98 protein-coding genes and 2 pseudogenes (1 of these 100 only partly in view) are annotated in these 109,515 nt (G+C 72.0%); 59 read left to right on the forward strand and 41 right to left on the reverse strand.

Features of this window, described 5'->3' with window-relative positions:
* The 10 genes from AB0I71_RS04830 to AB0I71_RS04875 all read left to right on the forward strand — a co-directional run.
* Positions 1-49, forward strand: partial view of a PHB depolymerase family esterase gene (locus tag AB0I71_RS04830; protein WP_357581907.1) — the final stretch only. Its footprint begins 983 nt before the window's first position; the window shows 49 of its 1,032 coding nt (coding positions 984-1,032); its start codon lies beyond the left edge, outside the window; it ends in the stop codon at positions 47-49.
* A gap of 131 nt (positions 50-180) precedes the next feature.
* A complete protein-coding gene (locus AB0I71_RS04835; protein WP_357581908.1) occupies positions 181-1,092 on the forward strand; it encodes an ion transporter in 912 nt (303 codons plus the stop codon).
* A 113-nt stretch (positions 1,093-1,205) separates the two neighbouring features.
* A complete protein-coding gene (locus tag AB0I71_RS04840; RefSeq protein WP_357581909.1) occupies positions 1,206-4,028 on the forward strand; it encodes a Na+/H+ antiporter subunit A in 2,823 nt (940 codons plus the stop codon).
* Entirely contained in the window at positions 4,025-4,495 is a 471-nt protein-coding gene (locus AB0I71_RS04845) for a Na(+)/H(+) antiporter subunit C (protein WP_357581910.1), read from the forward strand. The genes AB0I71_RS04840 and AB0I71_RS04845 overlap by 4 nt, the downstream gene beginning before the upstream one ends.
* Positions 4,492-6,066, forward strand: a complete 1,575-nt coding sequence (locus AB0I71_RS04850) for a Na+/H+ antiporter subunit D (protein ID WP_357581911.1) — start codon at positions 4,492-4,494, stop codon at positions 6,064-6,066. Before AB0I71_RS04845 ends, AB0I71_RS04850 begins: the two co-directional genes overlap by 4 nt.
* The gene (locus tag AB0I71_RS04855; RefSeq protein ID WP_357581912.1) at positions 6,063-6,689 is read left to right on the forward strand and encodes a Na+/H+ antiporter subunit E; all 627 of its coding nucleotides are present in this window, start codon (positions 6,063-6,065) and stop codon (positions 6,687-6,689) included. The genes AB0I71_RS04850 and AB0I71_RS04855 overlap by 4 nt, the downstream gene beginning before the upstream one ends.
* On the forward strand, positions 6,686-6,982 hold the full coding sequence (locus AB0I71_RS04860) for a monovalent cation/H+ antiporter complex subunit F (RefSeq protein ID WP_357581913.1): 297 nt from the start codon (positions 6,686-6,688) through the stop codon (positions 6,980-6,982). The genes AB0I71_RS04855 and AB0I71_RS04860 overlap by 4 nt, the downstream gene beginning before the upstream one ends.
* Entirely contained in the window at positions 6,979-7,356 is a 378-nt protein-coding gene (gene mnhG, locus AB0I71_RS04865; RefSeq protein WP_357581914.1) for a monovalent cation/H(+) antiporter subunit G, read from the forward strand. The genes AB0I71_RS04860 and mnhG overlap by 4 nt, the downstream gene beginning before the upstream one ends.
* A 445-nt stretch (positions 7,357-7,801) precedes the next feature.
* Positions 7,802-9,001, forward strand: coding sequence for an RtcB family protein (locus AB0I71_RS04870; RefSeq protein WP_357582015.1), 1,200 nt, complete (start codon positions 7,802-7,804; stop codon positions 8,999-9,001).
* A 110-nt stretch (positions 9,002-9,111) separates the two neighbouring features.
* Positions 9,112-10,347, forward strand: a complete 1,236-nt coding sequence (locus AB0I71_RS04875) for an MFS transporter (protein WP_357581915.1) — start codon at positions 9,112-9,114, stop codon at positions 10,345-10,347.
* Here AB0I71_RS04875 and AB0I71_RS04880 read toward each other — a convergent pair.
* The 3 genes from AB0I71_RS04880 to AB0I71_RS04890 all read right to left on the reverse strand — a co-directional run bounded on the left by AB0I71_RS04880 (position 10,344) and on the right by AB0I71_RS04890 (position 12,724).
* Complete coding sequence (locus AB0I71_RS04880) at positions 10,344-10,943, reverse strand: hypothetical protein (protein ID WP_357581916.1); 600 nt, start codon at positions 10,941-10,943, stop codon at positions 10,344-10,346. The two genes, AB0I71_RS04875 and AB0I71_RS04880, sit on opposite strands and share 4 nt — an antisense overlap.
* A 292-nt stretch (positions 10,944-11,235) precedes the next feature.
* Positions 11,236-12,081, reverse strand: coding sequence for an alpha/beta hydrolase-fold protein (locus AB0I71_RS04885; protein WP_357581917.1), 846 nt, complete (start codon positions 12,079-12,081; stop codon positions 11,236-11,238).
* A gap of 10 nt (positions 12,082-12,091) precedes the next feature.
* Complete coding sequence (locus AB0I71_RS04890) at positions 12,092-12,724, reverse strand: TetR family transcriptional regulator (protein WP_357581918.1); 633 nt, start codon at positions 12,722-12,724, stop codon at positions 12,092-12,094.
* 85 nt (positions 12,725-12,809) lie between these two features.
* Here AB0I71_RS04890 and AB0I71_RS04895 point away from each other — a divergent pair, with 85 nt between their 5' ends.
* A complete protein-coding gene (locus tag AB0I71_RS04895) occupies positions 12,810-13,967 on the forward strand; it encodes an FAD-dependent oxidoreductase (protein ID WP_357581919.1) in 1,158 nt (385 codons plus the stop codon).
* Between the two features lie 31 nt (positions 13,968-13,998).
* Here AB0I71_RS04895 and AB0I71_RS04900 read toward each other — a convergent pair whose 3' ends face one another.
* Complete coding sequence (locus AB0I71_RS04900) at positions 13,999-14,841, reverse strand: NPP1 family protein (RefSeq protein WP_357581920.1); 843 nt, start codon at positions 14,839-14,841, stop codon at positions 13,999-14,001.
* A 171-nt stretch (positions 14,842-15,012) separates the two neighbouring features.
* Positions 15,013-15,669, reverse strand: coding sequence for a maleylpyruvate isomerase family mycothiol-dependent enzyme (locus AB0I71_RS04905; protein WP_357581921.1), 657 nt, complete (start codon positions 15,667-15,669; stop codon positions 15,013-15,015).
* Between the two features lie 120 nt (positions 15,670-15,789).
* Between AB0I71_RS04905 and AB0I71_RS04910 the strand changes: the two genes are divergently transcribed.
* Positions 15,790-16,848: a sigma-70 family RNA polymerase sigma factor gene (locus AB0I71_RS04910; protein ID WP_357581922.1), complete on the forward strand. Its 1,059-nt coding sequence runs from the start codon at positions 15,790-15,792 to the stop codon at positions 16,846-16,848.
* Positions 16,849-16,914: 66 nt separating this feature from the next.
* On the opposite strand, the gene AB0I71_RS04915 is transcribed toward AB0I71_RS04910, so the two are convergent.
* The 4 genes from AB0I71_RS04915 to AB0I71_RS04930 form a co-directional block, all read right to left on the reverse strand.
* Positions 16,915-17,796: a Gmad2 immunoglobulin-like domain-containing protein gene (locus AB0I71_RS04915; RefSeq protein WP_357581923.1), complete on the reverse strand. Its 882-nt coding sequence runs from the start codon at positions 17,794-17,796 to the stop codon at positions 16,915-16,917.
* Positions 17,793-19,325: a HAMP domain-containing sensor histidine kinase gene (locus AB0I71_RS04920; RefSeq protein ID WP_357581924.1), complete on the reverse strand. Its 1,533-nt coding sequence runs from the start codon at positions 19,323-19,325 to the stop codon at positions 17,793-17,795. Before AB0I71_RS04920 ends, AB0I71_RS04915 begins: the two co-directional genes overlap by 4 nt.
* Positions 19,326-19,338: 13 nt before the next feature.
* Entirely contained in the window at positions 19,339-20,019 is a 681-nt protein-coding gene (locus tag AB0I71_RS04925) for a response regulator transcription factor (RefSeq protein WP_357581925.1), read from the reverse strand.
* A gap of 98 nt (positions 20,020-20,117) precedes the next feature.
* Positions 20,118-20,705, reverse strand: coding sequence for a hypothetical protein (locus AB0I71_RS04930; protein ID WP_357581926.1), 588 nt, complete (start codon positions 20,703-20,705; stop codon positions 20,118-20,120).
* Positions 20,706-20,936: 231 nt separating this feature from the next.
* Between AB0I71_RS04930 and AB0I71_RS04935 the strand changes: the two genes are divergently transcribed.
* On the forward strand, positions 20,937-22,121 hold the full coding sequence (locus tag AB0I71_RS04935; protein WP_357581927.1) for a snapalysin family zinc-dependent metalloprotease: 1,185 nt from the start codon (positions 20,937-20,939) through the stop codon (positions 22,119-22,121).
* A 130-nt stretch (positions 22,122-22,251) separates the two neighbouring features.
* Entirely contained in the window at positions 22,252-23,295 is a 1,044-nt protein-coding gene (locus tag AB0I71_RS04940; protein WP_357581928.1) for an SAM-dependent methyltransferase, read from the forward strand.
* A gap of 108 nt (positions 23,296-23,403) precedes the next feature.
* Here the strand turns inward: AB0I71_RS04940 and AB0I71_RS04945 are convergent.
* A pseudogene (locus AB0I71_RS04945) lies at positions 23,404-24,981 on the reverse strand (sulfatase-like hydrolase/transferase); the annotation flags it as partial.
* 365 nt (positions 24,982-25,346) lie between these two features.
* Positions 25,347-25,988: pseudogene (locus tag AB0I71_RS04950) on the reverse strand (CDP-alcohol phosphatidyltransferase family protein); the annotation flags it as partial.
* Positions 25,989-26,132: 144 nt separating this feature from the next.
* Here AB0I71_RS04950 and AB0I71_RS04955 point away from each other — a divergent pair.
* The 7 genes from AB0I71_RS04955 (at position 26,133) to AB0I71_RS04985 (ending at position 31,796) form a co-directional block, all read left to right on the forward strand.
* Positions 26,133-27,113 carry a dehydrogenase gene (locus AB0I71_RS04955; protein ID WP_357581929.1) on the forward strand — a complete coding sequence of 327 codons (981 nt, stop codon included), beginning with the start codon at positions 26,133-26,135 and terminating at the stop codon, positions 27,111-27,113.
* Positions 27,114-27,116: 3 nt separating this feature from the next.
* Positions 27,117-27,548, forward strand: coding sequence for a 6-carboxytetrahydropterin synthase (locus AB0I71_RS04960; protein WP_357581930.1), 432 nt, complete (start codon positions 27,117-27,119; stop codon positions 27,546-27,548).
* The gene (locus AB0I71_RS04965) at positions 27,532-28,584 is read left to right on the forward strand and encodes a glycosyltransferase family 4 protein (protein ID WP_357581931.1); all 1,053 of its coding nucleotides are present in this window, start codon (positions 27,532-27,534) and stop codon (positions 28,582-28,584) included. The genes AB0I71_RS04960 and AB0I71_RS04965 overlap by 17 nt, the downstream gene beginning before the upstream one ends.
* Entirely contained in the window at positions 28,581-29,405 is an 825-nt protein-coding gene (locus tag AB0I71_RS04970; protein WP_357581932.1) for a class I SAM-dependent methyltransferase, read from the forward strand. The genes AB0I71_RS04965 and AB0I71_RS04970 overlap by 4 nt, the downstream gene beginning before the upstream one ends.
* An 86-nt stretch (positions 29,406-29,491) precedes the next feature.
* Positions 29,492-30,430, forward strand: a complete 939-nt coding sequence (locus tag AB0I71_RS04975) for a lysylphosphatidylglycerol synthase domain-containing protein (RefSeq protein WP_357582016.1) — start codon at positions 29,492-29,494, stop codon at positions 30,428-30,430.
* An 11-nt stretch (positions 30,431-30,441) separates the two neighbouring features.
* A complete protein-coding gene (ribA, locus tag AB0I71_RS04980) occupies positions 30,442-31,083 on the forward strand; it encodes a GTP cyclohydrolase II (RefSeq protein ID WP_357581933.1) in 642 nt (213 codons plus the stop codon).
* On the forward strand, positions 31,080-31,796 hold the full coding sequence (locus AB0I71_RS04985; protein ID WP_357581934.1) for a dihydrofolate reductase family protein: 717 nt from the start codon (positions 31,080-31,082) through the stop codon (positions 31,794-31,796). Before ribA ends, AB0I71_RS04985 begins: the two co-directional genes overlap by 4 nt.
* A gap of 149 nt (positions 31,797-31,945) precedes the next feature.
* On the opposite strand, the gene AB0I71_RS04990 is transcribed toward AB0I71_RS04985, so the two are convergent.
* The 5 genes from AB0I71_RS04990 to AB0I71_RS05010 all read right to left on the reverse strand — a co-directional run bounded on the left by AB0I71_RS04990 (position 31,946) and on the right by AB0I71_RS05010 (position 37,397).
* Positions 31,946-32,494 carry a GNAT family N-acetyltransferase gene (locus AB0I71_RS04990; RefSeq protein WP_357581935.1) on the reverse strand — a complete coding sequence of 183 codons (549 nt, stop codon included), beginning with the start codon at positions 32,492-32,494 and terminating at the stop codon, positions 31,946-31,948.
* Positions 32,487-34,529 (reverse strand): penicillin acylase family protein, encoded by a 2,043-nt coding sequence (locus AB0I71_RS04995; protein ID WP_357581936.1) that lies wholly within the window; start codon positions 34,527-34,529, stop codon positions 32,487-32,489. Before AB0I71_RS04995 ends, AB0I71_RS04990 begins: the two co-directional genes overlap by 8 nt.
* Positions 34,526-35,335, reverse strand: a complete 810-nt coding sequence (locus AB0I71_RS05000) for an ABC transporter ATP-binding protein (protein ID WP_357581937.1) — start codon at positions 35,333-35,335, stop codon at positions 34,526-34,528. The genes AB0I71_RS04995 and AB0I71_RS05000 overlap by 4 nt, the downstream gene beginning before the upstream one ends.
* A gap of 86 nt (positions 35,336-35,421) precedes the next feature.
* On the reverse strand, positions 35,422-36,444 hold the full coding sequence (locus AB0I71_RS05005; RefSeq protein ID WP_357581938.1) for an iron chelate uptake ABC transporter family permease subunit: 1,023 nt from the start codon (positions 36,442-36,444) through the stop codon (positions 35,422-35,424).
* Positions 36,441-37,397: an iron chelate uptake ABC transporter family permease subunit gene (locus AB0I71_RS05010; protein WP_357581939.1), complete on the reverse strand. Its 957-nt coding sequence runs from the start codon at positions 37,395-37,397 to the stop codon at positions 36,441-36,443. The genes AB0I71_RS05005 and AB0I71_RS05010 overlap by 4 nt, the downstream gene beginning before the upstream one ends.
* A gap of 225 nt (positions 37,398-37,622) precedes the next feature.
* Between AB0I71_RS05010 and AB0I71_RS05015 the strand changes: the two genes are divergently transcribed.
* The 5 genes from AB0I71_RS05015 (at position 37,623) to AB0I71_RS05035 (ending at position 44,040) form a co-directional block, all read left to right on the forward strand.
* Positions 37,623-38,651, forward strand: coding sequence for an ABC transporter substrate-binding protein (locus AB0I71_RS05015; protein WP_357581940.1), 1,029 nt, complete (start codon positions 37,623-37,625; stop codon positions 38,649-38,651).
* A 145-nt stretch (positions 38,652-38,796) separates the two neighbouring features.
* Positions 38,797-40,350, forward strand: coding sequence for an aspartate aminotransferase family protein (locus AB0I71_RS05020; RefSeq protein WP_357581941.1), 1,554 nt, complete (start codon positions 38,797-38,799; stop codon positions 40,348-40,350).
* 35 nt (positions 40,351-40,385) lie between these two features.
* Entirely contained in the window at positions 40,386-41,666 is a 1,281-nt protein-coding gene (locus AB0I71_RS05025; protein ID WP_357581942.1) for a SidA/IucD/PvdA family monooxygenase, read from the forward strand.
* Positions 41,663-42,241 (forward strand): GNAT family N-acetyltransferase, encoded by a 579-nt coding sequence (locus AB0I71_RS05030; RefSeq protein WP_357581943.1) that lies wholly within the window; start codon positions 41,663-41,665, stop codon positions 42,239-42,241. The genes AB0I71_RS05025 and AB0I71_RS05030 overlap by 4 nt, the downstream gene beginning before the upstream one ends.
* A complete protein-coding gene (locus AB0I71_RS05035) occupies positions 42,238-44,040 on the forward strand; it encodes an IucA/IucC family siderophore biosynthesis protein (protein ID WP_357581944.1) in 1,803 nt (600 codons plus the stop codon). The genes AB0I71_RS05030 and AB0I71_RS05035 overlap by 4 nt, the downstream gene beginning before the upstream one ends.
* Before the next feature lie 73 nt (positions 44,041-44,113).
* On the opposite strand, the gene AB0I71_RS05040 is transcribed toward AB0I71_RS05035, so the two are convergent.
* From AB0I71_RS05040 to AB0I71_RS05050, 3 genes are all read right to left on the reverse strand, one after another.
* Positions 44,114-44,965: an oxygenase MpaB family protein gene (locus tag AB0I71_RS05040; RefSeq protein ID WP_357581945.1), complete on the reverse strand. Its 852-nt coding sequence runs from the start codon at positions 44,963-44,965 to the stop codon at positions 44,114-44,116.
* Between the two features lie 68 nt (positions 44,966-45,033).
* The gene (locus AB0I71_RS05045) at positions 45,034-46,071 is read right to left on the reverse strand and encodes an aminoglycoside phosphotransferase family protein (protein WP_357581946.1); all 1,038 of its coding nucleotides are present in this window, start codon (positions 46,069-46,071) and stop codon (positions 45,034-45,036) included.
* A gap of 84 nt (positions 46,072-46,155) precedes the next feature.
* The gene (locus AB0I71_RS05050) at positions 46,156-48,858 is read right to left on the reverse strand and encodes a hypothetical protein (protein WP_357581947.1); all 2,703 of its coding nucleotides are present in this window, start codon (positions 48,856-48,858) and stop codon (positions 46,156-46,158) included.
* 129 nt (positions 48,859-48,987) lie between these two features.
* On the opposite strand from AB0I71_RS05050, the gene AB0I71_RS05055 reads away from it, so the two are divergent.
* Complete coding sequence (locus tag AB0I71_RS05055) at positions 48,988-49,635, forward strand: DUF4241 domain-containing protein (protein WP_357581948.1); 648 nt, start codon at positions 48,988-48,990, stop codon at positions 49,633-49,635.
* Positions 49,636-49,726: 91 nt separating this feature from the next.
* On the opposite strand, the gene AB0I71_RS05060 is transcribed toward AB0I71_RS05055, so the two are convergent.
* The 4 genes from AB0I71_RS05060 to AB0I71_RS05075 all read right to left on the reverse strand — a co-directional run bounded on the left by AB0I71_RS05060 (position 49,727) and on the right by AB0I71_RS05075 (position 54,151).
* A complete protein-coding gene (locus AB0I71_RS05060; RefSeq protein WP_357581949.1) occupies positions 49,727-50,581 on the reverse strand; it encodes a phosphotransferase in 855 nt (284 codons plus the stop codon).
* A 33-nt stretch (positions 50,582-50,614) separates the two neighbouring features.
* Positions 50,615-52,141: an alpha-N-arabinofuranosidase gene (locus AB0I71_RS05065; RefSeq protein WP_357581950.1), complete on the reverse strand. Its 1,527-nt coding sequence runs from the start codon at positions 52,139-52,141 to the stop codon at positions 50,615-50,617.
* Between the two features lie 55 nt (positions 52,142-52,196).
* A complete protein-coding gene (locus tag AB0I71_RS05070; RefSeq protein WP_357581951.1) occupies positions 52,197-53,213 on the reverse strand; it encodes a LacI family DNA-binding transcriptional regulator in 1,017 nt (338 codons plus the stop codon).
* Between the two features lie 95 nt (positions 53,214-53,308).
* Positions 53,309-54,151 (reverse strand): class I SAM-dependent methyltransferase, encoded by an 843-nt coding sequence (locus AB0I71_RS05075; protein ID WP_357581952.1) that lies wholly within the window; start codon positions 54,149-54,151, stop codon positions 53,309-53,311.
* Positions 54,152-54,339: 188 nt separating this feature from the next.
* On the opposite strand from AB0I71_RS05075, the gene AB0I71_RS05080 reads away from it, so the two are divergent.
* The 5 genes from AB0I71_RS05080 to AB0I71_RS05100 all read left to right on the forward strand — a co-directional run bounded on the left by AB0I71_RS05080 (position 54,340) and on the right by AB0I71_RS05100 (position 60,012).
* Positions 54,340-55,491: a Gfo/Idh/MocA family oxidoreductase gene (locus tag AB0I71_RS05080; RefSeq protein WP_357581953.1), complete on the forward strand. Its 1,152-nt coding sequence runs from the start codon at positions 54,340-54,342 to the stop codon at positions 55,489-55,491.
* 50 nt (positions 55,492-55,541) lie between these two features.
* Positions 55,542-56,696 carry a DUF993 family protein gene (locus AB0I71_RS05085; protein WP_357581954.1) on the forward strand — a complete coding sequence of 385 codons (1,155 nt, stop codon included), beginning with the start codon at positions 55,542-55,544 and terminating at the stop codon, positions 56,694-56,696.
* Entirely contained in the window at positions 56,693-57,511 is an 819-nt protein-coding gene (locus tag AB0I71_RS05090) for a sugar phosphate isomerase/epimerase family protein (protein ID WP_357581955.1), read from the forward strand. Before AB0I71_RS05085 ends, AB0I71_RS05090 begins: the two co-directional genes overlap by 4 nt.
* Before the next feature lie 167 nt (positions 57,512-57,678).
* The gene (locus AB0I71_RS05095; RefSeq protein ID WP_357581956.1) at positions 57,679-58,356 is read left to right on the forward strand and encodes a hypothetical protein; all 678 of its coding nucleotides are present in this window, start codon (positions 57,679-57,681) and stop codon (positions 58,354-58,356) included.
* Between the two features lie 159 nt (positions 58,357-58,515).
* Positions 58,516-60,012, forward strand: coding sequence for a cell wall anchor protein (locus tag AB0I71_RS05100; RefSeq protein ID WP_357581957.1), 1,497 nt, complete (start codon positions 58,516-58,518; stop codon positions 60,010-60,012).
* Between the two features lie 18 nt (positions 60,013-60,030).
* Here the strand turns inward: AB0I71_RS05100 and AB0I71_RS05105 are convergent, their stop codons facing one another.
* Complete coding sequence (locus tag AB0I71_RS05105) at positions 60,031-60,939, reverse strand: 5'-3' exonuclease (protein WP_357582017.1); 909 nt, start codon at positions 60,937-60,939, stop codon at positions 60,031-60,033.
* 108 nt (positions 60,940-61,047) lie between these two features.
* Here AB0I71_RS05105 and AB0I71_RS05110 point away from each other — a divergent pair, with 108 nt between their 5' ends.
* Positions 61,048-61,428, forward strand: a complete 381-nt coding sequence (locus tag AB0I71_RS05110; RefSeq protein ID WP_357581958.1) for a VOC family protein — start codon at positions 61,048-61,050, stop codon at positions 61,426-61,428.
* Between the two features lie 13 nt (positions 61,429-61,441).
* Here the strand turns inward: AB0I71_RS05110 and AB0I71_RS05115 are convergent, their stop codons facing one another.
* The 5 genes from AB0I71_RS05115 to AB0I71_RS05135 form a co-directional block, all read right to left on the reverse strand.
* Positions 61,442-61,669 carry a hypothetical protein gene (locus AB0I71_RS05115; RefSeq protein WP_357581959.1) on the reverse strand — a complete coding sequence of 76 codons (228 nt, stop codon included), beginning with the start codon at positions 61,667-61,669 and terminating at the stop codon, positions 61,442-61,444.
* A 181-nt stretch (positions 61,670-61,850) separates the two neighbouring features.
* Complete coding sequence (locus AB0I71_RS05120; protein WP_357581960.1) at positions 61,851-62,648, reverse strand: ABC transporter permease; 798 nt, start codon at positions 62,646-62,648, stop codon at positions 61,851-61,853.
* On the reverse strand, positions 62,645-63,583 hold the full coding sequence (locus AB0I71_RS05125; protein WP_357581961.1) for an ATP-binding cassette domain-containing protein: 939 nt from the start codon (positions 63,581-63,583) through the stop codon (positions 62,645-62,647). The genes AB0I71_RS05120 and AB0I71_RS05125 overlap by 4 nt, the downstream gene beginning before the upstream one ends.
* A complete protein-coding gene (locus AB0I71_RS05130; RefSeq protein WP_357581962.1) occupies positions 63,580-63,951 on the reverse strand; it encodes a hypothetical protein in 372 nt (123 codons plus the stop codon). The genes AB0I71_RS05125 and AB0I71_RS05130 overlap by 4 nt, the downstream gene beginning before the upstream one ends.
* A complete protein-coding gene (locus tag AB0I71_RS05135) occupies positions 63,951-64,553 on the reverse strand; it encodes a helix-turn-helix domain-containing protein (protein ID WP_357581963.1) in 603 nt (200 codons plus the stop codon). Before AB0I71_RS05135 ends, AB0I71_RS05130 begins: the two co-directional genes overlap by 1 nt.
* 92 nt (positions 64,554-64,645) lie before the next feature.
* On the opposite strand from AB0I71_RS05135, the gene AB0I71_RS05140 reads away from it, so the two are divergent.
* From AB0I71_RS05140 to AB0I71_RS05150, 3 genes are all read left to right on the forward strand, one after another.
* Positions 64,646-65,761: a Xaa-Pro peptidase family protein gene (locus tag AB0I71_RS05140; protein ID WP_357581964.1), complete on the forward strand. Its 1,116-nt coding sequence runs from the start codon at positions 64,646-64,648 to the stop codon at positions 65,759-65,761.
* Positions 65,758-66,900, forward strand: coding sequence for an acyl-CoA dehydrogenase family protein (locus AB0I71_RS05145; protein ID WP_357581965.1), 1,143 nt, complete (start codon positions 65,758-65,760; stop codon positions 66,898-66,900). Before AB0I71_RS05140 ends, AB0I71_RS05145 begins: the two co-directional genes overlap by 4 nt.
* 86 nt (positions 66,901-66,986) lie before the next feature.
* A complete protein-coding gene (locus AB0I71_RS05150; RefSeq protein ID WP_357581966.1) occupies positions 66,987-67,460 on the forward strand; it encodes an Lrp/AsnC family transcriptional regulator in 474 nt (157 codons plus the stop codon).
* Between the two features lie 52 nt (positions 67,461-67,512).
* Here the strand turns inward: AB0I71_RS05150 and AB0I71_RS05155 are convergent, their stop codons facing one another.
* On the reverse strand, positions 67,513-68,118 hold the full coding sequence (locus tag AB0I71_RS05155) for a histidine phosphatase family protein (RefSeq protein ID WP_357581967.1): 606 nt from the start codon (positions 68,116-68,118) through the stop codon (positions 67,513-67,515).
* 340 nt (positions 68,119-68,458) lie between these two features.
* Between AB0I71_RS05155 and AB0I71_RS05160 the strand changes: the two genes are divergently transcribed.
* A complete protein-coding gene (locus tag AB0I71_RS05160; RefSeq protein ID WP_357581968.1) occupies positions 68,459-70,135 on the forward strand; it encodes an ATP-binding cassette domain-containing protein in 1,677 nt (558 codons plus the stop codon).
* 160 nt (positions 70,136-70,295) lie between these two features.
* Positions 70,296-70,490 carry a CsbD family protein gene (locus AB0I71_RS05165; protein WP_357581969.1) on the forward strand — a complete coding sequence of 65 codons (195 nt, stop codon included), beginning with the start codon at positions 70,296-70,298 and terminating at the stop codon, positions 70,488-70,490.
* 102 nt (positions 70,491-70,592) lie between these two features.
* Here AB0I71_RS05165 and AB0I71_RS05170 read toward each other — a convergent pair whose 3' ends face one another.
* Positions 70,593-71,999: a lysine 2,3-aminomutase gene (locus tag AB0I71_RS05170; protein ID WP_357581970.1), complete on the reverse strand. Its 1,407-nt coding sequence runs from the start codon at positions 71,997-71,999 to the stop codon at positions 70,593-70,595.
* 93 nt (positions 72,000-72,092) lie between these two features.
* On the opposite strand from AB0I71_RS05170, the gene AB0I71_RS05175 reads away from it, so the two are divergent.
* From AB0I71_RS05175 to AB0I71_RS05200, 6 genes are read left to right on the forward strand one after another with little or no spacing between them, the layout of a single operon-like run.
* Entirely contained in the window at positions 72,093-73,202 is a 1,110-nt protein-coding gene (locus AB0I71_RS05175; protein ID WP_357581971.1) for a zinc-binding alcohol dehydrogenase, read from the forward strand.
* A gap of 4 nt (positions 73,203-73,206) precedes the next feature.
* The gene (locus AB0I71_RS05180) at positions 73,207-74,775 is read left to right on the forward strand and encodes an amidohydrolase family protein (protein ID WP_357581972.1); all 1,569 of its coding nucleotides are present in this window, start codon (positions 73,207-73,209) and stop codon (positions 74,773-74,775) included.
* A complete protein-coding gene (locus tag AB0I71_RS05185) occupies positions 74,772-76,343 on the forward strand; it encodes a lysine 5,6-aminomutase subunit alpha (protein WP_357581973.1) in 1,572 nt (523 codons plus the stop codon). The genes AB0I71_RS05180 and AB0I71_RS05185 overlap by 4 nt, the downstream gene beginning before the upstream one ends.
* A complete protein-coding gene (locus AB0I71_RS05190; protein WP_357581974.1) occupies positions 76,340-77,095 on the forward strand; it encodes an OAM dimerization domain-containing protein in 756 nt (251 codons plus the stop codon). The genes AB0I71_RS05185 and AB0I71_RS05190 overlap by 4 nt, the downstream gene beginning before the upstream one ends.
* On the forward strand, positions 77,092-77,484 hold the full coding sequence (locus AB0I71_RS05195; protein ID WP_357581975.1) for a hotdog domain-containing protein: 393 nt from the start codon (positions 77,092-77,094) through the stop codon (positions 77,482-77,484). The genes AB0I71_RS05190 and AB0I71_RS05195 overlap by 4 nt, the downstream gene beginning before the upstream one ends.
* Positions 77,481-78,812: a glutamate mutase L gene (locus tag AB0I71_RS05200; RefSeq protein ID WP_357581976.1), complete on the forward strand. Its 1,332-nt coding sequence runs from the start codon at positions 77,481-77,483 to the stop codon at positions 78,810-78,812. Before AB0I71_RS05195 ends, AB0I71_RS05200 begins: the two co-directional genes overlap by 4 nt.
* Before the next feature lie 466 nt (positions 78,813-79,278).
* Here the strand turns inward: AB0I71_RS05200 and AB0I71_RS05205 are convergent, their stop codons facing one another.
* A complete protein-coding gene (locus tag AB0I71_RS05205) occupies positions 79,279-79,866 on the reverse strand; it encodes an XRE family transcriptional regulator (protein WP_357581977.1) in 588 nt (195 codons plus the stop codon).
* Positions 79,867-79,938: 72 nt separating this feature from the next.
* Between AB0I71_RS05205 and AB0I71_RS05210 the strand changes: the two genes are divergently transcribed.
* The 4 genes from AB0I71_RS05210 (at position 79,939) to AB0I71_RS05225 (ending at position 84,803) form a co-directional block, all read left to right on the forward strand.
* Complete coding sequence (locus AB0I71_RS05210) at positions 79,939-81,519, forward strand: FAD-dependent oxidoreductase (protein ID WP_357581978.1); 1,581 nt, start codon at positions 79,939-79,941, stop codon at positions 81,517-81,519.
* 153 nt (positions 81,520-81,672) lie between these two features.
* The gene (gene lnt, locus AB0I71_RS05215) at positions 81,673-83,229 is read left to right on the forward strand and encodes an apolipoprotein N-acyltransferase (protein ID WP_357582018.1); all 1,557 of its coding nucleotides are present in this window, start codon (positions 81,673-81,675) and stop codon (positions 83,227-83,229) included.
* A 71-nt stretch (positions 83,230-83,300) separates the two neighbouring features.
* A complete protein-coding gene (locus tag AB0I71_RS05220) occupies positions 83,301-84,080 on the forward strand; it encodes a polyprenol monophosphomannose synthase (protein WP_357582019.1) in 780 nt (259 codons plus the stop codon).
* A gap of 165 nt (positions 84,081-84,245) precedes the next feature.
* Positions 84,246-84,803 (forward strand): FxsA family protein, encoded by a 558-nt coding sequence (locus AB0I71_RS05225; RefSeq protein WP_357581979.1) that lies wholly within the window; start codon positions 84,246-84,248, stop codon positions 84,801-84,803.
* A 56-nt stretch (positions 84,804-84,859) separates the two neighbouring features.
* On the opposite strand, the gene AB0I71_RS05230 is transcribed toward AB0I71_RS05225, so the two are convergent.
* The 7 genes from AB0I71_RS05230 to AB0I71_RS05260 form a co-directional block, all read right to left on the reverse strand.
* Complete coding sequence (locus tag AB0I71_RS05230) at positions 84,860-85,201, reverse strand: RNA polymerase-binding protein RbpA (protein ID WP_007460094.1); 342 nt, start codon at positions 85,199-85,201, stop codon at positions 84,860-84,862.
* Positions 85,202-85,527: 326 nt separating this feature from the next.
* Entirely contained in the window at positions 85,528-86,121 is a 594-nt protein-coding gene (locus AB0I71_RS05235) for a pyridoxamine 5'-phosphate oxidase family protein (RefSeq protein WP_357581980.1), read from the reverse strand.
* A 115-nt stretch (positions 86,122-86,236) separates the two neighbouring features.
* Positions 86,237-87,415 carry a hypothetical protein gene (locus tag AB0I71_RS05240; protein ID WP_357581981.1) on the reverse strand — a complete coding sequence of 393 codons (1,179 nt, stop codon included), beginning with the start codon at positions 87,413-87,415 and terminating at the stop codon, positions 86,237-86,239.
* A gap of 50 nt (positions 87,416-87,465) precedes the next feature.
* Positions 87,466-89,664 (reverse strand): glycoside hydrolase N-terminal domain-containing protein, encoded by a 2,199-nt coding sequence (locus AB0I71_RS05245; protein ID WP_357581982.1) that lies wholly within the window; start codon positions 89,662-89,664, stop codon positions 87,466-87,468.
* Complete coding sequence (locus AB0I71_RS05250; protein ID WP_357581983.1) at positions 89,661-90,734, reverse strand: LacI family DNA-binding transcriptional regulator; 1,074 nt, start codon at positions 90,732-90,734, stop codon at positions 89,661-89,663. Before AB0I71_RS05250 ends, AB0I71_RS05245 begins: the two co-directional genes overlap by 4 nt.
* Entirely contained in the window at positions 90,731-93,178 is a 2,448-nt protein-coding gene (locus AB0I71_RS05255; protein ID WP_357581984.1) for a glycoside hydrolase family 3 C-terminal domain-containing protein, read from the reverse strand. The genes AB0I71_RS05250 and AB0I71_RS05255 overlap by 4 nt, the downstream gene beginning before the upstream one ends.
* 252 nt (positions 93,179-93,430) lie before the next feature.
* The gene (locus AB0I71_RS05260; protein WP_357581985.1) at positions 93,431-94,648 is read right to left on the reverse strand and encodes an ROK family transcriptional regulator; all 1,218 of its coding nucleotides are present in this window, start codon (positions 94,646-94,648) and stop codon (positions 93,431-93,433) included.
* Between the two features lie 196 nt (positions 94,649-94,844).
* On the opposite strand from AB0I71_RS05260, the gene AB0I71_RS05265 reads away from it, so the two are divergent.
* From AB0I71_RS05265 to AB0I71_RS05275, 3 genes are read left to right on the forward strand one after another with little or no spacing between them, the layout of a single operon-like run.
* Entirely contained in the window at positions 94,845-96,512 is a 1,668-nt protein-coding gene (locus AB0I71_RS05265; RefSeq protein ID WP_357581986.1) for an extracellular solute-binding protein, read from the forward strand.
* Positions 96,513-96,555: 43 nt separating this feature from the next.
* The gene (locus tag AB0I71_RS05270; RefSeq protein WP_357581987.1) at positions 96,556-97,563 is read left to right on the forward strand and encodes an ABC transporter permease subunit; all 1,008 of its coding nucleotides are present in this window, start codon (positions 96,556-96,558) and stop codon (positions 97,561-97,563) included.
* A complete protein-coding gene (locus tag AB0I71_RS05275; protein WP_357581988.1) occupies positions 97,560-98,543 on the forward strand; it encodes a carbohydrate ABC transporter permease in 984 nt (327 codons plus the stop codon). The genes AB0I71_RS05270 and AB0I71_RS05275 overlap by 4 nt, the downstream gene beginning before the upstream one ends.
* A 65-nt stretch (positions 98,544-98,608) precedes the next feature.
* Here the strand turns inward: AB0I71_RS05275 and AB0I71_RS05280 are convergent, their stop codons facing one another.
* Positions 98,609-100,957, reverse strand: coding sequence for a TIM-barrel domain-containing protein (locus tag AB0I71_RS05280; RefSeq protein ID WP_357581989.1), 2,349 nt, complete (start codon positions 100,955-100,957; stop codon positions 98,609-98,611).
* 161 nt (positions 100,958-101,118) lie between these two features.
* Here AB0I71_RS05280 and AB0I71_RS05285 point away from each other — a divergent pair, with 161 nt between their 5' ends.
* Together AB0I71_RS05285 and AB0I71_RS05290 are read left to right on the forward strand one after the other, a co-directional pair.
* Positions 101,119-103,167, forward strand: coding sequence for a beta-galactosidase (locus tag AB0I71_RS05285; RefSeq protein WP_357582020.1), 2,049 nt, complete (start codon positions 101,119-101,121; stop codon positions 103,165-103,167).
* Positions 103,168-103,323: 156 nt separating this feature from the next.
* Positions 103,324-104,505, forward strand: a complete 1,182-nt coding sequence (locus AB0I71_RS05290) for a phosphotransferase (RefSeq protein ID WP_357581990.1) — start codon at positions 103,324-103,326, stop codon at positions 104,503-104,505.
* Between the two features lie 73 nt (positions 104,506-104,578).
* On the opposite strand, the gene AB0I71_RS05295 is transcribed toward AB0I71_RS05290, so the two are convergent.
* Complete coding sequence (locus AB0I71_RS05295) at positions 104,579-105,229, reverse strand: LysE family translocator (protein WP_357581991.1); 651 nt, start codon at positions 105,227-105,229, stop codon at positions 104,579-104,581.
* Positions 105,230-105,407: 178 nt separating this feature from the next.
* Here AB0I71_RS05295 and AB0I71_RS05300 point away from each other — a divergent pair, with 178 nt between their 5' ends.
* The 6 genes from AB0I71_RS05300 to AB0I71_RS05325 all read left to right on the forward strand — a co-directional run.
* On the forward strand, positions 105,408-105,866 hold the full coding sequence (locus AB0I71_RS05300; RefSeq protein WP_357581992.1) for an Atu4866 domain-containing protein: 459 nt from the start codon (positions 105,408-105,410) through the stop codon (positions 105,864-105,866).
* Positions 105,863-106,399, forward strand: a complete 537-nt coding sequence (locus tag AB0I71_RS05305; protein WP_357581993.1) for a nuclear transport factor 2 family protein — start codon at positions 105,863-105,865, stop codon at positions 106,397-106,399. The genes AB0I71_RS05300 and AB0I71_RS05305 overlap by 4 nt, the downstream gene beginning before the upstream one ends.
* Before the next feature lie 181 nt (positions 106,400-106,580).
* Positions 106,581-107,105: a DUF1992 domain-containing protein gene (locus tag AB0I71_RS05310; protein ID WP_357581994.1), complete on the forward strand. Its 525-nt coding sequence runs from the start codon at positions 106,581-106,583 to the stop codon at positions 107,103-107,105.
* An 88-nt stretch (positions 107,106-107,193) separates the two neighbouring features.
* On the forward strand, positions 107,194-107,451 hold the full coding sequence (locus AB0I71_RS05315) for a glutaredoxin domain-containing protein (protein WP_357581995.1): 258 nt from the start codon (positions 107,194-107,196) through the stop codon (positions 107,449-107,451).
* A gap of 495 nt (positions 107,452-107,946) precedes the next feature.
* Complete coding sequence (locus tag AB0I71_RS05320; RefSeq protein WP_357581996.1) at positions 107,947-108,684, forward strand: VOC family protein; 738 nt, start codon at positions 107,947-107,949, stop codon at positions 108,682-108,684.
* Positions 108,685-108,989: 305 nt separating this feature from the next.
* Positions 108,990-109,515 (forward strand): DUF1062 domain-containing protein (locus AB0I71_RS05325; RefSeq protein WP_357581997.1); only part of this gene is annotated, 526 nt, incomplete at its 3' end.

A 109,515-nucleotide genomic window follows, 5' to 3' on the forward strand; every position in this document is an offset into this window, starting at 1 on the left:
CGCCCAGGTCGAGACGGTGATGAACATGGTGCGCCGGCTGGGCGGCTGATCCCCGTCTCCGCCGCCCCGTAGGCTGTCGCCCATGATTGCCGTACGTCAGCACGCCGACGACGCACGGTGGGTGGCCTCACCGGCCCCGGTGTCCGCACCGGGGCCGGTCGCACGATGAGGGGTCGGCCCGTGCCGGCTCCGCGAGGCGGGTCGGCCCGCACCACCCGTGGTGCCATGCTTGTCGAATTCTGCGCCCGGCTCGCCGCATCCCGCACCTTCGAGATCACCATCGTCGGGTTCATCCTCGCCAACGGGGTGGTCCTCGGCCTGGAGACCTACCCTGACCTGGGTCCGGCCGGCACCGCGCTGCACGCGCTCGAGTGGGCCTTCCGGGTGGTCTTCGTCATCGAGATCACCGTCCGGATCCTGGCGTACGGTCGCCGCCCGCAGGACTTCTTCCGGCACGGCTGGAACGTCTTCGACTTCCTGGTGATCGCCGCGATCTTCATCCCCGGCCTGCACGGCGACTCGGCGCTGCTGCGGGTGGTCCGGGTGCTGCGGATCGTGCGGCTGGTGCGGTTCTCACCTGGCCTGCGGACCATCGTCTCCGCGCTGTGGCGCAGCCTGCCCGGCATCGGTGGCTTCTTCGCCCTGGCCGTGGTGACGCTCTACGTCTACGGCATGGCCGGCTGGTTGATCTTCGGCGAGGTCTATCCGGAGCAGTACGGCGACATCGGCAAGTCGCTGCTGACGTTGTTCGTGCTGCTGTCGCTGGAGACACTGCCGGATCTCATCGAGCAGGGGATGGAGTTCTCACCCTGGACGGTGCTGTACTACGGCAGCTTCGTGGTGATCACCGTCAACCTGCTGCTCAACATCCTGGTCGCGGTCTTCGTCAACTCGATGGAGGAGGCGCGCCGGCTGGAGATGACCGAGGGACTCGGCCCCGGCTACGACTCAGACGGCGACGGCGTGCCCGACGAGGTGGACCGGATCGCGATCAGCCAACGCCTCGACGACCTGCGTACGCTCATCGTCGAGCTGGAGCGGGAACTACGCATCGACCGCGACGACGGACGGCCGCGGCGCATCGGAAGGTAGTGACCGCCGTCGAGCGGTACGCGTCCGCGTTTGATCAGAATCACGACGGATGCGGATAACGGCTGTCACAGGATAGGGTCGTTACACCGGCTGATGATCTTTGGGGAGGGTGCGTGCTGGCTCTGGTGGCGGTCCATGCACTGACAGCTGTGATCGCCCCGGCGCTGGTGCGACTCTGGGGACGCAACGCCCTCTACCTGGTGGCGCTGGTCCCGGGCGCGACGCTGGTCTGGGCGCTCACGCACACCGCCGGGGTACGCGACGGCGAACCGGTGGTCGAGACGGTGGCGTGGGTGCCGCAGCTCGGTCTGGAACTCTCCCTCCGGATGGGCACGCTGTCCTGGCTGATGGTCGCCCTGGTCGGTGGGGTCGGCGCGCTGGTGCTGGCCTACAGCGCCCGCTACTTCCGAAACGACGATCCGGGTCTCGGCCGCTTCGCCGCCGTCTTCGTCGCCTTCGCCGGTGCGATGCTCGGCCTGGTGGTCTCCGACGACCTGCTGCTGCTGTACGTGTTCTGGGAACTGACCACCGTCTTCTCGTACCTGCTGATCGGTAGCGACCCGGCGAAGCGGGCCAGCCGGCGGGCCGCCATGCAGGCCCTGCTGGTGACGACGCTCGGCGGCCTGGCGATGCTCGCCGGGTTCGTCATGCTCGGCCGGCACGCCGGCAGCTACCGCTGGTCCGAGATCGCCGGGAACCTGCCCGGCGGCGGCTACCTCGCCGTCGCCGTGGTGCTGATCCTGCTCGGCGCGCTCAGCAAGTCGGCGATCTTCCCGTTCAGCTTCTGGCTGCCGGGCGCGATGGCGGCACCGACGCCGGTCAGCGCGTACCTGCACGCCGCCGCCATGGTGAAAGGCGGCGTGTTCCTGGTCGCCCTGATGGGACCGGCGCTCGCCGAGGTCACCCCGTGGCGGCCGGTGCTGCTGACCGCCGGCCTGATCACCATGTTCCTCGGCGGGTGGGCGGCGCTGCGCCAGGTCGACCTCAAGCTGCTGCTGGCCTACGGCACGGTCAGCCAGCTCGGCCTGCTGATGGTGATCCTCGGCGGCGGCACCCGCGACACCGCCTTGGCAGGTGTCGCGATGGTCCTCGCGCACGCCCTGTTCAAGGCCACCCTCTTCCTCACCGTCGGGCTCATCGACCACGCCGCTGGCAGCCGTGACCTGCGTGAACTCAGCGGATTGGGGCGGCGGGCACCGGCGCTCGCCGTGGTGGCCGGGGTGGCGGCGGCCTCAATGGCCGGTCTGCCGCCGATGGCCGGATTCGTCGCGAAGGAGGCCGCCGTCGAGGCGCTGCTGCACGGCGGCGGGGTCGACGTGGTGGTGCTGGCCGGCGTGCTCCTCGGGTCGGTGCTTACCGTCGCGTACACGCTGCGGTTCCTCTGGGGAGCCTTCGCCGCCAAGCCGGACACCCCGGACACCGAGATCGCGCCCGTGTCGTGGCCGTTCCTGGCCCCGGCGGCGGCGCTGGCCCTCGCCGGAGCCGCGGCTGGAGTGCTCGCCCCGGCGGTGGACCGGCTGCTCGCCCCGTACGCCGATCTGTATCCCAGCGCCGAGCCGGGCTACCACCTGGCGCTGTGGCACGGACTGACCCCGGCGCTGGGGCTGTCGGTACTGGCGGTGGCCGGCGGCGCCGCGCTGTTCCACCTGATGCGCCGCGAGCGGGTGCGTGCCACGCTGCGGCTGCCCTTCGACAGCGCCACCGTCTACACCCGGGTCATCGGTGCCGTCGACCGACTGGCGGTGGAACTGACCGGTGCCACCCAGCGGGGCTCGCTGCCGTTCTACCTCGGCGTCATCCTGGTGGTGCTGGTGCTGCTACCCGGCGGGGCGCTGCTGATCGGGGCGCCCTGGCCGCAGCGGTTCCACGTCTGGGACACCCCGCTACAGGCGGTCGCCGCCGCCGTGGTGATCGTGGCAGCGGTGATGGCGGCCCGTGCGTTGCGCCGGCTCACCGCGATGATCCTGGTCGGTGTCGCCGGCTACGGCACCGCGTTGCTGTTCGTCCTGCACGGCGCACCCGACCTGGCGCTCACCCAGTTCCTGGTGGAGACCGTCACCATCGTCATGTTCGTGCTGGTGCTGCGCCGCCTCCCGGTCAAGTTCTCGGAGCGTCCGATCCGGTCCAGCCGGCGCGGCCGCGTCGCGATCGGCGTCGCCGTCGGTGCGGTCACCGCATGCATGGCGTACGTCGCCACCGGCGCCCGCCAGGCCGTCCCGGTCTCCGTCGGCTTTCCCGACGAGGCCGTGTCGTACGGCGGTGGGAAGAACGTGGTGAACGTGACCCTTGTCGACATCCGGGCCTGGGACACGATGGGCGAGATCGCCGTGCTGGTGGTGGCCGCCACCGGCGTGGCCAGCCTGATCTTCCGTCGGGCGGGCGACCTGCACCGGCGTGCCGACATTCCCGGCGACGGGCGGGCGGAGTACAACCGCCCGCGCTGGCTGACCACCGGTGCCACCACCCGCGCCCAGTCGGTCATCCTCCAGGTGGTGACCCGGCTGCTGTTCCACGCCATCGTCATCTTCTCCATCTACCTGCTGTTCAGCGGCCACAACGCCCCGGGCGGCGGCTTCGCCGCCGGCCTGGTGGCCGGTCTCGCGCTGGCCGTGCGCTATCTGGCCGGCGGCCGTACGGAACTCAACGGTGCGGCGCCCGTCGACGCCGGTGTGGTGCTCGGTGCCGGCCTGTTCGTGGCCGTCGGCACCGGCGTCGGCGCGATGCTGCTCGGCGGCCAGTTCCTGCAGAGCGCGCTGCTCGACTTCCACCTGCCGGTGCTGGGGCATGTCCATTTCGTCACGTCGGTCTTCTTCGACGTCGGTGTCTATCTGATCGTCGTCGGCCTGGTGCTGGACATCCTGCGCAGCCTCGGCGCGGAAATGGACCGCCAGAGCGAGACCGAGGATGCCGAGATCCGGGAAAGGGAGCTGGTGTGAGCCCCAACCTCACCTACGTGATCGTGGTCGGCGTGCTCGTCGCCGCCGGGGTGACGCTGCTGCTGGAACGCAGCCTCACCCGGGTGCTGATGGGTGTCATCCTGCTCGGCAACGGCGCCAATCTGCTGCTGCTGACCGGTGGGCGGGCCGGAGGGCCGCCGATCGTCGGCACCACCGATCCGGAACAGATGAGTGACCCGCTGCCCCAGGCGATGATCCTCACCGCCATCGTGATCACCCTCGGTATGACGGCGTTCCTGCTCGCGCTGGCGTACCGCAGCTGGCACCTCAACGGGCACGACGAGGTACAGGACGATGTCGAGGACCGCCGGATCATGGATCTCGCGATCCGCGACGAGGGACCGGGCACCGCCGACATCGAGGGCGGCACCGGCGACGGTGACGACGACGAGTCGGCCGACGCGCGACCGGTCGCCAACGTGGTGGAAGCAGGGCGGGCCGGATGACGTACCTCGTTCCGCTGCCGGTGGTGATGCCGCTGCTCGGCGCGGCACTGACCCTGCTGCTGCTCGGCCGTCCGCACGCCCAGCGGTGGGTCAGCCTCACCGTGCTCACCGCCACCGTGGCGGTGGCGGTGACGCTGCTGGTCCAGTCCAGCCTGCACGGCCCGCTGGTGCTGGAGGTCGGCGGCTGGGTCGCCCCGCTCGGGATCGTGCTGGTCGCCGACCAGTTGGCGGCGCTGATGCTCGTGGTCTCGGCCGCGGTGACGCTCTGCGTGCTCGTCTACTCCATCGGGCAGGGTATGGCCGACGGTCACGAGGAGACCCCGCTGTCGGTCTACCACCCGACCTACCTGGTGCTGACCGCAGGCGTCTGCAACGCGTTCCTCTCCGGCGACCTGTTCAACCTCTACGTCGGCTTCGAGATCCTGCTGGTCGCCAGCTACGTCCTGCTGACCCTGGGCAGCACCGAGAACCGGATCCGCGCCGGCACCACCTACGTGGTGGTGAGCCTGCTCTCCTCGGTGATCTTCCTGATCGCGATCGGCCTGGTCTACGCCTCGACCGGCACGCTCAACCTCGCCCAACTCGTCGACCGGCTGGACACCCTGCCGGACGACCTGCGCCTGGTGTTGCAGGGCATGCTGCTGCTGGCCTTCGGCATCAAGGCGGCGGTCTTCCCGCTGTCGGCCTGGCTACCCGACAGCTACCCGACGGCTCCGGCCCCGGTCACCGCGGTCTTCGCCGGCCTGCTCACAAAGGTCGGCGTGTACGCGATCATCCGTACCGAGACGTTGCTGTTCCCCGGTGGACGCACGGCCACACTGCTGCTGGTGACGGCGGTGCTGACCATGGTGGTCGGGATCCTCGGCGCGGTCGCCCAGTCGGACATCAAGCGGTTGCTGTCGTTCACGCTGATCAGCCATATCGGCTACATGCTCTTCGGGGTGGGGCTCACCTCGTCGCTCGGACTGTCCGCGGCGATCTTCTACGTGGTGCACCACATCACCATCCAGACCACCCTCTTCCTCGCCGCCGGCCTGGTCGAACGCCGGGGTGGCAGCACCGCGCTGGACCGCCTCGGTGGCCTGGCCCGACTGTCTCCGCTGCTCGCCGTGCTGTTCTTCGTTCCCGCGCTGAACCTCGCCGGCATCCCGCCGTTCTCCGGATTCCTGGGCAAACTCGGCCTGATCCAGGCGGGCGTCGACGACGGCGGTGTGCTGGCCTGGATCCTGGTCGCCGGCGGACTGCTCACCAGCCTGCTCACCCTCTACGCTATCGCCCGGGTGTGGAACCTGGCCTTCTGGCGGACGCCGCACGCGGACATGCCGGCCGGCGACGACGCCGAACAGGCGGCCCGCACCGAGGGCGCGGTGGAGCCGGACCGGGGTGGCGGCGGACAGTCAGGAGCTGTGCTGCCCAAGCTGATGATCGCGCCGACGCTCGCGCTCGTGGTCCTCGGCCTGGCGTTGACAGTGGTCGCCGGCCCGTTGTTCGACCTCAGCACGGACGCCGCCGACGACCTGCTACGCCGGACGCCCTACGTCGATGCCGTCTTCCCGGGAGGTGCGCCGTGAGGCCCGACCCGATGACCTCGGCGGAGCCGACCGAGCCGCTACGGCCGCCGCTGACCCGCGCGGCCCGGCGCCGTAACCGGGTCATCGCGGTGACCGCGCTGGTCGCCGTCTGGGTGCTGCTCTGGGGCACCCTCTCCTGGGCCAACGTGATAAGTGGTCTGGTGGTCGCCGCCGTCCTGCTGGCGGTCTTCCCGCTGCCGCCGGTGACCTTCGCCGGCCGGATCCATCCGCTGCCGATGCTGCGCTTCTGGCTGCGGTTCCTGCGTGACCTGGTGGTGGCCTCCGCACAGGTCGCCTGGCTGGCGCTGCGGGTCGGCCACACCCCGCAGAGCGCGATCATCGCGGTGCGGCTGCGGGTCAACACCGATCTCAATCTCACGCTGAACGCCGAGGCGTTGTCCCTCGTGCCGGGCAGCCTGATCCTGGAGGCCGACCGCCGGACCGGCACGCTCTACATCCACGTGCTCAACGTGGCCAGCCGGGACGAGGTCGAACGGTTCCGTCAGGGCGTGCTGGAGCTGGAGACCCGCATCGTCGAGGCCATCGGTTCCCCCGACGAGCTGCGCCGGGTCCGCGACAACGCCCAACCGCCGCCGCCCGACATGGAAGGGGCATCCGCATGACCGCGGTCGCCGTGACCGTCACCGTGCTGCTCGCCGTGGCCGGTGGGCTCACTCTCACCAGGATCATCCGCGGTCCGTCGATCCTCGACCGGGCCGTGGCCACCGACGTGCTGCTGGCCGTCATCGTCGCCGCGATCGCCACCGAGGCCGCGTACAGCCGGGACGCGACCGCGCTGCCGGTGCTCGTCGTCCTCGCCGTGCTCGGATTCGTCGGCTCGGTGAGCGTCGCGCGCTTCGCCGCCCGACGCCACGACGAGTCCACGTCAAGCACGTCGGACGGGAGCCAGACGTGAGCCTTGAAGTGGTCTTCGACGTCGTCGCCTCGGTCTTCCTGATCGCCGGGGCGTTGCTCAGCCTTGCCGCCGGAGTGGCCCTGGTGCGCTTCCCCGACCTGCTCACCCGGATGCACGCCGCGGCCAAGCCGCAGGTGCTCGGGCTGCTGCTGGTGCTGGTCGGGTGCGCGCTGCGGCTGCGTACCGGAGTGGACATCACCACGCTGGTGCTCGTCGGTGCGTTCTCCCTGGCCACGGCCCCGGTGGCGGCGCACATGGTCGGCCGGGCCGGGTACCCGACCGAGGACATCCGCACCGACCTGCTGGTCACCGACGAACTCGCCGCCCACCTGGACCGTATCGCCGATGAGCGGGAGAACTCGGCGCGGGCCTGACCAGGCCCTCGACCGCCGCCCCGGCCCGGCGGCGTCGGCGGCCCGCTCAATATCCATTGCGGGTGCGGCCGGTCCTCCATAACCTTTCCGGCATCAGGTCGATCACGACGGAGCCGGGAAGGAGCATGCCGTGCGAGAACTGAACCGCAGCCAGGTCGGTCGGCACCTCTGGTGTCCCACCGTCGCGCCCGCCGGCAGACCGGCCCTCCTTATGGCCGGCGGGTCGACCCGGCGATCGGCACACCGCCGCTAACCGGCTCGACCCGCCGACGATCCCGAGGCCGCCCCACCCAGGGCCGCCTCCCGCATCTCTCTCCACCCCGCTGCTCACCCGCGGTCACCGATCATGCAGTCGTGCACCCCGTCAAAGGGAGCAGAAGCTGCGTATCACCGACCATGCTGCGTGATCGGCGGGCTTCGCCTCAGCACTCAGGAGAACATCACCATGGGCTTCAGCCTGCTCGCGGGGACGCGGGCGCCGGTACGGGTGTGGACCGACCCGTACGGCATCGAGCCGCAGGCCGCGCGGCAACTGCGCAACATCGGCGCGCTGCCGTGGGTGCAGGGTGTCGCGGTCATGCCGGACGTGCACTTCGGCAAGGGCGCCACCGTCGGTTCGGTGATCGCGATGCGGCAGGCGGTCTCGCCGGCCGCCGTCGGAGTCGACATCGGCTGCGGCATGTCGGCGGTGCGTACCTCGCTGACCGCCGCCGACCTGCCCGACGACCTCGCCGGGCTGCGCCGGGCGGTCGAGGACGCCATCCCGGTCGGCTTCGCCCAGCGTGACGAGCCGGTGGACCCGCGCCGGGTACGAGGGCTGGAACAGCGTGGCTGGGGTGACTTCTGGCGGCGCTTCGCCGACCTCGACCGGCGGGTGGCGCAGCTGGAGACGCGGGCCCGGCGGCAGCTGGGCACCCTCGGTGGCGGTAACCACTTCATCGAGGTCTGCCTTGAGCAGGGTGGCGCCGACACCGGTCGGGTCTGGCTGATGCTGCACTCCGGGTCCCGCAACATCGGCAAGGAACTGGCCGAGCGACACATGGCGGTGGCCCGCAAGCTGCCGCACAACGCCGACCTGCCTGACCGGGACCTGGCGGTCTTCCTCACCGGTACGCCGGAGATGGACGCCTACCGCCGGGACCTGTGGTGGGCGCAGGAGTACGCACGGCGCAACCGCGCCGTCATGCTCGCCGTCCTGATGAACCTGGTGCGGGAACGGTTCCCGCAGGTCAGCTACGACGATCCGATCAGCTGCCACCACAACTACGTGGCGGAGGAGACCTACGAGGGGGTGGACGTGTTGGTGACGCGTAAGGGTGCGATCCGTGCCGGCCTCGGCGACCTGGGCATCATCCCCGGTTCGATGGGCACCGGCTCGTACATCGTCCGTGGCTCGGGCAACGACTGGAGCTACTGCTCGGCCTCGCACGGTGCGGGCCGGCGGATGTCCCGGGCCCAGGCGAAGCGGACGTACAGCACTGCGGACCTGGCGGCGCAGACGTCGGGTGTGGAGTGCCGCAAGGACGCCGGGGTGGTGGACGAGATCCCCGGCGCGTACAAGGACATCAACGAGGTGATGGCGCAGCAGGATGACCTGGTCGAGGTGGTCGCCCACCTCAAGCAGGTGATCTGCGTGAAGGGTTGAGGTGCGGTCGGCGCCCGTCGGGGGGCGGGCGCCGGTCGTACCCCGGCGGAGGTTCGAGGAAAACCGTTTGACAGCGAACATATTCTGATCCTCCGTACTTTCGGCGGACCGTGAGTCGCGAGGGGGCCCTGCCCTCTCGACACTCAGGAGCCGCAATGCGCCGGGCGCCCGCCGTCACCTTCCTCCTCGGCACCGTCTTCCTGGACATGCTCGGGCTCGGCCTGATCGTGCCGATCATGCCGGCCCTGATGACATCGGTCACCGAGGACGCTGCCGCCGCTGTGTTCTGGTCCGGCCTGCTCGGCTCGGTCTACGGCCTGTTGCAGTTCGTCGTCTCGCCACTGCTCGGGCGGCTGTCCGACCGGTACGGCCGGCGTCCGGTCCTGCTCGCGTCGTTGACCTGCCTCGGCGTCGACTGGCTGGCCCACGCGGCGTCGCCCAGCCCATGGACCCTGCTGGTGTTCCACGCCGCCGCCGGTGCGTGCGCGGGAACGTACACGGTCGTCAACGCCTACATCGCCGACGTCACCGAACCCGGTGCGCGGGCGCACGCGTACGGGTTGATCGGTGCCGCGTTCGGGCTCGGCTTCGTCGCCGGTCCGATCCTCGGGGGCCTGCTCGGCGCGGTCGACGTACGCCTGCCGTTCGCCGCCGCCGCCGTGCTCTGCTTCGCCAACGTCGCGTACGGCTGGTTCGTCCTGCCGGAATCCCGACCCGGCGACCCGAACACCCCGTTGACCCTACGGCTGGCGAATCCGGTCGGCGCCATCGCCGCCGTCCTGCGCCGACCGGTGCTCGGTCGCCTCGCCTGCGCCCGATTCTGCGCCGACGTCGCCCGGATGACGCACCAGTCGACCTGGACGTTCTTCCTCACCCACAAGTTCGCCTTCAGCACCACCCAGATCGGCGTCGTGCTGGCCGCCTCCGCGCTCGCCGGCGCGGTCTACCAGGCCCGGGCCGTCGGGCCGGTGGTGCGGCGTCTCGGTGACAAGCGCGCCGCGGTGGCCGGTAGCCTCCTCGGTCTCGCCTCGCTGGCCGCGACGGCGTTCGTGTCCGTGCCGTGGCTGCTCTATGTCCTGATGGCGGTCGGCGTGCTCGGCTCGCTCGCCGGTGCCGCCGCGCAGTCCTGGATCTCCCGCACCGTCCCGGCCGACGAGCAGGGCACCGTCCAGGGTGCGCTGACCGGCATCGGTGCCGTCGCGGAAACCGTCGTACCGGTCACGGCCGGGGTGGCCTTCGGCTGGTCGCTGACGTACGCGTCACCGGGATCGGTCTATCTTGGCGCGGCCGTCTTCGCGGCCGGGGCGGCGCTGCTGCTGGCCGCGACGCCCGACGTCAGGGCCTAGGGGTGCGCGACACCCCGATAGACCGCCATGGCCACACCCAACCCCAGGAAGTGGCTGCTGAGCAGGAGCACCGTCCCAAGGACGAGCCCGGTGACCCGGGCGTACGGCTTGAGTGGCGGGGTCGAGGCGACGGCTGTCATCGCGGCCCTGACCGGGCCCCAGCAGTACGGCCACGCGGTTCCGACGAGCGTGAGGGTCGCGAGCGTGATCGTGTTGCTCAGGTTGCTCTCGAAATCCAGGAAGGTCGTCGCCGGAGCGTCCGGGTCGCCCGCTGGCTGTCCGTCCATCATCGTTGCCATCCGCAGGCCCAGCAGCGTACCGAGAATCGCGCCGATGGCAGCCCGGTTCCCGATTGCCGTGATGAATCGTTTCGTCGGCTCGGACTTCCGCGCCACGATCAGGCAATAGGCGGCCAGATTCAGGGTCGAGAATGACAGGAATGCCACAACCGCCAGGCCCGCGGCGACCACGTAGCGGGCCGGGGCGTCCACGGTCGTGGGGTCAGCGACGTATCGAGGTGCCAACCAGCCGGCCAGGATGAGCCCGGCGAGCAGGAGCATCGCCAGCGCCGGGCCGGGTTGCGCGGCCCGTTCCATCACCGAGTTGTACCGCGACCGGTGCTCGCCGGAGTCGTCGCGAGCGGCCGGGCGCTCAGGCGGCTGCGGCCGACGGGCACCGTCCCGAGTAACCGGAATGCGTGGCTGTTCCGTTCGACTCCGCCGCCGCGCGCGTTGCCTGCCCATCCGGCCTCATTTCGATGCTTGCCGCCGTCGCGACAATTCGAAGTGGGTGTTGAACGCCGTCAGCCTACTACCGCCATTCAACGGACCATTCGATTGACGTCGGTGAGGCACCAATCAATTCGCGCCCTGGACCGGCCGCTCACCCTCACTCCGTACGTCGCCACAGCCAGCGCAGTGCGTCGGGCAGGAGGACGCCACAGTGGTTGGGGCTGTGGCCACCGTCGCCGAGTACGAGCCGGAAGTCGTAGCCCGCCTCGGCGAGGGCGGCCGCGACGCGCAGGTTGTGCGAGAGCCAGTTCCGGTGCGGCTCGTTCCAGTGCAGGTCCCGGTGACCGGCCTGCATGAAGATGCGTATCGGCTTGCGGGTGTCGCGGGCGATGAGCCCCGGGTACGGATTGCCGTCGGGCATCTGCGCGAAGCTGGACAGGCAGCACAGCACCCGACGGAACTTGTCCGGGCGCAGCCAGGCGGCGGTGAACGCCGCGTTGCCGCCGCTGCTGCCGCCACAGATGGCCCACCGGTCCGGGTCCTCGGCGATCGGGTAGCGCGTCGTGACCTGCGGGATGATCTCGGTAAGCAGGAAGGTGGCGAGGCGGTCGTCGAACGCGTCGTACTCGATGTTGCGGTTCTTCGGTTGCTCGGCGTCGACGACGACGCCGGGGTCGACGAACAGGCCGATGGTGACCGGGATGTCGCAGCGGTGGATGAGATTGTCCAGCACGATCGCACCCCGGACCTCCCCGCCCGGGTCCAGGTACCACTGTCCGTCGAGGAACACGACAAGCGACGCCGGCTGCGAGGGGTCGTACCGGGCCGGCAGATGGACCCAGAATTTCCGTGACGTGCCCGGATAGATGGTGCTGTCATCCCAGTCGAACTCGATGGTCTGACCGATCGGCCGGCCCGGCTGTCGGTGGGAGTCGGGGCCGTGGAGGTAGCGGACGTCCGACTGGTCGACGGCGAGGGAACGGAACGGCACCTCCACGGTCACCTCGGCGACGCTACGAGCCACCGTCGGACCGGGCAACCGCATTCGGCGTCGGCCCCGGCACCGTCGCGGACGCGGTCAGGGCGGTGATGGCGCGGCGAATGCGGTCGGCTGCCGCCGGGTCTTCTCCGTCGGTGAGTGCGACGTGGTGCAGGACCCCGACCACCGTCACCGCCAGCGCCTCGGTGTCGGCGCCTGCGGGTAGCCGCCCGATGTGCTGCTCCGCGACCAGGTATTCGACGACCGCGCGTTCGAGTGCCCGCAGGGCGGCACTTCCGCTGCCCAGCACCGCGTCGACCGCTGCCGCCAGCGGTGGCCGGTAGGCGAAGAGCCGGGTGACGGCCAGCATGGTGATCAACGGGGTGGCGAGCAGTGTCTCGCTGAGGTTCACGTCGACGGCGCCGGTGCCGGCGCGGTCGGGGAGCCCGGCCGCGTTGGCGGCGATCTGAAAGCTCCGGTCGACCGCGTAACCGGTCAGGAAATCGTCGAAGTTGGCGAAGTGGGCGAACAGCAGCCCGGTGGCGACGCCGCCCGCGCGGGTCACGGCTCGGCTGGTGAGCTCGCTGGGCCCCGCCGCCGCGATCACGCGTTCCGCGGCGGCGAAGAGGTGCTGCCGAGGCTCGGTGATGGCGACTCCGCGGGGCATGCCGGCAGTCTACGCGGGTTGCGTACGGATGAGCATGCGCTCATCATGGTTGAGCAAACGCTCATACCTGACTCTGGGGGCTTGAATGAGGCAAACCGTGATCGTCGGTGCCGGCATAGCCGGCCTCGCCACCGCCCTGCGACTGGCGCGGGACGGTTGGCAGCCGATCGTCGTGGAACGCGCTCCGGCCCGGCGCAGCGGTGGCTACCTGGTGAACCTGCTCGGTGCGGGGTACGACGCCGCCGAGCGGCTCGGTCTGGTCCCCGCCCTCGCCGAGCGGGCGCTGGGCCTGTTCACCACGGTGCTGGTCCGGGCGGACGGCCGGCCGAAGCTCACCGTGCCGTCGGCGGTCGCCGAGGCCGCGCTGGGGCCTCGCACCCTGACGGTGTTCCGGGGCGACCTGGAGGACGTGCTGTACGAAGCGGTACGGGACCGGGCCGAGATCCGCTTCGGCACCACGGTCGAGTCCGTCGACCAGAACGCCGACCGGGTACTGGTCACATTCAGTGACGGCACCACCGAGAAGGCGGACCTGCTCGTCGGCGCCGACGGCGTGCACTCCGCGACCCGCACGACGGTGATCGGTCCCGGTCGCCGGGTCGACCTGCCGTACGTGGTGGCAGCGTTTCCGCTGGTGCGGCCGCCCCAGGCCGTACCCGTCCCGTCCGCCACCACCTTCATCGGTCCCGGGCGCACGGCGGCGATCGTCAACCTGGGCCCGCGACGGTCTTCGGCCTTCTTCACCTACCGCTGTCCGGACCCGGATCGGGACCTGGAACACGGGCCGGCCCGTGCGCTGCGCGCGGCCTTCGGAGATCTGGCCGGCGGCGTCCCCGAGGCGCTCCGTGACCTGGAGGCCGACCCGGACAACGCCTACTTCGACCGGGTCAGCCAGGTGGACGTGGCGCAGTGGAGCGTCGGTCGGACGGTGCTGCTCGGTGACGCGGCCTGGTGCGTCAGCCTCTTCGCCGGGCACGGCGCGGCCCTGGCGCTCGCCGGTGCCGACCAGCTCGGCACCGCCCTCGGACGGCACGGCGACGACATCCGGTCAGCGCTGACGCAATGGGAGGCCGGCCTCCGCTCCGAGGTCGTGAAGCGGCAGGCGCTCGCCCGCCGGGGCATGTACCAGTACGCGCCACCGAGTCGCCTGCACGTCTGGCTGAACGAGGCCACGGTCCGGGCGATCACCCTGCCCGGAATCCGTGGCCTCGTCCGTCGCGGCATCGAACGCCAGAACCGCTGACCGGTGCGGCCCGGTCCCGGCCCACGGCCGCTCAGCCGTACGGGTTGAAGGGGATCCCGGCGGGCTTGGCGGCGTTGAGCAGGTACTCGAACGAGCCATCCTTGATCTTGATGGTGGCCGCGCCGAAGTTGGCGTCCATCAACCGGGTGCGCAGCTCGGTGCTGGGCCAGCCGTTCCAGTCCACCACCGGCGGGTAGTGCCAGACGTGGTAGTGGTTCTCCGGCGGCTCGTCGTTGTTGTTGGCGAGCCGGAAGAAGTGCGTCGACGCGCCGTCCTTGTGGTAGACGACCTTCGGATGGGTGCCGTCGAACCGTACCTGGGCGCGTGGATAGGTGCGCTGGCTGCTGTGTTGCGTGGTGCTCACGTACTCGACCCGGTTGGCCGCCTGGTCGACCCACGAGACGACGTGCTCCCAGTCGTGCCGATGGCCGCCGAGGCCGCTGCCGTGCACGGCCTGGTCCTTCTCGAAGTAGCTGGCGTAGACGATCGCGCACCACCCGTTGTTGCACTTGGAGCGGGCGTACGTCTGCGACATGTCCAGATCGGAGCGGTCGCGGCAGCTGCCGTTGATCGCCCCGGTGGTCTTCAGTCCGCCGTTGATCGTGCCGTCCGGGCTGATCGCCGACACGGCGTAACAGCCGTCGGTGTCGTAGTCGTAGGCGGGGGAGAACGACGACTCGTAGCCACCGGCGTTGTGCGGCAGGTTGGGCAGTGAGTTCGCGTGGGCCGGTGCCGCCGGGACCAGGACGCCCAGCGCGGCCAGCCCGGCGACGAGTCGGGCCAGCCAGCGCCGGTCGCGCCTGGGCGGCCGGCCGGGAGAGTGGACGGCGGCGAGCGCCGGTGGGGGAGATGACGGCGATGACACGGGATCCATTCGTCGCCTTCCTGGGTCGGAGCGCCTCGTCCTGCGCGCCCTGTCGATGCGTGACCATCTATATCCCACGGCGGGACGGGGGCGGTCAACGACAAACGCGAAGACGATTCATTAACGGTTCGGTGTGCCGGTCGTCCTCGGTGTCACCGAGCCCGCGGCCGGCGACCGGGCTCACCTCGTCGCGCACCTGTCGAGCAGCACCGGCACTCCGTCACCGGTCAGGTCCGCGCAGTAGCTTCGACGCCCGGTCATCGCCATCGTCAGGGCGAGCGTGGTACCGGACACCAGGGGTCCGGAGCCGGTGGTGAAGGGCCCGTCGGTCGCCGCCAGACGCAACCCGCCGATCCGGCCCTTGGCGAGCACTGTGAGGTCGGAGCCGGCGAAATACTCGGCGACCCGGGTGACGGTCTCGATCGGGTACTGGTGGTCCAGTCCCAGCGGGCGGCGGATGTCCTCACCATGCACGACCTGCTCGCCGAGCATCGCCAGCACCGGCAGAGGCGGCTTTGTGGTGCTGGTGATGACCCGGCGGAACCTGTCGAGGGTGTCGTCCGGGGTGTCGCCCAGTTGCTCGGCCAGCCGCATGAGCACCTGTCGGTCGAAGTCGAATCGGCACCGGAGCACGCCCAGCATCCAGCGCGCGGGAGTGAGGCTCGCCGCCGCGGTGAGATGGGCGAGGACCTCACGCACCGTGAGCCCCGTGCACAGCGACGGCGTGGTCCACCCGTCGGCGGCCAGGCCGGTGAGATCGTCGGCCAGTGCCGCCCGTTCCGCATGGACCAGCGGCCAGACGTCGGTGCGGTCGTGTCTCGGTGTGTGCTCGCTCATGCGGTGGACCTCCTGTGGTGGCCGCCGTCGCGCCGGCCCCGTGCGGTAGGGCCGGTGCGCACGGGTCAGACCTGCCGTGTCGAGAGAGAGGACTCCCGGCGTCGGGCAGAATCGTCGCTCGTGACGGACCTTTCTGCCGACCGGGCCGCCGGCACCTCGCCCGTTGCCGACGATCCGGACCTCGTCCGGGCGCGCGCCGGGGACGACGCCGCGTTCGATCGGCTGGTGGCACCGCTGCGCCGGGAGCTGCACGTGCACTGCTACCGGATGCTCGGCTCCGCGCACGACGCCGACGACGCCCTCCAGGAGGCCCTGCTGCGGGCCTGGCGGGGAGTCGAGCGGTACGCGGGACGTGGATCCCTGCGATCGTGGCTCTACGCCATCGCCACCCGCACCTGCCTGGACGCCGTCGAGACCCGACGCCGCCGCGCACTGCCCGTCGATCTGGGGCCGTCCAGCGACCGGGCCGTCCTCGACGGCGTCGGCCGGACCGAGGTGGCCTGGCTGGGCCCGTACCCGGAGACGGGGATCACCGGGGGACCGCCCGGCCCGCACGCCCGCTACGAGCAGCGGGAAGCCGTCGAACTCGCCTTCGTCGCCGCCCTGCAACACCTGCCCGGCAATCAACGGGCGGCGCTGCTGCTCTTCGAGGTTCTCGGCTACTCCGTCGCCGAGATCGCCGCGATGATGGACACCTCGACCACGTCGGTGAACTCGGCGCTGGCGCGGGCCCGCAGGATCGTCGCCGAGCGGGTGCCGGCACCGATGCAGCAACAGACGCTGCGCGACATCGGAGACGCCCGGCTGCGCCAGGTCGTCACCGCCTTCACGTCGGCGTTCGAACGTCGTGACGTGGACGCCCTGGTCGCGCTGCTGACCGAGGACGTCACCTGGTCGATGCCGCCGCTGGCGGAGTGGTACACCGGACTCGACGCCGTCACCGACTTCGCGGCCCGGGTGCCGATGGCCCGCTGTCCCAGCTGGCGGCACCTGCCCACCAGCGCGAACGGCCAGCCGGCAGTGGCCTTCTACCTGGGTGCCGACCCGGCAGCCGACCATCACGGCTGGTCGATCACCGTGCTGACGCTACGTGGCGAGCGGGTCGCCGCGATCACCTCGTTCCTCGGCGGCGACCACCTCGCGGCGTTCGGGCTGCCGTCCAGCGTCGCCGCACGGTGACCAACCCGCCGAGAGCCCACCTGCCCGTCACCGGTCCGGGCCCGCGCCGAGCCTGATGAACCACTGCTATCGGGCGGCGGCCAGGGTCACCGGTACCGCGACCACGTTCCGGCGTGAACCGTCATCGGCGGACACCTCGTACACCTCGATCGTGCCGGTCTGCTCGCGGGACAGCCGGTATCGCACGGCGACCCGGTAGGCACCCCGGCAGCCGGAACCGCAGGTGGCGGTGGTGAAGGTGGTGGCGAGCTGACGGCCGGTGGCGTCGAGCACCCGGACGCTTACTGTCGCCTCGAACACGTCAGCGGTCCCGGTGACGGTGACCGGGCTGGTGACCCGGTCACCGATGACCGGGCCGGTCACCACGATCGGCGGCAGCAGGTCGGCGTAGTCGGTGCGGTCGACCGGCGCGGCGGTGCCGAAGGCGACCCGCTGGACGGTGGGGAACTGGGTGAGCGTGTAGACCACCTGGGCCGCCCGCAACCGGCCGGTGACCGGATCGGGGGCGGCGGCCAGCCGGACCGTGGCGACACCGGCGGCGATCCGGCTCACCTGCGCGCCGTCGGGCAGCAGGGTCACCAGACCGGCGGCGGACTCGGCGGTGGTCGGTCCGGCGGCCAGTTCGCTCAGGGCGAGCCGTGAGGTGGCCACCGTGGCGGGCCGGGTGCGTCGGGTCGGTGCGAGTCGCCCGTCACGGACGTACCACAGTTGCAGCGTGAGGGTCTCCGGCCGGCTGTCGCCGGTGGTGCCCGTGCCGGTGCCCGGCGTGGTCGGGGCGGGGGCGTCGGTGGGCGGCGGCGCGGTGGTGGCGGGCGGGCCGACGCTGGTGGGGGCCGGCCCGGTCGGTGCGGCGGCGGTCGGCGCCGGGCCGAGCGAGCCGGACCGCGACGGCGCGCATCCGGCGACCAGCAGCAGGGCGATCACCGCCGCGAGTCGGCGGCGGCTCATCCCGGGCCGCCGGTCGGCTCGGACCCGCGTGCGTCGGGCCGACCCGACGACGCCCGTGTCGACCCGGCGTTCTCCGCCGCGGTACGCGCCGACGGGACCCGTTCCGGCGCGATGTCGGGCAGGTCGAGGCGGAACCGGGTGCCGGCACCGGGGGCGCTGTCTACGGTCAACCGGCCGCCGAGCAGCCGAGCGTTCTCCAGGGCGATGGCCAGACCGAGCCCGCTACCGCCGCCCGAGCGCGCCGAGTCGACCTTGTGGAACCTGTCGAACAGGCGTGGCAGATGCTCGGCCGGGATGCCCGGCCCCTGGTCGTCGACGTCGACGTGCACCCGGTCACCGGAGCGGACCGCCCGCACCCGGACCTCACCGGCGCCGTGTTGCACCGCGTTGGCGATCAGGTTGCCCAGCACCCGTTCCAGTCGACGCGGGTCGGTGCGGAGCCGCAGCGGGCCGTCGCCGACCGTCACCCGGTCCGACCAGCCGCGCGCGGCCACGATTCCGCGCACCAGGGCCGGTGCGTCCACGTCGGTCACGCTCACCGCCTCCCGCCCGGCGTCCAGCCGGGAGATCTCCATCAGGTCCTCCACCAGTCGGCGCAGCCGGACCACGTCGGTGACCAGCAGCTCGCCGGCGCGTCGGGCGTCGCCGGGCAACTGGTCGAGGTGGTCACGCAGCAGCGAGGCCGCGCCCACCAGAGCGGTCACCGGGGTACGCAGCTCATGCGCGACGTCGGCGGTGAAGCGCCGCTCCCGTTCCTGTGCGCGGTGCAGGGCGGCGATCTTCGCCTCCAACGCCTCGGCCATCTCGTTGAACGACGCGGCCCACCCGCTGAACTCGTCGCGCCCGCCCACCGGCAGCCGGGTGGCGAGCAGACCTTCGGTGATTGCCCGCGCGGCCCGGCTGGCCCGCCCCACCGGCTCCAGGGTGCGTCGGGCCAGGGTGTGCCCGACCGTGGCGGCGAGCAGCACCACAAGCACCCAGCCGCCCGCCAGGGCATTGCGCAACTGCTCCAGCCCGGCGGCGAGGTCGTCCTCACCGGTGATGACGTACAACTCGGCGGCCGAGCCTGGAATCCGTCCACCCACCACGAGCAACCGCGTCGGCCCGGAGCTGCGCTGATACCCGAGCTGCCCGGCTGCGACGGTGCTCCGCAGCCGCTCAGTAAACGGTGGTGCGTACGCCGGGTCCGAGGGCCAGGTGTCACCGTCGACCAGCACCACATGCCGGCCGCTGCCCTCGAAACTGGTGAGCAGTTCGCTGCGGCGCTGCTCGGTCAGTGGCAGGAACTGTCCGGCCAGCACCAGCCGGTACCGGGCGTCGGCCGCGGCGGCGTGCAGCGACGCGTCGTAGCGTGCCTGGTGCAGCAGCAGGTACGACCCACCGGCGAGCACTCCGGCGGAGATCCCGGCGACAAGCACGAACGCGATTGTCAGCCGGCGGCGCAGCCGACCGGGTCGGACGGTCCGTGGGTCCGTCGCCGGTGCGGGCCTGCTGCCCATCGTCGTCGCCGGTGCGGGCTTCCTGCCCATCGTCGTCGCCCGCTCATCCGGCGACGAGCTTGTAGCCGGCGCCGCGTACCGTGCGGATCAGCCGAGGGTTGCCCGGGTCCGCCTCGACCTTGGCCCGCAGCCGCTGCACCGCCACGTCGACAAGTCGACTGTCACCCAGGTAGCTGTGGTTCCAGACGCGGTCCAGCAGCAGCTCGCGGGTGAACACCTGCCCGGGCCGGCGGGCCAGCTCCAGCAGCAGTCGGAACTCGGTGGTGGTCAGCGGTACCTCCTGACCGTCCCGGCGGGCCACGAACGCGCCAGGGTCGATCTCCAGGCCGCCCACCCGCAGCGGACCGGGCTCGGGCGGCACCACCGTACGGCGCAGCACCGAACGGACCCGGGCCACCAGTTCGGGCAGGTCGAACGGCTTGCGCAGGTAGTCGTCGGCGCCGCACTCGAGGCCGACCACCACGTCGATGGTGTCGGTGCGGGCGGTCAGCATGAGGATCGGCACCGCGCTGCTGCGCCGGATCTCCCGACACACCTCCAGGCCGTCGAGGCCGGGCAGCATGACGTCCAACACGATCAGGTCGACGGCGCCGGCCCGCCAGGCGGCCAGGGCCTGCCGGCCGTCGGCCACGGTGTCCACCCGGAAGCCGGCGCGGCGCAACCCGAGAGCGATGACCTCCCGGATGGAGGCGTCGTCCTCGACCACCAGCACGCGGCCGTCCATGATGCATCCAGCGTAGTCCCGGGAGGCCGGTGGGTCGCTCGTCGGGACGGGCGGGGACGGGGGGCCGGCCGGCGCCGGCCCCCCGTCGCGGCGGTCGGTCATTCCTGCCACTGGTGCGCCACGTCGAGCACGATCCGGCTGTGGCCACCGGGCCCGGCCAGGACGAACACCCGGAACGGCAACCGGGCGCGGACCCCGACGGCGAAGGTGCTGTAACCCTCGAAACTGCCGCCGAAGACCACGTCCCGCAGGGTCTGGTAGCGCAGCACGTTTGCCACGTGCTCGCCGGTCCGGTACGGCACCGTCGCGAGGTGCTCGTCGTCGTACGCGGGGGCGCGCAGCGAGACCCGCAGCAACGCGTCACCGGCGGTGTACGGCGACAGCGCCAAGCCTTCACCCTCGGTGTACGTCTCGCCGTAGCCGACGGCGTAGCCGGTGACCGGGCCGTTGAACTCGAACACCACCCGGTCGTAGCAGTCGTGCCGGCCGGTCCGTACGTCGATGAGTGGTGCGGAGCTGAGTGCCCCGGCGGTCTTGTCGCCGCTGCCCCAGGTGATCCCGCAGTACGGCGCGCCGGTCGCCGCCTGCCTGACCGCTGTGGGTGCGGCGGTGGTCGGCGTGGCCGTCGCGGCGATCAGCGCGGCGAGCGCCACGATCAGCGTGGTGATGGTCCTTCTGATCCGCATCGTCATCTCCCTTCCGCCCCGCCGCGACGTACCGCGCGAGCGGGTGTGACCTTGTCGGATCCACAGTCGTGCCGGTGCGCCACCGTGGTTTCACGGTGGCGTAACGCGCGGGTAACAGCGTCGGGCGGTATGACGCTTTCGCGATGACAACCACCCGAGGATGACCATTAACATTCACGCACATCGATAGCGGCGTGCCGGTGCGCCGCTCAGTCCGCAGGGGAGTGCGTGATGATCCGACGACAACTGCTGCGCGCGGCCACCGCCGCGCTGGCGGCGGTGCTGGCGGCGACGGGGCTTCAGGTGGCCACCGCCACCGGTGCCTCGGCGGCACGGACCGTCTACTACGACGCCAGCCGGGCCGGGGAGTTCCGGACCAACTTCGACCAGGCCGCGCAGATCTGGAACAGCCGGGTCAGCAACGTGCGGCTGGTGCCCGGCACGCCCGCGAGCGTCACCATCTACGTCGACAGTGGCTGGCCCCGGGCGCAGGTCACCGGGCTCGGCTCCGGCCGGATCTGGATGGGGTGGCAGGCCGTCGACCAGGGTTACCACCGCACCCGGATCGCCACCCACGAGTTCGGTCACATCCTCGGACTGCCCGACCGGCGCACCGGGCTCTGCTCCGACCTGATGTCCGGCAGCAGCGCACCGGTCTCCTGCACCAACGCCTATCCCAGTGCCGCCGAGGCGAGCCGGGTCAACCAACTCTTCGCCGGCAGCGTGAGCGCGTCGGCCGCCGCCGGCACGTTCACCTGGACCGAGGACACCGGCGTCGGAACGCTCGTGGTCAACGGGCGGCCGGCCACCGAGAACTACTCGTGGCTGGTCTACACCTCCGGCTGCACCGGTACCCTGATCAAGGCCAACTGGATGGTCACCGCGAAGCACTGCCCGACCCCGTCGTCGGTGCGGGTGGGCAGCACCAACCGCACCAGCGGCGGCACTGTCGTCGGGGTGAGCCGGGCGGTCAACCACCCGAGCATCGACGTCAAGCTGTTCCAGCTCTCCAGCTCGGTCAGCTACGCGCCCGCGCCGATCCCGACCACCTCCGGCGCCGTCGGCACGGCCACCCGGATCATCGGGTGGGGCCAGACCTGCGCACCCCGCGGCTGCGGCTCCGCACCGACTGTGGCACACGAGTTGGACACCTCGATCGTGGCCGACAGCCGGTGCAGTGGGATCAACGGCCCGTACGAGATCTGCACCAACAACACGAACGGCAACGCCGGCGCCTGCTACGGAGACTCCGGTGGTCCGCAGGTGCGCCGGATCAACGGCGTGTGGAACCTGATCGGCGCGACCAGCCGGGCGGGCAACAACAACTCCACCTGCGCCACCGGCCCGTCCATCTACGGTGACCTGCCGTCGATCCGCTCCTGGATCAACACCCAGGTCGGCGGCCTCCCCGCCTGACAACTGCGTCGATCATGCAGTTGTGGTGCCTCACGAACGCCTCGAAACGGGGGCGTCCCGGGTGCCACAACTGCATGATCGGCACGGGGCGCGCGGGGGTGGGGTGGTGGGGGTGGGATAGTGGGCGATCGTGGCGAGATATGGGGTACTGAGTCTGCCGTCGAGTAACCGGGTGTACTCGGGTGCGGCGGTGGAGCTGACGCGGGCGGAGCTGGAGATCTTCGGCGACGCGGTGCTCGGTGGGCGGATCGGTGACGTGGCGACGGCGACCATCGGCGGGGCGCGTTACATCACGTTCGACGCGGCCGGTGGCCTGAGCGAGCGGGACGCCGCGCTGCTGGGCAACCTCTCCAGCGCGTACGCGATCTTCGAGTTCGTCGGTGACCTGCTGCGGCCCGTGCCGTTGACCCGGCTCGACCGATTCGACGACGACCTGCTCACCATTCAGAAGTACCCGGGCAAGACCAACGAGCAGTTCACCAAGCTGCTGCTCAACGTCACGCTGCTCGCCTCGGACGGGGCCGGCGACCTGCTGACCCGGCGGTTCCGGGTGCTCGACCCGCTGTGTGGCCGGGGCACCACCCTCAACCAGGCGATGATGTACGGCTTCGACGCCGCCGGTCTCGACCGGGACAGCAAGGACTTCGAGGCGTACCAGACATTTCTGAGCACCTGGCTCAAGCGCAAGCGGATCAAGCACCGGGTGCTGGAGTCCGGACCGATCCGCCGGGAGCGCAAGGTGGTCGGCCGGCGGCTGCGGGTGGAACTGGCTGCGTCGAAAGAGGCCCACAAGGCCGGCGACGTGCAGTCGGTGGACGTGGTCAACGCCGACACCACCCGGGTCGGTGAGTTCTTCCGCCCGGAGACGATCGACGTGGTGGTGGCGGACGCGCCGTACGGGGTGCAGCACGGCAGCCGTACCGCCGAGACCGGACTGGCCCGCGACCCGCTGGCCCTGCTCACCGCCGCCGCGCCCGGGTGGGCGCGGGTGCTGCGCCCCGGTGGCGCGCTGGGCATCTCGTGGAACACGAACGTGGCCCGCCGCGAGGCCGCCGCCGAAAGTCTGACCGCAGCCGGCCTCACCGTCCTCGACACCGGCCCCTGGCGCACCCTCTCCCACCGCGTAGACCAGGCCATCGTCCGCGACGTCCTGGTAGCCCGCAAACCCCACTAACCCCACCCGTTTTCCCGCGTTGATCATGAGGTTGACGGCGGTGTTGATCTTTGAAACTGCCGCAAACCTCATGATCAACGTGGCAGAGGGTGGGGTACGGGTGGGGGGTCAGCGGGGTTGGGCTTGGGGGCGGGAGCCGGTGGGGCCGAAGGCGGTGAGGAAGCGGTCGCGGAACTCGTCCATCGGCCAGACCGGCGCGTTCGGGTCCGGGGTCAGGCCGTCCTGCCAGCCCCAGTCGTTGATGCGTTGCATCACCGCCGGGTCCTTGGCCACGATGTGGATCGGCACGTCGTGGCTCGGGTTCTCGCCGGTGACCACCGGCGCCGGCTGGTGATCACCGACGAAGACCAGCACCGTGTCGTCGTCGCCGTACTTCTCCACGTAGGAGATGAGGGTACGAAGCGTGTAGCTGATCGAGTGCCGGTAACCGGTGCGGGCCTGCGCCGTCGGCGTACCGATGATGCCCCGTCGGAACACCTCACCGTCGTCGATGGTGTCCCAGTCGACGAGCGACGGCACCTTCGTCCAGGGGGAGTGGCTGGAGACCAGGGCCAGCTCGGCCATGACCGGACGGTCCCGCGGCCCGGTCAGCTCCCGCTGGTGGAAGCGGTGGATGGCGAACTGGTCGGGCATCGGCGCGAAGGCGAACTTGGGACCCTGGTAGTCCAGGTCGGGACCGCTGTAGAACTGCTCGTAGCCGTAGAAGGCACCCTCCGGCCAGGCCTGGTTCACCGCCGGCATCACCCCGACCGTACGCCAGTCGGCGCGCCGGAACGCGTCACCGAGGGTGAACCGGTCGGTGGCGAGCAGGTTGCGGTAGCGCTGGTTGTTGTCGACCCACAGACCGGACAGCAGGGTGGCGTGCGCCAACCAGCTCGCGCCGCCGATGGTCGGCGAGGTGAGGAAGCCGCTACGGGAGGCGAACCCGGCCGTGGCCAGGCGATCGGCGCTCTCGTCGAGCATCCGGGGGATGGCGGCGAACTCGGCGTCGGTGACCGCGTCGCGGCCGTAGCTCTCCACGAAGGCGATCAGCACGTTCTTGCCGCGCAGCCCGGTGAGCAGCTCGTCGGCGGGCACGTCCCGGAACGGGTCCACCCCCACCTCGTTGGCGAACACCTGGCGGTCGGACAGCCGGTCCCGGACCTCGGCGGCGTGCTCCTGCACGAGGATCGTGGCGTTGGTGTCGGCCATCGGCATAGCGGGCACGATCCGCGCCCCGAAGGCGGCCAGCACCGCCCAGACCACCACAAGCGTGGCGACGGCCCGGGTGCTGCCGGTCCGGTGCCGGGTCAGCAACCCGGACAGTCGCACCGTGGACAGGGCGGTCAGCAGTGGCACGGCCAGCAGCAGCAGCCCGACCCCGAGCGCGATGGCGATCGCGCCCGGCCGGCCGATCGACTCGGCCACGAAGGTGAACGCCTCGTCCAGCAGCGACCAGTCCAGCACCAGGTCGAACGGACGACCCAGCGAGGAGTAGAAACCCAGGTCACCGACCTTCACCACGGCGACGAGTCCGAGCAGTCCACCGGCCAGCGCGGCCACCACCCGGCGAGGCCGACCGGGCAGTGCGAGCAGCAGCGCGGCCAGCAGCAGCGCCTCCAGCGGGATCCGCAGGAACGCGCCGGGCTCCAACTGCCACGGCCGGTTGGGCAGGGTGAACGTGACAAGCACCAGCACGGCGGCGAGCGTGGTGACCACGCGCGTGACGATCCGTCGCCGCAGGGTGACCGGCGCCGGCGGGGACGTGACGTCGTCGGCACCTGGCCTGCGGGCATCGGCGGGCCCGCTCTCGCCCGCGGGTACGGCGTCGGTCGGGCCCGTCCCGACCTCCGGACCGCGCGGGTCGGTGCCGGTGGTCGGGTTCTCGTCCGGGTTCGGCGTGGCCGCCGGGTCGGCGATCGACAACTGGGTCTCCCGGGTCAGCGCAGCGACAGGACGGGGGCGGTGGCCAGGTCACGCTCGTCGGCGCGATCGGCCCGACGCACGCCGATCGGCACCGTCGGTACGGTCGGCACCACCGGCACCACCACGGCCGGCACGGTCCGGACCTGCCGGTGCCGCCACAGCCAGCTGACGTCGCGCCCGAACGACTCGACGAGCAGGCCCAACGCGGTCATCAGCACGACGGTGGTCAGCACCCCGGGCAGCACCTGGGAGGCGGCGACCGCGAGCATGATCCCCTGGACCGCGGCGACCACCTTACGCCAGTACCGGGGCGGCAGCTGCGCGTCCACCCAGGGCAGCACCCAGCCGGCGACCAGGAAGACGTAACGCATCAGGCCGATGGCGAGCACCCAGACCCCGACCGACGGGGCGACGTAGAGGCTCAGCATCAGCACCAGGAACGAGTCGACCTCCATGTCGAACCGGGCGCCGAGGGCGCTCGTCGTCCCGGTGCGGCGGGCCACCTTGCCGTCGACCGCGTCGAGGGCCAGCGCCACCGCCGTCATCGCCACCAGCACCGCCACCGGCGCGGGGCGGCCGCCGGTCAGCGCGTCGGCGATCAGCGCGGTCACCGCCCCGACCAGCAGCCCACGACCCATCGTCACCCAGTCGGCGGGTCCCAGCCGGTCCGTGCCCGCGTGACGCAGGCCACGTACCAGCGCCAGGCAGGTCACGGCACCGTACGCCAGGCCGGCCAGCCAGCCCACGACACCGAGACCGACCGTCGCGGCGACTCCCGCCAGCAGCATGATCTGGACGATGAGCCCGATTTGCGGACCGGTTCGAACTGTGGACACCGTGCCTCCGTGTTTATGATCGACGACCCCTGACTGGGAACTACGGAAAATACGACGGATCGGTTCGGTCCGGACGCAGGTAAGGAGAAAAATCCGGTGACGCGAACCGCCCTCGCCTTCTGGCTCCGGGCTCCCGGCACGGGCGAGATCCGTCCGGTGACGCTGCCGGAACCGGGCCCCGACGAGGTCCTGGTGCGCAGCCGGTACTCCGGGGTCAGTCGGGGCACCGAGACGCTTGTCTTCACCGGTGGCGTGCCCGCCAGCCAGTACGCCGCGATGCGCGCCCCGTTCCAGGAGGGGGACTTCCCGGCCCCGGTCAAGTACGGGTACCTCAGCGTCGGCGAGGTCGAGCAGGGCCCGGCGCACCTGCGCGGGCGTACGGTGTTCTGCCTGCACCCGCACCAGAGCGCGTACGTGGTGCCGGCGGACGCGGTGACAGTCGTACCGGCGGAGGTCCCGGCGGCCCGCGCGGTGCTGGCCGGCACTGTCGAAACCGCCGTCAACGCGTTGTGGGACGCCCCGCCCCTGGTCGGCGACCGGGTCACGGTCGTCGGGGGTGGCATGGTCGGCTGCGCGGTGACCGCCCTGCTGGCCCGCTTCCCCGGCGTACGGGTGGAGCTGGTCGACACGGATCCGGCCCGCGCCGAGGTGGCCGCCGCGTTGGGTGTCGACTTCGCCGGCCCGGAGACCGCCGCCGACGGCCGTGATCTGGTGGTGCACGCCAGCGCCACCGCCGCCGGCCTGCAACGCGGTCTGGACCTGCTCGCGCCGGAAGGCACCCTGCTCGAACTGAGCTGGTACGGCGACCGGCCGGTGGAGTTGTCCCTCGGTGGCGCGTTCCACTCCGGCCGGCTGAACATCCGCAGCAGTCAGGTGGGCATGGTCGCTCCGGCCCGACGCGGCAGTCGCAGCTACGCCGACCGGATGGCACTCGCCCTGGACCTGCTCGCCGATCCGGCGTTCGACACGCTGATCACCGGCCGGTCGCCGTTCGCGGAACTGCCCGACGTGCTCGCCCGACTCAGCGGGGGCGACCTGCCCGCGCTGTGCCATCTCATCACCTACGACGGGGAGTGAACCGTGTTCAGCGTGACCGTCCGTGACCACATCATGATCGCCCACAGCTTCCAGGGCGAGGTCTTCGGCCCCGCCCAGCGGCTGCACGGCGCGACGTTCGTCGTCGACGCCACCTTCCGCCGCCCGGATCTGGACGAGGACGGCATCGTGGTCGACATCGGGTTGGCCACCGATCAGCTCAAGGCGGTGCTCGGCGAGCTGAACTACCGCAACCTCGACGACGAGCCCGCCTTCGCCGGGACGAACACCACAACGGAGGTGCTGGCCCGCACCATCGCCGACCGGCTCGCCGAGCGGGTGCGCGCCGGCCAGCTCGGCGTCGGTGCCCGGGGCCTGACCGGGATCACCGTCACCCTGCACGAGTCGCACGTGGCCTGGGCCAGCTACGAGCGGGCGCTGCCCGGCTCGACCGCCGTCGGTGAGGGCACCGCCTGACGTGCCGATCCTGCACGTGATCCTGCCGGGCGACATCGACGACCCGGCGTCACCCAGCGGCGGCAACGGCTACGACCGGCGGATCTGCGCCGGTCTGACCGCCGCCGGCTGGTCGGTCCGCGAGCACGCCGTGCCCGGTGACTGGCCGCGACCGGCCCCGGCGGCGCGGGCCGCGCTGGCGCGGCTACTGGCCGGCACGCCGGACGGTGCGCTGGTCCTGGTCGACGGGCTTGTCGCCTCGGTGGTGCCGGACGCCCTCGCCGCGCACTCCGGACGGCTGCGCCTGGTCGCGTTGGTGCACCTGCCCCGGGACGACGACGCCGAGGCCCGGGCGCTCGCGGCGGTCACCGCCGTGGTGGCCACCAGCGCCTGGACCCGCGACGCGTTGCTGCGGCGGTACGCGCTGCCGGCCGAACGGGTGCACGTGGCCCCACCCGGGGTGGACCCGGCGCCACCGGCACCCGGATCGACTACCGGTTCGGCACTGCTGTGCGTCGCGGCGGTCGCCCGGCACAAGGGCCACGACGTGCTGGTTGAGGCGCTGACCGCGGTGGCCGACCGGCGCTGGACGTTGACCTGTGTCGGACCCCTGCACCGGGAACCGGAGTTCGTCGACCGGCTGCGCGAGCGGATCACCGCCGGGCGGCTGGGCGACCGGATCCGGCTGACCGGGCCGCTGGCCGGTGACCGGCTCGCCGCCGCGTACGCCGCCGCCGACCTGCTGGTGCATCCGTCGCGGGGTGAGACGTACGGGATGGTGGTCACCGAAGCACTGGCGCGCGCCGTACCGGTGCTCGCCACGGCCGTCGGCGGACTGCCCGATGCCCTCGGACGCACGGCGGCGGGGGACCGGCCGGGGCTGCTGGTGCCGCCCGAGGATCCGGCCGCCCTCGCCGCCGCGCTGCGCCGCTGGCTCGACGACGCGGACCTGCGCGAGCAGCTGCGACACGCCGCCGTCCAGCGACGGGACACCCTGACCGACTGGACCAGCACCGTCGCCCAGATCACCACCGCCCTAGAGGAGGCGTCGGCATGAGCATCGATCTACCGCCCGATTTCGCGCAGTGGCTCGCCCTGCGGGAACCCGCCGATGTGGCGGCCCGGTCCACGGAACTCGTCAACACGCTTCGTGCGGCGCTGCCCGGCCACGGCCCGTTCGTGGTGCACGACCTCGGTGCCGGGACCGGTTCGCTGGGCCGCTGGCTGGCCCCGCTGCTCACCGGCGAACAGCACTGGATCCTGTACGACCAGGATGCCGACCTGCTGGCCCGGGCCCGCGCCGGCATGCCCGCCACCGCCGCCGACGGCGCACCGGTGACCGTCGAGACACGCCAGGGCGACCTGACCCGGCTGACCGCCGCCGAGCTGGCCGGCGCCGCCCTGGTCACCGCCTCGGCCCTGCTCGACATGCTCTCCGCCGAGGAACTCGACCAACTGGTCGCCGCCTGCGCCAAGGCCGGCTGCCCGGCGCTGTTCCTGATCTCCGTCACCGGCACCGTGCGGCTGACCCCGGCCGACCCGCTGGACGACGAGGTCGCCGCCGCCTTCAACGCCCACCAGCGGCGTACCGTCAACGGTCGCCGGCTGCTCGGACCGGACGCCATCGACGCCTGCGCCGCCGCCTTCGCCCGGCACGGGGTGGACGTGGAACTGCGGCCCAGCCCGTGGCAGCTCGGGCCGGATCAGGCCGCCCTGACGGTGGAGTGGTTCACCGGATGGCTCGACGCGGCCCGTGCGGAACGCCCCGACCTGACCGCCCGCACCGACGAGTACGCACGACGTCGGCTGGCGCAGGCTGAAACAGGTCGACTCGGGGTACTGGTCAGTCACGTCGACCTGCTGGCGCTGCCCCGTTGAACCGGCAGCCGACCAGCTACGTGCGTACAGTCAGGGAAGATCGCCATGCCGGGGAGGCACGAGTGGGGGATGAAGCTGGCAGCGCCGTGCCCACGGCGTCCCCGGTGGGCCGGTCGTTCTGGGGCTGGGCCCGACTGGCACTGGGACTGGGTGTCCTCGTGGGGCTGCTCTGCTGGCTCGGCACCGGACCGTTCCTGGCCGGGCTGCGGCTGATCGACGCACCCGCGCTGGCCGCCGCGCTCGCCATCGGTGTCCTCACCACGGTCTGCGCCGCCTGGCGGTGGAGCCTCGTCGCGGGTGGCCTGGGCGTACGCCTGCCACTGCGGGAGGCGGTCGCCCACTGCTACCGGGCGATCTTCCTGAACGCGACGCTGCCCGGCGGGATCCTCGGTGACGTGCACCGTGCGGTGCGTCACGGCCGTGACGTCGGCGACGTGGGCCGGGGCATCCGGGCGGTGGTGTGGGAACGGATGGCCGGGCAGGTGGTGCTGGTCGCGGTCGCCGTGGTGCTGCTGTTCGCCTTCCCGTCGCCGGTACGTCCGTTCCTGCCGGTGGCCACCACGGTGGCGGTGGCGGTGCTTGTCGCCGTGGTGCTGGCCGCCCGACTGCTGCCGCAGTCCGGTGCCTCTCGGTGGACCCGCGCGTTGCGTACCGCCGTCTCCGACGTCCGCAGCGGGCTGCTCGCTCGGCGCACCTGGGCCGGGGTGCTGCTCGCCTCCGCGCTGGCGGTCGCCGGGCACCTCGCGACATTCCTGGTGGCGGCACGCACGGCGGGATCCACCGCCCCGCTGAGCCTGCTGCTGCCGCTGACCCTGTTGGCCCTGCTCGCGATGGGGGTGCCGGCAAACGTCGCCGGGTTCGGCCCCCGCGAGGGGGTGGCCGCGTGGGCGTTCGCCGCCGCCGGCCTGACCGCCGCCGAGGGGGTGGCCACCGCGACGGTGTACGGCGCTCTGGTGCTCGTCGCGAGCCTGCCCGGAGCCGCCGTGCTACTGGCCCGACGTGTCCGTGTACCCGCCACCGTCTGACGAGGAGACCCATGTCCGAATCACTGCCTGTCGCCACCATCCGGACGCAGGTCACCGTGCCGCTGCGGTTCCCCGACGGCTACACCACCACCGCCCGGCTGTTCACCTTCGACGGGTTGGTCGACGGCCGGGAGCACCTCGCCTTCGCCCTCGGTGACACCGGCGCGGCGGAACGCGACGCAGACGTGCCGTTGGTCCGCCCGCACAGCGAATGTCTCACCGGCGACGTGTTCGGCAGCCAACGCTGCGACTGCGGGCCCCAGCTGCGCGAGGCGGTGCAGCGCATCGCCGACGTCGGCGGGTACCTGCTCTACTTGCGCCAGGAGGGCCGGGGCATCGGGCTGTACGCCAAGCTCGACGCGTACGCGTTGCAGGACGCGGGGCTGGACACCTTCGAGGCCAACGTCGCGCTCGGTCACGCCGAGGACGAGCGCGACTACACCGTGGCCGCCCAGATGCTCGCCGCGCTCGGCGTCGGGCCGATCGCGGTGCTGAGCAACAACCCGGAGAAGACCGAGCAGTTGGGTCGGCTCGGGATCACCGTGACCGAGCAGGTGCCGACCGGCGTGTTCCTGTCCCCGGCCAACGCCGACTACCTCGCGGCGAAGGCCAACCGCGCGGCCCGCGCCGCTGACCTGCCCTGCGTCCGGTGACCGGCCCGCCCGGGGTGGCGCGGCCGTACGTGCTGCTCAGCTGCGCCACCTCGATAGACGGCTACATCGACGACGCCACCGACGAGCGGCTGCTGCTGTCCAACGACGCGGACCTCGACCGGGTGGACGAGGTCCGCGCCGGCTGCGACGCGATCCTGGTCGGCGCCGGTACGGTCCGCCGGGACGATCCCCGGTTGCTGGTGCGGTGCGAGCGGCGCCGAGCCGAACGGGTCGCCCGGGGCCTGCCGGCGTCGCCGACCCGGGTGACCATGACCGGCTGCGGCGACCTGGACCCGGAGGCCCGGCTCTTCACCGTCGGCGACACCGACCGGATCGTCTACAGCGCGAGTGGGGCGGTGGAGAAGACCCGGCACCGGCTGGGTGAGCTGGCCACCGTGGTCGACGCCGGTGACCCGGTCGACCTGGCGCGGATGTTGACCGATCTCGCCGAGCGGGGCGTGGGTCGACTGCTTGTCGAGGGCGGCGCGGGCGTGCACGGACAGTTCCTCGCCGCAGGACTCGCCGACGAGTTGCACCTGGTGGTCGCCCCGTTCTTCGTCGGCGACCGACGGGCACCGCGGTTCGTCGGCGAGGGCCACTTCCCGTGGCACCCGGGGCGACGGGCGCAGGTGGTGGAGGCGCGCCAGATCGGTGACGTGGTGCTGACCCGGTACGCGCTGTCCGAGCGCTGCGACCCGGCGCAGGGCGCCTGACGGTCGCCGGATGCGGCATCTCGCGACGTCCCGTGCGGCGGGCCGGCGCGACATCCCGCATGTCGTGGCGTCCGGCCGACGGGAAGGCCCGACCTGCCGCAGGTCGTGGCGTCCGGCCGGCGGGAGGGCGCGATCTGCCGCCTGCCGCGCTAGGCCGGAGGTCGGGAGAGGAACATCAGCTGGGCACGCTTGTCGGGGAGATCGATAAGCGGGCCGTCGACGAAGCCGGCCCGCCGCAGCCGGGCGATCGCCTTGTCGTTGCGGGCATCCGGCTCCATCACCAGTCGTAGCCGGCGGCGGTCGGTGAAGACGAAGGCGACGAACTCGTCGAGCAGCGTGCCGGTGAAGCCCGGCTCGGGCCGTACCGGAGTGCCGATCAGCAGGTGACCGCCGTGGTCGCCGGGACGTACCGGGTAGCACTCGCCGACCGGATCGTGCTCCGGCTCGTAGGTCTGGAACAGCGCCACCGGCTGCCCGTCGCGCAGGGTGAGGTACGCGTGATGGGTGGACAGCGAGTCCACGTACCGGTAGATCTCGGCGACCCGGTCCCGGTCGGCGTCGCGCATTCCCCAGAACCGGGCCCGCTCCTGGCTGACCCAGGAGTGGATCACGTCGGCGTCGGCATCGGGGTCGACCGGCCGGAAGGTGACCACACCGAACCGGGGCACCTGCCGTTCGTGGTGGTGACGGTCAGTCATCGTGCTCCTCGCTCAGCCGGTCCCAGTCACAGGTCGCCGTGATGAGGTCGCCGTCCACCCACAGCGGTAGCTGGTCGTCGCGGTGCGGCCCGGCCCCGGTGGCGCCCAGCGGCACCACCCAGCGGCTGTTCTCCCGCCGGGCCAGGTCCCACACGTAACGGGCCGCCGGTCCGCGCAGGCACAGGTCGGTGACACCGGGGACGCTGGAGGTGGCCAGCACACAGTCGTGGTCACCGGAGAGTTGCGGCCCCGGCGGCGCGGCCGGGTCGGGCAGCGCTCGCCACGGCAGGAGCCGGTGCCGTTCGCCCCAGCGTCGGGTCTCGCCGGCGGCGGCGACCTCAGCCAGGGCCTCGCGCAGCAGGTCGGCCCGATCCAGGCCGGGCAGGTCCGCGTGCAGCAGCGGTGTCACCGCGTAGCCGACCCGGGGGAGCAGGGCCAGCCAGGGCCGGAACACCTCCGGGTAGGCGGGTGGTTCGGCCAGCGGCGCCAGCGCGGGGTGGGCGGCGAGCCGGCGGGTCACGGCGGCCCGCAGGTCGGCGAAGGCGGCGGCGTCGACGCTGTCGGCGGCCATCCGACGGTCCCAGGTCAACAGCCGGTCCCGCAGCCCGGCGGCGGGTCCGTCGAGCCCGTCCAGCCCGGCGATCAGGTCCAGCAACGGCCCGGCGGCTGCCGAATAGGTGTCGGTGTGCACCGTCGACTGTTGATCGGCGTGCCAGTCGGTGGCCCCGTCCAGCAGTTGGCGGATCCGGTCGGCCCGGTACGGCGGCGCGAACTCCACGCCGAGCCCGGCGGAGATGCCACGGTCGTTCGCCATCACCGCCACCTGGTCGACGGGTGCCTTCGGCATCGGCTGCCAGCCCTGCCAGGTGTGGCTGGCCGTCCAGCCGGGGACCACCCGAAGCCCGTTGTCCGGGTGGCGTCGCGGCACCCGGCCGGCCACCCGGTGCAGCAGCCCGCCGGTGGTGTCCGCCGCGAGGACCACGTTCACCGGTTCGACCCAGCCGTCCAGTGCCGCGTCGACGTCGTCGACGGTGCGCGCCCGCAGCAGCGCCGGCAGCACGTCGAAGCCCAGCTCACCGAGGACGCGGGGCGGGTACCGCAGGCTGACCGTGATGGCCGGGTCATCGTCCGGGCCACCGGACACCAGCGGACCCCGCTCGGTCTCGATCACCTCGACCGCCACCGGTTCGGCACCGGCCACCTCGATCGTCTCGACGTGCCGCTGCGCGGGCCGCCACCCGTCAGGTCCGTACGCCTCGACCCGGTCGCCCTGGCGGCGCAGCCGTTCGGTGTACCCGTCCTGGTAGTCGGCCATCGCGTTGGTGATCGCCCAGGCGACCCCACCGGCATGGCCGAAGTGCGGAATGCCCGGAATACCGGGCACGGCGAAGCCGAGCACGTCGTACTCCGGGCAGGCCAGGCGGATCTGCTGGTAGATGCCGGGTGCCTCGATGAACCGGTGCGGATCACCGGCGATCAGGGCGGCGCCGGTGGCGGTGCGCTCGGCGGTGAGCAGCCAGCCGTTGCTGCCCGAGGTGACGTGGCTGTCGACGGCGAACAGCCTGGTCGCCTGCGGACCGAGCCGGCGGGCCACCTGGTCGCGCCAGAGTTTGGTGCCGAAGCCGGCAAAGAGCACGTGGTGGCTGAGCCAGAGCGCGAGCGGCGTCCACGGCTGCCAACGGCCCGGTCGCAGGCCGGTGGCGGCGAACTCCGGAGCCCGCGCCGCACCGGCGGCCAGCGCCGCGTTCACCCCGTCCACGTAGCACCCCACCCATTCGGCGGTGGCCGGGTCGAGGGCGGCGTGGCAGCGTCGAGCGGTGTCGTCGAGCCGCGCCCGGCGGGCGAAGCTGTCCCAGGCCACCGCGTCGACGCCGAGGAACGAGGCGGAGGTGCCCTGGGACCTGTGTCGTTCCACCTCGAGCTGCCAGGCCCGGTCCAGGGCGGTGACCCGGCCCTGGGCGAAGGCCAGCGAGGTGTGGTCGTCGGCGCGCAGGTGCGGGACGCCGAAGCCGTCGCGGTAGCGGCGCGCGCTCACCGCGCCACCGTACCGGCTCGCGCGCGGGCTGCCGGAACCACGAGCGGGGTACCGGTCTCCGGGTCGTCGATGACCCGGCAGGGCAGGCCGAAGACCTCCTCGACCAGTTCCGCGGTGACGATCCGGCGGGGCTCGCCGGCCGCCACCACCTGCCCACCGCGCATCGCGATCAGGTGGGTGGCGTAGCGGGCGGCGTGGTTGAGGTCGTGCAGCACCGCCACAAGCGTCCGGCCCTGTTCCTCGTGCAGCCGGGCGCACAGGTCGAGGACCTCGATCTGGTGGGCGATGTCCAGGTACGTCGTCGGTTCGTCCAACAGCAGCAGGGGCGTCTGCTGGGCCAGCGCCATGGCCAGCCAGACCCGCTGCCGCTGGCCGCCGGAGAGTTCGTCGACCAACCGATCGCCGAGGTCGTCGACACCGGTGGCGGCCATCGACTCGGCCACGATCCGCTCGTCGTCGGGGGACCACTGCCGCAGCAGCCCCTGGTGCGGGTAGCGGCCCCGGGCCACCAGCTCGGCCACGCCGATGCCGTCGGGCGCGATTGGCGACTGGGGCAGCAGCCCGAGCGTACGGGCCACGGCACGGGCGGGCAGCCGGTGGATGTCCGAGCCGTCGAGCAGCACCGCCCCGGTGGCCGGCTTCAGCAGCCGCGACAGCGCCCGCAGCAGGGTGGACTTGCCGCACGCGTTCGGACCGATGATGACCGTGAAGGAGCGGTCGGGCACGGCGACGGTCAGGTCCTCGGCGACGACACGTCGGTCGTAGGCGAGCCGCAGCCCGCTGCCACCCAGCCGGGAGGTCGACATGCTTGTTGCTCCGTTCTCGTTGGGGGTCGTCACCGACGGCCCGCCGGCATGGTCGTCGCCGTCGGTCGGCCTGCCTGGTGGTCTTGTCACAGCCGACCCGCCCGTCGCTCGGTGGCCAGCAGCCACACCAGGTAGCCGCCGCCGATGACGCCGGTCACCACGCCGACCGGCAGCTGGCCGGGGAGGGCGCGCAACGCGACCTGATCGGCCACGACGGTGATCAGCGCGCCGATGACCGCCGCCGGCAGCAGGGTGACCCCGGGCGCCCGGGTGAGACGTCGGGCCAGGTGCGGGGCGGTGAGTGCGACGAACGGCACCGGTCCGGCGGCGGCCGCGGACAGAGCCACCAGCAGTACGGCTCCGGAGAGCAGCAGCATCCGCACCCGGTGCACGCTCACGCCCAGCCCGCTGGCGGCGTCGTCGCCCAGCTCGGTCATCCGCAGCGCCGGAGCGCAGGCGAGCAGCGCCGGCATCAGCACCGCGAGGGCGGCCAGCAGCGGCAGGGCGTCGGACCAGCCGCGGCCGTCGAGGCTGCCGGTGAGCCAGAGCATCGCCCGGGAGGCGCTCATCAGCGGTACCCGGGTCATCAGATAGCCGTTGACGCCGGTGAGGATGGCCGACATGCCGATGCCGACCAGGACCAGCCGGTAGCCGTGTACCCCGCGCCGCCAGGCGATCAGGTAGATGAGCAGGCCGGTGGCGATGCCGCCGAGGGCCGCGGAGCCGGCGAGGGCGGCGCTGCTGCCGCCGACGGCGACCACGACGAGCGCACCGGTGGCCGCGCCCTGAGTGAAACCGAGCACGTCCGGGCTGCCCAGCGGGTTGCGGACCAGCGACTGGAACACCGCCCCGGCCAGGCCGAGCGCGGTGCCCACGGCCAGACCGGTGACCAGCCGGGGCAGTCGCAGCTGGGTGACGATGAACTCCTCGGCGGGGCTGCCGCCGCCGGTCAGCGTGCGCAGGACGTCGGCGGGTGACATCGGGTACTCGCCGTGTCCGACGGCCAGCACCCCGACGGCGAGGGTGAGCAGCAGGCAGACCGTGCCGACGGCGAGGACGCGTGGCTGCAACCGGAAGGAGAGCCGACCGGGCGTCCGAATCACGATCATGAGCGGGCCGTCCTCGTCCTGAGCACAAGTGCCAGGAACAGCGGGCCGCCGACCACCGCGGTGATCAGCCCGACCTGGAGTTCACCGGGGCGGCCGAGGACCCGGCCGAGCACGTCGGAGCCGAGCAGCAGCACCGGGGCGAGCAGCGCGCAGTAGGGCAGCAGCCAGCGCAGGTCAGGTCCGGTGAGGGCGCGGACCAGGTGCGGCACGAGCAGCCCGACGAAGACGATAGGTCCGCAGGCGGCGGTGGCGGCCCCGCAGAGCAGCGTGATGGCGATGATCACACCGGCTCGGGCCAGGGCCGGTCGGGCACCCAGGGCCTGCGCGGCGTCGTCGCCGAGGGCGAGCGCGTTGAGCGGGCGGGCAGCGGCCAGCGCGACCAGCAGCCCGACGGCGATGAACGGCAGCACCCGCAGCACGGTGCCGGTGTCGGCGCTGGCCAGTGACCCGACGGTCCAGAAGCGCAGCCGTTCCAGGCCGGCCGCGTCGAGCAGCATCACCGCGCTGACGTACGAGTACAGCGCCGCGTTGAGTGCCGCGCCGGCCAGCGCCAGGCGGGCCGGGGTGGCCGCGCGACCACCGCCGACGGCGTACACCCCGACGGTGACCACGGCGGCGCCGAGCAGCGCGAACCACACCTGACCGGTGCCGCCGCCGAGGCCGAACAGAGCGGTGGCGGTGGCGATGGCGGCGGCCGCACCGGCGTTGATGCCGAGCAGCCCGGGATCGGCGAGCGGGTTGCGGGTGAGCGCCTGCATCGCCGCGCCGGCCACGCCGAGCGCCGCGCCGGCCAGGAGTCCGAGCAGCGTACGGGGCAACCGCAGCTCCCGGACCACCGCGTACTCGGCGGCGTCCCGGTCGGTCAGGGCGTGCCAGACCTCGGACGCAGGGATCTGCTTGGCGCCGACAGCCATGCTGAGCACGGCGACCGTGAGCAGGGTAAGCGCGGCCATGAGGAGACCGCTGGCGCGTAGGGCGGTGCGACGGTGCCGGGGTGGTGCGGTCGACCGGGTCGGCGTCTCAGAGGGTGGCGACTCGATGACGGACAGTGTGAACTCCAGTGTGGTGCGAAACGCCGTCAGGACTTGACAGGAGCCGAGTCTAGGCACGAAGTTAGGTTAGGTTAGCCTAACCCCCGGCTGTCCATGGTCCGAGACCCTGATCGAAAGACGACACGAATGCCTGAGCACCTCTCCGCCCGTCGCCTCTCCCGCCGGGGGCTGCTCGCCGTCGGCGGTGCCGCAGTGGCCGCCGCACTCGTCGGCTGCGGCCGTGACGACAACGCCGGAACCAGCACCGACAACGCCTCCGGCCCCTGGTCCTTCACCGACGACCGCCCCGAGAAGGTCACCGCCGACGCCCGGCCCCAACGGGTGGTCGCCTTCACCGGCTCCGCCGCGGCACTTGTCGACTTCGGACTCAGCCGCGAGGTGGTAGGCGTGTTCGGCGAGACGAAGAAGGCGGACGGCAGCGTCGAACCGCAGGCCGGTGACCTGGACGTGGAGAGCGTGGAGATCCTCGGCAACGTCTGGGGCGAGTTCAGCGTCGAGAAGTACGCAGCCCTGCGTCCGGAACTGCTGGTCACCCACATGTACGACCCGGGCGCCTACTGGTACGTCCCGGACGAGAGCAAGGACAAGATCCTGCCGCTGGCCCCGGCGGTGACCATCACCACCGCCCGGGTGCCGATGACCAAGCCCATCGAACGGTACGCCCAACTCGCCGAGTCCCTCGGCGCCGACCTGTCGGCGCCGAAGGTCACCGACGCCAAGGCGCGGTTCGAGGCCGCCGCCGAAGCGGTACGCCAGGCCGTCGCCGCCAACCCGGGCATCAAGGTGATGGCAGCCTCGGGCAGCCCCGACCTGTTCTACGTCTCCAACCCCAAGATCAGCACCGACCTGATGTACTTCGCCGAACTCGGCGTCGACATCGTGGTGCCGACCAAGCTTGAGGCCGGCGACTACTTCGAGGCCCTCAGCTGGGAGAACGCCGGCAAGTTCCCGGCCGACCTGATCCTGCTCGACAACCGCGGCACCGCCCTGCAACCGACCGACCTGGCCGCCAAGCCCACCTGGAAGCAACTGCCCGCCGTGCAGGCCGGACAGGTCACGCCGTGGGACGCGGTGCCCCGCTTCTCGTACGCCGGCGCGGCTCCGCTGCTGGAGAACCTCGCCAAGGCGATCCAGGGAGCGAAGAAGCTCACCTGACTCCGCCGGGCGGCCGGCCGCGGTCGACCACCGCACCGGCCGCCCCGCCACCAACCTCCCAGAACCGAAGTGCCCGCCGCCCACCTGTCGTGCGGCGGGTTCCGGCTGCCCGAAAACCGAACCGCCGAGCGTGGAGGACACGTCCATGACCCTGCCGGTGCACACCGCCGAGGCAACGCCGACCCACCCGGAGCCCAGGCCCACACCCGCCCGGGCGCACCTGCTCAGCGACGAGACAGTCGAGCGGTACCGACAGGCGGTGGCAGCCGGCACCGACCGGGTGGCCCGTCGGGTGGCCGAGGCGACCGGACCGTTCACCGGCGTACGCCCGGACGAACTCGCCCCGCAGGTGGAGGCGATCGACCTGGACCGGCCGCTGGGCGACACCACCGCCGCGCTCGACGAACTGGAGGACGTCTACCTGCGTGACGCGGTCTGGTTCCACCACCCGCGGTACCTGGCCCACCTCAACTGCCCCGTGGTGATCCCGGCGCTGCTCGGCGAGGCGGTCCTCAGCGCGGTCAACTCCTCGATGGACACCTGGGACCAGAGCGCCGGCGGCACCCTGATCGAGCGCCGGCTCATCGAGTGGACCGCCGACCGGATCGGCCTCGGCCCGGCGGCCGACGGAGTGTTCACCAGCGGCGGCACCCAGTCCAACCTGCACGCCCTGCTGCTGGCCCGGGAGGAGGCGCTGGCCGCCGCCACGCCCGCCGACCGGCGGATCCTGCTGCCCCAGCTACGGATCATCGCCTCGGCGGCCGGTCACTTCAGCGTGCAGAAGGCAGCCAAGCTGCTCGGCCTGGCACCGGACGCGGTAGTGGTGGTGGAGACCGGCCCGGACCGGCGGATGCGTCCCGGCGCGGTCCGGCACGAGATCGCCCGCTGCCGGCGCGCCGGCCTGACCGTCATGGCGGTGGTGGCCACCGCCGGCACCACCGACTTCGGCACCATCGACCCGCTCGACGAGATCGCCGAGGTGTGCGCCACGGCCGGCGTGTGGCTGCACGTCGACGCCGCGTACGGCTGCGGGCTGCTGGTCTCGCCCACCCGCCGACACCTGCTCGACGGCATCGAACGCGCCGACTCGGTCACCGTCGACTACCACAAGTCCTTCTTCCAGCCGGTCAGCTCCAGCGCGCTGGTGGTCCGCGATCGGCGGACCCTGCGGCACGCCACCTGGCACGCCGACTACCTCAACCCGGCCCGGATGGTGGCCCAGCGCATCCCCAACCAGGTCGACAAGAGCCTGCAGACCACGCGCCGGTTCGACGCGCTCAAACTCTGGCTGACCCTGCGGGTGATGGGACCCGACGCCGTCGGTGAACTCTTCGACGAAGTCTGCGACCGGGCCGCCCAGGCATGGCAGCTGGTCGCCGCCGACCCACGCTTCGAGGTGCTGACCCGCTCGCAGTTGAGCACTGTGGTGTTCCGCTGGCGACCCACCGGGCCGGGCCGGGACCTGACCGACGCGGCAAACCTGCGCGCCCGCGAGGCGCTGGCCGCCTCCGGCCTCGCCGTGGTCGCCGGCACCAGGGTCGACGGCCGGCAGTACCTCAAGTTCACAGTCCTCAACCCGGCCACCACCACCGACGACGTCGCCTACGTGTTGGACCTGATCGCCGAGCACGCCGGCCGCCACGTGCACGAACACGCCGGATCCGCCGCCTCCGCCGACCTGACCTGCCCGGTCGGCTGACCATGCCATCTGCGAACCCGAGCCTGGAGGGCCGGATGTCCAGCTACGACTTCATCGGGATCGGTCTCGGGCCGTACAACCTCGGCCTGGCCTGCCTGACCGCCCCCATCGCCGACCTCGACGGGCTGTTCCTGGAGGCCCGTGACGACGTCTCCTGGCATCCCGGCATGCTGCTGGAGTCGTCCCGGCTGCAGACGCCGTTCCTGGCCGACCTGGTCACCCTCGCCGATCCCACCTCGCCGTTCTCCTTCCTCAGCTACCTCAAGGAGATCGGCCGGCTCTACCCCTTCTACATCCGGGAGAGCTTCTTCCCGCTGCGGGTGGAGTACGACGCGTACTGCCGCTGGGCCGCCGCCAAGCTGCCCAACCTCCGGTTCGGGCATCAGGTCACCGCCGTCGAGTACGACCCCGCCGACGACAGGTACGTGGTGACCGCCACCGTCGACGGTGCCACCGTCACCCACCGGGCCCGACACCTGGTGCTCGGCACCGGCACCCCGCCCCACCTGCCGGACGCCTGCGCCGGCCTGGCCTCCGACGCCGTGCACAACTCCCGGTACCTGGAGCACCGGGACGCGTTGCGGGCCAAGCGGAGCATCACCATCGTCGGCAGTGGGCAGAGCGCCGCCGAGATCTACCACGACCTGCTCGGCGACATCGGCACCCACGGATACCAGCTGAACTGGGTGACCCGCTCGCCCCGCTTCTTCCCCCTGGAGTACACGAAGCTCACCCTGGAGATGACCTCGCCGGACTACGTGGACTACTTCCACGCGCTGCCCGAGGCCACCCGGTACCGGCTGGAGGCCGAGCAGAAGGGGCTGTTCAAGGGCATCTCCGCCGACCTGGTCAACGACATCTACGACCTGCTCTACGCCGCGAGCGTCGACGGCCCGGTGGACACCCGGCTGCTGACAAACACCGAGCTGACCGAGGTGACCCACGACGGGAGCACCGGTGTGCACACCCTGCGGCTGCGCCACGTCGAGCAGGAACGGGACTTCACTCTGGACACCGAGGGGCTGGTGCTGGCCACCGGCTACCGCTACGAGGTGCCGGCGTTCCTGGAGCCGATCCGGCACCGGCTGCGCTTCGACGACCACGGTCGGCTCGACGTCGCCCGCAACTACAGCGTGGACACCACCGGGCGCGGTGTGTTCCTCCAGAACGGCGGCACCCACACGCACAGCATCACCTCGCCCGATCTCGGCATGGGCCCGTACCGCAACAGCTGGATCATCCGGGAACTGCTCGGCCGCGAGCCGTACCCGATCGAAAAGTCGATCACCTTCCAGGACTTCGGGGTGACCGGGTGACCCAGCTCGTGTACACCCGGCACGATCGGCGACTCGGCGAGTTCGCCCTGCGTACGCTCGACGTGGCCGCCGACGCTCCGGTGCTGCACCGGTGGGTGACCCATCCCAAGGCGGCGTTCTGGCTGATGCAGGACGCCGACGTCGACGCCGTGACCGCCGAGTACCAGCGCATCGCCGAGCACCCGCACCACGAGGCGTACCTGGGGCTGTGGCGCGCCCAGCCGGCGTTCCTCGCCGAACGGTACGACCCGGCGCGGGTCGAACTCGTCGGTCTGCACGACGCCCGGCCCGGCGACGTCGGCATGCACTTCCTCTGCGCACCCACCGACACCCCCGTGCACGGCTTCACCCGAGCCGTCATCACCACAGTGATGGCCTGGCTCTTCGCCGACCCCACCACCGAACGGGTGGTGGTCGAGCCGGACGTGCGCAACACCGCCGTGCACGCGCTCAACGCGGCTGTCGGCTTCGAGGTGGTCGGACCGATCACCAAACCGGAGAAGACGGCCCTGCTGAGCATCTGCACCCGGCAGCGGTTCCTGGCCGCCACCCGAAACGAAGGAGTACCGGCATGACCACGCGCGACCCGGTCGCCCACCTGCGCCCGGAGACCTGGGAGCGGGCCAACCGCCTGCTGGTGCGCAAGGCGCTCGCCGAGTTCACCCACGAGCGCCTGCTCACCCCCGAGCCGGACGGCGCGTCAGCCGACCCCACCGGCCGGCGGTGGTACGCCGTCACCGCCGCCTCCGGCGCGGTCCGGTACCGGTTCGCGGCCCGGGTGATGACGCTTGAGCACTGGGACATCGACCCGGAGAGCATCACCCGGCACCGCGACGGCCAGCCGCTGCCGCTGGACGCTGTCGATCTCTGCCTCGACCTGCGTGACGTGCTCGGCCTCACCGACCGGATCCTGCCGGTCTACCTTGAGGAGATCAGTTCCACCCTCGCCGGCCTGGCGTACAAGCTGGACCGGGAGCTGCCCAGCGCGGCGAAGCTGGTGGCGGCCGACTTCCAGACCATCGAGACGTCGATGACCGAGGGTCACCCCTGCTTCGTGGCCAACAACGGGCGGCTCGGCTTCGGCGTCGACGAGTACCACCGCTACGCCCCCGAAGCGGCCCACCCGGTACGGCTGATCTGGCTCGCCGCCCACCGCGACCACGCCACCTTCACCAGCGCCGCCGACCTGGACCAGGAGACGCTGCTGCGCGCCGAACTGGGCGAGGCGACCCTCGCCCGGTTCGCCGGGACCATGTCCGAACTGGGCCTGGACCTCGCCGACTACCACCTCATCCCGGTGCACCCGTGGCAGTGGTGGAACAAGCTGTCGGTCACCTTCGCCGGCGAGGTGGCGCGTCGCCGACTGGTCTGCCTCGGTGAAGGCCCCGACGAGTACCTCGCCCAGCAGTCCATCCGCACCTTCTTCAACGTCAGCCATCCCGAGCGGCACTACGTCAAGACCGCGCTGTCCGTGCTGAACATGGGCTTCATGCGGGGGCTGTCCGCCGCGTACATGGAGGCCACCCCGGCCATCAACGACTGGCTGGCCGACCTGATCGACGGCGACGAGGTGTTCCGGGCCACCGGGTTGACGATCATCCGGGAGCGGGCCGCCGTCGGCTACCGGCACCGCCAGTACGAGGCCGCCACCGACCGATACTCGCCGTACCGCAAGATGCTTGCCGCACTCTGGCGGGAGAGCCCGGTACCGGACCTGGCTCCCGGCGAGCGGCTGGCCACCATGGCGTCGCTGCTGCACGTCGACACCGACGGGCGCTCGTTCGCCGCCGAGCTGATCGCCGCCTCCGGGTTGGCGCCGACGGTCTGGCTGCGCCGCTACCTGAACGCCTACCTGACCCCGCTGCTGCACGCCTTCTACGCCTACGACCTGGCGTTCATGCCGCACGGCGAGAACGTCATCCTGGTGCTCCGCGACGGCGTCGTCGAGCGGGCGATCTTCAAGGACATCGCCGAGGAGATCGTGATGATGAGCGCCGAGGCGCAACTGCCGCCGGCGGTCGAGCGGATCCGCGCCGAGATCCCGGAGGACATGAAGCTGCTGTCGATCTTCACCGACGTCTTCGACTGCTTCTTCCGCTTCCTCGGCGCGACCCTCGCCGATCAGGGCGTGATCGGCGAGGAGGAGTTCTGGCGTACCGTGGCCGACTGCGCCACCGAGTACGTTGGCCGGGTGCCCCACCTGGCCGACCGGCTGGCCCGCTACGACCTGTTCGCCCCGGAGTTCGCGCTGTCCTGCCTCAACCGGCTGCAACTGCGCGACAACCAGCAGATGGTCGACCTGGCCGACCCGTCGGCCGCCCTGCAACTGGTCGGTGCCCTGACCAATCCGCTGGCTCGGTTCGCACCGTCCTGACCGTCGGCGCCCCCGGTCCCGACCGCCGTCGCCGGTCGGGACCGTCGACGGCCGTCCGTCGGGCGGCGGCGGGTCAGCCGGGGTGTGGGCCGAGCTGGTCGATGGTGTAGCCGTCGGGGTACGTCCGCGTGCTGATCACACCGTCGGCGAACAGCGGCTCGGTGCGTGGCCGGCCGAGGTGCCGCAGCAGCCACGCCCGGACGCGCAGCCCGCCGTGCAGTCCGGCCCGCACCGGCCAGGCCGGGGCGGCGACCCTGGTGGCCGCGCGCAGCCGTTCGTCGTACAACGCGGCGACCAGGGCGTCGCCGACGGGAGCCAGTGGGCGGGGCAGCCGCCCGAGCAGCAGTTCCCGGGTGGCCCGCTCGATCGCCGCCGCGTCGTCGTTGGGCCTCAGGTGCGCCGCGTCGTAGGCGTCGAACCAGTCGGCGAACTCCTGGTAGGTCTCCGGGATGTCGGTGATGCCCATCCGGCGGCCCAGCTCCCGGTAGAAGACGTGGGTGGCGCGCCGCTCGTGACAGCAGGTACGGCGCCAGCCGTACCTGTCGATCCACCGGGTCGGGATCACCACCAGGCAGCCGAGTACGTACCGGTAGTGGTCGTTGCCGATGCCGTACGGGCGGTGGATCTGGTTGACCCGACGCAGCGCCGCGCGGCCGCGCGGATGGTCGAACCCGTTGAGCACCATCTCGTACATCAGCAGGCCGGTGTCGTCGATGCGCTTGCGGGTGCGCCGGGTCAGCTCGCCGGTGGCGGTGTGCACGGCGGCGATCTCCGGGATCGAGAAGGAGCGGTTGAACGCCAGGTTGAGCCCGAGCCTCAGCTCCCAGCAGAACTCGTGGCGCAGCATCGTCTGGTAGATCTCCAGGTGGTCACGCTCGGCGTCGAGCGAACGGATGCGCGCCAGGTTGGCGTGTCGGTCTCGCAACGGCGGCACCTCCAGCGGTGGTCGACTGTCGTGTGGCGGCCCGGCCGGCCGCTCGGCGGTCCGCTGGCTCAGTCCGCGGCCAGCTCGGCCAGGTCGCGGTCGAGCAGCTCGGCCAGCAGGGCGTGCCGGCCGGGGTCGTTGTCCGGCGTGATGCCCCGGCTGGGCATCTCCACGGTCATCAGCAGGTGCAGGTGCATCCGGTACAGCGCGAGCCGGCGGCGTACCCCGTCATCGAAGACCAGCGGCACGCCGGTGGCCTCGGCGTACCCGCGCAGGAAGGGATGCGTCGGTTCGTCCTCGGCACGACGGAACAGCAGCGGGGAAACCAGATCGAGCAGCGGATCGCCGTAGAGGAACCGCTCGCCGTCGACCAGACCACACATCCGGTACGCACCGTCGGCAGCCCGGTCGGCGAGCACGTTGCCGTCCCAGCAGTCGAAGTGCAGCAGCGCCGGCCGGCGTACCGTGTCGAGCAACGCGCCGTGCCGGGCCACCAGCGCGCGGAACCGCTGCGGCGGTACGGGCAGCGGCACCGCCCAGTCGGCCGCGTCGGCGAGCAGGTCGTCGATGATCGCCGTGAACGCGGCCGACCAGGTCGGTCCGCCGGTACGGCCGGCGTCGTAGCCGAACCGGTCGCCGGTGATCCGGTGCACGGCCGCCGTCGCCGCGCCCAGGTCGGCGCGGACCGGCCCGTCGTCACCGTCCAGCTCGGGCAGTGCCCGGCCGGGCAGCCGGCCGGTGACCAGCCACTCACCGAGCCGTCGATCCCGGCCGTGGTGCAGCACCTGCGGCACCGGCACCTGCGGTGCCCGCTCGGCGACCAGCCGGAAGTACCGAGCCTCGGCGGCGAGCAGATCGGTCTCGTAGCGCAGCAGCCGGGTGGTGGGCGGCGGGGCGACCTTCAGCACCACGTCCCGGTGACCGGTCCGCGGGCGGCCGCCACCCGGCCGTTCGTCGTCGAGGCGAACCCACCACACCGCGGCGAAGCCCCCACCGGAGAGCGGCCCGCAGTCGGCCACCCGCCGGTCCGGGCCGAAGGACGACCGTACGAAGTCGACCACGTCGTCGGGGGAGAGGACCCGTTGCGTTGGACTGACCGGCGCCACCCGGACAGCGTAGGCCGCGCTCCGCGCGCTGTCCGTCCCGTGCCCGCCGGCCGCACCCGCTGTGCGGCCGGCGGAGCGTACGGGTCAGCCGTCGGTCACCACCCCGGTCAGCGCCACCTCCGGCACCGGCCCGGCCGAGGGGTTGTAGACCTGTAGCTCGATCCACTCGTCGGGCTCGTCGACCGAGTCGGTGATCGTCGGTACGGAGATTTCGCCGGTGGCCGCGTCCGACGGGATGAACACGGACGTTGCGAGCCAGGTCTGCGACAGCGGCCGCGACGGCTCCACCGGATCGCCCCCCGTGAACATGGTGAACCACTCCGGGTCGACGTCCGTGGTGGACAGCTCCGGCCGGTCGGCGGGAACCTGCGGCAGAGCGTACGCGAAGATGCCCACCTCGGTCGGCGCGGACGAGGTGAAGTGCCAGGTGAGCGTCTCGCCCTCGGCCACCCGCACCGAGGTGGACTCGACGGTGACGATCGGCGCCGGATCGTCGTTGATCACGGCGAGTCCACCGAGGTAGCTGCCGACGACGAAGCCCCGCTCCGCCTTGGCGGCCAACGTGTGCCACTCGGTGTAGTTCCACACCGTGTCCCCGACGACCTCGACAGGTACCCGGATGCTGCGTTGGCCGGGTCGGATGGTGGCCAGCCAGGAGCGGCTGACGCCCATGTCGTCGGTGAAGTACAGCCGGACCGAGCCGCTGCCACGTCCGGTCACCGACACCGGGATCTCGTACGCCTTCATGCCGGAGTCGCCCTCCTGCACCCGCAGCGTGCCGAGGTCCAGCCGCGGTGTACGGGGGGTGTCGTCATCGGGTGTACCGGGCCGCCAGGCCCACGCGTCGAGCAGCCACGCCTGACCGTCTCCGCTACGCGGGGTGATCTCGATGGCGGCGACCCGTGCCGGTGCGCCCTTGAGCGGCACCCGCACCTCCTGCGCCCAGTACGAGGTCGTGTACTCCGTGCCGGGCAGGCCGTCCATCCGGACCGCGCCCAGTCGGCTGCGTCGGCCGTCCGCGCCGATCACCGCGACATCGAACCTGGTGTCAGTGGTGTTCGGTGGGACGATCATGCGCAGGGCCAGGTCCCGGGCCCCGGCGACGGTGACCGGGCGGGCCGGGGCCAGCCGGATCGGCCGACCGGCGGCGGACCAGCTCAGCGCCGCCGCGTACCGGTCGGGTTCGGGCACGGTCCAGAGGAACGGCACGAAGTGCGACAGAAGCGCGTTGGGATCCTGCGGGTCGAGGCAGGACCGCTCCGGGTCGTCGCTGACCTGGTCACAGATCCGGGCCCCGCCGGACAGCCTGGTCGACGGGCCCGGCGTGAGCAGCGGCGTGCGGTTGCCACCGAGGGCGTGACTGAGCACCCGGGCCGGGTCGGCCGAGGGGGCACGCCGGCCGCTGCCGTCCAGCAGCGGGCGGACCCGGTCGTCGCCGGCGACGAACAGCCGCGCGGCGGCGGCGATGTACGTCGCGCCGGCGGTCTGCTGCTGGGCAGCGGTGAGCCGGGTCGCGGTGCCCGGGGAGCAGATCGGATCAGGGTCGCCGACGGTGGAGAAGTCGTCGTTCGACGGAGCCACCGACTGGCCGGGCGTCCACTCGGTGTTGAAGAAGTTGTGGTTGGCGCCGATCATGTACAGCGCGCTACGCAGCGCCCGGCTGCCACCGATGTCGCGGGTCTCGTCCACGAAGAGCTGGCCCTGCTGGTCGTAGACGTCGCCGTCGCAGCCGGGCAGGATCGTCACCGACGGGACGTCCGGCACCGGGTTGTGCCCGAAGAGGGTCGGGCCGATCAGCAGCATGCCCCGGACGGTCCAGCGGACCCGGCCCGGATAGCCGTTCTGGCTTGCCGGTGGCGGCGTCAGCGAGTCCATCGCCGCCCGGCTGACGCCCTCACCGCCGCGGGAGTGACCAACCAGGAAGACGCGGGACAGGTCGGCGCGCGGTGCGGCGCGTACGATCCCCGGCGCGCCGGCCCGGCCGGCACCGGCCCAGTCGGCCCACTTCGCCAGGTGCAGCCGGACCAGGGCGGAGCGGGCCTGGGCTCCGCCATCCTCGGCCTCCCAGTCCTGGCCGTTGATCCCGTTGGCGGAGATCGACACGGTCAGGTAGCCCTGCGAGGCGAGCAGCCGCTGAGCCTGAAGGTAGCCGCGGTGACTCGGGATCGGTTCGGCGCCGGCCGGGCACGGCCACTGCTGGGGCCCGTACTCGTCGCCGCGATAACAGATGGCGTGCCGGCCGTGCAGGAACAGCGCGAGCGGCCGAACGCCGGACGCACCCACCGGCGCGACCACGACGGCGCGCATCTCGACCTTCTCCGGGAACTCCGGCAGCTTCACGTCGGACAGGGCGTACTCCCCGGTCACCTGCCGGTAGGGACCGGCGACGCCGGGGTCGACGGAAGCGGCCGGCTGCCGGCCCGGTGCCGCGACGACGGGTGCGGCGCGACGGGTGGTGGGCGGCTCGGTCTGGTCGATCCGTCGGCCGCCCGCGCGCACCGTCAACTCGTCGAGCTGGGCTGGTCCGTCCAGGGCGAGGCTGAACGTCCGACCGTCCGGGTGCGGGCGGGCGTGCCCGAGACGCTTGTCGCCCGACCAGAACTCGACGGCGGCGTCGCCCATCGGCACGCGTTCGCCCGAGCGCCAGGTCAACTCCCCGCCGGACATCGACCAGCCCTCGGTGACCGGCGCGGGTGCGGGGCTTCCGGGTGGGGCGGCTGTCGCCGGTCCGGCAGCCCCGGCCACCAGAGCCACGGTGAGCGTGGCCGCTAACAGGAATCTACGCATGTGATCACGTCTATCCCACGCGCGCAAGCTGTGAGGCCCTGGTCCCTCGCGATGTCGCAACCGGTGACGCCAGCGATCATGGTGGGACCACCGGCCGGAGGCGGCGTCCTCCCGGATACGCTGCGCGTCATGCCGTACGTGCCGGATCTTGATGTGGTGTTGACCGTGGGGCATCGCGTCGAGCGCGACGGGATCAGCTACCGTGTCGAAGCGCACGAACTCGGAGCGGTGGTGCTGCCGTCCGGCCGGGTGGTGGGATGCGATCCGCTGGTGCCGCACGCCACGCCGTTCGTCGATACGGTGGCCCCGGGTCGGTACCCGCTGACGGCGTGGGTGGCGGTGCTGTACACCGACGACGGCCAGTGGCAGCGAAGGATCGCCGCACTGCAGTTGGTGGTGGCCGACGAGCCGGTCGCGACGTGGGCGATGGCGCTGCTGCCGGGCCAGGACCCGGCCACGCTCGGCGAGGAGGACTTCTTCGGGTACCCGGTCGACGCGGGTACCGGCACGCTTGCCGACCAGGTCGCCGTCGAGGCACTGCGCGGATGGGACTACGAGCGGGTCGAGGAGGTCTTCATCCCGGCGCGGATTCCGGACGACCCGGTCGACGCCGTCATCACCACAGTGGTGGACGAGCCGACCGGGGCCAACGTGCATGTCGTCGGCTCCGGATGGGGTGACGGCGTGTACGCCACATACGTGGGCCGCACCGCGGACGGGCGCGTCGCCAGCTTCGTCACCGACTTCCGCGTCGTGCCGCCCGAACAGCCCGAATGATCACGGACCCTGTCGGTCGACTCGCGGCGGCCGTGACCAGAACCGCACGGGTCCGGCTCGCCAGGTACGACCACGGCCACACCTCCGGTCGTCAGTCCCGGACGCGGGCGAGCGCCTCGGCGATCATGCGATGGCCCTGGGCCTCGAACGCCTGGTCGCCCACGCGGTAGGCCCACACCGCGGTGCCGATCGCCTCGCGTACCCGGGTGCGGTGCCACGCGTCCGGCTCGCGCGGATCGGGCCCGTATCCGTCGAGGAAGGCCGCCTCAAGCTCCGGATCGCGGCGGAAGTCCTGGGCGGCCAGCCGGCCCAGGTCCGTGTACGCGGGGCGCATCGCGGCGCGACCGAAGTCGATGACGCCCACCACGCCGTCGTGGACGAGCCAGTTTCGCGGCTGCCAGTCCCCGTGGGTGGGGACGAGGGACGCCGACGGCGTCGGCCAGTTCGTGATGTCGGCCCGCAGCCGCCGTACGAGGTGCGCGGCGATCCGGTGTGGTCGGCACAGCCAGGCCAGCGACTTCTCGTTCTCGCGTCTCTCGTAGTCGTCGTCGGTGACCACGATCTGGGCGTGCAACAGCGCCAGCAGCTCACCGGCCTGCTGGAAGATTCGCCGGTCCGCGGCGTGCACGCTGCCGAGCACCAGCTCGCCGGGCAGGTAACGGGTGACGAGGAGCTTCGCTTCCGCGTCGCCGTGCACCAGGGTCGGCGCCCGACCCCGGTCGGTCCAGGGACGCAACCAGTTGGCATGGGCGTCCAGTTCGCGCCGGATGCCGTGGTCCTCGGCGCCGCCGGCCTTGACGATGAATCGAGAACCGGCGCAGGTCACCTCCAGGACGGTGGTGGCCACCAGACCCCAGCTGTGGTCGGCCTCGACGGTTGACCCCCGAAGCCACCGCGCCAGCAGCGTCCGCTGCTGGCGCGTGAGGTTTCCGAGCGCCGAGGTCACGGCGGAAAGGATACGAGTCGGCCGCCGGAACGGTCAGACCTCGCCGGGATCGGCGCGCCCGACTGTGAGTGCGGTCCACGACACGGGCGGCAGCTCGACGGTGAGCAGGCCGTCGGCGAGCCGCGCGGTGTCGTTGGTTCGCAGCCCCACCCGTTGCGGGTCGCGCAGGTCGTTGGCCGCGCGTACGTCGGTGTCCCAGATTCCCCGCGCCGAGACCGCACCGGTGGGCTGGAACGCGCGGAGGTCGATCGTCACCGTCGTGGCCTCGGTGAGGTGCCGATTCTGCAGGAACACCGACATCGCGGACCCTTCGCAGGTGGCGGCCGCGGCCACCACCGGGACCGAGCCGAAGGTTGACGTGGTCGTCGCGTCGGCGTCGACAAGCACCCGCAGGGCGTCACCCTGGGCGGCCTTCGAGGTCACCGAGAACGGGAAGAACGTGGTCTGCCGCCAGGCCGGACCGCCCGGCTCGGTCATGATCGGTGCGATCACGTTGACGAGCTGCGCGAGGTTCGCCGAGGTGACCCGGTCGGCATGGTTGAGCAGGGAGATCAGCAGGCCGCCGAGGACCACGGCGTCCGCCACGGTGTACCGGTCCTCGAGCAGGCGGGGCGCCACCGGCCACTCGTCGATGCTGAACGTCCGGGCCTGCTCCTGCCACCGGCTCATGTACCAGATGTTCCACTCGTCGAACGCGAGATCGATCCGCTTGGCCGACCGTTTGACGGTGCGTACGTGGTCGACGGTCGCGACCACCGATTCGATGTAGGCGTCCATGTCGACCCCGGAGGCGAGGAAGCTCGCGAGATCGCCGTCGTGCTCCTGGTAGTAGGCGTGGCAGGAGATGTAGTCGACGTCGTCGTACGCGTGCGTCAGCACGACGCGTTCCCACTCACCGAAGGTCGGCATGCCGCGGCCGGACGATCCGCAGGCGACCAGCTCCAGGTCCCGGTCCACCTGTCGCATCGCCTTCGCGGTCATCGCCGCGAGCTTGCCGTAGTCCGTGGCGTCGCGGTGGCCGAGCTGCCAGGGTCCGTCCATCTCGTTGCCGAGGCACCACATGGCGATCCCGAACGGCTCCTTGCGGCCGTTGGCGGCCCGCTGCTCGGCGCGGGCGGTACCGGCCGGCAGGTTCGTGTACTCCAGCAGCTCGACGGCCTCCTTCGGGCCTCGGGTGCCGAGGTTGACGGCCAGCATCAGCTCACTGCCCACCAGGTCGAGCCAGTGTTGAAACTCGTGCAGGCCGACCTGGTTGGTCTCGGTGGAGTGCCAGGCGAGATCGAGCCGGTGCGGACGCTCGGCCACCGGGCCGACGCCGTCCTCCCAGTTGTAGCCGGAGACGAAGTTGCCGCCCGGGTACCGGACCGTGCTGACCCCGAGCTCCTTGACCAGCTCGATCACGTCCCGCCGGAAACCGTCCGGTCCGGCACTGGGATGTCCGGGCTCATGGATGCCGTCGTAGATGTGCCGGCCGAGGTGCTCGACGAAGCCGCCGAAGAGTCGTCGACGGACCGGCCCGATGGTGAAGGCGGGGTTGATGGTGAGATGCGCGCGGGGCATGAGGCTCCTTACGATGATCACCCACGATAACGTTTTCGGTGACGGTAGACGAGCCTCACCTCGGGGCGGGTCCGGAGCTGTCCCGGCGGATCAGTTCGGCGGCGAGCGACTCCACCCGGGGGTGGGCGGCTCCCGGGTCGAGGGCCAGGGCCATCGCCCGGGCGCCCATCTCGACAAGGGGCAGCCGGACCGTGGTCAGCGCCGGGGTGACGTCGCGGGCCATCGGCATGTCGTCGAAGCCGAAGACGCTCACCTGCTGTGGCACCGGCACCGCGCGGGCGCGCAGCAGCGCCAGCGCGCCGATGGCCATCGAGTCGTTGAGCGCCGCTATCGCGGTCAGCCCGGGCTCCGCGTCGAGCAGGGCGGCGGTGGCCTCGGCACCGCCGTCGCGGTCGAAGTCGGCGTACCGGATGCGGTGTTCCGGCAGATCCCGCCCGTGCTCGGCGAGCGCCGCGCGGAGCCCGGTGAGCCGGTCGGTCGTGGTGGTCAGCACCCGGGGGCCGGCCACCACGCCGATGCGTTCGTGGCCGAGGTGGCACAGCTCCCGCCCGAGAAGTTCGGCGCCGCCCCGGTTGTCCGGCATCACCGCGTCACCGGAGTGCTCGTGGCGGCCGATCACCGCCACTCGCCCCCCGGTGGCCTCGTACGCGGTGAGCTTGCCGTTGAGCAGCCGGGTGAAGTCGGCGTCGTGGTAGCCGGAGCCGGCCAGGATGATGGCGGCGACCTGCTGGCCGCGCAGCAGCTCCACGTACTCCAGTTCCCGCTCCGGGTCGCGGTAGCTGTTGCAGATCATCAGCAGGCGGCCCTGGTCGGTGGCGACCCGTTGCAGGCCCCGGGTGATCTCCGAGAAGTACGGGTCGGAGACGTCGTGCACGATCACCCCGACGGCGCCGCGGTGCGAGCGGGCCAGCAGTTGAGCGTGCGCGTTGGGCACGTACTGCAACTCGGCGACGGCCCGCAGCACCCGTTCGCGCAACTCCTCGGTGACCGGCTTGCTGCTGCCGTTGATCACGCGGGAGGCCGTGGCGGGTGAGACCCCGGCCCGCCGGGCCACATCGGACAGCGTCGCCACACCCGCCCCCTCACGCGTCGCGCCGGCCGCTGCCGTGGCGACCAGCGACACCGTACCGCAGTGAGGGTCCTTTTCCGTTCCGCGGTAAACGCAGGTCAAGGCAGCAGGTCGGGTTCACCGCGCCCGATGTCCGACGCATGGTCGGGGACGGTGCCCCGGGCGAGGAGATGGGCGCTCGCCGCGACGAGGGCGGGTTCCGCTCGGTAGACGCGGGCGAGCCGCAGCGCGGCGGTGAACACGGTCTCCGCCATCGACCCGTCCGCTGCGGCCTCGGCGGCGATCCAGGCCGGTCCCTCGATGCCGTCGACGGCCGGGTCGACAAGGCCGGCGGTACGGAATTCGTCGACGAGTTCCTCGACCCGGTGGAAGTAGGCGTGGGTGAAACCGACGCGTGGGTCGTTGCGACCGTCGGTGAGCAGCACCTTGGCCTCCTCGACCATCCGGTCGTCGAGCCGCCCGGTGGCAGCGAAGTCGAGCGGCCCGGCGAATCGCGAGATCGCGGCGGCGAGGACGCGACCGCCGGGCCGGGTGACCCGCCGCGCCTCCGCCAGTGCCCGGCACCGGTCGGCGCGGTGCGGCAGGTGGTAGAGCGGCCCCAGCAGCAGGGTCGCGTCGTAGCCGTCGTCGTCCTCGGGAAGTGACCGGGCGTCGGCGACGTCCGCGTCGACCGCGGGTCGGCCAGCGCGGGCCTGGGCGACGTGCGCGGGCACCAGGTCGAGCAGTCGTACCCGATAGCCGAGGGTGACGAGGGCGCGGGCGTACTCGCCGGTGCCACCGCCGACGTCCAGGATCCGGGCGGGCGGTTCGGGCAGCGACTCCCGGAGCAGTTCCAACGTCCGGGTCCGCTCCAGCCGGGCCTGTGGCCGTGCCGTGAGTCGCAGGTCCTCGCGGTACCGGTCGGTGTAGTAGGCGACGATCTCGCCGGAGAGGTGGTCCATCCAGTGATGGTCCTCGTCGCGACAGCGCGGTGGCCAGTGGTTTGTTCGCGTTCCAGAGCGCGGCCACGGCGCTGACGGCCGGAAGTTCCGCCGTCAGGTAAGCCCTTGCCTGGCCGTCAGGGCACCGCCTAGTCTTGCAGGAAAGCGCTTACCTGCCCGGTTCGGGCGCGTACGACGGAAGGACCCCCATGACCCGCAGGTCGATCGGCATCATCGTGAACGGCGTGACCGGCCGGATGGGATACCGGCAGCATCTGGTGCGCTCCCTGCTGGCCATCCGTTCCGCCGGTGGCGTGCCGCTGGCCGACGGCACCACCGTCTGGCCGCATCTCGTCCTCGTCGGCCGCAGTGAGGCCAAGCTGCGCGAGATCGCCGAACGACACGGCCTGGACGACTGGACCACCGACCTGACCGCCGCGCTGGCCCGCGACGACGTCCAGATCTACTTCGACGCGCAGGTGACCCAGCAGCGGGAGAAGGCCATCCGGCGGGCCATCGAGGCGGGCAAGCACATCTACACCGAGAAGCCCCTGGCCGAGGACACCGCCGCCGCCCTGGACCTGGCGCGCGCCGCCCGGGCCGCCGGCGTACGCACCGGTGTGGTGCAGGACAAGCTCTTCCTGCCAGGGCTGCGCAAGCTCAAGCGGCTGCTCGACGGCGGCTTCTTCGGCCAGGTGCTGTCGGTACGCGGCGAGTTCGGCTACTGGGTCTTCGAAGGCGACTGGCAGCCCGCGCAGCGCCCGTCGTGGAACTACCGGAGCGCCGACGGCGGCGGCATCGTGGTGGACATGTTCCCGCACTGGCACTACGTGCTCGCGGAACTGTTCGGCGAGGTACGCGCCGTCACCGCCACCATCGCCACGCACATTCCACGTCGGGTCGACGAGGCCGGCCGGCCCTACGAAGCCACCGCCGACGACGCCGCCTACGGCATCTTCGAGCTGGAGGGAGGCGTCATCGCCCAACTCAACTCGTCCTGGTGTGTCCGGGTGTACCGGGACGAGCTTGTCGAGTTCCAGGTCGACGGCACCGAGGGCAGCGCGGTCGCCGGGCTGCGCCGCTGCCGGGTGCAACACCGGGCGGTCACCCCCAAGCCGGTCTGGAACCCGGATCTGCCGGCCACCGAGGACTTCCGTTCGCAGTGGACGGAGGTGCCGGACAACGAGGACTTCGACAACGGCTTCAAGGTGCAGTGGGAGGCGTTTCTGCGGCACGTCGCCACCGGTGAGCCGTTCCCGTGGGACTTCCTGGCCGGCGCGCGTGGCGTGCAGCTCGCCGAGCTGGGCCTGCTGTCGGCCCGGGAGGGTCGCCGCGTCGAGGTACCGGAGCTGGCCCTGTGAGCGAGCGAAGCGAGCGAACCAGCAGACTCGGTAGCGCGGCGCCTCGCGGCGTGAGCGGCACCGAGGTCACCCTGCCCGGCGGCCGTCGCCTGCGGCTCTCCGGCGGCACCGGGCATCCCCGCCCGGACGCGCCGCCGACCAGCCGCGTCGCGTACGCCGCCGCGCACGTGGTGGCCGACCCGGCCGCGGACAACACCCCGGGTACCCCGGCTGTCCTGGACTGGGACCGCACCCTAGCCTTCCGCCGGCACCTCTGGTCCTACGGCCTGGGGGTGGCCGAGGCGATGGACACCGCGCAGCGCGGGATGGGCCTGGACTACCCGACCACCCGGGAGCTGATCCGTCGGAGCGCGGCGGAGGCCCGGGCCGCCGGTGGGCGGATCGTCGCCGGGGCAGCCACCGACCAGCTGCCACCCGGCCCGGCGACGCTCACCGAGGTCACCGCCGCCTACCGCGAGCAACTCGACGACGTCCAGGCCGCCGGGGCGGTGCCGGTGCTGATGTGCAGCCGGCACCTGGCCGCCGCCGCCCGTGGCCCCGAGGACTACCTGCGGGTGTACGACGAGCTGCTGCACGCCGCCGACCGGCCGGTGGTGCTGCACTGGCTCGGTCCGATGTTCGACCCGGCGCTCACCGGTTACTGGGGTACCGCCGACCTGGACCTGGCCGCCGACACCGTCGTCGAGCTGCTCAAGACCCACGCGTCCCGGGTGGACGGCATCAAGGTGTCGCTGCTCGACGCCGGACGCGAGGTGGCGCTGCGCCGCCGGCTGCCGGCGGGCGTACGCCTCTACACCGGCGACGACTTCCACTACCCGGAACTGATCCGGGGCGACGAGGCCGGCCACTCCGACGCGCTGCTCGGGGTGTTCGCCGCCATCGCGCCCGCCGCGTCGGCCGCGTTCGCCGCCCTGGACCGGGGCGACCTCGAGGCGTACGACGAGATCTTCGCCCCGACCGTGCCGCTGGCCCGGCACCTGTTCGCCGCACCCACCTGGTACTACAAGACCGGCATCGTCTTCCTCGCCTGGCTGGCTGGTCACCAGGAGCACTTCACGATGGTCGGGGGGTTGCAGTCCGGCCGCTCACCGGAGCACCTGGGCACCCTGCTCACCCTCGCCGACGCCGCCGGCCTGCTGCCCGACGCCGAGCTGGCCGCCGCTCGGGCCCGGGCCTTCTTCACTGTGGCCGGGGTGACCCAGTGACCGGGGACCGGACGGCCCTGCGCCGGTTCTCGTTCAACCAGGCCACCGCCCAGCACTGGCCGCTGCCCGACGTGGTCGCCGGCTGCGCCGCCGCCGGGGTACCGGGCATCGGCCTGTGGCGGGAACCGGTCGCCGAGTACGGTCTCGGCCGCGCCGCGAAGCTGGTCCGCGACGCCGGACTGGCGGTCACCAGCCTGTGCCGGGGCGGGTTCTTCACCGCCGACGACTGGCGGGAGCAGAACCTGCGCGCCATCGACGAGGCGGCCACGCTCGGCGCCCCGGTGCTGGTCCTGGTCTCCGGTGGCCTGCCGCCGGGCAGCAAGGACATCGACGGTGCCCGCGCCCGGGTGGCCGACGCGATCGCCGAACTCGCCCCGCACGCCGACGCCGCCGGGGTGACCCTGGCCATCGAACCGCTGCACCCGATGTTCGCCGCCGACAGGTGCGTCATCGCCACCCTCGGTCAGGCGCTGGACATCGCCGAGCGGTTCGACCCGGGCGTGGTCGGCGTGGTGGTGGACGCTTACCACGTGTGGTGGGACGACACCGTCTACGACCAGATCGCCCGCGCGGGGGAGTGGATCGCCGCCTTCCAGGTCTGCGACTGGGTCACCCCGCTGCCGGAGGGGGTGCTGCTCGGCCGGGCGCTGCCCGGCGACGGCTGCATCGAGCTGCGCCGGCTGCGCGAGGCGGTGGACGCGGCGGGCTACGCCGGCCCGATCGAGGTGGAGGTCTTCAACGCCGAGGTGTGGGCACGTCCCGGCGAGCAGATCCTGGCCGCCGCCATCGACGGCTACCTCCGCCAGGTCACCTGACCCGCGGTGCCAACGCCGCTGTCTCCCGGTGCCGGCGCTGATGCCGGACCGCCCGCCGGTTCCGACGAGTACTCGGACAGCTAACGTGCTGGGCAGACGGGAACATCGACGATCCGGCGTGGCCGGGTCCGAAGTGGGCGCGGGGCAGGTCGGGAGGTGGGTCACGGGTGCAACAGGGGTCCGGCGGGGACCAGGCCGGTGACGCGCCGCCGGGGGTGCGCGTCGACTGGCGTGTACCGCCGCCGCGACCGGGCCTGGCCGGGGCTGTCGATCGGTTCTTCGGGCCCGGGCGCAGCCGGCGGGAGAACCTCGCCGAGGCCGGAGCGCACCTGCTGGTGCTGTCGCTGCTGGCCGGGTACGTCCTGCGCCAGGCGCGGGGCCAGCACTGGTCTGTCGTCGAGATCGTCGTGACGGCGGTGATCGCCGTGGACCTCGTCGGTGGCGTGCTCACAAACGCGACGAACGCGGCGAAGCGCTGGTATCACCGGCCCGGCCAGCGGGCTCGGCGGTTGGGCTTCGTGGCGGCGCACCTGGCGTACCCGGTGGTGGTGACCCTGCTCCCGGCGGCCGGTGCCGACCCGGCCTGGCTGCTGGCCAACGCGGCTCTGTTGCTGGTCGCGGCGATCGTGGTCGAGTCTGCCCCGGTCGACGTCAAACGTCTGATCGCGATGGCGCTCTATCTCGTCGCCGTCCTGGTCAATCTCACCTTCCTGCCGCTCGCCCCAGCCTACGCCTGGTTCCCGCTGCTGTTCTACCTCAAGCTGCTGGTCTGCTTCCTGGTCCTGGAGGCGCCGTTGGTGCTGTCCGAGACCGACGGGTCGCGCCGGGAGGGGACCGTTCGGTAGGGCCGGGTGGCCGGTCCGTCAGGCCGACCCGCGGTACACCTGCTTCCGGTGACCGCGGCATCCATGAGAGTCTTACCCGGCTCAGCTCCCGTCGTGGTATCACCACTTCCTGAGGGACCCGCCATGCAGACTCATGTTGTTCGTCGGTGGTTTGCCGGCGTGGCCGTCGTCGGTGTGCTCGGCACGGTGGCCCTCGGTGTGCCGGCCGCCGCCGAACCGGCCGCGACGGCCGTGGCACGCGTCAACAACGTCATCGTCGCCGCCGACGGTCCGCAGAAGTGGGTCTCGGTCAGCCTGCTGGGTGACCCGCAGGTCGGCACCTACACCGTGCGGGTGGACCGCAGCGCTGTCCTGGCCTTCGCCGACGTCGACCAGGGCGACGACCCGGACGTCTGTACGGCGTCGGGCGCGGTCCTCAACTGCGCGGTGACGATCGACAGTGACTGGGGTTCGGAGCTGTTCAGCCTGGCCGTCCGGGCGGCGGCGGACGCGCAGCCGGGCCAGCAGGGGGAACTGGTGTTCACCGTCACCACGCCCGACGGGAGCACCGGGACCTACCGGTCCACCGTCACCGTCGGTGAAGGGGTCGACCTCGCCGCCGAGCCGAAGCTGGCTCTGGACAGCAGTCTGGGTGGCCGGGTCGAGGTACCGCTGACGGTGCTGAACCGGGGCCCGAAGACCGCGCGCGGGTTGGTGCTGTACCTCTCCGGCTCCTACGGGTTCACCCCGTCGAAGCGGTACGCGAACTGCGAGTACAGCGATCTCGACCTCGACGACAGCAGCTTCGCCTGCACGTTCGACAATTCGCTGGAGCCCGGTGAGTCGCTGCGGGTGGACCCGACGTTCGGCGGAACCGTCCCGGCCGACAGTTGGGCGCCGAACCTGCACCTCAGCAACGCGGTCTGGTTCACCCCTGCCGACTGGGCGGCGTTCCGTCCCGGGTTGGGCTCGACCGGGCCGCTCGGCCCGAAGGGCGACGACGAGGCGCTGACGCTGGTGCCGCTCGACGACACCCAGGCCCGCGCGCTCGGGCAGACCGACACCAACCCGCACGACAACGAAACCCGGATCACGCTCACCGTCGACGGCGACCAGCGTGGCGACGTGGCCGCCGAGGGGACCACCGTCACCGGGGCGGTCGGCGAGACGGTCGCGATGCGGGTCGGCTACCTCAACAACGGCCCGGCCAGCGCCGGGCCCAACGGCCAGCAGGGTCTCAACGTCGAGGCCATCGTGACCCTGCCGGCCAACGTCACAGCGGTCACCGCGCCGCAGTCCTGTGTCGACCAGGATGAGGACGAGTGGCGGCCCGGCAAGCCGGGCGCACGGGTCTACGTGTGTCTCGCGCGCGGCACGATCAGCCGTGGTGAGCGGCTGAGTTTCGAGTTCGACGTGCGGATCGACCGGGCCGGCGGCAAGGGCGGCACGGTCCGGTTGCACACCTTCAACGGCGACGGTCCGGTCAAGGACCTGAACCCCGCCAACGACACCGCGAAGATCCAGCTGGAGATCTCCGGCGGTGGCGGAGGCGGCGGTTCGCTGCCGATCACCGGTGCCTCGACCGGCCTGATCGCCGGATTCGGTCTCGTGCTGATCGTCGCCGGTGCCCTCGGCTACCTGCTGGCCCGCCGTGGCCGGATCCGGTTCATCGTCTGAGCTGGCCCGGAAAGCGGGTCAGCCGGTCGCGGTCCGGGTGGCGAGCGCGTCGACCAGGCGACGGGTGGAACCGGCGAGGTTCCACCGCTCGGCCAGGTCGAGCAGTCGTTCCGGGTCGGCCGGCGCCACCGGCAGCTCGGTGGACAGCGGTGGCAGCGGCACGTCCAGGGCGACCCGGACCACTGTCGGCGCCACCGCCAGGTAGTCCCGTGCCGCGTTGAGCTTGGCGCGCAGCCCGGGTGCGAAGCCGGCGGCCGGGTCGTCCAGGGCGGCGAGGATGCCGGCGATGTCGCCGTACCTGTCGACCAGCCGGGCGGCGGTCTTCTCACCGACGCCGGCCACCCCGGGCAGCCCGTCGGACGGGTCGCCGCGCAGCGCGGCGAACTCGGCGTACCGGTCGGCCGGCACGCCGTAGCGGGCCCGCACGGCGGCGTCGTCGCAGTCCTCCAGCTTGGCCACCCCCCGCCCGACGTAGAGCAGTCGCACGCCCCGGGCGTCATCGATCAGCTGGAACAGGTCCCGGTCGCCGGAGACCACCTCGACCGGACCGGGCTGGGTGACCGAGAGGGTGCCCAGCACGTCGTCGGCCTCGTAGCCGGTCGCGCCGACGACTGTCACGCCCAACGCGTCGAGCACGTCCAGAATCATCGGCACCTGGGGGGAGAGGGTGTCCGGCACCACCTCGCCACCCTCGGGGGCCACCCGGTGCGCCTTGTACGACGGCAGCAGCGCGACCCGCCAGTCCGGCCGCCAGTCGTGGTCCATCGCGCACACCATCCGGCCCGGCCGCCGGGTGCGTACCAGGTGGGCGAGCATGTCGAGGAACCCACGCACCGCGTTCACCGGCTGACCGTCGGCGGTCTTCGCGGCGGATTCGGGAATGCCGAAGTACGCCCGGAAGTAGAGACTGGGCGCGTCGATGAGCATGATCGGGGTCTGCGCTGTCACGCCCGACAGCCTGGCACACCGCACCGACGTTCACCGCGCACGGCATCTCGCCGGTGCGTTCCGATTGGTGCGACGAAGGAGGAGCCGATGACCGTACCGACCCGGCTGGCGCTGACCACCGTCAACCTCGACACGCCCGACCCGGCGGCTCTGGCCCGCTTCTACGCGCGTCTGCTCGGGTGGGACATCGCGGTCGAGGAGGCCGACGACGTGATCCTGCGTACCCCCGACGGCGGGGTCGGGCTCGCCTTTCAGCGGGAGCGGGCGTACGTGCGTCCGAGTTGGCCGGCACAGGCCGGTCAGCAGCAGATGATGATGCACCTGGAGATCGGGGTGCAGGACCTGCCGGCCGCGTTGGAGCACGCGCTGGCCTGCGGCGCGACGCTCGCCGCTTTCCAGCCCCAGGAGGACGTCCGGGTCTGCCTGGACCCGGACGGCCACCCGTTCTGTCTCTGGCTGACGGACTGACCCGTTCCTGCCGTCAGCTCGCACCGGCGGTACCTCGACCGCCGCGTCGCTTGACGACGTACGGCAGCACGAACAGGTACAGGCCGGTGAAGAGCAGCAGGGCCAGCGGCAGCAGCGGTACGTAGGAGATCCACACGATCGGTTCCTCCTGCGCGAGCGCGACGAAGGTGACGATGACCGTCACCGTGAACGCGATCGCCAGCCACCGATGGATCTGCCGGATCCAGTTGTTCCACCTCATCGGAACCTCCCAGCCGAGTAGCGACACCGGCCGGGCGCCCGCCCGGCCGGGTATGACCTCGCTGGTCAAGCTAGTGAGGTGCGGTGCCGGCTGCTTCTCGATTCCTGACCGGTCTGGCGCGGCAGCTCGGCACCGTCCGCCCGCCGTGCGAACGGCGCTCGGGTAGCTGGCTGGTCGGCTGTCAGGTGATGTCGCGGCGCATCGGGACGATGACGCCGATGGCGGCGGCGGTCACCGCGTACATGGTGAGCACGAGGGCGCCGACAGCAGGGGGCAGGAGGTGGATGGTCGTGCTGCCGAGCTGTTCGGACATGGCGTCGGCGACGTAGGTGAAGTCGGTCAGGGCCGCGGTCGCGCCGCCCGGCAGGATCGGGTAGAGCAGGTTGACGCCAGGAATCATCATGAGCAGCGTTTCGCCCAGGTACAGGTAGCCGATCACGACGCAGAGGGCGGCTACCTGGTTGCGGATGAGGGCGCCCATGCCCACCCCGATGAGCAGATACACCATCATCGCCACACCGATGCGGCCGAGCAGCGCCAGCACGGTGGGGGCGGGCATACCGAGGCTGACGCCCCGGGCGGCGGCGACGGAGAACAGGGCCACGGCGGCGGTGCCGGCGAGGACGAGACCGTAGACGAGGCCGACGACCGCGTAGGTGGCGAGTTTGGCCGCCAGTACCTGCCATCGGCGCGGTGCGAACAGGAACGTGACGGCGGCGGTGCGGTGGCGGTACTCGGCGGTGACCGCGACGGTGCCGGCGACGGCCGGGACGAGCGCCGTGTAGCCGAGAATGCCGAGGAGCGAGCGGACGCCGGTGTCGGTGTCCAGACCGGGCAGCGGCGGCTCGAAGTTCTCCGGGCCGACAAGTGCCATGACGCCGATCATGCCGCCACCGATCACGGCTGCGGCGACCAGGAGACCGCCCCACATCCGGGTGGCCAGCAGGCGGCGGAACTCGGCTCGGATCAGGTTGGTCATGGTGTGCCTGCCCTGGAGGTGGTGAGCGGGTCGGTGGTCAGGTCAAGGAAGAGCTGTTCGAGACTCGTGTTTTCGGTGACCAGTTCGTGTACGCGTAGCCGGTGCGCGGCCGCGAGGTCGGCGACGCCCGCCGCGTTCAGACCGTGCACCCGCAGCTGACCGGGCCGGACGATGTCGACGCGAGGTGGGGTGCCCGCCTCGACGGGACTGGTCGCCAGGGTCACGGCGAGGGTGTCGGCGTCGGGTGAGGTGACAAGCACGGTTGGCGGGCCGGCGAGCCGGGACCACGGTCCGGCGGCGACGAGTTCGCCGCGCCGGATCACCACCACGTCGTCGACGAGTTGCTGAACCTCACTGAGCACGTGACTGGAGATCAGGACGGTGCGACCCTTGTCGGCGAGACCGCGCAGCAGGCCACGCAGCCAGGACATGCCCTCAGGGTCCAGGCCGTTGCCGGGTTCGTCGAGCAGCACGACGCCCGGGTCGCCGAGCAGCGCGGTGGCGAGGTTGAGTCGTTGCCGCATGCCGGTGGAGAACCCGCGGGTACGGCGGTCGGCGGCCGCGGCGAGGCCGAGCTGGTGCAGCAGCTCGGTGACCCGGCTGTCGGGATGGCCACCCATCGCGGCGTAGACCCGCAGGTGGTCGCGGGCGGTGTGGCCGGGGTGGAACGCGTTGGCGTCGAACATCGCCCCGACGGTGGCCGACGGCCGGGCCAGCCGCCGGTACGGCCTCCCGCCGATCGTGGCGGTGCCGCGGGTGGGTGACACCAGACCGGTGAGCATCCGCATCGTGGTGGTCTTGCCGGCGCCGTTCGGGCCGAGGAATCCGGTGATCACACCCGGTTCCACAGTGAAACTGAGATCGCGGACGGCGGTGATCTCGCCGTACCGTTTGGTCAGCTGCGAGACCTCGATTGTCAGCCCGTCGATGCTCATGCGCGGGCCGCCATCGCCCGGCTGATCGCTTCGGCGAGGCCGGGGACGTCCGGGCCGGAGAGCACGACCTCGTCGAACTGGCCGCCGGTGCCGGCCCGGTCCAACACCAGGTGCAGCCCGGGCTCACCGCGGCGGGCGGCCACCAGTTGTCGGGTGCCGCCGAACAGACCCCACACGCCGATCTTGACAAAACCGGACACCACGTACCCGCTCCGGGCACCACGGGCCAGGCGTAGCGGGTTGTCCACCCGGGCGACCTGCCGCACCGCGCCGACGGCCACCGCCAGCCGGTCCCGTCCGGTCCAGAGCCGCTCCCATCCGGTGAACCGGATGTCGATCACGTCGCCGGAAAGCATGACGGATGCCATCAGTCGTGTCCTTTCGTCGGTCCGGTGTCCTCGGTGGACTCCGGCGTGCTGTCGGTGGGTGTCGGCTGGTCGGCCGGCATCAGGACGGTGGCCAGCAGCCGTGGGGTTCGCCCGTGGCCCGGCTGGTGGGCGAGCAGCGGGCCGACGAGCGCGTTGAACCCGGCGGCGAACTCGCTCAGCTCGGCGTCGGTGAGGTGCAGGACGAGCTGGTGGTATCCCACGCCGTCGGCGACGAAGTCGATCCGCTCCCGGGCCAGGTACCTGGAGAACTCCGACAGCAGGCTGGACATGAACGCGGTGAAGTAACGCGCGTGCTCGTCGGCGGTCGCCGTGGCCAGGGCCGAAGGGTCCAGCGTCGCGCCGTGCCCGGGTAGCGCGTACACGCGCTCGGTCGCGCCGCGGACCTTGCGTTCCGTCACCACCTCCAGCAGCCCGGCCCTGACCAGTGCCGCGAGATGTCGGTACAGCGTGGCCTGCGGAATGTCCGGCAGCAGGTCGACCAGGTCACGGGTGGTCAGCTCGGCTCCCGCGACGGCCCGCAGGATCCGGATCCGGACCGGATGCAGCGCCAGCTCGGCCCAGCGCTCCCTCGACTCTGTCACCCGTGCACGTTATCACTATCGATAACGATAATGGAAGGCCGGGTCGGACACCTGTCGCCCCGGGTGGCCCAAACGACCGTTAAGCTTGCTGAGTGGGGTTCGATGAGCTGTATCCGTCGGAGCGACTGGCCGCCGCGCAGCGTGCCGTCGCCGCCGCCGGGCTGGACGCGCTGCTGCTGAGCCCCGGCTCCGACCTGCGGTACCTGACCGGCTACGACGCGCACGCCGGTGAGCGGCTGACCCTGCTGGTGCTGCCGGCCGAGGGCGACCCGACACTTGTCGTGCCGACCCTGGAACGACCGGCGGCCGAGGCGTCGCCCGCACCGGCCACCGGGGTACGCATCGTCGACCACGCCGACGGCACCGACCCGTACCCACTGGTGACCGCCGCCCTGGGCGGGCCGGTCGGTGCGGTGGGGCTGGCCGACCGGATGTGGGCCGAACAGGTGCTGGCGCTGCGTGCGGTGCTGCCCGACACCCGGCAGCGGCTCGCCTCGGCGGTCCTGCGGGAGTTGCGCATCCACAAGTCGGCAGCGGAAATCGAGGCCCTGGCCGAGGCCGGCGCGGCGATCGACGCGGTACACGCCCGGATGGGGGAGTGGCTACGGCCGGGGCGGACCGAGGCGGAGGTGGCCACCGACGTCGCCACCGCGATCAGGGCGGCCGGCCATGTCACTGTCGACTTCGTCATCGTGGCCGCCGGCCCGAACGGCGCCAGCCCGCACCACGGCACCTCCGACCGGCCGATCGGCGCGGGTGAACCGGTCGTGGTGGACATCGGCGGCACCATGCCCTCGGGTTACCGCTCCGACTGCACCCGCACCTACCTGGCTGCTGGCACAGCACCTGCGGACTTCCTCGACTACTACGCGGTGCTGCACGAGGCGCAGCGCGCCGCCGTGGCGGCGGTCCGCCCCGGGGTGAGCGCCGCTGCCGTCGACGCCGCCGCCCGCGCGCCGATCACCGCGGCCGGCTACGGCGACGCCTTCCTGCACCGCACCGGCCACGGCATCGGTCTGGACGGCCACGAGGAGCCGTACGTGGTGGCCGGCAACGACCGGCCGCTGGCGGAGGGGATGACCTTCTCCGTCGAACCGGGCATCTACCTGGCCGGGCGGCACGGCGCCCGGATCGAGGACATCGTCGTCTGCACGACGGACGGCGTACGACGGCTCAACACCACCCCCACGGAGCTCATCGCGCTATGACTGTCGACCGGATCCTGCCCACCGACGAGGCTCACGACCTGCTGGAGTTGGCCACCGAACTGGCCGACCGGGAACTCGCGCCGAAAGTCACCGAGTACGAACAGCGGGCCGAGTTCCCCCGGGAGGTGCTGCGCACGCTGGGCCGGGCGGGCCTGCTCGGCCTGCCGTACCCGGAGGAGTACGGCGGCGCGGGCCAGCCGTACGAGGTCTACCTCCAGGTGCTGGAGATCCTCGCCGGCCGCTGGCTCGCGGTCGCCGAGGCGGTGAGTGTGCACACCCTGTCCTGCCACCCGGTCGCTACCTTCGGCTCCGAGGAACAGCGCAAGCTGCTGCCCGACATGATCGGCGGCGAGCTGCTCGGGGCGTACTGCCTGTCGGAGCCGCAGGGTGGTTCGGACGCCGCGGCGCTCACCACCAGGGCGGTGCGCGACGGGGACGACTACGTCGTCACCGGCACCAAGGCGTGGATCACCCACGCGCAGGTGGCCGACTTCTACAACATCTTCTGCCGCACCGGCGAGCCCGGCCCGAAGGGCATCTCCTGCCTGCTCGCCGACAGCGCCACGCCCGGTATCCACCCGCAGGCCGCCGAGCGCACCATGGGGTTGCGGTCCTCCCCGGTGGCACAGGTCGTCTTCGACGAGGCCCGGGTGCCGGCCGACCGGCTGATCGGCGGTGCGGGGGCCGGCTTCACCATCGCCATGTCGGCGCTGGACTCCGGCCGGTTGGGCATCGCGGCCTGCGCGGTCGGGCTGGCTCAGGCGGCGCTGGACTACGCGGTGGACTACGCGCGGCAACGCGAGCAGTTCGGCCGGTCGATCATCGACTTCCAGGGGCTCGGATTCACCCTGGCCGACCTGGCCACCCAGATCGCCGCCGCCCGGGCGCTGACCCTGGCGGCCGCCCGGCTACGCGACGCCGGGCGGCCGTACTCGATCGAGGCGGCCAAGGCGAAGTTGTTCGCCACCGACGTGGCGATGCGGGTGACGATCGACGCGGTGCAGGTCCTCGGCGGCGCAGGGTACGTCGCCGATCATCCGGTCGAGCGGTACCTTCGGGAGGCGAAGGTGCTCCAGATCGTGGAGGGCACCAACCAGATCCAGCGGCTGGTGATCTCCCGGGCCCTGGCCAAGGGCTGACCGGACGCGATCGTCGGCCCGCCGAACGCGACGGCGGGACGGTTTGTCAGTCGCGTCGACCGGTCGTACCCGGTAGGTTGCACGCCGTGGAGGAGATCGACCGCGCCATCGTGGTGGCGCTGACCGCGGACGGCCGGCTGTCGTACACGGATCTGGCGGAGAAGGTCGGCCTGTCGGTCTCGGCGGTGCATCAGCGGGTGCGTCGGTTGGAGCAGCGCGGGGTGATCAAGGGCTACGCCGCGCGGGTCTCCTTCGAGGCACTGGACCTGCCCCTGACGGCGTTCGTGGCGATCCGGCCGTTCGATCCGTCGCAGCCGGACGACGCGCCGGAGCGGCTGGCTCACCTGCCGGAGATCGACTCGTGCTACTCGGTGGCGGGGGAGGACTTCTACCTGCTGCTGGTTCGGGTGGCCGGTCCGGTCGACCTGGAGCGGGTGCTCCAGGAGATCAGAACGGCGGCGAACGTCACCACCCGCACGACAGTAGTGCTGTCCACCCCGTACGAGCACCGGCCGCCCAAGGTGGGGCAGGACCCGACGGGCCAGCAGCCGACCCGCTGACCGACATGGCCGCCACCGCCTCGCGGGCGGTCCAGGGCCGGCACCGGGACGGTCAGTGGCGGGCCGTCGTGGGCTGGTCTTGCGGTGCCGGCGGCGGCTGGTTCCAGCGGAGGATCACCCGCCGGCCGTGTTCGTGACCGAGCAGGCTCAGGGTGGCGGTGTCCAGGCGGAGCAGCCCGCCCGCCGACGGGGGCAGCCCGACCCACCGGGCGCCCAGCACGCGCAACGCGTGCGCGTGTCCGACAAGCGCTACGGGACCTCGGTCGAGCAGGGGATGCAGCTTGGCGAGCAGCCGGTCGAGGCGCTCGCCGACCTCGCTCGGTGACTCGCCGCCCGGACAGCCGTCGGTCCAGACGCTCCACCCGGGATGTTCGTCCTGGATTTCCGCGGTGGTGCGGCCCTCGTAGTCGCCGTAGCGCCATTCGGCGAGGTCGTCGTCGGTCCCGGTGACGGTCAGGCCGGCCAGCTGCGCGGTGCGCAGCGCCCGGATCCGAGGGCTGGTCAGCACCGCGACGAACCGTCGTCCGGCGAGAGCCGGGCCGAGCGCGCGGGCCTGCCGCTCGCCGTCGGGGGTGAGCGCCAGATCGGTGTACGAGGTGTGTCGGCGGCTGGCGCTCCACGTGGTCTCGCCGTGCCGGACGAGCAGGATCTCGCTCATGCCGTCGCGCCCCGTCGCTGCCCACCGCGCGGCGACCGTACCGCGTCGGTCCTGAGGATTCGCTGGCCCATGCCCTCAGTCAACCAGGCTGGTGCGCCCGGTGCCGGGCGGCGACGGGAACCCGGGCGGGCCGCGCCGTGCTCGATGGCGGCTGGCCCGACCGGTCAGGTACCGTGCGGGTCATGCACTCCGGCACCGCCTCGAAGAAGCTGTGGACCCGCCGCTGACGGCGGCAGGGTTTACCGGCTTTCTCTGATCCAGCTCTGTTCCGCCGTCCTGGTGATCCCGCCGGGCGGCGTGTCGCTGCTGCCCGGCTCCACGACGAGCCGAAGAGCGCAGAATGAACAATCGCGAACTGACAACCACGCAGGAGCCGGCTGGTGGCCTGCCGGTCGGCGACCGAGCGCACGTACGGGCCGACGGCGTCCGGGTGGTGCTGGGCGGCCGGGTCGTACTCGCCGAGGTCAGCGTGACCGTCTCGGCCCGATCCCGGCTGGCCGTCGTCGGCGAGAACGGGCGAGGTAAGACGACCCTGTTGCACGTGCTCGCCGGTGTGCTCACACCAGACCGGGGCACGGTTGAGCGGGTCGGTACGGTCGGGTTGGCCCGGCAGGAGCTACCGGCGCGGCACGGCGAGACGGTGGGCACCCTCGTCCTGGCCGCCCTGGGGGAGTCCCACCGTGCGGTGCGGGCGCTCGACGACGCGGCGACGGCGCTGGCCGAGGGACGGCCCGGTGCGGACGACGCGTACGCCGCCGCGCTCGACGCGGCGACCCGCCTGGACGCCTGGGACGCGGAACGGCGCGTCGACGTGGCGTTGGCCGGGCTCGACGCCTGCTCCGACCGGAGCCGCCCGTTGGCGACGTTGTCGGTAGGCCAGCGCTACCGGGTTCGGCTGGCCTGCCTGTTGGGGGCCCGCCACGACCTGCTGATGCTGGACGAGCCGACAAATCATCTCGACGCCGATGGTCTGGCGTTTCTCACCGCACGGCTGCGTCAGCATCCCGGTGGGGTGGTGCTGGTGAGCCACGACCGTGCCCTGCTGGGTGATGTGGCGGTGGACTTCCTGGACCTCGACCCGAGTCCGGACGGCCGCCCACGGACCTTCGGGGGCGGCTACCCGGGCTGGCAGGAGGGCCGCCGCCGGGAGCGTGAGCGCTGGGTCCACGACTACGAGGCCCAGCAGGCCGAGCACCGGCGGTTGGCCGACGCGGTGAGCGAGGCGCGGCAGCGGCTCAGCACCGGCTGGCGTCCGGAGAAGGGGCACGGCAAACACCAGCGGCAGTCCCGCGCCCCCGGTGTGGTGCAGGCGTTCCGCCGCCGACAGGAGGAACTCGACGCCCATCAGCTGACGGTGCCCGAGCCGCCGCTGCGGCTACGCTGGCCCGACCTTGACATCCGGGCCGGGACGCCTGTGCTGCGCTGCCACGACGTCACCGTCGCCGGCCGTCTGCGCCAGCCGGTCACCGTGACTGTCGACGGCGGCGACCGGCTGCTGGTGACCGGACCCAACGGGTCGGGTAAGTCGACGGTGCTCCGGGTCCTGGCAGGGGACCTCGAACCGACGACCGGCGGTGTCCGGCATGTCGGGCGGGCCCGGGTCGCGTATCTGGGGCAGGAGGTTCCGGGCTGGCCACCGGACGTGCTCGCCCGCGACCTCTACGAGCAGCACGTCAGCCGACTCAGCTCCGGGGGAGATCTCGATTCCGGGGCCCGGCTGCCCCTGACCGCGACCCACCTGCTCGACCGGGAGGCGCTGCGTACCCCGGTGGGGCGGATGTCCCAGGGGCAGCAGCGGCGGCTGGACCTCGCGTTGCGGCTCGCCGAACGGCCCGATCTGTTGATCCTCGACGAGCCCACTAATCACCTGTCGATGTCCCTGGTGGATGACCTGACGGCCGCCCTGCTGGAGACCCGGGCCGCGGTCGTCGTGGCCACCCACGACCGGCAACTGCTTGTCGACCTGGCGGCCTGGCCGACCCTGTTCCTCGCCGGAGGTGACGTGGCCCTTCCATGATCGACAGCACTCCAGCCATACCCCTAGTGTCCTAGGATGCCGTAGCGGATGTGCGCACCACCACCGACTGAGCAGCCGTTTCAGGCCACCACACGAGGGGACACCACAGAGAGCGGAGCGATCAGCTCCGCTCTACCGCCGAAAAGGCAGGGGAGGCGACATGAGCTTCACCGACAAGGCGAAGAACAAGGTCGAGGAACTGAGCGGCGCCGCCAGGGAGCGCATCGGCGACATGACCGACAACGAGCGCATGCGGGCCGAGGGCGCCAACCAGCAGAGCGATGCCCGCGCCCGTCAGGCTGGTGAGAACGTCAAGGAGGCCGGGCGCAACGCGAAGGACGCCTTCACGAAGTGACCGCCCAGCACGGAAGCGGGCCGCCGGATCGATCCGGCGGCCCGCGTCGCGGTGTGTGGCACGGCCCGGGGAAGATGCCGCCCGGCCGGAGCTGATCCTGGGTCAGTCGTCGCGGTGGGCGCGCCACCACTGCTGACCGGCTTCCGGGAGGGTGTCGATCGGGTCGTAGTAGGCGTAGCGCTTGCTGAGCGCCTCCAGGTCGGCGGACTCGATGGAGGTGCGGTAGTTCTTCGTCCAGTAGGAGATGCCGCGCTCGCGGTCGTACTCGGTGACCATGTGCACCCAGCGCTTCCCGACGAACGGCACGTCGCAGACGATCCGTGGGGTGGCGTACCCGGGCAGGTAGCCCATGATGTCGTGCTGGAGCTGCTGGGCGTGCCAGACCGGGACCCGCCAGTGCTCGGCGTTGGGGATCATGTCGCACATGTAGAAGTAGTAGGGCAGGATGCCGGCTTCGCCCTGTAGCGCGAAGCAGAGGTCGAGCAGGTCGGTGCTTGTGGCGTTGACCCCGCGCATCAGCACGCCCTGGTTGCGTACGTCGCGGACGCCGATGTCGAGGGCGGTCTGGGCGGCCCTGGCGACCAGCGGGGTGAGCGACTGGGCGTGGTTGACGTGGGTGTGGATGGCGAGGTTGACGCCGCGGCGGGCGGCGGTGCGGGCGACCCGTTCCAGGCCCTCGACGACGTCGGGTTGCAGCCAGTGCTGGGGTAGGCCCATGAGGGCCTTGGTGGCGAGCCGGATGTCGCGGATGGTTTCGATCTCCAGCAGGCGCATCAGGTAGGACTCAAGGTTGCGCCAGGGCACGTTGGCCACGTCGCCGCCGGAGACGACGACGTCGCGGACCCCGGGGTGGGCCCTGAGGTAGCCGATGTGGGCGTCGTAGCGGTCGACGGGCTTGAGGGTGAGCTTGAGCTTGTCCACCGTGGGGGTGGAGTTGCCGACCAGGTCCATGCGGGTGCAGTGCCCGCAGTACTGCGGGCAGGTGGAGAGCAGTTCGGCGAGCACCTTGGTGGGGTAGCGGTGGGTGAGGCCCTCGGCGACCCACATGTCGTGTTCGTGCAGGGAGTCACGGGTGGCGTAGGGGTGTGACGGCCAGTCGGTGCGGCGGTCGGAGGCGACCGGGATCATGTAGCGCCGGATCGGGTCGGCGAGCAGCGCCTCGGTGGTCGGTGCGGCGTACGGCGCCATGGTGTTGATCATCTGTGGGGTCACCAGCATGGACATGGTGGCCAGGGCGCGCTGGTCGGCTTCGAGGTCGGCGTAGAAGGTGTCGTCGACGGTGTCACCGAGCACGGTGCGCAGTTGCTTGATGTTCTTGACGCAGTTGACGCGTTGCCACTGGGCGCTCTCCCACTGGTCGCGGGTGACCGTGCGCCAGCCGGGGAAGCGGGTCCAGTCAGGTTCGACGAGTGGGTTGCGGCGGTATTCGTAGGGCTGGCCGGTGCGGGTGGTGGTGGGGGCCGGCGGTGGTGCCGGGATGGTCTGCACCGGCGGTCGGGTCTGGGTCACGGCCCCTCCTCTGGTCTTGCTGGTTGATCAGCGACCCGAAGGCTACTGGAAAAATTTCGGCAGAGAAATTATTCTGCCGTAAGTTTTCCCGCTATGCGAGTCCAAGACGAGGCTTCAGGCGGTCGGACAGGGGAGGTGGGCGTGACGTCACCGGTGGGTCTGCACCGCGTCGTGGAACCTGCGGGGGTGTTGCCACAGGCCGCCTGGCGGCTCGACACACGTCCCGAGATAGCGCCGAACGAGGTGCGGATCCGCGTGGAGCGGCTCAACCTGGACGCCGCGAGTTTCCGGCAGCTGTCGGTCAAGCACGACGGGGACGGCGACGCGATCCGAGCCGAGGTGCTCGACATCATCTCCGCCCGGGGAAAGATGCAGAACCCGGTGACGGGGTCGGGCGGCATGTTGATCGGCACGGTCGAGGAGGCCGGTCGGCGTTCGCCGCTGGGGCTCAAGGCGGGCGAGCGGGTGGCCACGCTCGTGTCGTTGACGTTGACCCCGCTGGTGGTGACCGACGGGTTGGCCGGCTGGGACGGCCGGAGCGAGCAGGTGCCGTGTGAGGGGTGGGCGATTCTGTTCGCCCGGTCGGTGGCGGCGGTGCTGCCGGCGGACCTGGACCCGCAGCTGTCCCTGGCGGTGCTGGACGTGTGCGGTGCGCCGGCGTTGACGTCCCGGGTGGTGTCCCGGTACGTGGCGGAGCGGGCGGCTGAGGGGGACGCCCGGCCGGTCGCGGTGGCGGTGGTCGGCGGCGCGGGTAAGAGCGGTTCGTTGTCGCTGGCGGCGGCGCGGCGGGCGGGCGCGGGCCGTACGGTCGGCGTGGTGCCGGTGGTCGCGGAGCGCGACGCGCTGGTGGCGGTCGGGCTGGCCGACGCGGTGGCGTTGGCCGATGCCCGTGATCCGGTGGCGTTGTCGACGGCGGTGACGTCGGCCCTGGGGATGCCGGCGGACGTGACGGTGGTGTGCGTGGATGTGCCGGGCTGTGAGCACGGTGCGGTGCTGGCGACGGCGGACGGCGGCACGGTGATCTTTTTCTCGATGGCGACGAGCTTCGCGGCGGCCGCGCTGGGCGCGGAGGGTCTGGCTGCGGACGTGACGATGCTGGTCGGCAACGGGTACGTGCCGGGGCACGCGGAGCTGGCGTTGGGTCTGCTGCGGGGTGAGCCGGGGGTGCGTGAGCTGTTCGAGGCGCGGCTGGCGGCAGACTGAGGCCATGACGAACAACCCCTCGACGTTGTACCGCGCCGGTGTGCTGCACTGCCCGGCGGATCCGTCCGCGACCGCGTTGCTGGTCCGTGACGGGCGGATCGTGTGGCTGGGTTCGGATGCTGACGCTCCGTCGGCCGACCGGGTGGTGGAGCTGGACGGTGCGTTGGTGACGCCGGCTTTCGTGGACGCGCATGTGCATGTCAGCGACACGGGGTTGGTGTTGTCCGGGCTGGATCTGTCCGGGGTGCGGTCGGCTGGTGAGCTGTTGGACGCGGTGTCGGCGTACGCGGCGGGTCTGCCGGCGGACGCGGCGGTGCTGGGGCACGGGTGGGACGAGTCGACGTGGCCGGTGGCGCAGCCGCCGTCGGCCGGGCAGCTGGGGCGGGCGGCGGACGGCCGGCGGGTGTATCTGTCGCAGGCGTCGATCCATTCGGCGTTGGTGTCGTCGGCGTTGCTGGCGGCGTGTCCGGAGGCGGCGGCCGCGCCGGGGTACGACGAGTCGGGTTGGCTGCGTCGTGACGCGCACCATGTGGTGCGGGCGGTGGCGCGGGCGTCGGTGACGCGGGCGCAGCGGGTGGCTGCGCAGCGGGTGGCGTTGGGGTATGCGGCGTCGGTGGGGATCGCTGCGGTGCACGAGTGTGGCGGGCCGGAAATTTCCGACGAGGAGGATTTCACCGGGCTGTTGGCGATCTCCGGTGCGGGGGTGCCGGAGGTGTACGGGTACTGGGGTGAGTTGGGTGGTGCGGCTCGGGCGCGGGAGTTGGGTGCGGTCGGTGCCGGTGGTGATCTGTTCGCTGATGGTGCGTTGGGTTCGCGTACGGCGCACCTGTCGCAGCCGTACGCCGATGGTGACGGGTGTGGTCACGGTTATCTGAGCGCGGACCAGGTTCGTGATCATTTGTTGGATTGTGCGGCGCACGGGATGCAGGGCGGGTTCCACGCGATCGGTGACGCGGCGGTGTCGACGGTGCTTGAGGGGTTCGCGGCGGCGGCGCGGCGGGTTGGTACGGATCGGTTGCGGGCGGCGCGGCACCGGGTGGAGCACGCGGAGATCGTGGATCGGCGGCTGATCGCCGGGTTCGTGGAGTACGGGGTGGTGGCGTCGATGCAGCCGGCGTTCGACCGGTTGTGGGGTGGCGCGGGCCGGATGTACGAGACGCGGTTGGGGTTGGCGCGGTCGTTGGCGTCGAATCCGATGGGTGCGATGCACGGGGTCGGGGTGGCGTTGGCGTTCGGTTCGGATTCGCCGGTGACGCCGTTGGATCCGTGGGGTTCGGTGCGGGCTGCGGTGGCGCATCACAACCCGGTGCAGCGGATGAGTGTGCGGGCTGCGTTCGCGGCGCACACCCGGGGTGGCTGGCGGGCGGTGCATCTGGACAGCGAGGGGGTGCTGGCGTTGGGTGCGCCGGCGACGTTCGCGGTGTGGTCCACGCCGGCCGGGGTGGAGCGGGGGTTGCCGGTGTTGCAGGCGGAGGATCCGGAGGCGCGTGGTGCGGATGATCCGACGCCGTTGCCGGTGTGTCGGCGCACGGTGTTGCGCGGCGAGGTGATCTATGAGGAAGGGTCCGCGTGACTGGGAAGCTTGACCTGGATCCGGTGCTGGTGGCGCGGGCGCGGGAGTTGGCGCGGCGGGCCGGGCGGCCGGTGGTGGAGTTGGCGCGTGGTCACACCACGGTGTCGGTGGAGCGGGCGGTGCTGCGGCTGGCCGGGGTGTCCGGTGCCGATCCGGACGGTATTCCGTGGGTGAACCGTCTGGTGGAGGCGGTGGTGGCGGATGTCGGGTTGGGTCACGGGGTGGCGCTGCCGGTGTTCGACGCCCTGGTGCGGGAGCAGAGCACCGATGTGACGTTGCTGGCGCAGAAGGCGGCGGCGGGGTCGGTGCGGTTCCAGGTGCCGTCGGGTCGGGCGGCGACGGTGGCGCGGCGGGCGGCGCGGCGGGCGGCGCGGCGGGCGGTCGGTGCCGGGATCCGGCGCATCGATCGGCGGCGGGCTGAGCGGGACCGGCTGGTGAAACGGTTCGGGGATCCGAAGCAGCGGCCGTGGATCTACCTGATCGTGGCGACGGGGGACATCTACGAGGACATTCCGCAGGCGCAGGCGGCGGCGCGGGCTGGTGCTGATGTGATCGCGGTGATCCGGTCGACGGGGCAGTCGCTGTTGGACTATGTGCCGGAGGGTGCGACGCGGGAGGGGTTCGCCGGCACGTACGCGACGCAGGAGAACTTCCGGTTGATGCGGGCGGCGTTGGACGTGTCGTCGAAGGAGCTGGGTCGGTATGTGCGGCTGACGAACTACGCGTCGGGGTTGTGCATGCCGGAGATGGCGGCGCTTGCCGGTCTTGAGCGGCTGGACATGATGCTCAACGATTCGATGTACGGGATTCTGTTCCGGGACATCAATCCGGTGCGGACGTTCGTGGATCAGCGGTTCTCGCGGCAGGTGCACGCGCGGGCGGGGATCATCATCAACACCGGTGAGGACAATTACCTGACCACTGCGGATGCGGTGGATGAAGCGCACACGGTGACGGTGTCGCAGTTGCTCAACGAGTATTTCGCGCATGAGGCGGGGTTGGCGGACTGGCAGTTGGGGTTGGGGCACGCCTTCGAGATCAACCCTGAGGTGCCGGAGTCGCTGCGGTTGGAGTTGGCGCACGCGTTGTTGGCGCGGGAGTTGTTTCCGGATGCGCCGTTGAAGTGGATGCCGCCGACGAAGCACATGACCGGGGATGTGTTCCGGGGGAATCTGCTTGATGGTTTCTTCAATCTGGTTGGTGCGCTGACCGGGCAGGGGATTCTGCTGGTGGGGATGATGACGGAGGCGGTGGTGACGCCGTGGTTGTCGGACCGGGACATCGCGTTGCAGAACGTGCGGTACGTGTTGGGTGCGGCGGGCGGGTTGGCTGAGGATTTCGTGCCGGCGCCGGGTGGGTTCATTCAGCAGCGGGCGAACCGGGTGCTGGGTGAGGCGGTGGATCTGTTGGAGCGGATCGGGGATCAGTCGTTGTTGACGGCGATCGCCGAGGGCACGTTCGGGATCATGAAGCGACCGGCGGATCGGGGTAAGGGTCTGGACGGGGTGGCGCGGCACGAGGTGGATTACTACAACCCGGCGACGGAGATTCTGGAGCAGCCGGCATGACGGGCGGCAGTGTCGTGCGGCCGTACGGGGACACCACTGGTGACGGCATGGTGCAGGTGTCGTTCACGTTGCCGGTGCCGCATGACAAGCGGGCCGAGGGTGCGGCGGTGCAGTTGGCGAACAAGATGGGTATGGACCCGGCTTTGTTGGTGCACGCGAAGCCGATCGGTGACGGGTTCACGTTTTTCGTGGTGTACGGGCGGGTGAACCATCTGGTTGACCTGTCGGCGGTGCGGGTGGTGGAGCGGGACTTTCCGTTGCTCAGTGCCAAGGAGGTCAACGCGGTCGTCAAGCGGCGGTTGCGGCGGAAGTTGTCGGTGGTGGGGGCGTGTATCGGCACGGACGCGCACACGGTGGGCATCGACGCGATCCTCAATGTGAAGGGCATCGCGGGGGAGAAGGGCCTGGAGTACTACCGGGAGTTGTCGGTGACGAACCTGGGTGCGCAGGTCAGTGTGCCGGAGTTGGTGGAGGCGGCGCGGGTGGCGCGGGCCGATGCGGTGCTGGTGTCGCAGGTGGTGACGCAGCGGGACGCGCATCTGCACAACACGCGGGAGATGTCGGCGGCGTTCCGGGAGGCGATGCCGGCGGGTCGACGACCGTTGTTGATCGTGGGTGGGCCGCGGTTCGACGAGTCGCAGGCCGTGGAGTTGGGGGTGGATCGGATCTTCGGTCGGGGTACGACCCCGGGTGAGGTGGCGTCCTACCTGGTCCACGCGTTGATCACGGGTAGGAAGGCGAGTGTGGCATGACTGACCGGCGGTTGGGTGTGACGGTGACGCATCGGCGGTATGTGCCGTACGCGCATGCGCACTACGCGGGTGATCTCGTCGACGGGGCGTACGCGTTGGGTCTGTTCGGGGATGTGGCCACCGAGGTGTGTATCCGGACCGACGGTGACGAGGGGCTGTTCGCCTCGTATTCGGATGTGCAGTTCAAGGCGCCGATGCGGGCCGGTGACGTGCTGGAGGTGGTGGCGACGGTGACCCGGGTGGGTTCCCGTAGTCGCACCATCGACTTCGAGGCCCGGGTGGTGTGTCGGGGTCGGCCGGATCGGGGTGCGTCGGCGGCGGAGGTGTTGGCGGAGCCGTTGGTGGCGGTGACGGCGACCGGCACGGTGGTCGTGCCCGCTGCGGCGTGAACGTCGCGGTCTGCGCCGACGTCGGTTCGACGTACACGAAGGTCGCGGTGGTCGACCTGGCCGGTGGTGGGTTGGTGTCGGTGGCGGCGGTGCCCACCACTGTGGGTTCGGATGTGCTGCACGGGCTGGACGCGGCGGTGGGTGCGGCGGGCGCCGGGCTCGGCTCGGGTGAGGTGCCGTGGTTCGTGTGTTCGTCGGCCGGTGGTGGGTTGCGGCTGGCGGTGATCGGCTATGAGCCGTTGGTGACCGCGCAGGCGGGTCGGCGGGTGGGCCTGTCGGCGGGGGCGGACGTGGTGCACGTGGCGGCCGGGCGGCTGGGTCGGGCGGAGTTGACGGCGTTGCGGGCGGCCCGCCCGGACGTGGTGCTGCTGGTGGGTGGCACCGACGGCGGGGACGCCGAGACGTTGACGCACAATGCGACGCGGCTGGCGCGGGCCCGCTGGCGGGTGCCTGTGGTGTTGGCGGGGAACGTCGACGTCCGGGACGACCTGCGCGGGCTGTTGGTCGGGGCGGGGGTGCCGGTGACGGTGGCCGACAACGTGCTGCCGCGCATCGGGGTGTTGGCGCCGGTGTCGGCGCGGGCGGCGATCCGGCAGGTGTTCCTGCGGCATGTCATCGGTGGCAAGGGGTTGTCGCGGGGTGGCCGGTTCACTCGGCTGGTGCGGGCGGCGACGCCGGACGCGGTGCTGTCGGGGGTGGAGGTGCTCGCCGACGTGGCCGGTGGTGACCTGGTGGTGGTCGACGTGGGTGGCGCGACCACTGATGTGTACTCGGTGCTGACTCCGGACGAGCGGGCCAGTGGGCCGGGTCGGGAGGTGGCCGGTGAGTTGTGGCGGGCTCGGACGGTCGAGGGTGACCTGGGTGTGCGGTGGAGCGCCCCCGGGGTGGTGCGGGCGGCTGTCGAGGAGCGGCTGCTCGCGGTGGGGGAGGGTGACGGGTTGGCGGCTGATGCCGCGGTGCGGGCCGCTGATCCCGGGTTCCTGCCGGCCGATGCCGCCGGGCGGGCCGTCGACGCGCGGATCGCGGTGTTGGCGGCGACTGTGGCGTTGCGGCGGCACGCCCGTGGGGTGGGCACCGGTGAGCGGGCGGGCCGGGACCTGCGGGACGTGCGGTTGCTGATCGGTTCCGGTGGGGTGTTGCGGCACGCCCCGGACAACGAGGCGGCCGGGGTGCTGGACGCGGTGTTGTCCGACCATGCTGGTGGGTGGGCGTTGCCGCGGGCGGCCCGGCCGGTGGTGGACACCGACTATGTGCTGGCCGCGGCGGGGTTGCTCGCCGAGGAGCATCCGGTGGCGGCTCGGGCGCTGCTGCGGCCGCTGTTGGGTTGACCAGGGTGGACGGCTGCTGTCGGCGGCCGCCCCAGGTGGTGGCCCGGGGCGCCGCCACCTGTGGCGGTCGCCACGACACGCCGGGGATGCGGCGACGACTCGTCGGGGGTGGGTTGACAAGGGCGGGGGTGGGCCACGTACCGTCTTTGAGTCCTACCACGGGAAGCGGCTGTTGTTCGCTTCGTCCCTTCGTCCGCTGGCCGAGCGACACGGTGCATGTTCAGTCGCGGCGGCCAGGTCCAGCGGGCGGGGGTCGGCGGGGCGGCGCGAACCGGCCGCGGTTACCGGTGTACGGGCAGGGTGGGGTGCACGGCCAGTAGACAACGGCCAGGCGAGGACAGCCAGTCATCGTCCGGTCGGTCCGAAGGTCGGCGTGCCACATTCCGCCGCACCGGCCGGGAGGGGCCTGGGAGCATCGGGGCGCGGCGTATGCCGCGCCCCGACTTCGTTGGGTGGCGCGGTGGTTTCAGGTGGTGCCGCTGGCGGGTCGGGCCCGTACGTGCAGGCGTTCGCCCTGCGGGCCGAAGAGGTTGAGCACCTCGGTGGGGCCGGGGCCGGGGTTGGTGACGCAGTGCGGCACCCGGGTGTCGAACTCGGCGACCTCGCCGGGCGCGAGGAGCAGGTCGTGTTCGCCGAGGCGCAGTCGTAGCTGACCGGAGAGCACGTACAGCCATTCGTAGCCTTCGTGGGACTGTGGCTGCGGGTCGGCGGGGGTGTGTGGGGGCAGGATCTGTTTGAACGCCTGCAGGCCGCCGGGGCGGCGGGTCAGCGGCAGGAATGTCATGCCGTGCCGGACGATGGGGCGGGGGCGTACCCGGGGGTCGCCGACGGCGGGCGCGCCGACCAGTTCGTCCAGGGGCACCTGGTGGGCGCGGGCCAGTGGCAGCAGCAGTTCCAGGGTGGGGCGGCGCTGTCCGGATTCGAGCCGGGACAGGGTGCTCACCGAGATGCCGGTGATGTCGGCGAGTTCGTTGAGGGTGGTGCCGCGCTGTTTGCGTAGGGCTCGCAGTCGGGGTCCGACCGCTGCCAGCACCGCCGCCTCCTCGTTTGCCATATCAGCAAGATTACTTGTCGATGTGGCGGTGTTGGTTGCAGGGTGTGAGGCATCACCGACGAGGGGGCGGACATGGACGACAGGTATGACGTGGTGGTGGTCGGCGGCGGGGCCGCCGGGTTGGCGGGGGCGCTGGCGTTGGCCCGGGCGCGGCGCAGTGTGCTGGTGGTGGACGCGGGGGAGCCGCGTAACGCCCCGGCTGGTGGGGTGCACAACTATCTGGGGCGGGAGGGCACCCCGCCGGGGGAGCTGGTGGCCGTGGGCCGGGCGGAGGTCACCGCGTACGGCGGGCAGGTCGTGGCCGGGCGGGTCGACGCGGTCACCCGTGACGACAGTGGCTTCGTGGTCACCGTCGACGGTGGGCGTGCGGTGCGGGCCCGACGGTTGCTGGTCACCACCGGGCTGGTCGACGAGTTGCCCGAGGTGCCCGGGTTGACCGAGCGGTGGGGGCGCGACGTGCTGCACTGCCCGTACTGCCACGGCTGGGAGGTCCGGGAACAGGTGATCGGGGTGCTGGCCACCGGGCCGCTGGCGGTGCACGCGGCGAAGCTGTGGCGGCAGTGGAGCCCGCATGTGCGGCTGCTGCTGCACGACAGCGCGCCGCCGCAGCCGCAGGAGGCCGAAGAGTTGGCGGCCCGTGGCGTCGCCGTGGTGCCCGGGCGGGTCGTCGGGGTGGAGACCGCCGGGGACCGGCTGGCCGGGGTGCGGCTGGACTCCGGGGAACTGGTGGAACTTGACGCGGTGGTGGTGGCCTCCCGGATGACGGCCCGCTCGGCGCTGCTGGAGTCGCTCGGGTTGACCCCGGTCGACGTGGAGCATTCCGGGCACCTCATCGGCAGGCGGATCCCGGCCGACGCCAACGGCGCCACCGACGTGCCGGGGGTGTGGGTGGCCGGCAACGTGACCGACGTGACCGGTCAGGTGATCCGGGCCGCCGGAGCCGGCCTCACCGCCGGGGCGATGATCAACATGGATCTGGTGGAGGAGGACACCCGCGACGCGGTGGCCGAGCACCGGCGGCAGCGGGAAACCATGTTCACCGAGGCGGCGTGGGAGGAACGCTACCGGTCCAAGCCGGCGGTGTGGAGCGGTCGACCCAATCCGCAGCTGGTCACCGAGGTGACCGAGCTGGCTCCCGGTCGGGCGTTGGACGTGGGCAGCGGTGAGGGTGCCGACGCGGTGTGGCTGGCCGAGCGTGGCTGGCAGGTCACCGCGGTGGACATCTCCACGGTCGCGCTGACCCGGGCCGCCGGCCACGCGCAGGCTGCCGGCGCCGAGCTGGCCGCCCGGATCGAGTGGACCCACGCCGACCTGCTCACGTGGTCACCGGCACCCGGTGCGTACGACCTGGTGTCGGCGCAGTTCATGCACCTGCCGCCGCAGCCTCGGCGGGAGGTGTTCGCCCGGCTGGCCGACGCGGTCGCCCCCGGCGGCCGGCTGCTGATCGTCGGGCATCACCCACGGGACCTGCGGACCAGCGCCCGCCGGATGCACTACCCGGAGATGATGTACACCGCCGAGCAGGTCGCCGCGGAGCTGGACCCGGCGCGTTTCGAGGTGCTGACCGCGCAGGCCCGGCCCCGGACGGTGACCGACCCGGACGGACGCGACATCGTCGTGCACGACGCCGTCCTGCTGGCCCGCCGCCGGTGACGGTCGTGGGCACCTCGCCTGGGGCCGCTCGGCGACCGGCGGCCGGGCGCCCGGTCACGGCGGCCGGGTAGCCTTCGGCGCGTGATCGCGTCCGACCCGCCCGTGACGACCGTGGACCGCGCCGCCGCGTCCACCCCGCCGCCACCCGCCCGGGTGCCGGTGGGCCCCGTGCGCCTGCCGGTGGCCGTCGCCATGGCGGTGGCCGCCGGCCTGGCGCTGCTGCTGGCCTTCCCGCCGTACGGCTGGTGGCCGCTGGCGCCGGTCGGGGTGGCCCTGCTGGCCGCCGCGACCCACCGGCGCCGGCTGCGGGCCGGCGCCGGTCTGGGTTTCCTGACCGGTCTGACCCTGTTCGCGCCGCTGCTGGCCTGGACGAACCTGCACACCGGCTACCTGCCGTGGGTGCTGCTGTCGTTGTTGCAGGCCGGCTACCTGGCGGTGCTGGGGGTGGCCACGGCCTGGGTGTCGCCGCTGGCCGACCGGTTTCCGGCGGTGTGGCCGGCGCTGACCGGTGTGCTGTGGGTGGGACAGGAGGCGCTGCGCGACCGGACGCCGTTCGGCGGGTTCCCGTGGGGGCGGCTGGCGTTCGGTCAGGACGCGTCGCCGCTGCTGCGGCTGGCCGCGGTGGGTGGCGCACCGCTCGTGACGTTCGCGGTGGCGTTGGCCGGTGGGCTGCTGGTCGCCGGGGTCTGGTGGACGGTGCGGGCCCGCCGCGCCGCCGGCGGTACCCGATGGTGGGCGCCCGCGGCGGGCTGCCTGGCGGCGGTGCTGCTGCTGCTCGCCGGTGGGCTGCTGGTGCCGGTGGCCACGACCCGTGACACGGCGAGCGTGACAGTGGCGATCGTGCAGGGCAACGTGCCGCGGCTCGGGTTGGACTTCAACGCCCAGCGGCAGGCCGTGCTCGACAACCACGTCGACGCCACCATCGCGCTGGCCGGCGAGGTCGCCGCCGGCACCCGGCCCCGACCGGATCTGGTGGTGTGGCCGGAGAACTCCAGTGACATCGACCCGCTGCGCAACGCCTCGGCGGGGGCGCGGATCTCCGCCGCCGCGGACGCCGTGGGTGTGCCGATCCTGGTCGGTGCGGTGCTGTTCGGCCCGGAGCGGGGGCAGGTGCGCAACGCGGGACTGCTGTGGCGTCCGGGCAGCGGACCTGACCTGGAGCAGCTGTACATCAAGCGTCATCCGGTGCCGTTCGCCGAGTACGTGCCGCTGCGCCGGATCGCCCGGATGGTCAGCGACCAGGTCGACCGGGTACGGGCCGATTTCGTGGCCGGCACCGAGCCGGGGGTGGTCGACAGCGGGCCGGTGGTGCTCGGGGACGTGATCTGCTTCGAGGTGGCCTACGACGGGCTGGTCCGCGACACCGTCGTCGGTGGGGCGCAGCTGCTTGTGGTGCAGACCAACAACGCCACCTTCGACGAGGCCGAGGCGCGTCAGCAGTTGGCCATGGTGCGGTTGCGGGCGGTCGAGCACGGCCGTGCGGCGTTGATGGCGTCCACGGTCGGGGTGTCCGGGTTCGTCTCCCCGGACGGGCGGGTAAGCGACGCCACCGGGTTCAACACCCGCGCGGTCGTGGTTCGGCAGCTGCGACTGACCGAGGGACGCACGCTGGCCACCCGGGTCGGGGTGCTGCCGGAGGTGGTGCTGGCCGGGCTGGCGGTGGCCGCGCTGGCCGGCGCGGCGGTGCTGCGGCGCCGGCGGGACGGCTGATCCGCACAGGTGGCCGCCCACCCGGGGTGAAGGGGGCAGCGGTGATACGCGGAACCGACATCCGTCCGGTGATGACCGGGGTGCCCGGCGTGGGTCGGGTGCTGGTGGTCATCCCCACCTACAACGAGGCCGACAACGTGACAGCGATCGTGCGGCGGGTGCGTGAGGCCGCGCCGCAGGTGGAGATTCTCGTCGCCGACGACAACAGTCCCGACGGCACGGGCGTGATCGCCGAGGGCATCGCCCGGGCCGACCAGCGGGTGCACGTGCTGCACCGGGAGGGCAAGCAGGGGCTCGGTGCGGCGTACCTGGCGGGGTTCGCGTGGGCACGGCGGCGTGGTTTCGACGCGGTGGTGGAGATGGACGCCGACGGCTCCCACGCCCCGGAGGACCTGCCGGCGTTGCTGGCGGCGGCCCGGGACGCCGACGTGGTGATCGGGTCGCGGTGGACCCGGGGTGCCCGGGTGGTCAACTGGCCGCTGCGGCGGCTGCTGTTGTCGCGGTGCGGCAACCTGTACGCGCGGCTGGCGTTGGGTATGCCGGTCGCTGACGCCACCGGCGGCTACCGGGTGTACCGGTCCGGGGTGCTGGACGCCCTGGACCTGGACTCGGTGTGCTCGCAGGGGTACTCGTTCCAGGTGGAGCTGTCCCGGCTGGCCCACCGGGCCGGGGCGCGGATCGTGGAGGTGCCGATCACCTTCGCCGAACGGGAACGTGGCGCCAGCAAGATGAGTCCGCTGATCGTCGTCGAGGCGTTGTGGCGCATCACCGGCTGGGCGGTACGCGACAGGCGTACGGCGGTGCGGCGTGGGCTGTCCGGCGCCACGGCCGGACAGGCGCGCTGGCCCTGAGGGTGTGTTCGAGGAGCCGTGCCGTACTGCGCCTGGGACACGGTTCGCTACGGGCGAGCCTCCTCAAACCCGCCCTGAGCGGCGGCGTGTCATGCTGGACGGACGGGACGGCTGCGCCGCCGGGCGGGCCGAGACGACGAGGCGCCGTGAGGCGGATGGGGTGATATGCGCCGAGCAATGAGGTTCGTGCCGTTGGCTCTGCTGGTGTCCGTGGCCGTGGAAATCGCCGTCTTCGTGCTGGTGGGCCGGGCGCTGGGGTTCGGTGCGGCGACGCTGCTGGTGTTCGCGGCCTCGCTGCTGGGTCTGGTGCTGCTGCGCCGGGAGGGCGTGCGGGCGTGGCGGGGTTTCCGGGAGGCGGCGCAGTCGCGCCGGCCGCCCGGCCGGCAGGTGACCGACGGGCTGGTGGGGCTGCTCGGCGCGCTGCTGCTGGCGACCCCCGGCCTGGTCAGCGGCCTGGTGGGGTTGCTGCTGCTGGTGCCGCCGATGCGGCGGTTGATCCGTGGTGGGCTGCAACGGGTCGCGGAGCGCCGGGTGTCGTCGATGACCGCCGGTGACCTGTTCGGGCCCCGTCGGGTGCGGGTGTACCGGGGCGGGGCGCAGCAACCGGCGCAGACTGCGCCGCCGCAGGCCGCGACCACGCCGCCGACGTCCGCCTCCCCGGCCCGTCCGGCGGCGGCCGTCGAGGGCGAAGCCATCGAGGGCGAGATCGTGGAGCCGCGCTAGCGTACGCGCAACGGTGCCCCCGGGAATGTGTCCCGGGGGCACCGTTGACGTATCGGTCAGGCGCGACCGCGACGGGTGCGGACCTCCTGCAGCCGCTCGGCGAGGATGTCCTCCAGTTCGGCGATCGAACGCCGCTCCAGCAGCATGTCCCAGTGGGTACGCGGCGGCTTGGCCTTCTTCTGCTCCGGCTCGTTGCCGTCGACAAGTCGGGCCACACTGCCGTCGAACTTGCACTCCCAGGTGGTCGGCACCTCGGCGTCGACGGCGAACGGCACCTCGAACTGGTGACCCTTGGCGCACAGGTACTCGCGGGTCTGCCGCGGCGCGAGCTCCGTGTTGCGGTCGGATTCGTAGCTGACCGCGCCCAGCCGGCTACCGCGCAGCATACGCTCGCCCATGATCGACTTCCCCTCTTCGGTGGTGCAGGTCCTATCGGTGTAACGGTCCGTCTCCGCCGGGCCATTCCCACTCCCGCGCCTCGACGCCCCGTAGACCCGGGTGCGCAGTCAAGGGTAGCCGGCCATGACGTACGCCCGGCGGGGGTCGTCCCGGCCGGGTCGTCTCGGCGGACCGTCGCCGCCAGCGGGAATGGTAACCGGCCCGGACCGTCACGCGGCGCCACAGCGGGTTGACGCGCCGGGCCGGTACCCGTTGGTGTTCGCGACCCGCCCAGCGCGGCCCACCCAGCGCGGCCCACCCAGGCGGCCCGCCCCGGGCAGCCCGCTCAGCCGGTCCGCGGTGTCGGTGGCAGCGGCAGCGGCAGCCCCGGCAGGCCGTCGATGCTGGTGGCGATGTCGTCCTTGCCGGTGAAGTAGGCGTCCAGCGAGGCGTCGTCCTCCCGGGCGAAACGGCGGGCGTGCAGGTCCCGGTCGGTGTCGTAGGTCATCAGCGGCACCGCGTAGCCGCAGGTGTCGCGGATCAGCCGGGCGTGCACCACGATGATCGCCCGGAGGCCGTGCTGGGTGGTGTCGATGTCCGCGAAACGCGCCAGCAGGTCGGGAAAGCGGGGATCGTCACGGAACACCGGCTCGCCCCGGCCGTGCACCCGCACGATGTTCGGCGGCCCGGAGAAGGCGCACCACATCAGGGTGATCCGGCCGTTCTCCCGCAGATGGGCGATGGTCTCGGCGTTGCTGCCGGCGAAGTCCAGATAGGCCACGGTCTGCTCGTCGAGCACCGTCAGGCACCCCCGTAGACCTTTCGGCGACAGATTGACCGTGCCGTCGCCGGCCAGCGGCGCGGTCGCGGTGAAGAACATCGGCTGCGCCTCGATGAAGTCCCGCAGCCGCCCCGCAATACGTTCATGCGTCTTACCCATACCGCCATCCTTGCTCACCCGCGCACCCCGATCATGCAGTTGTGGCACCCCTGGTAATGGTCCAATCCGGACACATCGGGTGCCACAACTGCATGATCGGGGTGCGCCGGGCAGGTCAGCGGGTGGGGCGGGTGAGGGCGGTGGCCAGGTCGGCGACCTTGGCGGCCAGCTGCGCCACCCGCTCGCGGGCGTCGTCGCGGTCGGCCTCGACCGCGCGCAGGCGTACCGTCAGCTCGGTCACCTGGTTCTCAGCGGCGCGCAGCGTCGCCCGGAGGCCGGCCAACTCGTCGCCCAGCCGGTCGGCGCGGGCGGTGACCACGGCCTGCTGCTCGCCGGCCTGCCGGGCCTGCGCCCGGGCCCGTTCTCGGTCGGCGTCGGCCTGCGCCCGCGCCTGCTCCGCCCGTTCGGCGTCGGCGCGGGCCGCCACCGCGTCCGCCCGGGCCTGCTCGGCCACCGTGCGAGCCTGCTCGACCTCGGCCCGGACCTGTTCGAGCTCCGCGCGGGCGCGCTCAGCCTCGGCGTCGGCGCGCTCGGCGGTGGCCCGCGCCTGATCCAACTCGCCCCGCAGCCGGTCGGCCGCGGCGACCGCCGTCGCGGTGGCGCCCACGGCCTGCTCGACCTCGGCGCGGGCGGCGTCGCGTTCTTCGAGCAGGTCACCGCTGCGACGGCGTTCGGTGGCCAGGTCGGCGCGGAGCGAGGCCACCTGGCTGCGGGCGGCGTCCCGGTCGGCCTCGGCCTGCGCCCGCAGCGCCTGCGCGGCCGCAGCCTCCCGACGAGCCTCGTCCCGCGCCGCCTCCGCGTCCCGGGCCCGGTGCGCGGCGGAGACCGCCTGCTCGGTGGCGCGGGCGGCCTCGTCGCGGGCGGCGTCCCGGTCGACGGTCGCCGCCTGAGCCTGCCGGCGCTGCCGCTCGGCGTGCGCCGCGGCGTCCTCGGCGGCCCGCAACGCCTCGTCGCGTTCGGTCTGCGCCGCCGCGATCTCCCCGGCGGTTTCCGCACGCAACTGCGACAGCTGCCGTTGCACCCCGGCCGGGGACAGTTCGGCGTGCAGCGCCTCGGTCAGCGTCGCCACGATCTGGTCGAGCCGGTCCACGGCCTCCCAGGTCCGGGCCACCTGCCCGGGCAGGCCCGGCGCGTTGCGGTGACGCATCCGGCTGTTACGGGAGGCCCGTTGGCAGGCACCGTCGTTGTCCCGGCAGTACCGGAACGGACGGCCCGCGCCGGCCCGCTGCGGAACGTCGCGCCCGCAGTGGGCGCAGGGCCGGATGTCGGCGGCGGAAGTCGACTGAGCGTCCATCGAACGGGCAGTCTAGTGCGCCGCCCCGCGACGGCGGCGAGGTCGGGAGCCTAGCGGGGGAACGACACCTCGATCGGCTCGCCGAAGGTCACCTGTCGGACGGTCTCGCCGTACGGGCTGCGGATCCGCAGGCGTTGGGCGACCGCCGAGACCAGCCGGGCCCGCACCGAGCCGGGCCGCCAGGTCAACTCCTCGACGGTGACCCGCCCGGGGCAGCTCACCCCGCGCAGTGTCCCGCGCGGCACCCCCGGCAGCGGTGCCGGCAGCAGCCGCAGCCGACCGGGCCGCCCCTGCACCAGCGACTCGATGAGCACCGCCGGCAGGGCGTGCGCGGCGTCGGCGTTGTAGGTGACCCGACCCGGGTTGTGCGCGCTCATCAGCGACCGGAAGAACATGTCCTGGCCGACGATCTTGAGTATGTTCGCCTCGACCAGCGGACCGTCGTGCAGCCGGGCGGCGGCCAGGGCCCGGTGCAGGCTGCCGTGCGCGGACAGGTTCTCGTCGCCACGGCGACGCAGCGCCCGGTGCGCGGCGGCGGCCAGCTCCGGAGTGTCCTCGGGGTTGATCTCGGTCAGCGGCCACACCGGATACAGATGACTGACGTGGCGGTGGTCCTCGTCAGCCCGGTAGCCCGGCCAGGCCCACTCGGTCAACGCCCCGTCGGCGTCGACCCGGTACGGCGGCAGCCGCGCCGCCAGCTGCGTCCACCGCTGCTCGCCGGTCAGGACGGCGGCCACGGTGAACGCGTGCCGCGCCGCGGCGATGTCCATCGTGGCGTTGACCGCCACGTGCACGGCCGTGCCCGCCGCGTCCAGCGGCCCGGTCTCCGCCGAGTACGACGGCACGAACCCCCACCGCCCGTCACCTGCGGTGGTGGTCAGCACGTCAGCGAAGAACTCGGCCACCTCCACCAGCCAACCGGCCACCTCACCCAGCGGCTCCCCGGTGACCAGGTGCCGTTCGTAGAGCGGGAACAGCAGCCAGTGCGCGCCCGGCAGCCACGCCGCGAACGGCCAGTCCGGATGCATGTGGAACAGGTGGCCGTGCTCGCCGTCGGTGCGGCTGGGCGCCAGCAGCCCGCGCGCCCCGTAGATCGCGCGGGCGTTGCGGCGCCAGTGCCCGACCTGGGCCCGGACCAGCCGGGCGTGCGCTGCGGTGACCTCCGGCAGGGCGGCCACGTTCGCCGAGGCCAGTTGGAGGTTCAGGTTCGCGTCGGTGGTGAAGTCACCGGCCCACGCCGCGTCCCACGAACCGAGCCACAACCCGGTCAGCCGGGGCGGCAGCACGCCGCTGGCGCTCAGCAGCAGGTAACGGCCGGCGTGGAACAGCCGCTCCAGCAGGGCCGTGTCCAGCGTGTGCGGGTCGGCGGCCTGCCGGGCCAGCAGCTCACCGACGGGCAGCTCCCGCTGCGCCGCCGGCACCGCCAGGTCCAGCTCGACCCGCCGGTACGCCGGTGTGTGCCGGGCCGTGTGTCGGGCGAGCAGGTCACCGTAGCGGGCGTCCCGGTGACCGGTCAGCCGGCGTACCAGCGCCCCGGTACGCCACCGGGCCTGCGGGCGGTCGAGCACCGTCAGCAGCAGGGCGGGCCCGTCGACGCGCACCACGTCCCCGTCGACCTCGACCGCGCCGCGCAGCAGGGTCAGACCCTCGAAACCGTACGCGGCGCCGGCTGTCGGATAGCGGGCCCGCACCCGCAGGAAGACCAGCCCGTCGTGGCGGTACGCCGACACCGCGTAGCGCAACCCGGCGGGACGCCCGGGCAGGTCACCTGTCACGCCGACCCGGCATGCCCCCATGTCCAGCCGGGTGACCACCAGCCGGTCGGTACGCGAGACGAACGAACGCCGGTCACCGCCGGCCCACCGCACCACGACCTCACCGGTGTCGAAGTCGGTGTACCGGCGGTAGTCGCCCACCGGTGCGTCGTCGGCGTCGACGGTCAGGGCGAAGCCGGGATGGAACGACTGCGTCCAGCGCAGTACACCGTCACCGGCCAGCAGCCGGCTGGCCTCAGCCCGCCGGTCGGCCAGGATCAACCGCCGGATCCGGGGCAGCAGAGCGGCCAGGTGCGGGGGCCGGGCGTCGTGGGTGCCGTTGGGCAGCACGAACCGGTGATGGTTGACCACGACGCGTTCGGCGTACGGCTCGCCGTGCACCATGATCCCGTACTCGCCGTTGCCGGCGAGCAGAGCGTCAGGCCAGCCGACCGCCGGTGCGGTGTCCCAGACCCGGTGAACCGGACCGGTCACCGGGCCGCCGCCCGACCGTCGTACGCCGCCGGGGCGCCGGTCGCGGCAGCCGTGCTGTCCCGCACGGTCAGCCGGGGTTCCAGCAACGTCACCTGCGGTGTCGGCTCGTCGTGCACCTTCCGCATGAGCAGCGACACCGCCTGTCGACCGATCTCCTCGGCGGGTACCGGCACCGATGTCAGGCGTGGGCTGGCGTGCTCGGCGAACTGGTCCGGGCAGACCGCCACCACCGACACGTCATCCGGTACGCGTCGGCCCAGCGCGGCCAGCGCCGCCTGCACCGGCCCCACCGCCGCCTCGTTCTGCACCACCAGACCGGACAGCTCGGGCTGCCGGGCGAACAGCTCGACCACCCGGCTGTGCACCTGCGCGGCGTTCTCCTCACAGGGCAGCGTCACCGCCTCGACGCCGTGCCGGGCCGCCGCCTCGACCACACCCGCCCGGGTGCGGTGGGCGAACCCGGTGCCCCGGTCGTAGACGGCGGCCGGGGCACCGAGCAGCGCGATGCGGCGGTGCCCCAGCCCCGCCAGATGGTCCACGCAGACCTGACCGGCCCGGTGGAAGTCAAGGTCCACACAGGTCAACCCGGCGGTGTCGGCGGGCAGCCCGATCAGCACGCTGGGCCGACCCAGCTCGCGCAGCAGCGGCACCCGCACGTCGTGCAGTTCCACGTCCATCACCAGCACCCCGTCGACCAGGGCGCCCGCGGCGATGCGGTGCAATCCCTGCGGGCCCTCGTCGGAGGTCAGCAGCAGCACGTCGTGGTCGTGGCGGCGGGCGGCGGTCACCACCGCCGTGGCGAACTGCATCACCACCGGCACCTGGATGCCCGACCGCAGCGGCAGCACCAGCGCGATGACGTTGGCGCGTCGGCTGGCCAGCGCCCGCGCGCCGGCGTTCGGGTGGTAGCCCAGCAGCCGGACGCTGGCCAGCACCCGGTTGCGGGTCAGTTCGGAGATGGCCCGCTTGCCACTGAGCACGTACGACACGGTGCTCACCGCGACACCGGCGTGCCGGGCCACGTCGGCGATTGTGGGCTGACCGGACGGCAACCGGCCGCGCCCGCTCACCGGACCCCGCTCGTGGCGTGCGGACGGGTCGGCCGCGTGAGCGGCTCACCGCGTACGGCCACGGCGCCGACCAGCCGGACGTCGGTCGCGGAACGCCCGACCAGCACGGTGTGGGTGGCGTCCTCCACCACGGCGGTGCCCCGGTCGGCGTCCCACCAGCTCAACTCGGCGCCGCGCAGCCGCAGCGTGACGGTGCGCCGTTCACCGGGGGCCAGGACGATCCGGGCGAAGTCCCGCAGTTGCCGCAGCGGCTGCTTCACCCGGGAGCGCCGTTGCCGGGTGTAGAGCTGCACCACCTCCACGCCGGGACGGTCGCTGGTGTTGGTGACGTCCACGTTCACCTCGACCTCCTCGTCGACGCTCATCGACGTGGCGCTCAGCCGCAGGTCACGGTAGTCGAAGTCGGCGTAGGACAGCCCGTGCCCGAACGGGTACAACGGCTCACCCCGGTAGTACAGGTAGGTGGAGTCAGCGCCGATCACGTCGTAGTCGAGCAGGTCGGGCAGGTCAGCGGTGTCGGCGTACCAGGTCTGGGTGAGCCGGCCGCCGGGCTCGGCCTCGCCGAGGAGCACCTCGGCGAGGGCGTGGCCGTGTTCCTGCCCGCCGTGCGCCGACCAGAGCACCGCCGGCAGATGCTCCTGCGCCCACCCCAGGGCGTACGGGTAGCTGCTGGTGACCACCAGCACGGTGCGCGGGTTGGCGGCGTGCACGGCCCGCAGCATCGCCTCCTGCCGGGCCGGCAGGGACAGGTCGAGGCGGTCCTCGGTCTCCCGTCCGTTGACCATCGGGTGGTTGCCCACCGTCACCACCGCCACGTCGGCAGCGGCGGCGAGCTCGGCGGCCCGCGCCGCACCGTCGGTGACCACGTCGATCTCGAAGGGGGTGCCGGCCTGCCGGCCGGCGCCGTCGACCCGCAGCCGGCCCTCCTGGTCGACGGTGACGTACCGGTCGGTGGCCAGGTGGCGCAGCAGCACGGTGCCGCCGGGCAGCGGGTCGAACTGGAAGGTCTCCCGGACCACCCAGCCGCCCGGACCGGACCTGTCGTTCACCAGCGCGCCGTCGTCGTCGACGCCGACGTGACGGCCGTTACCGACGGCCCGCAACGCCACCGTGTCCCGACCCCAGTCGAACACGTCGAACCAGGCGGCGTCGACGCCCAGGCGAAGCGGTCCACCGTCGGCCTCGTCGGGGCACCCCACCTGACGGTCACCCACCCGCAGCGCGATCCGGTCGGTGCCCGGGTGGGTGATGACCTCCGGCAGCCGCTGCGCCAACCCCTGACAGGTGCTTATCGCGTACGGCAGGGTGCCGCTGTACCAGTCGGTGTGCACGACGTCGGCGAGGGGACCGAGCACGGCGATCCGCAGCCCGGGTGCCAGCGGCAGCAACCCGCTGTTGCGCAGCAGCACGATGGACTGTCGGGCGGACTCCCGGGCCAGGTTCCGGTGCGCCGGACAGTCGATCACCTCCGGGCCTGTCGCGGCGTACGGGTCGGTGTGCGGCGGATCGAGGTCGCCCAGCCGCAGCCGGATGGTGAGCGCCCGACGGACCGCCCGGTCCACGTCGGACACGGTGATCAGTCCCCGGTCCAGGGCCTCGGTCAGGTGTCGGCGGGTGGGCGCGCTGTCGGCGTCGTCCTCGGTGAAGCTGTCGATCCCGGCGCGCAGCGCCGCGGCGAATCCGCTGACGTGGTCGGGCAGGTGGCCCTGCACCCCGGCGATGTTGCTCACCGCACCCGCGTCGCCGACGACAAGCACCTCGCCGGGTGCCCACCGGCGCAGTTCACTGTCGATGAGCGGGCTCAGGTGGGCCGGTACCCCGTCGACCAGGTTGTAGGCGGCCATCGCGGCGACCGCCGCGTCGGCGGCGAGGGGGGCACGGAACGCCGGCAGTTCGTACTCGTGCAGCACCCGGGGCGGCAGGTCGCTGGAGGTGGTGGCCCGGTCGGTCTCGTTGTTGTAGCCGAGGAAGTGCTTGACCGTGGGGGCGGTACGCAGCCGCTCGGGATGCCCGCCGCGCAGACCCTGGGCGTAGGCGGTGGCGAGTCGGCCGGTCAGCCACGGGTCCTCCGACCAGCCTTCCTCGTTGCGTCCCCAGCGCGGGTCGCGCAGCGGGTTGACCACCGGGGCCCACACGTTGAGGCCGACCCGCTGCGGGTCGGCGTGGTGCTTGGCGCGCACCTCGTCGCCGACGGCGTCGCCGACGGCGCGTACCAGGTCGGGATTCCAACTGCTGGCCAGTCCGATGGCCTGGGGGAAGACGGTCGCCGGGCCGAGCCAGGCGACGCCGTGCAGCGCCTCGGTGCCGGTGCGGAAGCCGGGCAGGCCGAGCCGGGGAACGGGGGCCTGCCACTGGTGCAGCAGCCCGATCTTCTCCGGCAGGGTGAGCCGGGCCAGCAGGTCGTCGACCCGGTCCCGGGCTGGGGGCGTGGTGCGGTCGGTCATGGTGGATCGCCTTCCAGTGCCCGGCGCCGGAGGTCGAAGCGCTTCGACGGCGGATGGCCGAGCGGCCTCGCAGGTCATGGTGGGGTGACGGTCGTCGGCCCGGACGCTGGCGAAGCGCTTCGACAAACCGTGGAAAGCAAGCCGCCCCGGGTGCCCGTGCGGAGCGGCTCGCTTCGAGGTTGGCACCCTCGGCGGGTCGGGTCAAGACTCCGACCGGTCGAGCGGGCATCGACCGCTCACGTTGCCCACCGGTCAGCGGACGGGTAGCCGCCCGGCTTCGACGGTGGCCAGGGCGGCGGTGGCGCCGCCGAGCGCGGCAGCGGTGTCCAGGATGGAGGCCTCCAACCGACACCCGCCGGCACCCGGGGCGTGGGCCCGGGCGGCCAGCTCCGACCGGGCCGCCGGCAGCAGCCACGGCGCCAGGGTGGCGAAATGGTCGCCGAGCACGACCGTTTCCGGGTTGAGCAGGTCGGCCAGGACGGCGACGCCGCGACCGAGGTGCCGGCCGGTCTCGGCCAGACCGGTGCGCACGCCGGGGTCGTCCTGCCGGGCCAGCGCCACGATCCGGGTCAGTTCCGGCAGGAAGTCGACGACCGGACCGTCGGCCTCGGTGTCGGGCAGCAGCCGGCGTACCACGGCGGGTAGGCCGACCAGGGCGGTCAGGCAACCGCGGTTGCCGCAGGCGCAGGACGGCCCGGCCGGGTCCAGCGAGAGGTGCCCGATGTCGCCGGCGAAGCCGCGCCCGCCGCGCAGCAGCCGTCCGGCGGCGATGATGCCGGCACCGACGGTCAGCCCGCCGGTCAGGTGCACCAGGTCGGTGGTGCCCGCATACCCGCCGTGCCGCTGCTCGGCGAGGGCGGCGAGGTTGGCGACGCTGTCGACCCCGATGCCGAACTCCGGGTCCCGCAGGGTGGCGCGCAGCTCCGCGGCGACCGGCACGTCACGCCAGCCCAGGGCGCTGGCCAGCGGTACCGCGCCGGACGGGTCGACAAGTCCGGGCACGCCGACGGTGAGGCCCAGCACGGTGCGGCCCTGCGCGGTGACCCGCCCGACCGCCCGCCGGGCGAGCGCGGTCAGGGCGCGCAGCGTCTCGGTGGGGGAGACGGTGCTGGCGGCGAAGGCCCGCCGCCAGGTCAGCAGCCGGTTGCCGCCGAGGTCGATGGCGACGGCCACCAGCTCGTCGGCGCCGATCTGCAGGCCCAGGGCGGCGTACGGCTCACCGTCGAGCACCAGCATCGTGGCGGGCCGGCCGACCCGGTTCTCGGTGAGCCCGGTCTCCCGGACCAGCCGCTGATCGATCAGCTCGGTCACCAGGCTGGAGACGGTGGCCTTGTTCAGGCCGGTGCGGGCGGCGATGTCGGCACGGGAGCAGGGGGCGTGCAGACGTACGTGCCGCAGCACCACCGCCCGGTTGGCGACGCGTACGTCACCGAGGTCGGTCGGCTGCGGTTCGTTGTGGATGCTGATCACGATCTGCCCGCTCCCTGCGCCGTGTGTCGCGGCGCGCGTCCATCATCGCGTACCGCGCTGGCGGGACCGACCAGGCCGCCCGCGCTGTCTTGTGGGACGGATTACCGTCGATTAGTTTGTTCGGCTAGAACCCCAACTAATCCTAGCCGGAGACCCCCGCTCCGCAAACCGTTATCGACGACGAAGGGAGTGCGCCGTGAAGCCTTCCCTGCCGAGCGCATCCACCGACCGACGGACCATGCTGCGGCTGCTCGGCCTCGGCGCCGCCGCGACCGTGGGCGGCGGCGCCCTGGCCGGTTGCAGCAAGGAAGCCGGGAGCCAGGGCAGCGCCACCAACGCCGACGCCATCAAGGCGGTGCTGCCCACCTACCAGCGGGCCGAGCTGCTCAAGCCGGACATCCCCGGCGAGGGCCCGATCCCGGACGGTTACCTCAGCTACCCGCGCGAACTCGTCGACGCGGTCACCGAGCCGCCCGGCCGGGGTGGCCCACCGATCCAGACGATGAGCCCGTGGTGGGGCCCGACCCCGCCGCCGCTGGGCCGCAACGCCTACCTGGGCGCGGTGAACGGCAAGCTCGGCGTGGAGGTCAACCCGAGCCTGCAGGACGGCCTGACCTACGCCGACAAACTCAACGCCATGCTCGGCGCCCGCGACGTGCCGGAGCTGCTGTCCGCGCCGAACTGGGAGGTGGACAAGGTCGCCCGGTTCTCCGACGCGGTCAAGGCGTTGTTCACCGACCTGACCGACCACCTCCAGGGCGACAACGCGGCGAAGTACCCGTACCTGGCGGCGCTGCCCAGCGGCGCCTGGGAGTACTCGGTCTGGGGCGGGCGGCTCTACGCCGTGCCGTTCCCCACCGACGGTCCGTTCGCGTGGGCCATGTTCTACCGCAAGGATCTGCTCGGTGCCGCCGGGCTGGCCGCCCCCACCAGCCCCGACGAGCTGTACGAGTTCGGTAAGAAGGCCACCGACCCGGCCAAGGGCGTGTGGGCCTTCGGCAGCGTCTTCGAGATGATCCAGCAGTACTTCGGCTGCCACCAGACCTGGCGCAAGAAGCCCGACGGCGGTCTGCAGCACAAGTTCGAGGACCCGGCGTTCGAGGCGGCGCTGGCGTTCACCGCCCGGCTGTTCGCCGAGGGCCTGGTGCACCCGGACACGGTGTCCAGCAAGGGCGCCGACGAGAAGCAGCTGTTCAACTCCGGCAAGATCCTGATGTACCGCGACGGCCTCGGTGCCTGGCAGGGCATGCAGAGCGAACGGGCCAAGGAGCTGCCCACCTTCGACATGCAGCCGCTGCCGGTCTTCGGCGCGCAGGGCGCCCAGCCGGTCATCTGGGGCAGTGAGAAGCCGATCTTCTACACCTTCCTCAAGAAGGACCTGCCCGCCGAGCGGGTCGACGAGATGCTGCGGGTGCTCAACTGGTGTGCCGCCCCGTTCGGCAGCCGGGAGTTCGAGCTGCGTGAGTACGGTGTCGAGGGACAGCACTTCACCCGGGGCGCCGACGGCACGCCGACGCTCACCGAGCTGGGCCGTAAGGAACTCGGCGCGCAGTACACCCACATCGGCGGTCGGGTGCCGGTCAAGGTGCGCAGCGGCGACACCCCGAACTACGTGCAGGACTACATCGGGTACTACCGCAACCACATCGGCCAGATGGAGCAGGACCTGTTCGCCGGGATCAAGCTGGAACTGCCGGCGAACTGGTCGAAAATCATCCAGCCGACCGACGACAAGCTCCGCGACATCCTGCGCGGCCGTCGCCCGGTCAGCGACCTGGCCCAGGTACGCAAGGAGTTCCTCGACACCGGCGGCGAGGAGGGCCGCGCGTTCCACGAGAAGGCGCTCGCCGACAACGGCCGATGAGCGGGCAGCTGAGCATGCCGCCGACCGGTGCCGGGGTGCGGCCGTGAGCGCCCCCGGCACCGTCGGCACGCGACCATCCGCCGGGCGTACGCCGTCACCGCGGCGTCCCCGGCGGGGTGGGCGGCGCAGCCTGCGGGTCCGGTTGCGCCGCGACTGGCCGCTGCTGGCGATGGCCGCACCGGCGGCGGTGCTACTGCTGGTCTTCCACTACCTGCCCACGCTGGGCAACATCATCGCCTTCCAGGACTACAACCCGTTCGTCGGCGACGACCCGCTCGACGCGTTCCTCAACAGCGAGTGGATCGGCTTCGGCAACTTCGAGGCCCTCTTCCGCGACCCGCTGTTCTGGGACGCGGTCCGCAACACGCTGAGCATCACCGCCTTCCAGCTGGTGTTCTTCTTCCCGCTGCCGATCCTGCTGGCGCTCATCCTCAACAGCGTCGTCTCCGGGCGGCTGCGCGGCTTCGTGCAGAGTGTCGTCTACCTGCCGCACTTCTTCAGCTGGGTGCTGGTGGTGACGTTCTTCGTGCAGATGTTCGGCGGGGCCGGACTGCTGGCTCAGGAGATGCGCCAGGCCGGCCTGGAGCCCTGGGGGATCATGACCAACCCGGACACGTTCATCGTGCTGGTCACCGCCGAGGCGGTCTGGAAGGACCTGGGGTGGGGCGCGATCGTCTTCCTGGCCGCGCTGTCCGCGATCGACCAGAACCTGTACGAGGCGGCGGCGGCCGACGGGGCCGGCCGGTGGCGGCGGTTGTGGCACATCACCCTGCCCGGTCTGCGTCCGGTGATCGTGCTGCTGCTCATCATGCGGCTCGGCGACGCGCTCTCGGTCGGGTTCGAGCAGTTCATCCTGCAACGGGAGGCGGTCGGTCGGGAGGCCGCCGAGGTGCTCGACACGTTCGTCTACTACCAGGCGATCAGTACCCAGCAGTGGGGGCTCGGTGCCGCGGCGGGCCTGTTCAAGGCGGTGGTCGGACTGGTGCTGATCCTCACCGCGAACAAGATCGCGCATCGGCTCGGCGAGCAGGGGGTGTACGCGAAATCATGACCGCACAGCTCAGTGGTGCCGGGCCGGTGCCCGCGGCACCGACCACGGCGGGGCCACCCGCGCCACCGCCGCGGCGACGCCACCCCGGTCGTCCGGTGTGGGCAGGTCGCCCCTCGACGTCCCTGACCATCGGCAAGGGGGTCGTGCTCACCCTGCTGGTCGCGGCGGTGCTGGTGCCGCTCTGGGCGGTGTTGGTCACCAGCCTCGCCTCACGGGGCACCATCGACGACGCGGGCGGCATGGTGATGATCCCCCGGGAGATCGACCCGTCCGCGTACATCACCATCTTCAGCGGCGGCGACGTCACCCGGGCGGTGTGGATCAGCACCCTGGTCACCGTGCTCGGCACCACGGTCAGCCTGGTGCTGACCGTGCTGGCCGCGTACGGGCTGTCCCGGCCGGGCTCGGTGGCCCACCGTGGGCTGCTGTTCTACTTCCTGCTGACGTTCCTGATCTTCCCGGGGCTGGTGCCGAGCTACCTGGTGGTGACCGGGCTGGGACTCAAGGACAGCCTCTGGTCGCTGATCCTGCCCAGCGCGATAAGCGTGTTCAACCTGGTGGTGATCCGTGCGTTCTTCATGAACGTGCCGGCCGAGCTGCTCGACAGCGCCCGCATCGACGGTGCGGGGGAGTTACGCATCCTCACCCGGATCGTGCTGCCGCTGTCCAAGGCGGTGATCGCCGTGGTCGGGCTCTTCTACGCGGTCGGTTACTGGAACGTGTACTTCAACGCGGTGCTCTACATCGACTCCAACGACAAGTTCCCGATCCAACGGGTGCTGCAGAGCTACATCCTGGCCGGGCAGTCGCCGAACGTCTCCGGCGCGTCGGTGAGCCTGCCCGGGGTGACGGCGTACCCGCCGACGCTCGCGGTGAAGATGGCCGTGGTGATCGTGACGGTCATCCCGGCGGTGATCATCTACCCGTTCGTGCAGCGTCACTTCACCAAGGGCGTGATCACCGGCGCGGTCAAGGGCTGACCGCCGCACCACGGCCCCGTCCGCGCGGCGCCCGACTCCGTCCAGTCGGGCGCCGCGCGGAGCGGTCAGCCCTCCTCGGGAAAGAGCCCCGCGAAGGGCACGACGGTCACCGCCGCACCGTTGAGCAGTGACCGGGCCGGTCGGTCGGCGTCGCCGACCCCCGCGAGTGCCAGCTGCCCCACCAGCAGCGGCCCCCGGGTCCGGATCCGCAACTCGTCGCCGTCGCGGACCGCCTCGATGATCGTGTCACCGTCCACGTCGTGCACGACCGTGCGGCCGTCCACGGCACCCCAGCAGACCAGGGTGACTTCCCGGAACGGCCCGTCGTCGACTGTGACACCGGGTGCGACGAGCGGCAGCAGCGCGCCCCGGCGCACGTACAACGGCAGCCGGGACAGCGGCACCCGCACCCGCAGATGCCGGCCGCCCGCATTCAGCTCGCCGGTGGTGGCGTCGAACCAGTCGTCACCGACGGGCAGGTACACGTCCCGCACCCCGGAGGCGTCGGTGACCGGCGCGACCAGCAGGTCCGTCCCGAGGCGGTACTGCAGGTCGGTCGTCCAGGCCGTCGGATCCTGCGGGGTGTCGACGAGCAGGGCCCGCATCATCGGTACGCCGGTGCGGGCCGCCCGTACCGCAGCGGACCAGAGGTACGGCATCAACCGGTAGCGCAGCCGCAACGCGGCCACCGCGAGTCGTTCCGCCTCGGCCGGGAACTCCCAGGGCAGCCGGCTGGTGGTGCCGTGCAGCCGGACCAGGGGTGACAGGGCACCGAACTGCGACCAGCGTACGTAGAGGTCGGGGTCGGGGGTGCCGTGGAAGCCACCGGTGTCGTGGCTCCAGAACGGCACCCCCGACAGGCCGTGCGACAGCCCGCCACGCAGCGTGCTGGCCAACGCCGGCCAGGTGGCGTTGACGTCGCCGCTCCACTGGGCGCTGTGCCGCTGCCCACCCAGGTACGACGAGCGTGCCCACACCGCCCGGTGGCCGGCCACCTCCTCGGTGACGCCGGCGACCACGTCGTTGAAGAGCAGCGCGTACACGTTGTGCAGGTCGACGCCGCTCATCCCGTTGTGGGCCACCGCGTCGGCGGGCACCCCCTCGGCGAAGTCGGTCTTGAACACCGCCACGCCCTGGCGCAGCAGGGGTCGCAGCAGCCCGGTGAACCAGTCGACAGCGGCCGGGTTGGTCAGGTCGACGATGGCCGAGGCCGGGTAGCTGCCGTGCCACACGTCGGCGACGTACGTGCTGCCGTCGGGGCGACGCAGGAAGTACCCGGCCGCCTCGGCCTCGGCGTAGAGCGGGCTGGCCGTCATCAGGTAGGGGTTCATCCAGAGGCAGACCTTGAAGCCCTGCTCGGCCAGGGTGCGCAGCATTCCGGCCGGGTCGGGGAAGGCCTCGGTGTCCCAGCGCAGGTCCGACCAGTTGCCGGCGACCTGCCAGTAGCAGTCGAGGTGCAGCACGTCGCAGGGGATGTCGCGCTCCCGGATGCGTCGGGCCCGCTCCAGTACCCGTTCCTGGCTGTCCGGGTAGAAGCCCGAGGAGACCCAGGTGCCGAAGGTCCAGCGCGGCGGAAGGTACGGCCACCCGGTCAGCTGCCGCAGGCGATCCAGCACCTCGGCGGGGGTCGGCCCGGCCAGCACGTAGTAGTCGAGCAGGTCGTCGGGGACCAGGATCTGCACCGCGCTGTGGGTGGACTGGCAGACGTCGAACTGCACCGGCAGCCCGCTGTCGACAAGCACCCCGTAGCCGCGGCTGGACAGGTAGAACGGCACGTTCTTGTGCGCCCGGTCGGACTCGCTGCCGAAGGCGTCGAAGTTCCACATCAGGGCCCGCTGGCCGCGTTTGTCCAGCGGGGTGAACTTCTCGCCGAAGCCGACGAACCGCTCGTCGCCGGGGGCGACGAAGCTTTCGTGCCAGGCGACGCGGACCCCGTCGGTGGTGGAGTGTCCGAACGGCAGGGTGCGTTGCCGGCCGCTGATGTCGACGGTGCCCGGGTCCTGCTCCAGCAGCAGCGAACCATCGGGGCGCAGGAACCGGATGTGCCACGGGTCGAGCCGGATCTCGGCGATCAGCGCGCCCGCGTCGACCCGTACCTGCCGGTCGTCGACGGTGACGGTGGCCGGGTGCGCGCGGGGGTGCACCAGCGGCATCAGCCGGGCCGATCGGCTGCGGGCCTGGGGATCCTCGGCCAGGCGTACCCGGATCATCCCGTCGCCCGCCGCGTCGACGCGCACCACCGCCGTCACCCCGTCGGCCAGCACCGCCTTGACTGTCGCACCGTGCGCGTCGGTGCCGGCGACCTCGGCGCGGCTCACCACGGCGGGGCCGCCCTCGCCGGGGGCGCGCACCGGCAGGTCGGGCGGGTCGGCGACGAAGGTCTCGTAGGGCACCAGCGGCGGGCGGTACGGCATCAGCTCTCCTCGACGGGGGTTCGCAGCGGTGCCGTCAGTTTCTTTAACTACCCAACGAACTGTCAACGACAGTCGTGAATGTGGCCAGATGTCGGGCGGTTGACATGCGCAGAGATGATCCATAGTTTGGACGGATCCTCAACTAAAGCGGCGGGCTGGTGATGCTGATGTGGACCGACGGCCCGCTCTGCCACGGCGGTGACTACAACCCCGAGCAGTGGCCGGCGCAGGTCTGGACCGAGGACGTCGCGTTGATGCGCCGGGCCGGGGTCAACCTCGTCACCGTAGGGGTGTTCGCCTGGTCCCGGCTCGAACCGGCACCCGGCCGGTACACCTTCGACTGGCTCGATCAGGTGCTCGACCTGCTGCACGCCGGTGGCGTGCGGGTCGCCCTGGCCACCCCCACCGCCTCGCCACCACCCTGGTTCTCTCTGGCCCACCCGGGTGCGCTGCCGGTCACCGCCGACGGGATCCGGCTGCACCACGGCAGCCGGGACACCTACTGCGCCGCCACCCCCGCCTACCGCGAGGCCGCGCTGCGCGTCACCACCGCCCTGGCCGACCGCTACGCCCACCATCCGGCGCTGGCCGGCTGGCGCGTGCACAACGAGTACGGCACCACCTGCCACTGCGAGCACACCGCCCGGGCGTTCCGGCGCTGGCTGGCCGTCCGCCACGGTGACCTGACCGCCCTCAACGACGCCTGGGTCACCAGCTTCTGGAGCCAGCACTACTCCGACTGGGCGCAGATCAGCACCCCCCGGGCCACCCAGTACCTGCCCAACCCCGGCCAGCTGCTCGACTTCCGTCGCTTCTGGTCGGACACCCTGCTGACCGCGTACATCGAGCAACGCGACAGGCTGCGGGCGGCGAACCCGGCACTTCCGGTCACCACCAACTACGTACTCGGCGACTGGGTGCCGGTCGACCACGCCCGCTGGGCCACCGAGGTCGACCTGGTCGCCGTCGACCACTACCCGTCCGCCGTCGACCAGGGCGCCGAGGAACAGACCGCGCTCGCCGCCGACCTTGCCCGTGGCTGGGCCCGACACGCCTCCCGCCGCCCTGCCGCTTCGCCGCCGGCCGGTGGTACGCCGCCCCCGTCGGCCGCTGCCGCGTCGACGTGGTTGCTGATGGAGAGCGCGCCCAACCAGATCCACACCGCCGGACGGATGCACACCAAGGAACCAGGGCGGATGATGCGACACAGCCTCGCCCACGTCGCCCGCGGCTCACACGGTGCGCTGTTCTTCCAGTGGCGGGCACCGGTCGGCGGTGCCGAGCGCTTCCACTCCGCCCTGGTGCCGCACGCCGGCCCGGACAGCCGGGTGTTCCGGGAGACCGTCGCACTCGGTGCCGCGCTACGGCAGCTCACCGAGGTCCGTGGCGACGTCGAGGCGTCGGTGGCGCTCGTTGTCGACGCGGCCAGCGGCTGGGCGCTGCGCCATCCGGGCATGCCGTCGACCCTGCCGGACCACCACGACGAACTCGCCGCCGCGCATCGTCTCCTCTGGCGCGCCGGTTACGGCTGCGACACCGTCACCCCCGGCGACGCTGTCGACGGCTACCGGATGCTCGTCCTGCCCGCCCTCTACCTGATCGACGACGCCACCGCCGACTGGCTGCGCGACTACGTCCACACCGGCGGCCACCTGCTGGCCACCTACCTCAGCGGCGTCGCCGACGAACACGCCCGGGTGCGTCTCGGCGGCTACCCCGGCGCGCTGCGGGACCTGCTCGGGGTGCGCGCCGAGGAGTTCCACCCGCTGGACGCGGACGACCACGTCCGACTCGACGACGGCGGTACGGGGCGGATCTGGGCCGAGACGCTGCGCCTGGCCGGTGCCGACACCGTGGTCTGCTACGCCGGAGGCGTACTCGACGCGATGCCTGCGGTCACCCGGCACCGGGCCGGCGCCGGCACCGCCTGGTACCTGTCCACCCGACCCGACGACGCCACCTACCGGCGGCTGCTCGACAGCGCCGCCCGGGCGGCCGGCGTCACCCGCGTCTGCCCCGGCGCACCCGAGGGAGTCGAGGCGGTACGGCGCCGCGACGGCGACGTGAGCTGGCTGTTCCTGCTCAACCACACCGACCACGAGCAGCGCGTACCAGTGCGGGGAGTGGAACTGCTCACCGCGACACATGTCGAGCGGGCGGTGACCCTGCCACCCGGCGGCGTCGCGGTGCTCCGGGAGCACAAGGGTTGATCCGTCGGCCCCGGCTGGCTAGTGTCGAAAGCAGCGCGTCGGGAACGCGTCGAGACTCGCCGGTAGGCTTGAAGCCACCCCCACCACCTCCTTCGAGCGACGGACACCGAAGCTCATTTCCGCCCGTGCGGGTCCGGGCGAGAAGCGAGGTGCCGTGTGAAGGATCTGCCCGACAACCCCAGCCTGGACCACCTGCGTCAGCAGGCCAAGAATCTGCTGGCCGGCCTGCGCGACATCGACCCGGCCGCGACGCTGACCACCGCACAGACCCGGCTGGCCGAGCAGTACGGCTTCCCCAGCTGGACAGCGCTGAAGACCGAGGTCGACCGGATGCGCGGCCGGGCCGAGACCGCCGAGGTGTCGCTGGCCCGCGCGATCGCCGACCGCTACGGCCTCGGCGACGTGGTCGCCGAGATGCGCACCGTCGCCCGCGCCGACGACATGGGACGCCGGTGGTCGCTGGTGACGAACCGGGGCCGCTGGGCGGTGCGGACGATGGACACCTGGTGGCCCATCGTCGACGCCGAGACCGACGTGGCGTTGCAGCAGGCCGCCGCGGCCGCCGGTGTGCTGCTGCCCGCACCGGTACGCAGCCGCGCGGGCCGGATCGTCGAGACGATCGGCGGGCACCACTGGCGGGTCTACGAAGGGCTGCATTCCGGGCCACCACTGCTCGCCCCGGCCCGTTCGTCGGTCACCCGTGCGGTCGGCGGTGTGCTCGCCACGATCCACGGGCTCCGCCTGCCGGTGGATCGGGTCAGCCCGTGGCACGGCACCCGGCTGGCCACCGAGAGTTGGCCTGAACTCGCCGCCAACGCCGCAGCCCGACACGCCGGCTGGGCTGCCGCGCTCAGCGCCGCGGTGGCCACCCTGACGGAGCTCGACGGGATCGGCAGCGACACCGAGACGCCGGAACCTGTGCTCTGCCACAACACCCTGGGTCCGGCGAGCACCCGGCTGGCCACCAACGGCCGGCTCGTCGTCGTCGGCTGGGAGCACGCCGGCGGTCAACCGCCGGGCTGGGAGCTGGCCAACGCACTGCTGAACTGGGCCGTGGTCCCCGGTGGGACGGTGCACGTGGCAGGTGCACGCGCGCTGCTCGACGGGTACCGCGCGACAGCCGGAACCCTGCCGCCGCTGGACCTGGCCGCGTTCCGCGGCGCGGTCACCAGCCTCGCCAACTACGTCTTCGGTCAGGTGAGCGGCGCCCTCAACGCCCCCGACGACGAGGAGCGGCGGTACGCCGACCGCAGCGTCGCCCACCTGCTGTCGCAGCTACCCACCCGCGCGGTCCTGGAGCAGCTGCTGGAGGCGGCCACCGGGGCGGTGCGCCGCTGAGCGTGACCGCACTGTCCGACCGGTGGCGGTGCGGACGATCGGCTCGGCCCGGGGCGGTGCGAACGCGTCGGGCTCAGCCGGTGGCGACGGCGGCGCGGGAACGGTCGGCGGCGATCCGCACCGCCATCGCCGCCAGCACCGTGCCCATCACCATCCGCTGGACGCGCAGCCACAGCGGTCGCCGGCCGAGGAAACCAGCGATGCCACCGGCGGTGAGCACGATGAGCGTGTTCACCGTCAACGCCACGGCTATCTGGGTCAGCCCCAGCAGCAGGCTCTGGCCGGCGACGTTGCCGCGCGCCGGGTCGATGAACTGCGGCAGCAACGACACGTACAGGATGGCGATCTTCGGGTTGAGCAGGTTGGTGACCAGTCCCATGGTGAACAGCCGCCGGGCCGGATCCGGCGGCAGCGGCGCCGGGTTGAACGGCGACTGCCCACCCGGACGCAACGCCTGCCACGCCAGCCACAGCAGATACGCCGCGCCGGCCAGCTTGACCGCCGTGTACAGCGCCGGCACCAGTACGAACACGGTGGCGATGCCGGCCACCGCCGCACCCAGGTAGACCCCGAACCCGGCGGCGACGCCGAGCAGCGAGATCAGCCCGGCCCGCCGACCCTGGGTCACCGAGCGCGACACCAGGTAGACCATGTTCGGCCCCGGCGTCAGCACCATCCCCAGGGCGACAAGCCCGATCCCGATGATTCCCGCAGTACTCACCATGCCCGTGACCCCCGTTCCCCCGTGTTGCCTGAGCCTAGTACTCCAACGTCACTTCGCTCGGAGTATTAGCTGGCCGTCGTCGGCCCGGCTGAGCCTGGATGTGCGGCATGCCGGGTGGCCTCTTCCTGGGAGTACTGGGACCAGGCTGTCGACGGATGGGATGCCTACCGTGGTCGACATGGCGAATTCGAGACTGGGGGCTCTGTTCAGCGTGACCTGCGGCGTCCTGTTGCTCGTGGGTTGCTCCGCCGAGGCGGGCAGCGGTGGTGCCGCTGCCGACGACGCGGCGCCGCACCGCGGTCCGGCGTCCGCGCCTTTGGCCACAGCCGCACCGACTGCGACGCCACCGGTGGGGGCCGGCGACGTGTCGCCGCACCCGTACGTCGGGATGTGGGTGACGGCCGACGGGCACATCCGGCAGATGCTGCTGCCGAACGGCCGCTACGACGAGGCCCGAGGTGAGCGGGAGAGCGCCTACACGGGTTCCTACCAGGTCGTCGGGACCCGGATCGAGTACGTCGACGACACCGGATTCAGCGCGGACGGCACCTTCGGCGGGGACGTGCTGCACCACGCGGGATACGTCTTCTACCGCGCGGGTAGCGACGCGCATCGGCAGGCGAGGGAGGGACGATGATGAAGGACAGTGCCACGCAGCACAGCCGGCGGCTGCTCCTGACCGCAGGGATCGTCGGTGGAGTGACGGCCCTGGCCGGGGCCGGCGCGGCCTCGGCGGCCCCGGCTGAGCGGGCCGGCGGGCGCGGCCCCGGGAAACCGGGCGAGGAGGGCCGCAACCGGGCGGCGGTGTTGCGTGCCTTCGCGCGGCAGAACGCGGGCGGCGACATCTACGAGATTCTCCACGACGACGTCCGGTGGGCGATCGTCAATGGTCGCACCTACACCTCCAAGGCCGAGTTCCTGGTGGAGGGTTCGGCACCGATCCTGGACCGGCTGGCGTCGATCCTCAGGATGACGATCAGGGGCATGTGGACCGAGGGTGACACCGTGATCATCCGGTTCGAGGGTGACGCGACGGCCACCGACGGCGTCGACTACCACAATGAGTACTGCTGGATCTGGCAGATGCGCGGCGGCAAGGTGGTGCGTTGCCACGCCTTCCTGGACATGATCGCGGTGCGAGAACTCATCGAGCGCGTCGAATTGCCCTGAACCGACGTACGAGTCCAGGTCAGCGGAGCCAGCGACTGACGGCCAGGGTGCCCAGCAGCCGCAGTGCCTCTGCGCTCTGGCTGTGCGGCTCCGCCCGGTACACGATCAACTGCTGGCCGCTACCAGCGCAGACCGAGCTGACAAAGCACTACCAGGCTGACGGGGAATTCCGACCGGGCCCGTGACGCTGCGCCATCGGGAGACGGCGTTCACGTTACGGTTGTCCTGGGAGGTGGCGAGGTTGGACCTGCGGTGGGAAGCGTCGGTCGAGGCGCAGATCAGGTCGGCCCAGGAGCGCGGCGAGTTCGACAACCTGCCCGGTGCGGGCAGGCCGATCGCCGGCCGGGGCCTGCCCTACGACGAGTCCTGGTGGATCAGGAGTTTCCTGGAACGCGAACAGGTACCGACCGACCTGCTGCTGCCCACTCCGCTGCTGCTGCGTCGCCGCATCGAGCAGCTACCGGACGAGGTCCGTGACCTGCCCACCGAGGAGGCCGTGCGGGCGGTCGTGGCCGAGCTGAACGCGGAGGTGCTGGCCTGGCTGCGTAACCCGTCCGGTCCCCGGATCGCGGTACGTCCGGCCGACGCCGACGCGGTGGTGCAGCGGTGGCAGGACGAGCGGCGGAAAGCGGTCCCGCCCACACCCGTCGCCGCACCGACGGTGCGGCGACGGCGTTCCTGGTTCCGCCGCCGCCGAGCCGCGTGATGGCAACGCTGCGCACCCTGCTCGGCAGGTCCGCTGAGCGGTTTGTCCGCCACCGGTCCGGTCGACCCGACACCAGCCAGGCCCACCCATGAACACTGCCGCCGGAAAGCAGTTGCCGATCACTGTCTACAGCCGGCCCGGCTGCCCCTACTGCTACCTGCTGCGCCGCAGCCTCAAGCGTCGCAAGCTCGCCTTCACGGAGGTCGACATCTGGACCGACCCGGCCGCAGCAGCAGCCGTACGCGCGGTCGCTGACGGCAACGAAACAGTCCCCACCGTGCACGTCGCCGGGCAGTGGTTGGTCAACCCGCGGGCGGCGCTCGTCGCCACCCTCGCCCGACCCTGACACCGGGCACCAGTCGGACCGGCGACATCGACGGCGAACTCGCTGAACCGACTTCAGCCCCACTAGGACGAGCCGCCAGCCGCTGCCCGGGCAGCTTGCTCGATCTTCGCCCGGTAGGTCGCCCGGGCCGCAGTGTCGGTCTGTTCCTCGTACTCAGCGTTGAGCCCGGTCCGGCCGCCGAGCTGGTCTTGGTCGGAAACCTCGTCCGCCCGGTAAGGGGGCGGACCCGGCGAGCCGTCTCTCATCGTCCCGTAATGCCCGCCCACGTTCTCCGAACACGCACGCCAACCACACAGGCCCCGCGTCCGCCGACCGCTCGAACTGATTTATTGAGTTTCCGTTTACAAAAATCCATTAATTATCCGGGCGGGATCGGACATAACGCATGCACATCATAATGACGGTTAATGTGCGTAATCACTTACGCTGGTGTAAGTGGCGTACTGACCGGGGCAGTGGCGATCGCCGACCTCGCTCGGGCATAGGGTGGGCGGCATGGCGCTGCGACTTGTGCAGGTGAACTTCAAGGCGCGGGACGAATCAGCCCTCGGCCGGTTCTGGGCGGACGCGCTCGGCTGGGGCGTCTCCATCGAGGAGCCCGGCGTGGTCAACGTCGAACCCGTGGGCTTCGCCTGGCCGGACCCGACAGCCGTCTGCATCGACGTCGTCATCGTCCCGGATCCGGAAACGGTGCGGTACCGCGCGCACCTCGACCTCGCCACCACCTCTGAGGCACATCGGGCGGAGCTGGTGAGCCGCCTGGTGGACCTCGGCGCGACGCCTGCGGACATCGGTCAGGGCGACGTCCCGTGGACGGTGCTGGCCGACCCGGAGGGCAACGTGTTCTGCGTGCTGGAGCCTCGGGAGATGTACCGGGACACCGGGCCGATCGCCGCCGTGGTGGTCGACTGCGCGGATCCGCGGGCCATGGCCCGGTTCTGGGCCGAGGCGACGGACTGGACCCTGCACGAGGTGACCGACGACCATGCGCGGTTGCGGTCGGCCCAGGGCGTCGGACCGTACCTGGAGTTCCTGCGCAAGCCGGGGCCGAGGAGTTGGTGGAGCCGGGTCCACCTCGACCTGAAGCCGTACGCCGGTGATGATCAGGCGGCGGAGGTGGCGCGACTGGAGGCGCTCGGCGCCACAGTCGTCGATGTCGGCCAGGGCGACGTGTCGTGGCGGTGCCTGGCCGACCCCGAGGGCAACGATTTCTGCATCCTCAGCCCAGGCTGACGCCGGCCACCCAGCGGCCGTGCCGCCGCAGGCTCGCGGACAGCGGATCCGGACGGAAAACCGGTTGAGCCTCGCCCGGGCGTCGCCATAGGTTGCCGACGACCCGTCGCACTGAAGACAGAGGACACATACCCGCGTGACCCCGCCTGCTCTCTGAACCTGACACCTCTTCCGCTCTGGTAGCCGACGTCCCCGTCGGCCTCGCCGGGCCGCCCTCGCGCGCCCGGTCGTACAGCGCTTGAGGCCGCGCGCAATCGGCCTCGTGTCAGGTCTTCGGAGCAATCGTGTCTTCACAACCTCATATCGTGCTGCCCTGGTTCGTCCGTCGGACCAGGCTGCCGCTGCTGTCGCTGCGGTGCGTGGACTGCCGGTCGGAGTCGGCCACCACCGGCCCCGGCAGGTTCCGCGTCAACGCCAACCACAAGTTGCTGGACGTGTGGCTGCTGGTCCGCTGCGTGTCCTGCGATCGGACCAGCAAACTGACCGTGTACGAGCGAACGCCGGTCAGCTCCTTCGATCCGGCCGAGCTGACCGGCTACCGGGTCAACGACTCGGAACTGGTGGCGGCCACGCTGCTCGATCCGCAGTTCGCCCGGCGTAACCGGGTCACCCTCGACTGGACCGGAGCCTGGCGGCTGGTGGCCCCGCCGGCAGCGCTCGACGTCGCGTGGCCCGTCCAGGTGGACGTCGCCTTCGACGACCCGGTTCCGGTACGCCCGCAGAAGCTCATCGCGCACGGGCTCGGACGATCGCGTACCAGCCGATGCGGCGGGCGTACCGGACCTGCTTGTCGGCCAGCCCACGGCGGGCCGCGCCCGCGATGGCTGAGCT

The sequence above is a fragment of the Micromonospora sp. NPDC049891 genome, from assembly GCF_040660295.1.
Classification (GTDB): domain Bacteria; phylum Actinomycetota; class Actinomycetes; order Mycobacteriales; family Micromonosporaceae; genus Micromonospora.

What these genes read in the sequence shown, in the direction of transcription:
- AB0I71_RS05005 (WP_357581938.1), bottom strand. Translation starts at nt 36,444, where the DNA reads ATGATCGTGATTCGGACGCCCGGTCGGCTCTCCTTCCGGTTGCAGCCA.
- AB0I71_RS04920 (WP_357581924.1), bottom strand. Translation starts at nt 19,325, where the DNA reads ATGGGCAGGAAGCCCGCACCGGCGACGACGATGGGCAGCAGGCCCGCA.
- AB0I71_RS05035 (WP_357581944.1), top strand. Translation starts at nt 42,238, where the DNA reads ATGACCACGCGCGACCCGGTCGCCCACCTGCGCCCGGAGACCTGGGAG.
- AB0I71_RS05275 (WP_357581988.1), top strand. Translation starts at nt 97,560, where the DNA reads ATGACCGCACAGCTCAGTGGTGCCGGGCCGGTGCCCGCGGCACCGACC.
- AB0I71_RS05295 (WP_357581991.1), bottom strand. Translation starts at nt 105,229, where the DNA reads ATGGTGAGTACTGCGGGAATCATCGGGATCGGGCTTGTCGCCCTGGGG.
- AB0I71_RS05145 (WP_357581965.1), top strand. Translation starts at nt 65,758, where the DNA reads ATGACTGTCGACCGGATCCTGCCCACCGACGAGGCTCACGACCTGCTG.
- AB0I71_RS05000 (WP_357581937.1), bottom strand. Translation starts at nt 35,335, where the DNA reads ATGTCGACCTCCCGGCTGGGTGGCAGCGGGCTGCGGCTCGCCTACGAC.
- AB0I71_RS05205 (WP_357581977.1), bottom strand. Translation starts at nt 79,866, where the DNA reads ATGGCAAACGAGGAGGCGGCGGTGCTGGCAGCGGTCGGACCCCGACTG.
- AB0I71_RS04925 (WP_357581925.1), bottom strand. Translation starts at nt 20,019, where the DNA reads ATGGACGGCCGCGTGCTGGTGGTCGAGGACGACGCCTCCATCCGGGAG.
- AB0I71_RS04970 (WP_357581932.1), top strand. Translation starts at nt 28,581, where the DNA reads ATGAGCATCGATCTACCGCCCGATTTCGCGCAGTGGCTCGCCCTGCGG.
- AB0I71_RS05110 (WP_357581958.1), top strand. Translation starts at nt 61,048, where the DNA reads ATGACCGTACCGACCCGGCTGGCGCTGACCACCGTCAACCTCGACACG.
- AB0I71_RS05320 (WP_357581996.1), top strand. Translation starts at nt 107,947, where the DNA reads ATGGCGCTGCGACTTGTGCAGGTGAACTTCAAGGCGCGGGACGAATCA.
- AB0I71_RS05300 (WP_357581992.1), top strand. Translation starts at nt 105,408, where the DNA reads ATGGCGAATTCGAGACTGGGGGCTCTGTTCAGCGTGACCTGCGGCGTC.
- AB0I71_RS05230 (WP_007460094.1), bottom strand. Translation starts at nt 85,201, where the DNA reads ATGGGCGAGCGTATGCTGCGCGGTAGCCGGCTGGGCGCGGTCAGCTAC.
- AB0I71_RS05225 (WP_357581979.1), top strand. Translation starts at nt 84,246, where the DNA reads ATGCGCCGAGCAATGAGGTTCGTGCCGTTGGCTCTGCTGGTGTCCGTG.
- AB0I71_RS05155 (WP_357581967.1), bottom strand. Translation starts at nt 68,118, where the DNA reads ATGAGCGAGATCCTGCTCGTCCGGCACGGCGAGACCACGTGGAGCGCC.
- AB0I71_RS04850 (WP_357581911.1), top strand. Translation starts at nt 4,492, where the DNA reads ATGACGTACCTCGTTCCGCTGCCGGTGGTGATGCCGCTGCTCGGCGCG.
- AB0I71_RS04915 (WP_357581923.1), bottom strand. Translation starts at nt 17,796, where the DNA reads ATGAGCCGCCGCCGACTCGCGGCGGTGATCGCCCTGCTGCTGGTCGCC.
- AB0I71_RS05280 (WP_357581989.1), bottom strand. Translation starts at nt 100,957, where the DNA reads ATGCCGTACCGCCCGCCGCTGGTGCCCTACGAGACCTTCGTCGCCGAC.
- AB0I71_RS04895 (WP_357581919.1), top strand. Translation starts at nt 12,810, where the DNA reads ATGAGGCAAACCGTGATCGTCGGTGCCGGCATAGCCGGCCTCGCCACC.
- AB0I71_RS04870 (WP_357582015.1), top strand. Translation starts at nt 7,802, where the DNA reads ATGGGCTTCAGCCTGCTCGCGGGGACGCGGGCGCCGGTACGGGTGTGG.
- AB0I71_RS05210 (WP_357581978.1), top strand. Translation starts at nt 79,939, where the DNA reads ATGGACGACAGGTATGACGTGGTGGTGGTCGGCGGCGGGGCCGCCGGG.
- AB0I71_RS05315 (WP_357581995.1), top strand. Translation starts at nt 107,194, where the DNA reads ATGAACACTGCCGCCGGAAAGCAGTTGCCGATCACTGTCTACAGCCGG.
- AB0I71_RS05165 (WP_357581969.1), top strand. Translation starts at nt 70,296, where the DNA reads ATGAGCTTCACCGACAAGGCGAAGAACAAGGTCGAGGAACTGAGCGGC.
- AB0I71_RS05305 (WP_357581993.1), top strand. Translation starts at nt 105,863, where the DNA reads ATGATGAAGGACAGTGCCACGCAGCACAGCCGGCGGCTGCTCCTGACC.
- AB0I71_RS04860 (WP_357581913.1), top strand. Translation starts at nt 6,686, where the DNA reads ATGACCGCGGTCGCCGTGACCGTCACCGTGCTGCTCGCCGTGGCCGGT.
- AB0I71_RS05160 (WP_357581968.1), top strand. Translation starts at nt 68,459, where the DNA reads ATGAACAATCGCGAACTGACAACCACGCAGGAGCCGGCTGGTGGCCTG.
- AB0I71_RS05080 (WP_357581953.1), top strand. Translation starts at nt 54,340, where the DNA reads ATGACCCGCAGGTCGATCGGCATCATCGTGAACGGCGTGACCGGCCGG.
- AB0I71_RS05130 (WP_357581962.1), bottom strand. Translation starts at nt 63,951, where the DNA reads ATGGCATCCGTCATGCTTTCCGGCGACGTGATCGACATCCGGTTCACC.
- AB0I71_RS05075 (WP_357581952.1), bottom strand. Translation starts at nt 54,151, where the DNA reads ATGGACCACCTCTCCGGCGAGATCGTCGCCTACTACACCGACCGGTAC.
- AB0I71_RS05115 (WP_357581959.1), bottom strand. Translation starts at nt 61,669, where the DNA reads ATGAGGTGGAACAACTGGATCCGGCAGATCCATCGGTGGCTGGCGATC.
- AB0I71_RS05255 (WP_357581984.1), bottom strand. Translation starts at nt 93,178, where the DNA reads ATGACCGACCGCACCACGCCCCCAGCCCGGGACCGGGTCGACGACCTG.
- AB0I71_RS04880 (WP_357581916.1), bottom strand. Translation starts at nt 10,943, where the DNA reads ATGGAACGGGCCGCGCAACCCGGCCCGGCGCTGGCGATGCTCCTGCTC.
- AB0I71_RS05050 (WP_357581947.1), bottom strand. Translation starts at nt 48,858, where the DNA reads ATGCGTAGATTCCTGTTAGCGGCCACGCTCACCGTGGCTCTGGTGGCC.
- AB0I71_RS05180 (WP_357581972.1), top strand. Translation starts at nt 73,207, where the DNA reads ATGACGAACAACCCCTCGACGTTGTACCGCGCCGGTGTGCTGCACTGC.
- AB0I71_RS04905 (WP_357581921.1), bottom strand. Translation starts at nt 15,669, where the DNA reads ATGAGCGAGCACACACCGAGACACGACCGCACCGACGTCTGGCCGCTG.
- AB0I71_RS05065 (WP_357581950.1), bottom strand. Translation starts at nt 52,141, where the DNA reads ATGCCCCGCGCGCATCTCACCATCAACCCCGCCTTCACCATCGGGCCG.
- AB0I71_RS05240 (WP_357581981.1), bottom strand. Translation starts at nt 87,415, where the DNA reads ATGGACGCTCAGTCGACTTCCGCCGCCGACATCCGGCCCTGCGCCCAC.
- AB0I71_RS05175 (WP_357581971.1), top strand. Translation starts at nt 72,093, where the DNA reads ATGCGAGTCCAAGACGAGGCTTCAGGCGGTCGGACAGGGGAGGTGGGC.
- AB0I71_RS04900 (WP_357581920.1), bottom strand. Translation starts at nt 14,841, where the DNA reads ATGGATCCCGTGTCATCGCCGTCATCTCCCCCACCGGCGCTCGCCGCC.
- AB0I71_RS05105 (WP_357582017.1), bottom strand. Translation starts at nt 60,939, where the DNA reads ATGCTCATCGACGCGCCCAGTCTCTACTTCCGGGCGTACTTCGGCATT.
- AB0I71_RS05235 (WP_357581980.1), bottom strand. Translation starts at nt 86,121, where the DNA reads ATGGGTAAGACGCATGAACGTATTGCGGGGCGGCTGCGGGACTTCATC.
- AB0I71_RS04890 (WP_357581918.1), bottom strand. Translation starts at nt 12,724, where the DNA reads ATGCCCCGCGGAGTCGCCATCACCGAGCCTCGGCAGCACCTCTTCGCC.
- AB0I71_RS05285 (WP_357582020.1), top strand. Translation starts at nt 101,119, where the DNA reads ATGCTGATGTGGACCGACGGCCCGCTCTGCCACGGCGGTGACTACAAC.
- AB0I71_RS05025 (WP_357581942.1), top strand. Translation starts at nt 40,386, where the DNA reads ATGTCCAGCTACGACTTCATCGGGATCGGTCTCGGGCCGTACAACCTC.
- AB0I71_RS05125 (WP_357581961.1), bottom strand. Translation starts at nt 63,583, where the DNA reads ATGAGCATCGACGGGCTGACAATCGAGGTCTCGCAGCTGACCAAACGG.
- AB0I71_RS04930 (WP_357581926.1), bottom strand. Translation starts at nt 20,705, where the DNA reads ATGCGGATCAGAAGGACCATCACCACGCTGATCGTGGCGCTCGCCGCG.
- AB0I71_RS05220 (WP_357582019.1), top strand. Translation starts at nt 83,301, where the DNA reads ATGACCGGGGTGCCCGGCGTGGGTCGGGTGCTGGTGGTCATCCCCACC.
- AB0I71_RS05020 (WP_357581941.1), top strand. Translation starts at nt 38,797, where the DNA reads ATGACCCTGCCGGTGCACACCGCCGAGGCAACGCCGACCCACCCGGAG.
- ribA (WP_357581933.1), top strand. Translation starts at nt 30,442, where the DNA reads ATGTCCGAATCACTGCCTGTCGCCACCATCCGGACGCAGGTCACCGTG.
- AB0I71_RS05190 (WP_357581974.1), top strand. Translation starts at nt 76,340, where the DNA reads ATGACGGGCGGCAGTGTCGTGCGGCCGTACGGGGACACCACTGGTGAC.
- AB0I71_RS04935 (WP_357581927.1), top strand. Translation starts at nt 20,937, where the DNA reads ATGATCCGACGACAACTGCTGCGCGCGGCCACCGCCGCGCTGGCGGCG.
- AB0I71_RS05120 (WP_357581960.1), bottom strand. Translation starts at nt 62,648, where the DNA reads ATGACCAACCTGATCCGAGCCGAGTTCCGCCGCCTGCTGGCCACCCGG.
- AB0I71_RS05055 (WP_357581948.1), top strand. Translation starts at nt 48,988, where the DNA reads ATGCCGTACGTGCCGGATCTTGATGTGGTGTTGACCGTGGGGCATCGC.
- AB0I71_RS04990 (WP_357581935.1), bottom strand. Translation starts at nt 32,494, where the DNA reads ATGACTGACCGTCACCACCACGAACGGCAGGTGCCCCGGTTCGGTGTG.
- AB0I71_RS05010 (WP_357581939.1), bottom strand. Translation starts at nt 37,397, where the DNA reads ATGGCCGCGCTTACCCTGCTCACGGTCGCCGTGCTCAGCATGGCTGTC.
- AB0I71_RS05015 (WP_357581940.1), top strand. Translation starts at nt 37,623, where the DNA reads ATGCCTGAGCACCTCTCCGCCCGTCGCCTCTCCCGCCGGGGGCTGCTC.
- AB0I71_RS05195 (WP_357581975.1), top strand. Translation starts at nt 77,092, where the DNA reads ATGACTGACCGGCGGTTGGGTGTGACGGTGACGCATCGGCGGTATGTG.